Source organism: Ensifer sp. 1H6 (genome assembly GCF_001976035.1).
Lineage (GTDB): Bacteria > Pseudomonadota > Alphaproteobacteria > Rhizobiales > Rhizobiaceae > Ensifer > Ensifer canadensis.
This window is the reverse complement of the sequence record NZ_MOAI01000027.1, coordinates 1-95536: the sequence shown is the minus strand read 5'-3', so window position 1 is coordinate 95536 and position 95536 is coordinate 1. Positions and strand designations below refer to the sequence as shown.

82 protein-coding genes, 1 tRNA gene and 3 pseudogenes are annotated in these 95536 nt (G+C 62.6%); 64 read left to right on the top strand and 22 right to left on the bottom strand.

Annotated features, from left to right (window positions below; all coding sequences use genetic code 11):
• Positions 1-303 precede the first annotated feature (303 nt).
• Complete coding sequence (locus BKP54_RS26495; RefSeq protein WP_025429640.1) at positions 304-1458, bottom strand: amidohydrolase; 1155 nt, start codon at positions 1456-1458, stop codon at positions 304-306.
• 299 nt (positions 1459-1757) lie between these two features.
• On the opposite strand from BKP54_RS26495, the gene BKP54_RS26490 reads away from it, so the two are divergent.
• Positions 1758-2633, top strand: coding sequence for a LysR family transcriptional regulator (locus BKP54_RS26490; RefSeq protein WP_084815180.1), 876 nt, complete (start codon positions 1758-1760; stop codon positions 2631-2633).
• Between the two features lie 22 nt (positions 2634-2655).
• On the opposite strand, the gene BKP54_RS26485 is transcribed toward BKP54_RS26490, so the two are convergent.
• Positions 2656-3480 carry an IclR family transcriptional regulator C-terminal domain-containing protein gene (locus tag BKP54_RS26485; RefSeq protein ID WP_025429642.1) on the bottom strand — a complete coding sequence of 275 codons (825 nt, stop codon included), beginning with the start codon at positions 3478-3480 and terminating at the stop codon, positions 2656-2658.
• Between the two features lie 148 nt (positions 3481-3628).
• Between BKP54_RS26485 and BKP54_RS26480 the strand changes: the two genes are divergently transcribed.
• From BKP54_RS26480 to proC, 6 genes and pseudogenes are all read left to right on the top strand, one after another.
• Positions 3629-4399: an enoyl-CoA hydratase/isomerase family protein gene (locus BKP54_RS26480; protein ID WP_025429643.1), complete on the top strand. Its 771-nt coding sequence runs from the start codon at positions 3629-3631 to the stop codon at positions 4397-4399.
• Between the two features lie 57 nt (positions 4400-4456).
• Positions 4457-5533 (top strand): ABC transporter substrate-binding protein, encoded by a 1077-nt coding sequence (locus BKP54_RS26475; protein ID WP_084815179.1) that lies wholly within the window; start codon positions 4457-4459, stop codon positions 5531-5533.
• Positions 5534-5544: 11 nt separating this feature from the next.
• Complete coding sequence (locus BKP54_RS26470; RefSeq protein ID WP_025429645.1) at positions 5545-6624, top strand: ABC transporter ATP-binding protein; 1080 nt, start codon at positions 5545-5547, stop codon at positions 6622-6624.
• A complete protein-coding gene (locus tag BKP54_RS26465) occupies positions 6621-8387 on the top strand; it encodes an ABC transporter permease subunit (protein ID WP_057205839.1) in 1767 nt (588 codons plus the stop codon). The genes BKP54_RS26470 and BKP54_RS26465 overlap by 4 nt, the downstream gene beginning before the upstream one ends.
• 21 nt (positions 8388-8408) lie before the next feature.
• Entirely contained in the window at positions 8409-9944 is a 1536-nt protein-coding gene (locus tag BKP54_RS26460) for an AMP-binding protein (protein WP_084815178.1), read from the top strand.
• A gap of 47 nt (positions 9945-9991) precedes the next feature.
• Positions 9992-10812: pseudogene (gene proC / locus BKP54_RS26455) on the top strand (pyrroline-5-carboxylate reductase).
• A gap of 24 nt (positions 10813-10836) precedes the next feature.
• Here the strand turns inward: proC and BKP54_RS26450 are convergent.
• Positions 10837-11763: a LysR family transcriptional regulator gene (locus BKP54_RS26450; RefSeq protein ID WP_025429649.1), complete on the bottom strand. Its 927-nt coding sequence runs from the start codon at positions 11761-11763 to the stop codon at positions 10837-10839.
• A gap of 286 nt (positions 11764-12049) precedes the next feature.
• Here BKP54_RS26450 and BKP54_RS26445 point away from each other — a divergent pair, with 286 nt between their 5' ends.
• Genes BKP54_RS26445 through BKP54_RS26425 form a run of 5 tightly spaced genes read left to right on the top strand, consistent with a single transcriptional unit; the run spans position 12050 to position 16303 of the window.
• Positions 12050-12826, top strand: a complete 777-nt coding sequence (locus BKP54_RS26445; RefSeq protein ID WP_025429650.1) for a 5-oxoprolinase subunit PxpA — start codon at positions 12050-12052, stop codon at positions 12824-12826.
• Between the two features lie 16 nt (positions 12827-12842).
• The gene (locus BKP54_RS26440) at positions 12843-13085 is read left to right on the top strand and encodes an acetyl-CoA carboxylase (protein WP_057205843.1); all 243 of its coding nucleotides are present in this window, start codon (positions 12843-12845) and stop codon (positions 13083-13085) included.
• The gene (locus BKP54_RS26435) at positions 13082-14467 is read left to right on the top strand and encodes an acetyl-CoA carboxylase biotin carboxylase subunit (protein ID WP_084815177.1); all 1386 of its coding nucleotides are present in this window, start codon (positions 13082-13084) and stop codon (positions 14465-14467) included. Before BKP54_RS26440 ends, BKP54_RS26435 begins: the two co-directional genes overlap by 4 nt.
• Positions 14467-15342, top strand: a complete 876-nt coding sequence (locus BKP54_RS26430) for a carboxyltransferase domain-containing protein (protein ID WP_084815184.1) — start codon at positions 14467-14469, stop codon at positions 15340-15342. The genes BKP54_RS26435 and BKP54_RS26430 overlap by 1 nt, the downstream gene beginning before the upstream one ends.
• On the top strand, positions 15332-16303 hold the full coding sequence (locus BKP54_RS26425; protein WP_084815176.1) for a biotin-dependent carboxyltransferase family protein: 972 nt from the start codon (positions 15332-15334) through the stop codon (positions 16301-16303). Before BKP54_RS26430 ends, BKP54_RS26425 begins: the two co-directional genes overlap by 11 nt.
• A gap of 94 nt (positions 16304-16397) precedes the next feature.
• Here the strand turns inward: BKP54_RS26425 and BKP54_RS26420 are convergent, their stop codons facing one another.
• The gene (locus tag BKP54_RS26420) at positions 16398-17408 is read right to left on the bottom strand and encodes a GntR family transcriptional regulator (RefSeq protein WP_057223765.1); all 1011 of its coding nucleotides are present in this window, start codon (positions 17406-17408) and stop codon (positions 16398-16400) included.
• A gap of 563 nt (positions 17409-17971) precedes the next feature.
• On the opposite strand from BKP54_RS26420, the gene BKP54_RS26415 reads away from it, so the two are divergent.
• The 25 genes from BKP54_RS26415 to BKP54_RS26295 all read left to right on the top strand — a co-directional run bounded on the left by BKP54_RS26415 (position 17972) and on the right by BKP54_RS26295 (position 47271).
• A complete protein-coding gene (locus BKP54_RS26415) occupies positions 17972-19048 on the top strand; it encodes an ABC transporter ATP-binding protein (protein WP_025429656.1) in 1077 nt (358 codons plus the stop codon).
• Positions 19049-19108: 60 nt separating this feature from the next.
• Entirely contained in the window at positions 19109-20008 is a 900-nt protein-coding gene (locus BKP54_RS26410; RefSeq protein WP_025429657.1) for an ABC transporter permease, read from the top strand.
• 2 nt (positions 20009-20010) lie between these two features.
• Positions 20011-20856 carry an ABC transporter permease gene (locus BKP54_RS26405; protein WP_025429658.1) on the top strand — a complete coding sequence of 282 codons (846 nt, stop codon included), beginning with the start codon at positions 20011-20013 and terminating at the stop codon, positions 20854-20856.
• Positions 20856-21602 (top strand): 3-oxoacyl-ACP reductase family protein, encoded by a 747-nt coding sequence (locus tag BKP54_RS26400; RefSeq protein ID WP_057223767.1) that lies wholly within the window; start codon positions 20856-20858, stop codon positions 21600-21602. The genes BKP54_RS26405 and BKP54_RS26400 overlap by 1 nt, the downstream gene beginning before the upstream one ends.
• Positions 21603-21616: 14 nt before the next feature.
• Positions 21617-22390, top strand: a complete 774-nt coding sequence (locus tag BKP54_RS26395) for an SDR family NAD(P)-dependent oxidoreductase (RefSeq protein ID WP_025429660.1) — start codon at positions 21617-21619, stop codon at positions 22388-22390.
• Between the two features lie 80 nt (positions 22391-22470).
• On the top strand, positions 22471-23703 hold the full coding sequence (locus BKP54_RS26390) for an extracellular solute-binding protein (protein ID WP_025429661.1): 1233 nt from the start codon (positions 22471-22473) through the stop codon (positions 23701-23703).
• A 74-nt stretch (positions 23704-23777) separates the two neighbouring features.
• The gene (locus BKP54_RS26385; RefSeq protein WP_057205859.1) at positions 23778-24884 is read left to right on the top strand and encodes an ABC transporter ATP-binding protein; all 1107 of its coding nucleotides are present in this window, start codon (positions 23778-23780) and stop codon (positions 24882-24884) included.
• A 91-nt stretch (positions 24885-24975) separates the two neighbouring features.
• The gene (locus tag BKP54_RS26380; protein WP_084815175.1) at positions 24976-25857 is read left to right on the top strand and encodes a polysaccharide deacetylase; all 882 of its coding nucleotides are present in this window, start codon (positions 24976-24978) and stop codon (positions 25855-25857) included.
• Positions 25858-25918: 61 nt separating this feature from the next.
• Positions 25919-26251, top strand: a complete 333-nt coding sequence (locus BKP54_RS26375) for a hypothetical protein (protein ID WP_057223772.1) — start codon at positions 25919-25921, stop codon at positions 26249-26251.
• Positions 26244-27323 (top strand): GTP-binding protein, encoded by a 1080-nt coding sequence (locus tag BKP54_RS26370; protein WP_057205863.1) that lies wholly within the window; start codon positions 26244-26246, stop codon positions 27321-27323. Before BKP54_RS26375 ends, BKP54_RS26370 begins: the two co-directional genes overlap by 8 nt.
• Positions 27320-28540, top strand: coding sequence for an extracellular solute-binding protein (locus BKP54_RS26365; RefSeq protein WP_025429666.1), 1221 nt, complete (start codon positions 27320-27322; stop codon positions 28538-28540). The genes BKP54_RS26370 and BKP54_RS26365 overlap by 4 nt, the downstream gene beginning before the upstream one ends.
• Positions 28541-28551: 11 nt before the next feature.
• Complete coding sequence (locus BKP54_RS26360) at positions 28552-29919, top strand: amidase (protein ID WP_084815174.1); 1368 nt, start codon at positions 28552-28554, stop codon at positions 29917-29919.
• A gap of 240 nt (positions 29920-30159) precedes the next feature.
• Positions 30160-31131, top strand: a complete 972-nt coding sequence (locus BKP54_RS26355; RefSeq protein WP_025429668.1) for a helix-turn-helix domain-containing protein — start codon at positions 30160-30162, stop codon at positions 31129-31131.
• 125 nt (positions 31132-31256) lie between these two features.
• On the top strand, positions 31257-33296 hold the full coding sequence (locus tag BKP54_RS26350; RefSeq protein WP_057205871.1) for a hydantoinase/oxoprolinase family protein: 2040 nt from the start codon (positions 31257-31259) through the stop codon (positions 33294-33296).
• Complete coding sequence (locus tag BKP54_RS26345) at positions 33289-35244, top strand: hydantoinase B/oxoprolinase family protein (protein ID WP_084815173.1); 1956 nt, start codon at positions 33289-33291, stop codon at positions 35242-35244. The genes BKP54_RS26350 and BKP54_RS26345 overlap by 8 nt, the downstream gene beginning before the upstream one ends.
• A gap of 55 nt (positions 35245-35299) precedes the next feature.
• The gene (locus BKP54_RS26340; protein ID WP_057205874.1) at positions 35300-35743 is read left to right on the top strand and encodes a GNAT family N-acetyltransferase; all 444 of its coding nucleotides are present in this window, start codon (positions 35300-35302) and stop codon (positions 35741-35743) included.
• A gap of 41 nt (positions 35744-35784) precedes the next feature.
• A complete protein-coding gene (locus tag BKP54_RS26335) occupies positions 35785-37140 on the top strand; it encodes an aspartate aminotransferase family protein (protein WP_084815172.1) in 1356 nt (451 codons plus the stop codon).
• A 545-nt stretch (positions 37141-37685) separates the two neighbouring features.
• Entirely contained in the window at positions 37686-39314 is a 1629-nt protein-coding gene (locus BKP54_RS26330; protein ID WP_244494183.1) for an ABC transporter substrate-binding protein, read from the top strand.
• Between the two features lie 20 nt (positions 39315-39334).
• Positions 39335-40318, top strand: a complete 984-nt coding sequence (locus BKP54_RS26325) for an ABC transporter permease (protein WP_025429674.1) — start codon at positions 39335-39337, stop codon at positions 40316-40318.
• Positions 40315-41217: an ABC transporter permease gene (locus BKP54_RS26320; RefSeq protein ID WP_025429675.1), complete on the top strand. Its 903-nt coding sequence runs from the start codon at positions 40315-40317 to the stop codon at positions 41215-41217. Before BKP54_RS26325 ends, BKP54_RS26320 begins: the two co-directional genes overlap by 4 nt.
• Complete coding sequence (locus tag BKP54_RS26315; RefSeq protein WP_084815171.1) at positions 41214-42029, top strand: ABC transporter ATP-binding protein; 816 nt, start codon at positions 41214-41216, stop codon at positions 42027-42029. The genes BKP54_RS26320 and BKP54_RS26315 overlap by 4 nt, the downstream gene beginning before the upstream one ends.
• A gap of 5 nt (positions 42030-42034) precedes the next feature.
• Positions 42035-42964: an ABC transporter ATP-binding protein gene (locus BKP54_RS26310; protein WP_084815183.1), complete on the top strand. Its 930-nt coding sequence runs from the start codon at positions 42035-42037 to the stop codon at positions 42962-42964.
• Between the two features lie 22 nt (positions 42965-42986).
• Positions 42987-43463, top strand: a complete 477-nt coding sequence (locus BKP54_RS26305) for a GNAT family N-acetyltransferase (protein WP_084815170.1) — start codon at positions 42987-42989, stop codon at positions 43461-43463.
• A gap of 17 nt (positions 43464-43480) precedes the next feature.
• Positions 43481-45505 carry a beta-N-acetylhexosaminidase gene (locus tag BKP54_RS26300; protein ID WP_057205876.1) on the top strand — a complete coding sequence of 675 codons (2025 nt, stop codon included), beginning with the start codon at positions 43481-43483 and terminating at the stop codon, positions 45503-45505.
• A 143-nt stretch (positions 45506-45648) separates the two neighbouring features.
• On the top strand, positions 45649-47271 hold the full coding sequence (locus tag BKP54_RS26295) for an ABC-F family ATP-binding cassette domain-containing protein (protein WP_084815169.1): 1623 nt from the start codon (positions 45649-45651) through the stop codon (positions 47269-47271).
• A gap of 134 nt (positions 47272-47405) precedes the next feature.
• Here BKP54_RS26295 and pepT read toward each other — a convergent pair whose 3' ends face one another.
• Together pepT and BKP54_RS26285 are read right to left on the bottom strand one after the other, a co-directional pair.
• The gene (pepT, locus tag BKP54_RS26290) at positions 47406-48638 is read right to left on the bottom strand and encodes a peptidase T (protein ID WP_057205879.1); all 1233 of its coding nucleotides are present in this window, start codon (positions 48636-48638) and stop codon (positions 47406-47408) included.
• A gap of 208 nt (positions 48639-48846) precedes the next feature.
• Positions 48847-50382, bottom strand: a complete 1536-nt coding sequence (locus tag BKP54_RS26285; RefSeq protein ID WP_084815168.1) for an MFS transporter — start codon at positions 50380-50382, stop codon at positions 48847-48849.
• A gap of 171 nt (positions 50383-50553) precedes the next feature.
• Between BKP54_RS26285 and BKP54_RS26280 the strand changes: the two genes are divergently transcribed.
• Positions 50554-51462 (top strand): LysR family transcriptional regulator, encoded by a 909-nt coding sequence (locus BKP54_RS26280; protein WP_025429683.1) that lies wholly within the window; start codon positions 50554-50556, stop codon positions 51460-51462.
• A gap of 133 nt (positions 51463-51595) precedes the next feature.
• Here the strand turns inward: BKP54_RS26280 and BKP54_RS26275 are convergent, their stop codons facing one another.
• The 4 genes from BKP54_RS26275 to BKP54_RS26260 all read right to left on the bottom strand — a co-directional run bounded on the left by BKP54_RS26275 (position 51596) and on the right by BKP54_RS26260 (position 55568).
• On the bottom strand, positions 51596-51988 hold the full coding sequence (locus BKP54_RS26275; RefSeq protein WP_128090501.1) for a hypothetical protein: 393 nt from the start codon (positions 51986-51988) through the stop codon (positions 51596-51598).
• A 228-nt stretch (positions 51989-52216) separates the two neighbouring features.
• Complete coding sequence (locus BKP54_RS26270; protein ID WP_084815166.1) at positions 52217-53458, bottom strand: saccharopine dehydrogenase family protein; 1242 nt, start codon at positions 53456-53458, stop codon at positions 52217-52219.
• A gap of 143 nt (positions 53459-53601) precedes the next feature.
• Complete coding sequence (gene nspC / locus BKP54_RS26265) at positions 53602-54699, bottom strand: carboxynorspermidine decarboxylase (RefSeq protein ID WP_084815165.1); 1098 nt, start codon at positions 54697-54699, stop codon at positions 53602-53604.
• A 50-nt stretch (positions 54700-54749) separates the two neighbouring features.
• Positions 54750-55568: a hypothetical protein gene (locus tag BKP54_RS26260; RefSeq protein WP_084815164.1), complete on the bottom strand. Its 819-nt coding sequence runs from the start codon at positions 55566-55568 to the stop codon at positions 54750-54752.
• A gap of 761 nt (positions 55569-56329) precedes the next feature.
• On the opposite strand from BKP54_RS26260, the gene BKP54_RS26255 reads away from it, so the two are divergent.
• The 8 genes from BKP54_RS26255 (at position 56330) to BKP54_RS26220 (ending at position 66372) form a co-directional block, all read left to right on the top strand.
• Entirely contained in the window at positions 56330-57376 is a 1047-nt protein-coding gene (locus tag BKP54_RS26255) for a LacI family DNA-binding transcriptional regulator (RefSeq protein WP_025429688.1), read from the top strand.
• Positions 57377-57378: 2 nt separating this feature from the next.
• Complete coding sequence (locus BKP54_RS26250) at positions 57379-58356, top strand: ABC transporter permease subunit (protein WP_084815163.1); 978 nt, start codon at positions 57379-57381, stop codon at positions 58354-58356.
• Positions 58356-59252: a carbohydrate ABC transporter permease gene (locus BKP54_RS26245; protein ID WP_053247821.1), complete on the top strand. Its 897-nt coding sequence runs from the start codon at positions 58356-58358 to the stop codon at positions 59250-59252. Before BKP54_RS26250 ends, BKP54_RS26245 begins: the two co-directional genes overlap by 1 nt.
• Before the next feature lie 49 nt (positions 59253-59301).
• Positions 59302-60726 (top strand): extracellular solute-binding protein, encoded by a 1425-nt coding sequence (locus BKP54_RS26240; RefSeq protein ID WP_225906381.1) that lies wholly within the window; start codon positions 59302-59304, stop codon positions 60724-60726.
• Positions 60713-61897, top strand: a complete 1185-nt coding sequence (locus tag BKP54_RS26235; protein WP_057205892.1) for an ADP-ribosylglycohydrolase family protein — start codon at positions 60713-60715, stop codon at positions 61895-61897. The genes BKP54_RS26240 and BKP54_RS26235 overlap by 14 nt, the downstream gene beginning before the upstream one ends.
• A gap of 17 nt (positions 61898-61914) precedes the next feature.
• Positions 61915-64023, top strand: a complete 2109-nt coding sequence (locus BKP54_RS26230; RefSeq protein ID WP_245317908.1) for an ADP-ribosylglycohydrolase family protein — start codon at positions 61915-61917, stop codon at positions 64021-64023.
• 79 nt (positions 64024-64102) lie between these two features.
• Positions 64103-65158, top strand: a complete 1056-nt coding sequence (gene ugpC / locus BKP54_RS26225; RefSeq protein WP_084815162.1) for a sn-glycerol-3-phosphate ABC transporter ATP-binding protein UgpC — start codon at positions 64103-64105, stop codon at positions 65156-65158.
• Positions 65155-66372, top strand: coding sequence for a CoA transferase (locus tag BKP54_RS26220; protein WP_057212711.1), 1218 nt, complete (start codon positions 65155-65157; stop codon positions 66370-66372). The genes ugpC and BKP54_RS26220 overlap by 4 nt, the downstream gene beginning before the upstream one ends.
• Positions 66373-66409: 37 nt before the next feature.
• Here the strand turns inward: BKP54_RS26220 and BKP54_RS26215 are convergent, their stop codons facing one another.
• On the bottom strand, positions 66410-66823 hold the full coding sequence (locus tag BKP54_RS26215) for a VOC family protein (RefSeq protein WP_057206150.1): 414 nt from the start codon (positions 66821-66823) through the stop codon (positions 66410-66412).
• A 2-nt stretch (positions 66824-66825) separates the two neighbouring features.
• Positions 66826-67842 carry a threonine/serine dehydratase gene (locus BKP54_RS26210; protein ID WP_084815161.1) on the bottom strand — a complete coding sequence of 339 codons (1017 nt, stop codon included), beginning with the start codon at positions 67840-67842 and terminating at the stop codon, positions 66826-66828.
• 86 nt (positions 67843-67928) lie between these two features.
• Here BKP54_RS26210 and BKP54_RS26205 point away from each other — a divergent pair, with 86 nt between their 5' ends.
• Entirely contained in the window at positions 67929-69263 is a 1335-nt protein-coding gene (locus tag BKP54_RS26205; RefSeq protein ID WP_084815160.1) for a PLP-dependent aminotransferase family protein, read from the top strand.
• A 118-nt stretch (positions 69264-69381) separates the two neighbouring features.
• On the opposite strand, the gene BKP54_RS26200 is transcribed toward BKP54_RS26205, so the two are convergent.
• Complete coding sequence (locus BKP54_RS26200; RefSeq protein WP_025429699.1) at positions 69382-69819, bottom strand: hypothetical protein; 438 nt, start codon at positions 69817-69819, stop codon at positions 69382-69384.
• Positions 69820-70042: 223 nt separating this feature from the next.
• Here BKP54_RS26200 and BKP54_RS26195 point away from each other — a divergent pair, with 223 nt between their 5' ends.
• The 3 genes from BKP54_RS26195 (at position 70043) to BKP54_RS26185 (ending at position 73104) form a co-directional block, all read left to right on the top strand.
• Positions 70043-70378: a hypothetical protein gene (locus tag BKP54_RS26195; RefSeq protein WP_025429700.1), complete on the top strand. Its 336-nt coding sequence runs from the start codon at positions 70043-70045 to the stop codon at positions 70376-70378.
• 521 nt (positions 70379-70899) lie between these two features.
• Positions 70900-72852, top strand: coding sequence for a hypothetical protein (locus BKP54_RS26190; protein WP_057205902.1), 1953 nt, complete (start codon positions 70900-70902; stop codon positions 72850-72852).
• Positions 72853-72885: 33 nt separating this feature from the next.
• Complete coding sequence (locus BKP54_RS26185; protein ID WP_057205904.1) at positions 72886-73104, top strand: hypothetical protein; 219 nt, start codon at positions 72886-72888, stop codon at positions 73102-73104.
• 213 nt (positions 73105-73317) lie between these two features.
• On the opposite strand, the gene BKP54_RS26180 is transcribed toward BKP54_RS26185, so the two are convergent.
• Together BKP54_RS26180 and BKP54_RS26175 are read right to left on the bottom strand one after the other, a co-directional pair.
• A complete protein-coding gene (locus BKP54_RS26180; protein WP_025429703.1) occupies positions 73318-73785 on the bottom strand; it encodes a GNAT family N-acetyltransferase in 468 nt (155 codons plus the stop codon).
• 480 nt (positions 73786-74265) lie between these two features.
• Positions 74266-75624, bottom strand: a complete 1359-nt coding sequence (locus tag BKP54_RS26175; protein WP_025429704.1) for a dicarboxylate/amino acid:cation symporter — start codon at positions 75622-75624, stop codon at positions 74266-74268.
• Between BKP54_RS26175 and BKP54_RS35405 the strand changes: the two genes are divergently transcribed.
• On the top strand, positions 75581-75874 hold the full coding sequence (locus tag BKP54_RS35405; RefSeq protein WP_107027870.1) for a hypothetical protein: 294 nt from the start codon (positions 75581-75583) through the stop codon (positions 75872-75874). The two genes, BKP54_RS26175 and BKP54_RS35405, sit on opposite strands and share 44 nt — an antisense overlap.
• 72 nt (positions 75875-75946) lie before the next feature.
• A complete protein-coding gene (locus tag BKP54_RS26170) occupies positions 75947-76378 on the top strand; it encodes an OsmC family protein (RefSeq protein ID WP_025429705.1) in 432 nt (143 codons plus the stop codon).
• 192 nt (positions 76379-76570) lie between these two features.
• Here the strand turns inward: BKP54_RS26170 and BKP54_RS26165 are convergent, their stop codons facing one another.
• Entirely contained in the window at positions 76571-77593 is a 1023-nt protein-coding gene (locus BKP54_RS26165) for an LLM class flavin-dependent oxidoreductase (protein ID WP_025429706.1), read from the bottom strand.
• Between the two features lie 483 nt (positions 77594-78076).
• On the opposite strand from BKP54_RS26165, the gene BKP54_RS26160 reads away from it, so the two are divergent.
• On the top strand, positions 78077-79354 hold the full coding sequence (locus BKP54_RS26160) for a DUF2254 domain-containing protein (protein WP_025429707.1): 1278 nt from the start codon (positions 78077-78079) through the stop codon (positions 79352-79354).
• A gap of 78 nt (positions 79355-79432) precedes the next feature.
• On the opposite strand, the gene BKP54_RS26155 is transcribed toward BKP54_RS26160, so the two are convergent.
• Positions 79433-80461, bottom strand: coding sequence for a helix-turn-helix domain-containing protein (locus BKP54_RS26155; RefSeq protein ID WP_082571753.1), 1029 nt, complete (start codon positions 80459-80461; stop codon positions 79433-79435).
• Positions 80462-80587: 126 nt separating this feature from the next.
• Here BKP54_RS26155 and BKP54_RS26150 point away from each other — a divergent pair, with 126 nt between their 5' ends.
• Positions 80588-81208 (top strand): cysteine hydrolase, encoded by a 621-nt coding sequence (locus tag BKP54_RS26150; RefSeq protein ID WP_198956877.1) that lies wholly within the window; start codon positions 80588-80590, stop codon positions 81206-81208.
• A gap of 90 nt (positions 81209-81298) precedes the next feature.
• On the opposite strand, the gene BKP54_RS26145 is transcribed toward BKP54_RS26150, so the two are convergent.
• A complete protein-coding gene (locus BKP54_RS26145) occupies positions 81299-82498 on the bottom strand; it encodes an MFS transporter (protein ID WP_025429709.1) in 1200 nt (399 codons plus the stop codon).
• A gap of 110 nt (positions 82499-82608) precedes the next feature.
• Here BKP54_RS26145 and BKP54_RS26140 point away from each other — a divergent pair, with 110 nt between their 5' ends.
• On the top strand, positions 82609-83547 hold the full coding sequence (locus BKP54_RS26140; RefSeq protein WP_025429710.1) for an AraC family transcriptional regulator: 939 nt from the start codon (positions 82609-82611) through the stop codon (positions 83545-83547).
• 85 nt (positions 83548-83632) lie between these two features.
• Here the strand turns inward: BKP54_RS26140 and BKP54_RS26135 are convergent, their stop codons facing one another.
• Positions 83633-83929 carry a CcdB family protein gene (locus BKP54_RS26135; RefSeq protein WP_084815159.1) on the bottom strand — a complete coding sequence of 99 codons (297 nt, stop codon included), beginning with the start codon at positions 83927-83929 and terminating at the stop codon, positions 83633-83635.
• Positions 83929-84174, bottom strand: coding sequence for a type II toxin-antitoxin system CcdA family antitoxin (locus BKP54_RS26130; RefSeq protein WP_025429712.1), 246 nt, complete (start codon positions 84172-84174; stop codon positions 83929-83931). The genes BKP54_RS26135 and BKP54_RS26130 overlap by 1 nt, the downstream gene beginning before the upstream one ends.
• Before the next feature lie 186 nt (positions 84175-84360).
• On the opposite strand from BKP54_RS26130, the gene fdnG reads away from it, so the two are divergent.
• The 9 genes and pseudogenes from fdnG (at position 84361) to BKP54_RS26090 (ending at position 94674) form a co-directional block, all read left to right on the top strand.
• Positions 84361-87456: a formate dehydrogenase-N subunit alpha gene (gene fdnG / locus BKP54_RS26125; protein ID WP_084815158.1), complete on the top strand. Its 3096-nt coding sequence runs from the start codon at positions 84361-84363 to the stop codon at positions 87454-87456.
• A complete protein-coding gene (gene fdxH, locus BKP54_RS26120; RefSeq protein ID WP_025429715.1) occupies positions 87453-88424 on the top strand; it encodes a formate dehydrogenase subunit beta in 972 nt (323 codons plus the stop codon). Before fdnG ends, fdxH begins: the two co-directional genes overlap by 4 nt.
• On the top strand, positions 88424-89110 hold the full coding sequence (locus tag BKP54_RS26115) for a formate dehydrogenase subunit gamma (protein ID WP_084815157.1): 687 nt from the start codon (positions 88424-88426) through the stop codon (positions 89108-89110). Before fdxH ends, BKP54_RS26115 begins: the two co-directional genes overlap by 1 nt.
• A 38-nt stretch (positions 89111-89148) precedes the next feature.
• Complete coding sequence (gene fdhE / locus BKP54_RS26110) at positions 89149-90069, top strand: formate dehydrogenase accessory protein FdhE (protein WP_084815156.1); 921 nt, start codon at positions 89149-89151, stop codon at positions 90067-90069.
• A gap of 4 nt (positions 90070-90073) precedes the next feature.
• Positions 90074-91474 carry an L-seryl-tRNA(Sec) selenium transferase gene (selA, locus tag BKP54_RS26105; protein ID WP_025429718.1) on the top strand — a complete coding sequence of 467 codons (1401 nt, stop codon included), beginning with the start codon at positions 90074-90076 and terminating at the stop codon, positions 91472-91474.
• Positions 91461-92246: a tetratricopeptide repeat protein gene (locus BKP54_RS26100; RefSeq protein ID WP_084815155.1), complete on the top strand. Its 786-nt coding sequence runs from the start codon at positions 91461-91463 to the stop codon at positions 92244-92246. Before selA ends, BKP54_RS26100 begins: the two co-directional genes overlap by 14 nt.
• Positions 92243-94066, top strand: a pseudogene (gene selB, locus BKP54_RS26095) (selenocysteine-specific translation elongation factor); the annotation flags it as partial. The gene BKP54_RS26100 and the pseudogene selB, both read left to right, overlap by 4 nt.
• Before the next feature lie 114 nt (positions 94067-94180).
• A tRNA-Sec gene (locus BKP54_RS35925) sits at positions 94181-94276 on the top strand.
• A 14-nt stretch (positions 94277-94290) separates the two neighbouring features.
• Positions 94291-94674 carry a hypothetical protein gene (locus BKP54_RS26090; RefSeq protein WP_084815153.1) on the top strand — a complete coding sequence of 128 codons (384 nt, stop codon included), beginning with the start codon at positions 94291-94293 and terminating at the stop codon, positions 94672-94674.
• Between the two features lie 80 nt (positions 94675-94754).
• Here the strand turns inward: BKP54_RS26090 and BKP54_RS26085 are convergent, their stop codons facing one another.
• On the bottom strand, positions 94755-95087 hold the full coding sequence (locus tag BKP54_RS26085; RefSeq protein ID WP_025429722.1) for a hypothetical protein: 333 nt from the start codon (positions 95085-95087) through the stop codon (positions 94755-94757).
• Between the two features lie 261 nt (positions 95088-95348).
• Positions 95349-95536 (bottom strand): annotated as a pseudogene (locus tag BKP54_RS26080) (IS110 family transposase); the annotation flags it as partial.

Genomic DNA, 95536 nt, shown 5'->3' with positions numbered 1-95536 from the left:
GGATAGCGGTCGGCGAATGCGGTTGGGAAGTTCCAGCTTCCATGACGGCGTCTCCTATGAGGTGAGTGCGTTATTGCAGCCTCACTCTGCCAGAGCGCCGGCCGCTATTCACTCCCCATGGAATCTTTGTAGGTCAACTCAGGCGTCAGCTCTTGATCCTTGAACGACGGTGCCACGGTCGACGGCGGGCAGCAAAGATCGCAGCGCAGCCCGATTATTCGGCATAGTCCTACAGGTGATCCAGACCACAGTCTTGATCCGGGGGGCAACGAATGCCTGCCGCTCGCTGCTCCCTGTCGGCAATCAGCCTAGCAGGTTGCGGATCGTCCGCATGAAGGCGCGAGCGCCCACCTCGATCAGTGCATCGGGAAAGTCGTAGTCCGGATTGTGCAGGCGAGGGTGGTCCTCACCTGCACCGAGGAAGAACATTGCTGAGGGGGCGACGCGGCCGAAAAGGCCGAAATCTTCCGATGCCTTCATCGGCAGGGCGGTCGGGCCCGCGTCGTGGCTGATCCGCTCCTCGCCAAGAGCGCGGCGCAAATGGTCGACGGCCGCCGGCGCGTTGCTGCACTGATGGAAGATATCTTCGTAGCTGATCGACGATGTGAGCCCGCCGGCCGTCGAATGTTTATGGACGAGAGCTTCGGCACGCCTCACCAGCTCACCCATCCGCTCGTCCGTCAGCGTGCGCAATGTTGCCCAGATCTCGGCATGGCCGGGGCTGATGCCGAAGGCGGGTTCGCCGAGGCGCGCGTGGGTCACGGTTACCAGCGTGAAATCGGCATCGAGCGAACCGCCGGCGCCAAGTGCAGTCAACTCACTCAGGAGATGAGCCATGGCGGAGGTCGGGGCGACGCCATCTTCCGGGCAGGACGCGTGCGCGGTCTTGCCCGAAAGCACGAACCTCATGCCGCGCGAGGCGCAATTGACCGGCCCTTCGGCCAACGCAACGTGCCCCAGCGGCAGGCCGGGAAAGTTATGCAACGAAAACACAAAGTCCGGTTTCAGCGGCTCGAATTTAGGATCCGCCAACACGGCGGCGGCACCGGCACCATTCTCTTCGGCCGGTTGGAAAAGCAGGATCGCCCGCCCGCGTGCCGGTCTTTTCCGGGAGAGCCCTTTGGCGAGCGCCATTAGGATTGCCGTGTGGCCGTCGTGTCCGCAGAGATGCCCCTTGCCGGTGATCTCGGATCGGTGCGGCGAAGTTGAAAGTTCTTCGATCGGCAAGGCATCGAGTTCGGAGCGGATCATCACGGTCGGACCATGGGTCGCTCCGTGATAAACGGCCGCCACCCCATGCCCACCGAGGTCAGTGACGATCTCGTCCGGTTGGCTCGACCCCAGCGCCCGTGCGACCATTCTGGCCGTCTCGACCTCTTCGCCTGATAGCTCCGGCTTGCGATGGAGTTCACGCCGAAACGCGGTGATCTCGTCCAGTTCGCCACCATTCAAAAACATGCGCAATATCCCAACCAGTGTCCGCCTCGGTGGGGCGTGTCGATCGAGCCCCGGTATCGGTGGGGAATGTGAAGCGGCGCTCCAGCTCTGTCTAGTCGGGAAAGTGCAAGTCGGCGAAGTGTCTGCATCGAGACCGCGAGTGCCGGGTAGTGTTGGAAGACGATATCGGTCGGGACCGCTGTAACCCAATCGACTTTCTCCACCGCCCGGAAAGCAGGCGGTGGAGAGATCGAGGAGGGCCGCTAAGGTCCCCATTCTCCCGAGGCGGCGTCCGCCACCAGACGCACCAGCATCTTGCCGTGGTTGGCACCCCTGAAGAGGTCGATGAAGGCGGAGGGAGCATTTTCGAGACCGTCGACCACGGTTTCGCGGATTTTGACCTGCCCCGCCTTCAGCCAACCGACCATATCGAGGAGCGCCTGGGCGTCTCGGTTTTTGAGATCGAGGGCCGCAAGGCCCTGCTGACGCGCCAGGGCCATGTGCTCTATCGGCGCGGCAAATCGCTCGTCGACGAAGCCACAAGACTGGAGCGTGCGGCGAGAAACCTCGCCAAGGGCCAGGAGCAGGAACTTCGCCTTGCGGTGGAGGGGCTGTTTCCCACATGGCTCTTGCTGCGCTGTTTGGACCAGTTCGCAGCCGAATACCCGGAGACGCGGATCGAGCTTTTCGAAACCGTCATGGGCGGCACGGACGAAATGCTGCTCTCGGGCGCCGTCGATCTTGCGATCTGCGCCGATACCCTGCCGGCCGGCCACAGGGGCGAGGTGCTGATGCGCTATCGGGCGATCGCGGCTGCCGCCCCGTTCCATCCGCTGCATCAGATCGGCCGCGAACTGGCAATGGAGGATCTGAAAGGGCACCGCCACCTCGTCATCCGTGACAGCGGGCTGCAACGCGTGCGCCATAGCGTCTGGAATGTGACTGAACAGCGGCTCACAGTCAGCCACAAATCAACATCCATACGGGCGGCCTGCATTGGCATGGGTTTTGCCTGGTATCCGGAAGACTGGATCCGCGAAGAACTGGCCGCAGGCCAGCTCAAGCCCTTGCCGCTCAGGGAAGGGGCGGAGCGCTGGGGCGCGATGTATCTGGTTTATCCCGATCCTGATGGTGCCGGACCGGGCGCCCGCCGGTTGGGCGATATCATCATCCACGCGGCACAGGGCGTCGCATGAGCGATTGACCTGGGTCGAACAGCTATCTTCGGGCGCCACCAACGAGCGAGATCGAGCGCGCCGCGGCGGTCACCAGCGGAGCAAAGCGTTCTTCCGTTTCCTCCGGCGTGTAGCGGCTGCGCGATACCGCGATGTTGATCGCGCCGTAAGGCGTGCCATTGGCATCCAGCACCGGTGCGGCGATCGACAGGTCGCCGTGGAAATATTCCTCGAATGCGGTGGCATAGCCCTTGGTCGCCGATTGTTTCAGCTTTGTCTTCAGCGCATCGATGTCCCATGTCGTGTGCGGCGTAAACGGGTAGAGATCCGATTTTTCGAGGATTGCATGGGCGGTCTCCTCCGGCAGGCCCGAGAGGATGGCGATCCCCGGAGCCGTGCAATAGGCCGGCAGCCGCGTGCCAGTGATGACGTCGTTGTTCAGCACGTGACGGCTCATGAAGCGCGACACGAAAACAATGTCGGTATCGTCGAGCACGGTCAGGTTGACGGTTTCTTCGGTGGCTTTGCTCAAGTGCAGAAGATAGGGCATGCCCCTTTCGACGAAGCCGCTGGCGCGGGTGTAGTGATAGCCGAAATCAAGCGCCTTCACCGTCAGCTCAAAGCGCTTCGTATCGGCGTTTTTGCCGAGATAGCCGAGCTTGGCGAGCGTGTGCGTGAAGCGCTGGGCGGCGCTCATGTCGAGCCCGGTTTCCTCGGCGATCTGTGACAGGCTGAGGTTCGGGCGGCGACCGTCAAAGGCTCTGAGAACCCTGAAGGCTTTCTCGACCGACTGCACCAGCAAGGGATCGCGGTCTTCTCCCGGCGTTTCGTTTTCGTCTGTCGCAGCCTTGTTCGCCTTGCGCGCCATGTATCCCCGTTCCCTGCGGTTTCCCACATATCGATAACAGAATCGCCAAGCATCGGAAAAGGTGCTTGACAGCTAAAATAAACCTAATCACACTATGACATAACAATTATCGCATTGCAATAGTTGTTTAATTGCAACGGAGAAAATCATGGACCGCTTCATCCTGACAGAACGGCGTGGCGAGGTCGGCGTCATCACGCTGAACCGCCCCGAAATCCTCAATGCCTGGCACAGCCCGATGCGCCAGCAGCTGGTTGCTGCCTTCACGTCGTTCGAAGAAGACGAGACGGTCCGCGCCATTATCCTGACCGGTGCCGGTGATCGTGCGTTCAGCGCAGGCCAGGATCTGAACGAGACGCGCACATTCGACGGTGCCCGTGGCCAGGAATGGGTGGGCGAATGGGAACGGCTCTATGATGCGATGCGCTCGCTGTCGAAGCCGCTGATCGCGGCACTCAACGGCGTTGCTGCCGGTTCTGCGTTTCAGGTGGCACTTCTCTGCGACTTCCGCGTCGCTCATCCGGGCGTGCGTATGGGGCAGCCGGAAATCAATTCCGGCATCGCCAGCACCACAGGCCCGTGGATGATGCGCGAGATGATCGGTCTTTCCCGCACCATCGACCTGACGCTTAGCGGTCGCCTGATGCAGTCGGATGAATGCCAGGCCATCGGCATCATCAACCGCATCGTGCCGCAGGAACACGTCATGGATGAAGCCCTCTCGCTGGCCCGTGAACTCGCCGCCAAGCCACCGGTCGCCATGCGGCTTGACAAACAGCGCTTCAGGGAGATGACAGAGGCTGGTTTCCGCGACTGCCTCGAAGCCGGCGCTCGCATCCAGCGCGAAGCCTACGCCTCCGGCGAACCGGCGCGGATGATGGAACAGTTTCTCGCACGGCGTGCGGCAAGCAAGGCCTGACAAGGGCCAGGCCGCTTATGGGAGGCGGCGCGCAATCCAAAACAAGAGGGTAGAACAATGACCAGCAACAAACGCATACTGATTGACCGCCGCAGCCTGTTGAAAATCGGCGGAGGCCTGGGCGTCGCCCTGGCCGCGCCTGCCGTCTTCATGCGGTCCGCATTTGCCGCCGAAACCCTGACCGTCGCCGATCCCGGCGGCCCCTACAGCCCCGGTTACCGCAAGGCATTCTACGATCCCTTCGAACAGGCGACCGGTATCAAAGTTATCAATGTTGCCCGCGACGCCGAACCGACCGCCCAGTTCCGGGCGATGGTCGAGACGCAGTCCTATAGCTGGGACGTCTGCACGCTGACGCTTTCCGCCCGCGACATTCTCGAAAAGCGCGACCTGCTCGAGCCGATCAACCTGCCGGCAGCCGACGTTCCCGGGCTGATGCCCGACGCCCTGACCGAGCTATGGCTTGGCGTCGACGTCTATTCCACCATCATGGCCTATCGCACCGACCACTTCGACGCGGCCAACGGTCCGAGTTCCTGGGCCGATTTCTGGAATGTCGAGAAATTCCCGGGGCGGCGTGCCCTGCGCAAGAACCCGATCGATACGCTGGAGCAGGCGTTGCTGGCCGATGGCGTGCCGATCGCCGAACTCTACCCGCTCGACATCGAGCGCGCCTATGCCAGCCTCGAAAAGATCAAGCCGCATGTCGATGTCTGGTGGACAGGCGGCGCCCAGTCGAGCCAGTTGATCCAGAGCGGCGAAGTTGACCTGATCGCCCTGTGGAACGCCCGGGCCCAGGCGGTGATCGACGGTGGTGCGCCGGTCAAGATCGGCTGGAACCAGGGGCTCTACTCGATCGAGGGCTGGGGCATTCCGAAGGGCTCGCCGCGTGCCGATATCGCCCGGCAGTTCGTCAAGTTCTGCGCCGATCCGAAGCAGCAGGCGCTCTTTACCGAGTTCCTCGCCTACGGCCCGACGAACCTGAAGGCCTATGAGCATATTCCGGCAGAACGCGCTGCCGCCCTGCCCACCTCCGAGGCCAATCTGAAGGTCATGACCATTGCGCGGGAAGACTGGTGGAGCGCCAACCGTTCCGAAATGACCGAGCGCTTCAACGCCTGGATCCTGGGTTAAGGGGAAATCTGATGCTCGCGAAGCCCGAACAAGCCACTCGCCCAAAACTTCTCGTCGACGGATTGGCCAAGAGCTACGGCGCCACCGTTGCTCTCAAGCCCACGCACGTCGCGGTTCAGACCGGCGAGTTCCTGACGCTTCTCGGGCCTTCGGGCTCCGGCAAGACCACCTTGCTGCAGATGATCAGCGGGCTGGTCCTGCCAACGGAGGGCCGCCTGTTCATCGACGGCAGCAATGAGACGGAAACGCCGGTACACAAGCGCGACATCGGCCTCGTTTTCCAGCACTACGCCCTGTTTCCGCATCTGACGGTCGCCGAGAATATAGGCTTTCCCTTGAAGATGCGCGGCAAGAGCACTGCCGAGATCGACAGGCAGGTCAAAGGCGCACTCGACATGGTTCAGCTCGGCCATCTGGCCGGGCGGTTCCCGCGCGAACTTTCCGGCGGGCAGCAGCAGCGCGTGGCGCTTGCCCGCTGCTTCGTCTACCAGCCGTCGATCATCCTGATGGACGAGCCGCTGGGCGCGCTCGACAAGAAGCTTCGCGAGCATATGCAGTTCGAGATCAAGCGGCTGCACCGGCAGACCGGCGCCACGATCATCTATGTGACGCATGACCAGGAGGAGGCACTGGCGCTCTCCGACCGCATCTGCCTGATGAATCATGCCATGGTCGAGCAGATCGGTCCGCCGCAGGAAATCTACGCCCGGCCACGCACCGCCTTTGCCGCCGATTTCATTGGCATCTCCAACATCTTCCGCGGCCGCGTCGAGCTTGGCTCGGGCGGTGTCGCGCACCTTTCGACCCCGAGTGGACGCTTCCGGATCGATGGCACCGGCCTTTCCAACAATGCCGAGATGGCGCTGGTGGTGCGGCCGGAGCATCTCGAACTCGGCTCGACCGGCGCAAACGAGATCAGCGGTCGCGTCGCAGAGGTCGTCTATGCCGGCTCTGAAACCCGACTGCTCGTCGACATCTCTGTCGGTGAGCTGGTCACGGTTCGTGTCCTTCCCGGTAAGCCGTTGCCTGGTATAGGCGACAACATCACGCTGAACTGGGCGCCGGAAGCCGCCGTGTTGGTGACGCCATGACCGCGGCGGCTGTCTCCACTCCGCGCTCTGTGCGCTCCAACCGCTTCCGCTTTGGGCCGCTTTGGCTGGCAGCGCCCGGCCTTGCCTTCCTTCTGATTTTCTTCCTCGTTCCCGTCGCAAGGCTGATGGGCCTCAGCCTCGAGGACGCCGACACCGGCGCGATGACCGCCAGCCACTATGCGAGGATCTTCGAGACCGACGTCTATTTCCGCGTTCTGTTGATCACCTTCCGCATCGCCGGACTGACGACGCTCTTCTCTCTGCTTCTCGGCTATCCCCTGGCCTACTGGTTGTCGCGCTTGCCGGATCGGACGCGCGGCACGATGATCCTGCTCGTGATGGTGCCCTTCTGGACGAGCTACCTCGTCAAGAGCTTTGCCTGGGTCATCGTGCTGGGACGCACGGGGATCATCAACCAGATCGGCCTGGGATCAGGTGTGCTCAGCCAGCCGCTGGAGCTGTTGCACAATGAACTCGGCGTTATGATCGGCATGGTTCATGCCATGGTGCCGCTCGCCATCCTCACCATGCTGCCTGTCATGACCGGCATCGACCGCCGGCTGACGCAAGCATCGGCAACGTTGGGCGCGACGCCTGCGAAGGGCTTCTGGCTCGTCTATTTCCCGCTTTCGCTTCCGGGTGCGGCGGCTGCCGGCCTGCTGACCTTCATCTCCTCGCTCGGCTTCTTCATTGTTCCGGCCCTGCTTGGTGGGCGTCAGCAGACGATGCTCGCTCAATTGATCATCGTCCAGGTTCAGGAAATCCTGAACTGGGCCTTCGCCGGGGCTCTTGCCGCGATGATGCTGCTGGCGGCACTGGTGACGTGCTGGGTTTACGATCGGGTGTTCGGGCTCTCCAGCCTTTCGGGCGAGCCGTCCGACGGCAAGGCCGGCAAAACCGGTTTCCTGCGCGCCCTTGGCCTGGCGATCCTCGATCGGGTGGCGAGCATCAGCAGCGCCATTGCGTCCGGCAGCCACCGGCTGTTGGGAGCGGCGGTTTCAAGCCGCATGCTCGGCATCTACAGCGTCTTGCTGTTCGCCTTCCTGATGCTGCCGACGCTCGTCGTCCTGCCGATCGCCTTTACCAGTTCGCAGTTCCTCGAGTTCCCGCCGCCGGGATATGGCCTGGAATGGTTCCGGACCTATTTCACCTCCGACCTCTGGGTCGCGGCCACCATCCGCTCGTTCGGCGTCGCCTTCGCGACCGCCATCGTTGCAACGGTGATCGGTGGCTTTGCGGCGCTGGCGCTTGCCCGTTCGCGTTCGCGCTGGCGCGGCATCATCTTCGCCTTCTTCCTGGCGCCGATGATCGTGCCGCGTATCGTCATTGCCGTCGGCCTGTTCTACCTCTTTGCCCAGATGGGACTTGTTGCCACCGACCTTGGCCTGGTGATCGGTCACACGGTGCTGGCGCTGCCCTTTGCCTTCGTCGCCATTGCCGCTGTGCTGAAGAGCTACGACTGGCGGCTCGACCAGGCTGCGGCAACCCTTGGGGCAAATCGGGTTCAGGCCCTGCGGTTCGTGACCGTGCCGCTGATCAAGAGCGGCCTGACGGCAGCGTTCCTCTTTGCCTTCATCACCTCGTTCGACGAGCTGACCGTGGCGATCTTCGTCAGCGGCGGCGTCAAGACGACCCTGCCGAAGCAGATGTGGGATGACATGATCCTGCAGCTCAACCCGACGCTCGCGGCGGTTTCGGTCGTCGTCTTCATCGTCGTGACAACACTTCTCCTGGCGGCGGAAAAACTCCGCCGCTCCACCTGACACCATATCCGAGATCCTCCCATGACCGTATCTCTCGAAGGCTTCCTCGGAAGCTTCACGACCAAGGCTGCCCGCAAACCGGAACAGGTGTTCGCCCGTTTCAATGGCGAGCCGATCACCTTTGCCGCCCTCGATACGATGTCGGCAGCACTTGCCGCCGACCTCCGCCAACGCGGCCTGAAATCCGGTGACCGCGCCGCCGTGATGATGCGCAATTCGCGCCTGTCGCTGGCCGTGCTCTTCGGACTTGCCAGGGCCGGTGTCGTCTGGGTCCCGGTCAACGCCCAGCTTCGCGGCGAAGGCCTGCGCTATATCCTGGAGCATTGCGAGCCGGGCGTCGTCATCTGCGACGCTGAGCTTGCCGAAACCATCAATGAAAGCGGTGCTGCTGTGCCCGCTGCCGGGATAATCCTTGCAGGCGAACAGGCTGGCCCGGCGTCGCTGGAAGCAATTCTGTCGTCGGGTGGTGTCGCTTTCAATGAGGAGCCGCCTGCGGCCGACGATCTGTTTGCGATCATGTATACCTCCGGCACCACCGGCCGACCGAAGGGCGTGCTGGTGACCCACGGCATGATCCGGCTTGCGGGCGAGGCGGTGCGCACGCTTTCGGTGGCAGGGCCGGGCGACGTCTTCTTCGTCTGGGAGCCGCTCTATCATATCGGTGGCGCCCAATTGATCGTGCTGCCGATCATCGAGGACCTGTCGCTCGCCATGGTCGACAAGTTCAGCGCCAGCCGCTTCTGGGATCAGGTGCGCACCTATGGTGCCACCCATATCCACTATCTCGGCGGCATTCTGCAGATCCTGCTGAAGCAGCCGGAAAGCGAAGATGACCGCAAGCATCCGGTGCGCATCGCCTGGGGCGGCGGCTGCCCGAAGGAGGTCTGGCCGCAGTTCAAGGAACGCTTCGGTGTCGAAATGCGCGAATGCTACGGCATGACGGAGGCCTCCAGCATCACCACCTGCAACGCCACCGGCGTCGTCGGCGCCGTCGGGCAGCCGATGCCCTGGTTCTCGGTCGATATTCTCAACGAAAAGGGCGAGCCGGTGCCGGCAGGCGACAAGGGCGAGATCGTCGTGCGCACCTCGCTTGAGGGCGCACTGTTCAAGGGATATCTGCGCAATCCGGAAGCGACGGAAAAGACCCTTCGCAACGGTGCGCTTCATACTGGCGATTCCGGCTCCTTCGATGTCGACGGCAATCTCTGGTTCCACGGTCGGCTCACCGACAGTGTGCGATGCAAGGGCGAAAACGTCTCCGCCTGGGAGGTCGAGCATGTTGCCGCCGCCTACCCAGCGGTCGAGGATTGCGCCATGATCGGCGTTGCCGCCGATGTCGGCGAGCAGGACATCAAGCTCTTCGTCAAGCCGAAGCCCGGCAGCGCCATCGATCCGATCGATCTGTCAGGATGGCTGGCCCATCGGCTCGCGCCCTACCAGAACCCGCGCTACATTGCCGTCGTCGACGAATTCGAGCGCACGCCGAGCCAGCGCATCATGAAACACCGGCTGCCCGCCGGTCTCGACAATTGCTGGGATCGGCTGGCACGACAGTAGGACCGAGGTGTCTAGGGCGAACACGGCGAATGAAGAGAGGCGACGAGATGGAACAGTCAGAGGAAATCGTGTTGGCCGGCTGCGGCAACATGGGTTTTGCCTTGCTCGAAGGCTGGCTTGATCGGGCCGGTATTCCTGCAGCCCAAATTCATGTGGTCGAGCCTGCGGAATCTCTTCGCCACCGCGCCGCCGCGCGTGGCGCAACGGTTTATGATGATGCGGCCGCTTGCCGGCTGCCTTGCGGCCGCGCGCCGTCATAATCGCCGTCAAGCCGCAGGTCGTCGGCTCGATGCTTGGCGCCTACCGCCGGTTCAGGGACACGTCGGTGTTTGTAAGCATCGCCGCCGGCGTGCCGATCTCGACCTTCGAGAATACCCTGGGCAACGCCGCGATCGTGCGCGCCATGCCCAATATGCCGGCCTCGATCGGCATGGGGGTGATTGCAGCCTTTGGCAGCACTCACATCGACGACAATCAGACGGGTTTTGTCACCGATCTTCTGGCGGCCGTCGGCAGTGTTCACTGGCTGGCGGAGGAACGGCTTGTCGATGCGGCAACGGCGATATCCGGTTCCGGGCCGGCCTATCTCTTCCATTTCATCGAGTGTCTGACCGACGCGGGAATTGCCGTCGGCCTGCCGCCGGAAACCGCTCTTGCCTTGGCAAAGCAGACGGTCAATGGCGCCGCTGCTCTTGCCAGCACCAGCGCATTTTCGCCGGCAGAGCTGCGCCAGCAGGTGACCAGCCCGAACGGCACGACCGCCGCCGCGCTCGATGTCCTGACGTCTGAGCCAAGTCTGGCCGATCTGGTGAAGCGGGCGGCCGCGGCTGCGCATCGCCGGGCGTTGGAACTGGCCCTCGGCAACTGATCGCCAGCCGAGGATGTTTCCGCATCAGGGCGTGGTAAACGACGCGTCGCGCACGCCCGGAATGTGAAACGTCTGCTGGAAATAGGACCGCAGCGCCTGCATCGGCGGCGTGAATTCCGCTCCCCGCCGCCAGGCAAGGCCGACGTCCATGGCCGGCACAGGATCGCGCACGTTGATCGTCTCGATGCGCCGGCCCTCGAGCGACCAGGGGCGATGGACCATGTCGGAGAGTATGGCAACGCCCTGGCCATTGGCGACCAGCGAGCGCACCGCCTCCACCGACGAGGTCCTGAGGATGACGCGCGGCTGGTAGGTCGACGTGCTCCAGTATTTCAGCGACGAATGCGCGGCCTCGTCGACCGTCAGCATGATGTAGGGCTCCTCGGCGATCTCGCGAAAACCGACGCTGTCGCGTTGCAGTAGCGGATGCTGGGCCGGCACCCAGAGCCGTCGCGTCGAGCTCATCAGCTTTTCGGTCGTCAGTGCCGGGTTGAGAATGTTCGAGCTCAAAAGCACCGCCATGTCGTAGCGGTTGGTGAGCAGGCCCTCCTCGATCGATTCCCGCTTGAGTTCGAACAACTGCAGCTCGAGTTTCGGAAACAGGCGTCGCAGCCGCTCGATATGCTGCGGCAGGAAGTAGCCGATGACGGTATAGGTGGCGGCGATCGCAAGTGTACCCTCGACGGCGCTGCTGACGATGTTCAGATGGGTCGCTTCGTCCACCTTCTTCAGGATCTCGTAGGCATGGGAGAGAAACTGCCGCCCCGCCATCGTCAAGTCCATGCCGCTTGGGGTGCGCAGGAACAGGTTGGTGCCGACGATGCGCTCCAGCTCCTTGATCGCCGTGGTCACCGCGGACTGGGAGATCGAGAGATCGACCGCCGCCTGGGATATCTGACCAAGTTCTGCCGTCGCGACGAAATAGCGAAGCTGGCGAAGACTGATCGACAAAGCCCATCTCCCATCTGATTATTTTATACAGCGGCTCGGAAAATCAGAAAGTCTGCCACGTCTTTGAGCAGTCGTCTGGTCATCCCTCAGGCATTTCACCGTAAGCCGCTCTAAACACGCTAATTTTCGCAGGCGTTTTCTGCAACTGAGAATTCTGAAATTCAGATATTTGACATGTGAAAATAGAATTTTTCAAATGCTCTGTTTCACCCTAGCGTTCCCTGGAGGTCAGGGTTGCCGGGAGAGCAATCTCCAGGAGAGCGACCTGCAACAGAGGGATGAGGCATTGCTCGACGTCGTCGATATCAATTGCGACATGGGAGAAGCGTTCGGCCGCTGGCGCATCGGCGATACGGACGATGCGGCACTGATGCCGCTGATCAGCTCCGCCAATATCGCCGCCGGCTTCCATGGCGGCGATCCCAACCTGATGGATGAAACGGTTCGGCTCGCCGCCGAACATGGCGTCGGCATCGGCGCCCATCCCGGCTATCGCGACCTGCAGGGTTTCGGCCGCCGCAAGATAGCAGGCACGGCCCGCGAGCTCGTCAACGACATGGTCTACCAGGTCGGCGCGATCCGCGAATTCGCCCGCCGGCACGGTGCACCCCTGCAACATGTGAAGCCGCACGGGGCGCTTTACATGGAAATGGCCGTCAACCGCGAACTCTCCCAGATCTTCATGCAATATATGCGTACGGTCGCGCCGAACGCTTTTGTCTTCTGCATGGCCGGATCGGCGACGGAGCTTGCCGCACAGGAAATCGGCCAGCCTGTCATTCGCGAGTTCTACGCCGACCGCGACTATGACGACAGCGGCTCGATCGTCTTTACCCGGGATGCCGGCCGGCCGGATGCCGCGGCGATCGCCCGCAAGGTCGTTCGCGCCTGCCGCGATGGCCGGGTGCGCACCATCACGGGCGCCGATATCGCGGTTCCGTTCGAATCCATTTGTTTTCATTCCGATACGCTCGGCGCGCTCGATATCGTGCGCCTCATGCGGGAGGGGCTGAGTGCCGAGGGCATTCGCATCGCTCCCGTCTCTCAGGTCAAAACCAGATAACATAGCGGAGGCAACCATGAGCAAGCACGAAATCCGATCGCCCCTTCCAGGAACCTTCTATCGCTCGTCTGCTCCGGATGTCCCGCCCTTCAAATCGGATGGCGATGATGTTTCTTCCAGCGACGCCATCGGCCTGATCGAAGTCATGAAAACCTTTCAGGAGATTCAGGCCGGTGTCGCGGGCGGCAGCATCCGCTTTCTCGTCGACAACGAAGAACCTGTGATGGCCGGCCAGGTGATCGCGGAGGTCGAACAATGAAGCTCCGCTCGGTCCTCATTGCCAATCGCGGCGAAATCGCCGTCCGCATCATCCGCGCCGCCAAGGCGCTCGGTATCCGCACGGTTCAGGTTTATAGCGCCGCCGATGCCGACATGCTGGCCGTCAAGTTTGCCGACGAGGCGATCGAGATCGGACCGCCGGCGCCGAAGAAATCCTATCTCGACATCGCGGCCGTGATTGCAGCGGCCAAGCGCGCCAATGTCGATGCGGTCCATCCCGGTTATGGCTTCCTGTCGGAGAACGGCGATTTTGCCGACGCCGTGGTTGCCGCCGGCATGATCTTCATCGGACCAACAGGCGATGCGATCCGCCTTCTGGGTGACAAGGTCGCCGCCCGTGCTGTTGCCGAGAAGGCCGGCGTGCCCACCGTTCCCGGCAGCGACGGCCGTATCTCCAGCCTTGCCGATGCACATCAAGTGACCGAGCGCACCGGCTTTCCCGTGATGATCAAGGCGGCAGCCGGCGGCGGTGGCCGCGGCATCCGCATCGTCAACAATGCGGCCGAGCTGGAGACACAGTTTCCCCAGGCATCGGCCGAGGCGCTGGCCTCCTTCGGCGACGGCGGGCTCTATCTGGAAAAGGTGATCACCCGCGCCCGCCATGTCGAGGTCCAGATCCTTGGCGACGGCAACAACGTCGTGCATTGCTTCGAGCGCGAATGCTCGCTGCAGCGCCGCCGACAGAAGGTCTGGGAAGAAGCGCCGTCGTTCCTGCTTCCGCCCGAGGTGCGGCAGAAGCTCTGCGACAGCGCCGTCGCGTTGGCGCGTTCCGTCGGCTACCGCGGGGCCGGAACGGTGGAATATCTCTACGACGACGAGGCCCGCCAGTTCTATTTCATCGAAGTCAACACCCGCATCCAGGTGGAGCACCCGGTGACCGAGATGATCACCGGCATCGATCTGGTCGAGGAGATGTTCCGCATCGCCGCCGGCGCGCCGCTCTCTGTCCGCCAGGCCGACATCGCCGTCAAGGGCCATGCCATCGAGTGCCGGATCAATGCCGAGGACCCGAGGCGCGGTTTCATGCCGGCGCCAGGCAGGATCGAAAGGCTCGACGTACCCGAGGGGGAAGGCATCCGTTTCGACACTATGCTCTACGAAGGCTACGTCATCCCGCCGTTCTACGATTCATTGCTCGGCAAGCTGATAGTCTGGGGCGAGAACCGAACGGCGTGCCTCGTCCGCCTTTCGCAGGCGCTGGCGCAGCTCACGATCGAGGGCGTGCCGACCACGATCCCGTTGCATCGGGCATTGGCTGCCGACGCGCAGATCGCCAAGGGCGCCTTCCATACCCGCTTTCTCGAGACATGGCTTGAAACTGAATTTGCCGCCGATGGCGGCCGTGCCGCGGAGGTCGCATGATGCCGACACGATACACCTTCGGAGGCGACGAGCACCTGTTCGTCGAATGCAGCGACGAGATGTCGTTGGAAGCCTTCTTCAAGAGCCTCTCCATGGCCAACGGTGTCAAGGAGAGCGGCATCAAGGGGATCACCGAGATCTGCCCGGCCAATGCGTCCTTCCAGATTAAATTCGACCCGGATCAGATCAAGCCCGATGATGTGCTGAGGGAAGTGCGGGCGATCGAGGGTGCGGCCGAGCGGGCTGAGCCTGTCATCCGCACCCGCATCGTCGAAATCCCGGTCTTCTACAACGACCCCTGGACGCACGAGACACTGATGCGCTTTCGCGAGCGCCACCAGGAACCGTCAGGAACCGACCTCGACTATGCCACGCGGATCAACGGTTACGGCGACGTCGACGATTTCGTCGCCGCCCATTCCGGTTCGCCCTGGTTCGTGTCGATGGTCGGCTTCGTTGCCGGCCTGCCGTTCATGTACCAGATGGTCGAACGGCAACGGCAGATCCAGGTGCCGAAATATCTGCGCCCGCGCACCGACACGCCGCGGCTGACCGTCGGCCATGGTGGCTGCTTCGGCTGTATTTATTCGGTGCGCGGTGCGGGCGGCTACCAGATGTTCGGCATCACGCCGATGCCGATCTTCGACCCGACGCAGACAACCAGCTATCTCCGCGATTTCATGGTGTTCTTCCGTCCGGGCGACATCGTCAAGTTCAAGCCGATCGATCGGGACGCCTATGATCAGGCGGTCGAGGATGTCGACAAGGGGCGCTTCAGCCCGCCGGTCCGCGAGGTTAGCTTCGACCTGCGCGAGTTCCAGAAGGATATCACTGGCTACAACACCCGGCTGGAGGGCATGCTCAATGGCCATTAAGGTTCTGCATCACGGTCTGGCAATCACCGTCCAGGACCTTGGCCGTCCCGGTTATTTTCATCTCGGCATACCGCTCGGCGGAGCGATGGATCGCTACGCGATGCGCGCTGCCAATCTGCTGGTCGGAAACGAAGAGGGTGCTGCCGGCCTGGAGGCGGTATTCCTCGGGCCCAAGCTCGAATTTACCGAAGACACGCTGGTTGCGGTGACCGGAGCCGACATGCCGGCAAAGGTCGACGGGGTGGAGCAGCCGGGATGGACGGCTTTCCCTGTTCGCGCCGGACAGACGCTGACCTTCGATTTCCTCAAGTCCGGTGCCCGCATCTATATCGCCGTTGCCGGCGGCATCGATGTGCCGCTGGCGCTTGGCAGTCGCTCGACCTACCCGATCGGCGCGCTCGGCGGTTACAACGGCCGGCCGCTGGCACCAGGTGACGAACTGCCGGTTGGTGCCGGCAATGGCTCCGGTGAGGCTCGCTCGGTCGACCAGCAATTGCGGCGGCTGCCGGCCGCACCCGTCGCCCTGCGTGTCCTGCCCGGTCTCTACTGGGACCGGCTTTCCGACGAGGCGAAACAGAGCTTCTTTGCCGACGAATGGAAGGTGGCGCCCGAAGCCGACCGCATGGGCTACCGCTTCCGTGGCGGCCGCAAGCTCTCCTTCGTCGAGCGCGAACAGCCGTTCGGTGCCGGCTCCGACCCATCCAATATCGTCGACAGTTGTTATCCCTATGGCTCGATCCAGGTCCCCGGCGGAACCGAGCCGATCATCCTGCATCGCGATGCGGTTTCCGGCGGCGGCTATTTCATGCTCGGAACCGTGATCTCGGCCGATATGGACCTGATCGGCCAGATGCAGCCGCATACACCGACCAGGTTCGTGGAGGTGACGATGGATGAGGCATTGGCGGCTCGGGCTGAGGAAACCGCGCGGCTGGAAGCGCTGCGCGCGTCGCTGAGCTGACGGTTCAGGGGAAACGGAGGGAAAGATGGAGCGCGGGCATCGAAGCAAGAGATCGGCAGCCGCGCTCAATGCCTCGGGTCGCAATTGCGAGCGGCTATTCGACCACGCGTGTCAGATAGGCGGCGGTGACGCTCGGGCCCGGAATGATTGCGACGATCTTCATCTGCGCGATCGTGCGGTTCATCGAGGCGTCGATATGGTTTTCCAGCATCGCGGCTGCGGCCGCGGTCGCGCCGCGCGTCATCAACTCCACGATCAGCCGGATTTCGGCGATCACCGCGGGATCGCCGGGAAGGCCCAGTTGCCGCAGCAGCCGTTCGGTCGCGGTGACGGGCAGCAGGTTGTTGCGGATCAGTTCGCGCAGCCGTTCGTTCGGCATCGCGAGCACGCAGCATTCGGTAAACTGCGTGCGGATGTCCTCGAGGCTCTGCCAGGCGTCTGCCGCCTGCGCGCCGTCGAGTTCCGTCAACCGGACGAAGAGGGCTGCAAGTCGGTTGCGATCGATATGGCCGGCGCCGAGCGCAAGCGCCTGCGGTTCGAGCAGACGGCGCAGCATGAAATGGTCCTTGACGGTCTGTGCCGTCAGCGGGCCGGCAATCCAGTGCGAACTCTGGTTCTTGCGCACCAGCCCGCGCTCGCGCAGCCGCGTGAGCACATCGCGCACCACGGTACGGCTGACGCTGAAGTGGTTGGCGAGTTCGTTTTCGATGATGCGATACTGGCCGAAGATGACGCAGCCGGCGACGTCGTTCTCGATCTCGGTGTAGATGCGCTCCCAGGACGAGCGGCTTTGCAGCGCCTCGTCGGCGTGTTGCGGGATGGTGAGCCCGAGCGATTTGATGTCGGTGCGATTGGGTTCGATCGCGCGGCCGGGTGGGCCGACGAGATAGCCGCGCCCCTTGAAGCGGTGGACGAGCCCGTCGCTTTCCAGTTGCAAGAGCGCACGCTGAACCGGCGCACGCGATATCTGCAGGATCTCGGCAATCGGCCCTTCGAGAAGAACGAGGCCGGGCGGCAGGATCCCTTCGGCGATGTTGCTACGCAGAACGTCCTCGGCAATTTCGTAGCGGCGCTGGGTATTCTGGCCGAGGCGTGGCTCGCTCATGCGGTCGGGCGTCTTCCGTTTGGCTGGCAATTTCGTCCTCTTTCTTTACGCCACTTGCCGGGGAATGTGACAGCTGAAAATAAATGCATTTTGCATACACGTTGGCAAATTAAATGTGCATTTGTTTGCGGCATTTGGTGTTGATGGGGTGGATGCCGGCTGCCGGTGAATGGATTTTCGGTGAGTCAGGCGCAATCCGGTAGCGCCCACACGGAAGGGTGGAATCGTTCTTCCTTCGGGATTGCAGGGTGTTTAGGGCGGATTGAAGCGTATTCTAGCCTGGATGGCTGCCAGCGGAGCGAAGCCGTATTTCATTCCGGTCTAAATGACGAATAAAAGTCTATTGCATACAAAAATCATTCATGTCATTGTTCGTGACATGCAAGCGCTCAGAAGAAGCGTGCAGGTGGAACTTATTTTTTGAACCGCAAAGGACCTTCATCCCCGACGCGCATGTGACCATGCGCGAACGCGATCGCATGTCCGTTCGGATGCCTCGTCGGCTCCGGCGACGGCGAAGCTTTGGGTGGAGAACGTCCGGACGGCAAACTGGCAGGAAACCAATGTCGACGGTCCTTCAGCTCAAGAACATCACCAAAACCTACGGCGACATGCGCGCGCTCAACGGCATCGATCTTGCCTTGCCCGGCGACGCCTATATCTCGCTTCTGGGGCCGAGCGGCTCCGGCAAGACGACGCTCCTGAGGGTCATTGCTGGTTTTGAACATCCGGATGGCGGCGCCATCCTGTTTGACGGCAAGCGCATCGACACCGTGGCGCCGCACAAGCGCGGCATCGGCTTCGTCTTCCAGAACTTCGCGCTCTTCCCGCATCTCTCCGTCGCGCAGAACATCGCCTTCGGCCTGGAAAACAGGGAGGACGAGCCGGTCACCGACCGGCGCGTCGTCGAAGCCAGGGTGCGCGACATTATCAGCCTCGTCGGCCTTTCCGGTCTGGAAGGCAGGGCCGTCACCCAGATCTCCGGCGGCCAGCGCCAGCGCGTCGCCTTGGCGCGCACGCTGGTCACCGAGCCGCGCATGGTGCTTCTCGACGAGCCGCTCGGCGCGCTCGACGCCAATCTGCGCGCCAGGATGCGGGCGGAGTTGAGGGCTATCCGCGAGCGCTGCGGCGTCACCTTCCTGCATGTGACCGGCAGCGAGGCCGAGGCCTTGGCCATGGGCGACACGGTGCTGGTGCTGGAAAGCGGCCGCATCGCCCAGTCGGCGGATTCAGACACCGTCTACAACAGGCCCGCCTCTCCGGCGGTTGCCCGCTTTCTCAACTGCTACAATCTCTTTCCCGGGCGGATCGAAGGCGGCGCCTTCGTCGGCGGCGTCGGCCGGTTTGCGCTTGGGGCAGCGGCGCCGACGCGGGCGACGTCGCCGGCCTATGCGATCCGCTACGATCGTGTTTCGGTCCGGCCGCCCGAGGCAGCCATCACTGAGGACGAGATCCGCATTGAGGCCAATTTCGTCGCCAGCGAATATTCCGGCGCGGCGGTCAATTCCTTCTTCGCGCTCGATGACGGCCGGGTTTTCGAGGTCGAAAGCCATCTCAGCCATGCAGCGCCCGAGACCTATGCCGAAAAGGGCCGCTACGCGCTCGTGTGGAAGCGGGAGGACGCCCTTGTCTACGTCTGAAATCCTTTTGGAAAAACCCGGCGCCTGCGCGCCGCACCGTTCCTGCCCGGAGAATGAGAGATGAGCATGATGGCCGTTGCGGAGCAGACGGAAACAGAGACCGTCGCCGAGAAGAAACCACCGGGAAAAGCGCTTTGGCTGCTTGCGCCTGGTGTCATCTGGATGACCCTGTTCCTCGTCCTGCCCATGCTGATGATGGTCTACGTCTCCTTCTGGACGCAGACGACCTTCACGATCGAACCGACGCTGACGCTGAAAAGCTGGATTACCTTCTTCACCAGCGACACCTATCTTGGGGCGCTGTGGACGACGGTGCGCATCTGGCTGATCGTGCTCGTTGCCACCGTGCTGGTCGGTTATCCCGCAGCCCTTTTCGTCGGGCTGTTCGTCAAGAACAAGGCGCTGCAGACGGTGCTTCTGGTGCTGTGCGTCATCCCCTTCTGGACCTCGTTCCTGATCCGCGTTCTCGCCTGGCGGCCGATGCTCGGCAAGGAGGGCGCGATCAACATGATCCTGATGAACCTCGGCATCACCGACGCGCCGATCGAGGTGCTGCTGTTTTCCGAACTGTCGGTGATCATCGGCATGACCCAGATCTACTGCGTCTTTATGGTCGGTCCGATCGCCTTCATGCTCGGCCGTATCGACACCTCGATCATCGAGGCCGCGCAGGATCTCGGTGCCGGCTTCTGGCGGATCTTCCGCACGATCATCCTGCCGCTGTCGATGCCGGGCGTGGTCGTCGGGGCGATCTTCGTCTCCGTCATGGTTCTCGGTGAATTCGCAACCTCGGCCGCCCTCTCCGGCCGCAAGGTCAACCTGCTCGGAAACATCATCGTCACCCAGGTCGGTTCGCTGAAATGGGCCTTCGCGGCGGTCGCCGGGGTCGTGCTTACCATCCTGATGGGCGCGGTCGTGGCCGCGCTGCTCAGGGTCGTCGATCTCAGGAAGGAGCTCTGATCATGAATGCCAGCGGCATGAAACTCAGCCTTGGCGCCTACACAGCGCTCTTCCTCGTCTTCCTCTATGGCCCACTCGTCGTGCTTGCCATCCTGTCCTTCCAGACGGGGCCGGAAGGCGGGCCGCAGTTTCCGATCATCGAATGGTCGACCTATTGGTACAAGCACCTCTTCGGCCTGACGCCGCCGTCGCGCATCGCACCGTTGCCGATCGAGCAGGCGCTGGTCCGCTCGCTGGGGCTGGCGGTGATGACCATGATCGTCTCGACGGTGTTGGGGGTCTCGGCGGCCCAGGCCTTCCGCCGCAAGTTCCGCGGCTCGGGCGTGGTCTTCTACCTCATCGTTCTCGGCATGATGGTGCCCGGCGTGCTGGTCGGTCTCGGCATGGCGCTCGTCGCCAATACGCTCGGCGTCGACCGCCACTGGTGGAGCACCGCTTTCGTTCTGCACGTGGTCTACACCTTTCCCTTCGCCTTCCTGGTGATGCTGGCGATCTTCAACCGCTTCGATCCGAGCATGGAGGAGGCGTCCTGGTCGCTCGGGGTCACGCCGGCGCGCACCTTCCGCAAGGTGACGTTCCCGCTGATCTTCCCCGGTGTGCTCTCCGCCATGCTCTTTGCGTTCACGCTCTCCTATGACGAGTTCTCGCGCACGCTCTTCGCTTCCGGCCGCGACTTGACGCTGCCGCTGGCAATTTACGGCACCTTCTCCGTCGAAGTGCATCCGAACGTCTTTGCCTTCGGCGTGTTGACGACGCTGTTCTCCTTCGCGCTGCTCGGCACCTATGCGGCGCTGATGATGCTTTCGGTGCGCCGCGCCAAGCGTATGGCGATCCAGGAGGAGGCGTGATGGCCAGCTCGGCTCTTGGTTCGGCAATCGTCACGGGTGCCGGTTCCGGCATCGGTCGCGCCATCGCGCTGCGGTTGGCGGCCGACGGTTATGCCGTCGTCGTCAATGATCTGTCGCCGGAGCGCTGCGAAGCGGTTGCAGACGAGATCGCTGCTGCCGGCGGAGTGGCGCTCGCGATATCAGGCGACGTCTCAAATGAAGCCGACGTCGCCGCGACGGCCGAGAAGGCAGCGCAATTCCACGGCCCCGTGGCGCTGCTCGTCAACAATGCCGGCATCGCCCATCAGGCGCTGTTCGAGAATCTCGAGGTCGCCGATTTCGACCGGATGTTTGCGGTGCATGTGCGCGGCACCTTCCTGATGACCAAGGCGGTGCTGCCGGCCATGCTTGCCCGCGGCGAGGGCGTGATCGTCAACATGGCCTCGCAGCTCGGCCAGATCGGCGGCGTCGAGCTCGTGCATTACTCGTCGGCCAAGGCTGCGATCATCGGCATGACCAAGGCGCTCGCGCGCGAAGTTTCGAGCCGCGGCGTGCGCGTCAATGCGGTCGCGCCCGGTCCTATCAACACGCCGCTCGTCATGGGGCTGTCCGAGGATTGGCGGGCCGCCAAGAAGGCGCAGCTGCCGCTCGGGCGTTTCGGCGAGCCGGACGAAATCGCCGCGACGGTCGCGTTTCTGGCCTCGCCGTCGGCGAGCCTGTTCGTCGGCCAGACGCTCGGACCGAACTCCGGCGACGTGATGCTCTGACAGGAAAGATGAAAATGCCAAATCCTCCCAAGACGTCCCGCATTGTCATCGTCACCGGTGCCGGCATCGGCATTGGCCAGGCGACCGCCAGAGCTTTTGCCGCCAACGGCGACCATGTCGTCGTGACCGATATTCTCGAGCCTGAGGCATCGGCCACGGTCGACGCCATCCGGCATGCCGGCGGCTCCGCCGAGTTCGCCTACTACGACGTCCGCTCGACGTCAGCGACCGACGCGCTGGTCGCTGATCTGGAAAAACGCCACGGTCGCATCGATGTCGTCGTCGCCAATGCCGGCATTGCCCATCGCACCCCGCTTGCCAGGCTGACCGACGACAAGTGGGATCTGACCTTCGACATCGACCTCAAGGGCATCTTCCGACTGGCGCGTGCCGTCGCACCCGGCATGCGCCAGCGCGGCGAGGGCAGCATCGTCGCGCTCTCCTCGATCATGGGCGTTGCCTATGGCTGGGACGAGCACGTGCATTACTCCGCCGCCAAGTCCGGCGTCGTCGGCCTGGTGCGGGGGCTTGCCGTCGAGCTTGCCGGCGACGGTGTTCGCGTCAACGGCGTTGCGCCCGGCTACATCCGCACAGCCCAGCTGCTTTCGGAGGAAAACTCGCTCGGGCCTGACGGCGCGGAAGCCGCTGCCGCCTTCATCCCGATGAAAAGGCTCGGAACGCCTGGCGATATCGCCGACGTCATCGCGTTCCTGGCATCCGACGGCGCGAGATACATGACCGGCCAGGTGCTGGTCGTGGATGGGGGCCTCCTGGTGGGGCGTTACTGAAACGCCGCGCACCGCGGCGAATGAACAAGGGGCGCGTGGCAAACGGGCTCCGGGGAACAACAACAACTGGAGAAGAGACAATGCCAAATATGGAACTCAATCGCCGCTCCCTCCTCAAACGGTCCGCCGGGATGATGGCGCTGGCGATGGGCGGCGGCACGCCGTTCCTGTCGTCGCGCGCCGCCTTCGCGCAGGCCGCCGATCTGGCGGGCCAGCAGCTGCGCACCATCGGTCTTTCGGTCACCGTTCAGGAGCGCATCCTCGAGCAGTTCAAGGCTGCTGCCGGCGTCGGCGGCACCTCCGGTACGGCGGCGACCTTTCCGGACGCCCAGACGAAGATCCTCTCCGGCTCCAAGGACTATGATTGCTGGGAGATCATCGCCGAGCGTCTGCCGTCGATCGTCATGACCAACAATGTCGAGCCCATCCCGGCCTCGGCGCTGAAGAACTGGGCCAACATCCGCGATACGTTCACGACGGCCAGCGACAAGTGGGATCGCTCCGCCCAGATCATCGGCCAGATCTGGACCGATGAAAGCCAGACGGCGCTGAACATGGTGCCCGCCGTCTATAATTACGATTCGATCGGCTACAATCCCGATGTGCTGTCGGCCGAGGAGGCCAACAGCTGGACTGCGATCTTCGATCCGAAGTGGAAGGGTAAGTCCGGCATCAACACCGACCCGCTGATCGCGATCGGCCAGGCGATGATGGCGATGAACTCGCTCGGTCTTTCCGACGTCAAGAACCCGGGCAATGCGACCGCAGCCGAAATCGACGAAGCTGCCGCCTTCCTGATTTCCAAGAAGAAGGAAGGCCAGTTCCGCGCGCTCTGGGGCGATTTCGGTGAACTCGTCAACCTCATGGCGTCGGGCGAGATGGTGGTCTGCGACGCCTGGCAGCCGGCGGTCATGGCGGTCAAGGCGCAGGGCAAGCCCTGCCGCTACGCCGTGCCGAAAGAAGGCTATCGCGGCTGGGCGATTGGCCCGGCGATGATTGCCGGCACGGCCAACAAGGAGGCTGTCATTGCCTATGCCGACTATTGGCTTTCGGGCGAGCCGGGCATCACCGTCTCCGAGCAGGGTTACTATTCGCCATCGACCAACATCAAGAACGTCATGGCGCCGGAGAAATATGCCTTCTGGTACGAGGGCAAGCCCTGGGTCGGCGCCGAGGAGCGCGGCATCAAGGAAGGCGACCTGCGCGACGGCGGCTCGCTCGAAGAACGCGCCAAGAACGTCGCCTACTGGCACCAGTGGCCGGACGAATACGACCACCTGATCCAGAAGTGGGACGAATTCCTCAACGCCTGATGAAGGACGCCCGGGGCGCAAGCCCGCCCCGGCCCTTCCCCCAACGCATCCGCTATTAGAACCGGAGAACGACTGTGATCTTCGACCTCGAACTCAACAATGTCGGCAAGGTCTACGACAACGGCACCCCCGCCGTGATCGATTTCAACCTGTCGGTTTCCAAGGGCGAGTTCATCGCGTTCCTCGGCCCGTCCGGCTGCGGCAAGACGACGACGCTGCGCATGATCGCCGGCTTCGAGCAGATCTCTTCCGGCGAGATGCTGATCAAGGGCAAGCGTATGAACGACATCCGGCCGGAACACCGGCCGACGTCGATGATCTTTCAGAGCTACGCGCTCTTTCCGCACATGACCGTGCGCCGCAATGTCGGCTACGGGCTCGACGTCAAGGGCATGGCCAAAGCCGAACGCGACGCCAAGGTCGATCGTATCCTGGCAACGCTTGGGCTCGAGGACATCGCCGAGAAGAAGCCGGACCGGCTCTCCGGCGGCCAGCGCCAGCGCATCGCGCTTGCCCGCGGTCTTGTCGTTGAACCGGATATTCTGCTTCTCGACGAGCCGCTGGGCGCGCTCGACGCCAATCTGCGCAAGGCGATCCAGAACGAACTGAAGCTGCTGCAGAAAACGCTCGGCGTCACCTTCGTCTTCGTCACCCATGCGCAGTCCGAGGCGCTCGCGCTTTCCGACCGTATCGTGGTGATGAACCAGGGCAGGGTCGAGCAGATCAGCCCGCCACACCAGCTCTACACCCGGCCAAACACCGCCTTCGTTGCCCAGTTCATCGGCAATAACACGATCTTCCAGGGCGAAGTCGAAGGCGCATCGGACGACCGGACGCTGGTTTCGACGCCGCTCGGGCAGCTTTCCGGCCGGCCGAACGGGGCCCTTTCCAAGCGGTCACGGGTCAATGTCGTCATCCCGGCCGAAGCGATCGAGGTGCATCCGGCGGCCCTGGTTTCGCGTGACCAGATTGCCCATGCGGTCGGCGGCAACGTCGTCAGCGCCAGTGTGCGCCGCTTCGACGTGGTCGGCCATGTATCCCACCTGACGGCGGGACTTGCGGACGGACGCACCGTTTCGCTCGAAGCCCATGTCGACAAGTACCAGCCCGATGCCTTTCCCGTCGGTGCGGACATTCTTTTGAGCTGGCAGCCGGGCGAAGCCACCGTCATCCCAGCCTGATCACGCGAGCGGGATGAGGAAAAGTGTGTGCGGTTTTCCGCCCGCATCCCGCTCTGACTTATGAGAAGAGAAAACACGAAGGAGACATACCATGGCCAAGGAAATCCTCTGCAGCTTCGGCATCGACGTTGACGCGGTCGCCGGCTGGCTCGGATCCTACGGGGGCGAGGATTCGCCCGACGATATCTCGCGCGGCCTTTTTGCCGGCGAGGTCGGCAGCCCGCGACTGTTGAAACTGTTCGAACGCTTCGGCATCAAGACCACCTGGTTCATTCCCGGCCACTCGATCGAGACGTTCCCGGAACAGATGCAGGCTGTGGCGGACGCCGGCCACGAAATCGGCATTCACGGCTACACCCATGAAAACCCGATCGCCATGACGCGCGAGCAGGAGACCGAAGTCCTCGACAAGAGCATCGATCTCGTCACCAAGCTCTCGGGCAAGCGCCCGACCGGCTATGTTGCGCCATGGTGGGAGTTCTCCAACGTCACCAACGAGCTGCTGCTGGAACGCGGGATCAAGTACGATCACTCGCTGATGCATGACGACTTCACGCCCTATTATGTCCGCGTCGGCGACAAGTGGACGAAGATCGACTACTCCAAGAAGCCGTCCGAATGGATGGTGCCGCTGCAGCGCGGCAAGGAGACCGACCTCATCGAGATCCCGGCGTCCTGGTATCTCGATGACCTGCCGCCGATGATGTTCATGAAGAAGGCCCCGAACAGCCACGGCTTCGTCAATCCGCGCGATATCGAGCAGATGTGGCGTGATCAGTTCGACTGGGTCTATCGCGAGATGGACTATGCGGTGTTTCCGATTACCATCCATCCTGACGTTGCCGGGCGGCCGCAGGTGCTGATGATGCTGGAGCGGCTCTATGCCCACATGGTCAAGCATCCGGGCGTGAAGTTCGTGACGATGAACGAGATCGCCGACGATTTCGCCAAGCGTTTCCCGCGCAAGAAGTGAGCGACTGACGGGGGGCGGTCAAAGTGCCGTCTCCGCCCTTTATTACCGATTGGATCAAACGATGTGCTCTCTCTGCGGCGTCCTTGGAGGCAACGAACACTGGGCCGATGCCGTGGCCCGGCCGGGTGTCTATACCCGCAATGTCGAGCGCATCGACCGCCGGCGCGAGCGCGCCAACCGCGTGCGCATCGCCAATACCATGCTCGCGCGTTTCGGTCTGACCATCTCCGATTGGCAGGGCGCTTCCTTCGTGTTGTCCACACGGACGGGCAAGACTGAGATCATCGAGGATCTCGGTCATCTCTGGCCGGCCGCCGAACGGCTTTGCGGCCGTCCCTGCGATCCGCTCGATGTGGCCCTGGTTACTGCTGCTGAGGCCGCGATCGATGACTGAGCCGCAGATCCCGCTGCTGACCCCGATCAACCTGCTCACGGGCTTCCTCGGCTCCGGCAAGACGACTCTGCTTGCGCGGCTGCTCGCCGATCCGGCTCTTTCGGATGCAGCGGTCCTCATCAACGAATTCGGAGAGGTCGGGCTCGACCATCATCTTGTCGAGCGCATCGACGATACCATGGTGCTCTTACAATCGGGCTGTCTCTGCTGCACGGTGCGCGGCGAGCTTGCCGATGCCATCAAGGATCTGCATTCGAAGCGGGAGCGCGGGCTGGTTCCGCCTTTCCGCCGCATCGTCGTCGAAAGCACCGGGCTTGCCGATCCGTTCCCGGTCTTGTCGACGATCAAATCCGACCCGGTGCTGCGCCACCATTTCCGCCCGGGCAACGTCATCACCACCGTCGATGCCGTCAACGGGCTCGGCCAACTCGGCACCTATGTCGAATCCAACCGGCAGGCTGCTGTTGCAGACCGGCTGGTCGTCACCAAGGCCGACCTGGCGCTGCCGGCCGATGTCGCCCGTCTTGTCGAGAAATTGCGCAACATCAATCCGGACGCGCCGCTGCTGATGGCGACCGATCTGTCCTTCGCCGTTGCCGAGCTTGTCGACGAGAACCTCGGCCTGCGCGCCGCCGCGCTGCAATCGACTAGCGGTTTCTATTGCGAGGCGCCGGTTCAATTGGCAACTGCGGAAGGCTCCGTGCACCAGTCCGCGGTGACCTCCTTCGTCATGACCGTGGAGCGCGCCATCGACTGGACGGCTTTCGGCCTCTGGCTGACAATGCTGCTCAACCGTCACGGCGAGAAGGTGCTGCGGGTGAAGGGCATTCTCAACATCGCAGGCGAGGAGCGCCCTGTCGCCATTCATGGCGTTCAGCATTTGGTCCACACGCCTGTTCATATGGAGCGCTGGCCGGACGAAGATCGCCGCTCGCGCATCGTGTTTATTGTTGACGGTCTGGATGTCGAACTGCTGAAACGGTCGTTCGAGGCTTTTGCCCTCGACCGGTCCTCCGTCGAGGATGCGGCCGTCCCGAAACGCAGTCTTCAGGAACGTCAGTCGTCTTCATGAACAAGCACCTGCCTGACCAAGCGACGATGGCGACGCCATCCCTCCATCTCTCCGGTCGCCCACGCCTGCGCGTGCTTGGCACGGCGATTTCTCTGCTCGAGGAGTTGCGGGTTCGCGCCGAGGCCGATCTCGGCATCGAGGTCGTGTTCGACAACAACGACTTCCTGACCACTCAGCACAAGGCGGCGCAGGAGCCTGATAGTTACGACATCTACGACCAGTGTTTCCATAATCTGGATATCGTCTGGTACTGGCGGGCGATCCAGCCGATCGAGATTGGCCGCATCGCGCTCTGGGATGAGATCAATGATCTAACGAAGACCGGCCATATCGGCCCGAATGCCAGGCTGGGGCAGGGGGATGCGCCGGTCAAGAAGCTGTTCGTGCAGCCCAATCTCGAGCTTGGCGACACGCCGTCGAGCACGATCTCGATGCTGCCGACGACGCACAATTTCGACAGCTTCGCCTACAGGACCGACGTTGCCCCCAATACGGTTTCGATGAACAGCTGGGCGGCGCTGCTCGACGAGCGCTGGGCCGGACGCGCGGCGCTTGTCGACGAGCCGGCGATCGGTATCTTCGATGCAGCCCTTGCCGCGCAGGCATCCGGCCTGATGTCGTTCGACAATATCGGCGCCATGACTGTTGACGAGATCGACCGGCTGATCGGTCTGCTTGAGGAGCGCAAGAAGAACGGCTATTTCCGCGCCTTCTGGCGGACGGCCGAGGATGCAGCGCGGCTGATGGTGCGCGGCGAGACCGATATCCAGAGCATGTGGTCGACGGGCATCAGCATCCTCAACGGCCAGGGCGTTCCGGTGGAACAGGCGGTGCCGGCTGAGGGATATCGTGCCTGGCATGGCGGCCTGTGTCTCGCACGCCATCTGTCGGGCCGCATGCGCGACGTCGCCTATGAGTATCTCAACTGGTGGATATCCGGCTGGCCGGGCTCGGTCGTGGCGCGGCAAGGCTACTACATCTCGACGCCGGAGCGTTCGCGGCAATTCATGTCGGTGGCCGAATGGGACTACTGGTACGGCGGCCTGCCGGCGGCATGCGACCTGCCGGGCCCGGACGGCACCATACGCATTCGGGCAGGATCGGTCAGGAGCGGCGGCTCCTACTGGCAGCGCGCCAACTGCATCGCGGTCTGGAATACCACCATGGACGAGCACAATTATCTGGTTCGCCGCTGGATGCAGCTGGTCGAACGATAGAGGGAAACGGGATGACGCAGGACTTCAGTGGACGGTCGATCGCGCAGCTGTCAGTGCTGCTGCAGTCCGGTGCGCTCGATCCGCGTGAGCTGACACGCTGGACGCTTGAGCGGATCCGCAGTCACGACGACCAAGCGATCTTCACCACGATCCTGCCGGAGCGGGCGATGCGGGAGGCGGAGGCCTCCGCCCGGCGAATCGCCGCCGGCCGTTCATTTGGGTTGCTCGACGGAATTCCCGTTGCGTGGAAAGACCTGTTTGCCATCAAAGGCGTGGCGACGACGGCGGGATCGGTGGTGCTGAAGGACGCGCCGGCGGCACAAGAGGACGCGGCGACGGTGACCGCGCTCGGCCATGCCGGCATGGTCAGCGTTGGTCGCGTCAACATGAGCGAATTTGCCTTCTCCGGGCTCGGCATCAACCCGCATTACGGCACGCCGCGCAATCCGCGGGCGCGCGATGTCGACCGCCTGCCGGGCGGTTCGTCCTCCGGCTCCGGTGCCGCCGTAGCCGCCGACCTCGTGCCGGTGTCGATCGGCACGGATACGGGCGGGTCCATCCGCATTCCGGCCGCCTTCAACGGTATCGTCGGCTACAAGGCGACGCGCGGCCGCTATTCCATGCGTGGCGTCTTTCCGCTCGCCAAGAGCCTCGATTCGCTCGGTCCCCTCTGCCGGACGGTGCAGGACGCCGTCTGGGTCGATGCGGCGATGCGAGGTCTGCCCGCGCCGGAAATCCGGCGGGGCAGTCTCGATGGCCTGTCGCTCGTGGTGCCGACAACGGTGGTTTTCGACGGTGCCGAAGACGGTGTCGTTTCCGCTTTCGAAGCCGGACTCGGGCGGCTGGAGCGCGCCGGCGCCCGTGTGCGCCGCCAGCCGTTTCCGGCATTCGAGCGCATTTTCGAGACCATGGCGCGGCACGGACCGCTGGTCACGGCCGAGGCCTTCGCGCTCCATCGCGACCGGCTCGAAGGGTCGCAGGCGGCATCGATGGACCAGCGCGTCGTGGCACGGGCCCGGCTCGGGCAAAACATAAGCCTCTCCGATTATGTCGAGACGCTAAACACGCGGGAGGCGCTGATCGCCGAGATCGCCGCCGATATTGGGTCGAACGAGCTTGTCGCCTATCCCACCGTCGCCCATGTGGCGCCACCCACGGCGCCGCTCCTCGATGACGACGCCCTGTTTGTCGAAACCAACGCCCGGACCCTGCGCAACACGTCGATCGGCAATTTCCTCGACTGGTGCGGCGTCTCTCTACCGTGCGGCATTGGCGCCGCCGGCATGCCGGTCGGCCTGCTGCTTTCCGCCCAGCCGCATCACGATGCGCATCTGTTGTCGATGGCGCTTGCGGCCGAGGCAATCGTTCGTGCCGATTGAGGGACAGGTCGCTCGGAAACTACGCCCACCGACAAGAGCGAGCGCACTTTGCGACTAGCCGGGGCGGGAAAGAGATAGTCTACTGCTTGACGACCTTCCGGAAACGCCGGTCGCAAAGGCCCTGAAGAGGCCGCGACATTCAAGGCAGCCGGTCAGGAAGAATAGGCCGCGATCGGCCGTCGCCTTGGCAACACGGGAACAGCTGAAGCAGACGGACGGCGGACTGGATGGGAGCTTCGCATGGACGTGAGTTATTCCACGGCAGGCACGGTTGCGTTCGAGCGCAAGCGCTATTGGGACGAGGCGGTATCGAGCACCTACTTCCCGCTCGATCTGCGCTTCCAGAACTCGGCGGAGTTTTCCGGCGAGTTGAACGTCTGGGATCTCGGCGCGGTATCGCTGTCGCGGCTTGAATCCGACGGGCTGCTCTATCGCCGGCAGAAACGGCACCTGCTGCATGAGCGCGAAGAAAGCTATCTGATCACCGTGCCGGAGACGGCGGAGATCAGCTTCGAGCAGGCCGGTAAGGCAGTGCGCTGCAAGCCGGGGGCCTTCCTCGTCGAGCGCAGCCATCTGCCGTACGAATTCAGCTATACGGCCAAGAACACGCTCTGGGTGCTGAAGGTGCCGATTGCCACGCTGCGTCCGCGTGTCGGCCTTCCTGAACGTATCGCGTCGCTCAGCTTCGATTCCACCCGTGGCACCGGCGCATTGTTCGTCGACATGATCCGGCTTGTTGCGCCGCGGCTTGTCGAGATGGATGCGCCCGCCCGCGACATGACCGGCAAGCACCTGGTCGATATCCTCGCGATGTCGCTGATCTCCGACGAACGCATGCTGACGTCGGACGCAGGCTCGGTTCAGGTCGGCCACCTGCATCGCGTCGAGAGCTACATTCGCGCCAATCTCGCCCGGGCCGATCTCGGTCCGCAGGTGATCGCCGATGCCTGCGGCATCTCGGTGCGCTACCTGCACCAGCTGATGAAGAGGCAGGGCACGTCCGTGTGCCATTGGATCCGGGTCCAGCGGCTTCTGCGCTGCGACGAGATGCTGCGCGATCCCACCTGCCGCAAGCTGGTTTCGGAAATCGCCTATGCACTCGGCTTCAGCGACCACGCGCAGCTGAGCCGCCACTACAAGGCGCATTTCGGCTACAGCCCGAGTGAAGCGCGCGAGCGCTCTCATCTGACGAGCCCGAGCGGTCCCGGCTGAGCCGGACGGCGACAAACCCCAGACAGACGTGAGGCGATCGCACGCCCGACCGGGCGAAGGGCGCAGCCTTGCCCGATTTTCAACGGATGCCCGCTTTTAAACGGATGAAAGACAGGAGACGGATTTTGCAGAACCTTCGCGTTGCGGTCGATGTCGGTGGCACCTTTACCGACATCTGCATCATGGACGAGACCACGGGCCGGATCCGGGTCGAAAAGACGTCGTCCTCCGCCGATCCGATCGACGGGATCATGTCCGGTGTCGAAAAAGCCGGCATTGACCTGTCGAAGGTGGCGCTGTTTTCGCATGGCACCACCGTTGCCACCAACGCCCTGATCACGCGGCGCCTGCCGCGCACGGCGATGGTGTGTACCCGCGGCTTCCGCGATGTGATCGAGATCCGCCGCGCCAACAAGGAAGACCTCTGGGATACCTATAAAGACGTGGTGCCGCCCTATGTGCCGCGGCGCGACCGGTTGGTGGTGACAGAGCGTGTCGACGCGCAGGGCGGGATCGTCGCCACGCTCGACGAAGACGAGGCCCGCGAGGTCGCACGCATTCTCAAGCGCCGCAATGTCGCGGCTGTCGCCGTCTGCTTCATGAACGCCTTCATGAACGGCGCCAACGAGCGCCGCATGAAGGAGATCCTGATGGAGGTGATGCCCGGCGTGCCGGTGTCGACCTCGTCGGAAGTCCTGCCCGAGATCTTCGAGCATGAGCGGTTCTCCACGACCGTCGCCAATGCGGCCTTAAGCCCCGTTGTCGTCGACTATACATCGCGGCTCGGTAAGCGGCTGCAGCAGGAAGGCTATGAGCGCGATCTTCTGCTTTTGCACACAGGCGGTGGGGTGATGACCCCGAAGAGCGTCGAGGACTTTGCGGCACGGCTTGCCGGCTCCGGCATTGCTGCCGGTGCTATCGCCAGCAAATACATCGCCGAGCTCTGCGGCTTCCGCAATTCGATCGGGCTCGACATGGGCGGCACCTCGACCGACGTGTCGCTCGCCTATGACGGCCAGTCCCGCATCACCAAGGACTGGTTCATCGAGTTCGGCTATCCGATCCGCTTCTCCTCGATCGAGGTTCTGACGATCGGTGCCGGCGGCGGGTCGCTCGCCTGGACCGACGAGGCGGGATCGCTGCGCAACGGTCCGCAATCGGCCGGCGCCAGTCCGGGCCCTGCCTGCTACGCCAAGGGCAACCGCCAGCCGACCAACACCGACGCCAATGTCGTGCTCGGTCGCCTCGGTACCAGCCTTGCCGGCGGCAAGATCACGCTTGACGCGAACCTTGCCCTCGAGGCCGTCCGCGAAGGGGTCGCCGAGCCGTTCGGGCTAGAGCCGCATGCGGCCGCCGATGCGATCATCCGTGTTGCCAATGCCAATATGTCGGACGCGGTGCGGCTGATCTCGATCAGCCGTGGGTACGATCCACGCGATTTTGCGCTCGTCGCCTTCGGCGGTGCCGGAGCCCTGCATGGCGCGGCGATCGCTCGCGAACTGTCGATCCCCGCGGTCATCGTTCCGCCGAACCCCGGCGTCACTTCGGCGCTCGGCTGCCTGCTCGTCGACATGCAGCACGATTTTTCCGAAAGCTACCTGAAGGCGGCCGCCGACGCCGACGCAACGGCGATCGAAGAGGCCTTCCTCCGCCTCGAACAGGAAGCATCGGAGCGGCTTGCCCATGAAGGTGTCGCGGCTAAGGACGTGGTGCTCCAGCGCAGCATCGACATGATGTATCTCGGGCAGTGGCGTTCGCTCTCCGTCACCGCACCAGCGCCGGTCACCGACATCGCGCCGCTGGTCGAAGCCTTCCACCGTGAGCATCAGCGCGAATACAATTTCCGTCGCGACGAAACGCCGGTCAGCCTGTTCCGCATCAACTTGAAGGCCGTCGGCATGGTGCCGAAGGCGTCGCTGGCACGCCACGAGCCGACGGGAGTGATCCCCGAGCCGAAGACGCGGCGGAGCGTATGGTTTGAAGCCGAGGCCGCGCTCAATACGCCCGTCTACGATCGCGAAACCTTGCCCGCAGGGTTCGTCTTCAAGGGCCCTGCCATCGTCGAGCAACTCGATTCGACCGTCGTCGTCCCGCCGGGAACGACCGCGGAAGTGGACACCTATCTCAACATCATCATCCGCATCGAAGGTGAAGCGAATGTCTGAACAGCAAAACCTTGACCCGGTGACCTTCGAGGTCCTGAAGAACTCCTTCATCACCAGCGTCGATCAGATGGCCGAGCAGATCCTGAGAACCTGCTATTCCTTTGTCATCTACAACCGCGACTTCTCCAGTGCCCTTCACGATGCCGAAGGCAATTCGGCCGCTCAGGGCAACCAAGACATCGCGGTGCATGTCGGCACCCTGCATTTCACCTGCAAGGACGTCATCCGCGCCTTCGATGGCGACATGCATCCTGGCGACGTCTACGCCATCAACGATCCCTATGCCGGCGGCACGCATTTCAACGACGTCCGGCTGATCCGGCCGATCTTCGTCGACGGCAGGATCATCGCCTTCAGCCAGTCGAACGGACACTGGTCGGATCTCGGCGGCAGCGTCCCAGGCTCCTTTGATGTCGCCGCCAAGGAGATGTTCAGGGAGGGGATGCGCATCACCCCGATCCGCCTGTTCGACAAGGGGCGGTTCTGCAAGGATGTCGCCCACCTCATCGCTTCCAACACCCGCGATCCCGCCTCGATCATCGGCGACATCCATGCCCAGGCGCAGGCGACCCAGGTCTGCGAGCGCGAGATCCTGCGGCTGGTCGGCAAATACGGCGAGGGCACGGTGAAACAGGGGCTCGGCGCTGTGCAGGACTATGTCGAGCGCGCCATGCGCCAGCGGATCGCCGCACTGCCGGACGGCGAATGGGAAACGCAGGACTTCATCGACCGTGATCCGGCGGGCAACGAGGGCATGATCCCGATCAAGGTCAAGCTGACGATTAGGGGTGACCGGGCGATCTACGACTTCACCGGCAGCCACCCGACCATCGGCTCGATCTACAATTCCGCCTTCGGCGCGACCTTCTCGGCGGTCGCCGCGGGGATGAAGACCTTCTTCCCCGACCTGCCGCTCAACAGCGGCTTCTACCGGGTGTTCGAAATCATCGCGCCCGAAGGCTCGATCGTCGATGCGAAGTGGCCGGTGGCCGTCACCGGCTTCCTCATGCCCTTCGAGAAGATCATGAACGCGATCTACGAGATCTGGTCGAAGATCATCCCGGCGCGCGCCATCGCCTGTGCCTTCAACCTCGAATACCTGCTGACCGGCGGGCGTGATGCACGCGCCGCGGAAAAGCCGATCTTCATGTTCTACGACTGGCTTCCCGGCGGTTGGGGCGGGCGCAACGGCATGGACGGCTGCAATGTGACGACGGCCTGCTTCGGAACCGGCCTGATGGCCCAGCCGGTCGAGGGACAGGAACGGGCAAATCCGATCCTGACCACCGAGTTCGAGGTGCTGACGGATTCTGCCGGCCCCGGAAAGTGGCGCGGCGGTGCCGGTGTGCTCAAGACTTCCCGCATGCTCGAAGCCGAAAATACCGTCATTTCCTATATCTGCGACCGCGAGCGCGCCATCGTTTGGGGCATCGAGGGCGGGCTGCCGTCGATGCCGCACGGGCTAACGCTGACCCGTGAAAAGACCGGCAAGACGGAATGGCTCGGCGCTACTTTCTCCGATGTGGCAATCGAGGCGGGGGACGTCTTCTCGCGCCCGACCGCGGGCGGCGGCGGCTTCGGCGATCCGCTCGAGCGCGATCCGCAACGGGTGCTGGCCGATGTCATCGACGACTACGTCTCGGTCGAGCGGGCGGCGAAGGATTATGGCGTCGTCATCGATCCCGTCGATCCGGAAATTTGCGCCTACGAGATCGATGCCACCGCGACGGCCGAACTGCGGCGACAGATCCGGGCAGACCGGTTGGGTTGGCTGGGCGCAGATCCGGCCGAGGTCTCGGCAAAGTTCAAGGCGGGGGAAATCAATGCGCTCGACGCGGTGCGCCGCTATGCCGTGATCCTCGACTGGGATACGGGCGATCTGCTACCCGTCTCCACCGAACAGTTTCGCGACATGTATCGCAAACGCTCAGTGGCTGCCTGGCAGTAGCAACGCAAATGCTTGGTGGGTGGGCGGTTCGCCTACCCGAATACGGGGGGATGTCATGGCGGGTGTTACGATCGTTGCGGCCGCTGAGGCCGATAGGTCCGCATGGAACGAGCTTCATGCGGGATTTGCCGCCTTCTACGGGGTTGATCAGACCGACGAGATGCGGGATCGGGTGTGGGGCTGGATCCGCGACGGCCAGCTCGAATGCCGGCTGGCGCTCGATGGCTCGGGTCGCCCGATCGGGTTGACCCATTTTCGCGAATATATCCGGCCGCTGATGGCGGCGCGCGGGGGTTTTCTCGACGATCTCTTCGTTGCGCCCGAGGCGCGCGGCAGCGGCGCAGCACCGGCGCTGATCCGCGCCGTTGCCGATATCGGGCGAGAGCGCGGCTGGTCCGTCATCCGCTGGATCACGCGCGACAACAACTACCGGGCTCGCGGCCTTTATGATCAGCTGGCCACCAGAACGGATTGGCTGACCTATGATATCGCCTTGTAACCACGCACCAGAGTGATTATGCATCAAAACGGGAGACGCCGATGACCGCACAGCCTAATTCCACCGAAGCGCGGGACATGGCCTACCATCTCCATTCCTATACCAATCCGCGCAAGCTGGAGCGGGAAGGGCCGCTGATCATCGACCGCGGCGAGGGCATCCACGTCTTCGACAACAGCGGCAAGCGCTATATCGAGGGCATGGCCGGGCTTTGGAGCGTGGCCGTCGGCTTCGGCGAGAGACGGCTGGTCGAAGCCGCGCGCAGCCAGATGGCGAGGCTACCCTACTATCATACCTTCTCGCAGAAATCGCACGGGCCGGTGGCGGATCTGGCGGAGAAGCTGGTCGGCATGGCGCCGGTGCCGATGTCCAAGGTTTACTTCGCCAACTCCGGATCCGAGGCGAACGATACAGCGATCAAGCTGGTCTGGTATCGCTCCAACGCGCTAGGCAAACCGGAAAAGAAAAAGATCATCTCGCGCATCAAGGGTTACCACGGCGTGACGGCGCTGAGCGCCAGCCTGACGGGCCTCCCCAACAACCATCGATCGTTCGATCTGCCGTTTCCCAACATCCTGCACACGACCTGCCCGCATTATCGCACCGGTGCGGAGCCGGGGCAGGATGAGCTTGCCTTTTCGCGCTGCTGTGCAGAAGAGCTGGAGGCGCTCATCCTCGAGGAGGGGCCGGAGACGATCGCCGCCTTCATCGGCGAGCCGGTTATGGGGGCCGGCGGCGTCATCGTTCCGCCGGAGGGCTATTGGGCGGCCATCCAGGACGTGCTGCGGAAATACGATATCCTGCTGATTGCCGACGAGGTGATCTGCGGTTTCGGGCGCACCGGCAACATGTTCGGATCCGAGACCTTCGGCATGCGGCCGGATATCATGACGCTCTCCAAGCAGCTGTCATCGTCCTATCAGCCGATCGCGGCTCTCATGATCAACGACAACGTCTACGAGCCGATCGCCAATGAGGCAGATCGGATCGGTGCGCTCGGGCATGGATTTACCGCCAGCGGCCATCCGGTCGCCGCTGCAGTCTCGCTCGAAAACCTGGCGATCATCGAGGAGAAGGACCTGGTCGGCAATGTCCGCCGTCTTGCGCCGCATTTCCTCGGTCGGCTCAATGCGCTCGAACGGCATCCGCTGGCTGTCGAAGCGCGCGGCGTCGGCCTCATCGGTGCGCTCGAACTCGAGGCGGCGGATGGGGCGGCCGCAGGCGCAACGGGCGCGCGGGTTGGTGCGATCCTGCTGAGGAACGGCCTGATCTGCCGCAACATCGGCGATTCCATCGCCTTCTGCCCGCCGATGATCATCACCGCCGCCGAGATCGACGAGATGTTCGATATCGTCGAGGCGAGCCTTGAGCAACTCGGTAGGCAGGCGGCGGCATAAGCATCCCGGCATCGGGCCCGCATCATAGTGCGGGCTCACGGTACGCCGGGCTGCGGGCGCCTTCACGACGACGAAATCAGGAACGCCAGAGGCCGCCATGACGTGGCGACCATACCTGTGAGCCATCGCCCTTCGATCAGAACCGATATCCGACGAACAGCGACCCGGTCGGCTGCAGCTCGCGCTCGACAGTCCCGTTTGCCGTACCCCCAAGTCGCTGCAATCGCAGAGATCTTGATGGCTGCGATGCCTTCATTGAGCCGGCTTCCAGCCATTGGCATCCGCGCCGCCGGCGATCGAAGCCTCAGCAATGATGCCTGTCCTCGACCGCTTCTTCATCCTTAGTCGTAGCGAAAAGACGCAGATTGACACGCGTTCAATCCTGGACATATCATTAAGTCAAATTACTTGACTTATTAAATGCGTCATCGAAACCTGGAGGGGAGTTCGTCATGCCGGCAGTCGAGGAAATGCGGTCCAGACCAATTGTAACGGGGACCGGAAACATCATCAGCAGAGTTTCGGCAAGGGTGTTCGGCGGGGTCATGGCCGCGTCATTCGCCATGCTTGCAGCGGGCCAGGCGCAGGCCGAGTCCGTTCTGACCATGCATATCGAAGAGCAGACGAGCTGGGTGCAGAACTTCAATCCGTTCGACCTGGGCGGGCGGCGCCAAAGCACCATGGACTTCGTCTATGAGCCGCTCGTGATCTTCAACGACTATGACAGCGGCAAGCCGGTCTGGCGGCTGGCAACCGGCTACAAGTTTGCCGACGATCTGAAGTCGATCACCTATACGCTGCGCGATGGCGTCAAGTGGTCGGATGGCAAGCCGCTGACATCGGCCGACATGAAATTCACCCTCGAACTGATGCTCAAGAACCCGGCGGTCGACATCGTCGGCGTCGGCGAGAGTGTCGCTTCGGTCGAGGCGGTGTCGCCCACGGAGGTCAAGATCAACCTCAAGGGCGTCGATACACATTTCCCGGAATCGCTCGCCGACTTTCCTGTCGTGCCCGAGCATATCTGGAAGGATGTTGCCGATCCGCTCGCCTTCAAGAACGAGAAGCCTGTTGGTTCCGGCCCGATGACCGAGATCCGCCGCTTCACGCCGCAGGTCTACGAGCAATGCCGCAATCCCAACTACTGGGACGCAGCGACCCTGAAGGTCGATTGCCTGAAACTGCCGCAGATTGCCGGCAATGACCAGATGCTGGCGCTTCTGCCCGAGGGGGGCCTTGACTGGTTCGGCTCGTTCCTGCCGCAGATCGACAAGACCTATGTCGGCCTCGACCCGGAGCACAATGCCTATTGGCAGCCACCGGCCGAAACGGTTTCCTTCCAGATGAACCTCAAGTCGGCCAATGCCGGCAACGCCGAAGCCTTCAACGACATGACCTTCCGCCGCGCCTTCAGCCTGGCGATGGATCGCGTTTCCATGGTCGATATTGCTGGCTTTGGTTATCCCGTCGTCAATGCGCATGCGAGCGGCCTGCCGCCTCGCTTTGATAGCTGGCGCAACAAGGCGGCCGAGGGCGCCCAGGACGAATGGCTCGCCTACGACATCGACAGGGCCAACAAGCTGCTCGACGATGCCGGCTACAAGAAGGACGGCGAAGGGTTCCGCACGACGCCGAGCGGCAAACCCATCACCTTCCCGATCATCGTCCCCAACGGCTGGACCGACTGGATCGATGCGGTCCAGATCGCCACCGAAGGCCTGCGCAAGATCGGGATCAATGCTTCGGTGGCCACGCCCGAATACGAGCAATGGCAGAAGCAGATCCTCGACGGCTCATTCGAGGCCGTGATGAATTCGCGCGCCGACGGGCCGACCCCCTTCCGCGGCTATTTCCAATCGCTGTCGACCGCCTTCGGCGGACGGATCACCAGCGCGCCTTCGCGCTACTCCAATCCGGAACTCGACAAGGTGTTTGACGCATATCGCCGGGCGACGACGGACGAGGACCGCAAGAAGCTGTTCGACCAGGTGCAGCTGATCGTTGCCGACAATCTGCCCGTCGTTCCCGTCTTCAACGGTCCGACCTGGTACCAGTTCTCGACCAAGCGCTTCACCGGATGGGTCTCGAAGGAAGAGCCCGCGATGAACCCCGAGGATCACGACAACAACCGCATGCGGTTGATGCACCTGTTGCGGCTGAAGCCGGCCGAATAGGCTCAGGGAAGGGCTGACTGATGCGACTTCCTCGCCGACGGCTTGCCGTCTACTGCGTCGCGTTCCTGTTTGCGATCGTGATGAACTTTGCGGTTCCCCGGTTGATGCCGGGTAGCCCCGTCGACAGCATGATCGCCCAGCTCGGACCGCGGGCAACGCCCGCGGCGATCGAGGCGATCAAGGCGCGGTTCGGCGCCATCGAACAGCCGATGTGGCAACAGTTCGTCGACTACATAGTCGGGCTGGCGCATTTCGATCTCGGCGTATCGGTGAAGTACTACCCGCAAACGGTGCTCGAGGTTCTCGGGCGGTCGGCCGGCTGGACGGCGTTCCTGGTGGTAACCGCAATCGTCTTTTCGCTGTCGATCGGGGTCTCGCTTGGAGCCTTGGCAGCCTGGCGTCGCGGCGGCCGGTTCGACAGCTTCGTCTCGCCGTTCTCGGTGGTGATGATCGCTGTGCCGCCCGTGATCATCGCGCTGGCGACGCTGTTCATCTTCGGCGTCACCCTTCGCCTGCTGCCGGTCGGCTATGCCTACGATCCGAGCCTCGATCCGGGGTTCAATTTCACTTACTTCGGCAGTGTCTTTCTGCATGCGATCATGCCGGTGCTGACGCTCTCTCCCTACCTGATCGGCGAGTTCCAGACGACCATGCGCTCCAGCATGATCTCCGTGCTCGGCGAGGATTATGTCACCATGGGTCGCGCCAAGGGGCTGTCCGAATCCGCTGTCATGTTCGGCTATGCCGCCCGCAATGCCATGCTGCCGGTGCTGACCAACCTCGCGCTGATGCTCGGCGCCGTGTTCGGCGGATCGATCGTGACCGAAATCGTCTTCAATTATCCCGGCCTCGGCCTCACGCTCTATACCGCCAGCGTCGCGCGCGACTATCCCGTCATCCAGGGGCAGCTGCTGTTGATGACGATGGCCACGCTCGGGGCAAACCTGCTTGTCGACATTCTCTACGGCGTCGTCGACCCGCGTATCCGGGAGGGGCGCGCATGACCTCGGGTCTTACATTGTTATGGCGGCAGAAGAAGGCCGTTGCCGGTCTCGCCATCATCGTCGCGCTTTGCCTGATGGCGCTTCTGGCGCCGCTGATCGCCCCCGGCGATCCCGGCGAACGGGTCGGGCGCTCGCATCAGCCGCCAACGGTCGAGCATGTCTTCGGCACCACCAAGATGGGGCGCGACGTCTATTCCCAATTCGTCTGGGGTGCACGTCCGTCGCTCGCCGTCGGTTTTGCGACCGGCCTTGCGATCACAGCACTCGGCACGATCGTCGGGCTGGTGGCCGGCTATTTCGGCGGGCGCACCGATGCCACGCTCGATCTCGCGACCAACGCCGTGCTGGTCATTCCCAACATACCGCTGCTGATCCTGCTCGCGTCCTTCGCCGGCACGGTCGGGCCGCTGGCGATCATGGCGATCATCGCGCTCACCTCCTGGCCTTGGGGCGCACGCATGACCCGCTCGCAGACTTTGGCGCTGCGCAACCGCGAATTCGTCGTTGCCGCCCGCATGGTCGGCGAACCGCACTGGCGGGTGATCTTTGTCGAGATCCTGCCCAACCTCGTGCCGTTGATCGGCATCAACGTCGTCGGCAGCATCATCTACGCCATCGTCGCCCAGACGACGCTCGAATATCTCGGCTTCGGCGATCCGCTGCGCGTCACCTGGGGCACGATGCTCTACAACGCCCAGAACTCGTCGGCGATCATCATCGGCGCCTGGTGGGATATCGGTGCGCCGGCGGCCGGCATCGCGCTGGTCGGGCTCGGCCTCGCGCTTCTCAATTTCACTTTCGACGAGATTGCCAATCCGCAGCTTCGTTCCGGCCCTGCGCTCAGCCGTTGGCTGCGGCTCAACAGGCGGCGTAACCGCGCGCTGGAGGTGGGACGATGAGCGAGCCGCTGCTGCAGGTCCGCAATCTCGATGTCGATTACCTGCTCGACGACGGCGCCTTTCGTGCGGTCAGGAACGTTTCCTTCGACATCAACCGCGGTGAGCTGTTCGGACTTGCCGGCGAGTCCGGTTGCGGCAAGAGCACGATTGCCTACGCGATCACCCGCCTGTCGAAACCGCCGGCCTGGGTGGCCGGCGGCGAAATCCTGCTCGAGGGCCGCAACCTGCTGCAGATGCCGGAGACGGCCTTGCAGGACGTACGCTGGCGGCGCATCGGCATGGTGTTCCAAAGCGCGATGAACTCGCTCAACCCGCTGATGCGGGTCGAGGCGCAGTTCCATGACGTGCTGCACCGGCACACCGGCGCGACCCGGGCACAATCACGGGCGCGGGCCGAGGAGATGTTTCGCCTGGTCGGCATCCCGGCCAGCCGGCTCGATGACTATCCGCACCAGTTCAGCGGCGGCATGCGACAGCGCATCGTCATTGCCATCTGCCTTGCGCTCCGGCCCCAGTTGATCATCATGGACGAGCCGACGACGGCGCTCGATGTGGTGGTGCAGCGCGAAATCCTGGAGCAGGTCGTTGATCTTCAGAGCACCCATGGCTTCTCTGTCCTGTTCATCACCCACGACCTGCATCTGATGGCGCAGCTCTGCCATCGCATCGGTGTGATGCTGAAAGGCGAACTGGTCGAGGTCGGCGACGTCCGTCAGATCAGCCGTGCGCCGGCTCACGACTATACCCGCAAGCTCTGGGGCGCCATTCCGCAGCTGCCTGCTTCCGTCAAGAGAGTGGGGGTCGTAGAATGAACGTCATGCCCGTTGCTTCCCCTCTTGCGCCCGTACCGACGGACGCCATCGTCCAGCTCGATGCGATCACGCGCAGCTTTGGTCACGTCGAGGCGCTGCGCGGTGTTTCGCTGGCGTTGAGACCGGGGCGGGCACTGGCGCTGGTTGGCGAATCCGGCTGCGGCAAGACGACATGCGCCCGCATCATTGCGCGCATGGACGCCCCGACGGCGGGGTCGATGCAATTTCGTGGCCGCGATATCACCGCCACCGGTAGTGCGGCTGCAGAGAAGGCCTATCGCCGCGCGGTGCAGATGGTGTTTCAGGACCCATTCGCCTCACTCAACCCGGTATTCACGGTCTATCATCATCTGGCAAGACCGCTCGCCCTTCACGGGCATGCCAGGGGCAGGGCGCAATTGCGCGAAGCGGTCGACACGCTCTTGAGCGATGTCGGCCTCGATCCCGGCTTGACCGCACACAAGTTTCCGCACGCGCTTTCCGGCGGACAGCGCCAGCGCGTCAACATCGCCCGGGCGCTTGCGGTTCGGCCCGACGTTCTGGTTGCCGACGAGCCGACATCGATGCTCGACGTCTCGATCCGCCTCGACATCCTCGAGCTCTTGGCCGGCATCAAGCGCGATCGCGATCTCGCCATGCTCTACATCACCCACGATATCGCCACCGCCGCGCATATTGCCGAAGACGTCGTCGTCATGTTTGCGGGCCAGATGGTCGAGTGGGGCGCGACGGAAGCCGTGATCGGCGATGCGCGCCACCCCTATACGCAGCTGCTGCTCTCCGCCGTGCCCGACCCGGATCGCCCGTTCGTGCCCGGCGCCAGCGCCCGCTTTCTCGGTCACGCCGAAGAGGTTCGCCGCATCAGCCGGCCGGTCTCGAGCGTGGTCGAACAGGTCGGTCCCAACCACTTCGTGCGCGCACTCGGCGTCGCCTAATTCCAACATCACAGGTTTGCTCATGGATTATCTCGTCAATCTGTCTCTGCTTCGCCCAAAGCCCGACCTCGACCAGCGGATGGATGCGGCAGGGGTGACGATCAGGCGTGCCCTGGCACCCGAGTTCGAGCTGGTGATCGCGTGGGTCCGGGAAAAATTCGGATCGGGCTGGGCCGGCGAGACCGCCGTCGCGCTCACCCGCCAGCCGCCAACCTGCCTTCTCGCCACGCGTGATGGAAAGCTCATCGGCTTTGCCTGTCACGAGGCGATCGCGCGCGGGTTCTTCGGCCCGACCGGCGTCGATGAAGCAGCACGCGGCGAAGGAATAGGCCACGCGTTGCTGCTTGCTTCTTTGCTCGATTTGAAGACGATGGGCTACGCCTATGCCATCATCGGCGATGTTGGTCCGTCGGCGTTTTACGAGCGGACCGTCGGCGCCATGCCAATCTCGAATTCCGCGCCCGGCATTTATGCCGGCATGCTCAAGATCGACGACTAACCCTTCTGGAGATGATGATGACGATCGCTACGAAACCGGTATTCCGTCTGGAAACGCTCTGGACGCCGGCAAAGACGGACACCCCAGCGGTTTATTCGCTGACACTGACGAACGCCTCCGATCGCCCGCTTCGGGATTTTCGACTTTGCGTTTCGGGACCTGCACGCATCGACCCTGCCGCCGCCGTCGAAGGCGGAGAGTTGTTGAGCCGGCTTTCCAACTATTCCGAGTTCGCGCCGCCGGCTGACCTGGTGCTTCAGCCGGGAAGCGTGTGGATCGTGAAGGCGCACGGTATGAGCTTCGAGCCGCAGCACTGGACCGACGGAGCCAACTCCGCCTATCTCGTCCTTGCCGACGGCAGCACCGCGCCGATCTCGGTCGTGCCGTCGCGCGCCCACGGCGACAACGCCGAGCTGAAACGTGGCGCGGTCATCTATCCCGTGCCAAAGGTAGCACCGGTTGCCGTTTCGGTCGTGCCCTGGCCGCAGGACGTATCCGTCTCCGGCCGCCTGACGCCGCCATCAGGGCTCGACCTTGCGCCGGAAGGGGCAGAAGCCGAAGCCGCAGCACGCGCATTTGCCGAGCTGACGGGGAGCCTGTTTCCGGTCGAAGGACTTGTTCGGCCGGTAGCGGAAGGCGGCCTTCCGGCCGCGCTATCGCTTTCGGGCGACCTTGCGGAGGAAGCCTATGTCATCCGCTTCTCGCTAGCTGGCGTCGCTGTGACCGGCGGCACGCGCACCGGTCTCCTCTATGGCCTGATCACGCTCGGGCAGATCCTGCGGGGTGCTAAGCTTCATCCCGGCACATTCCTGTTTCCGGCAGGCGGCGAGATTCGGGACGAGCCGGCGCTCGGCTGGCGCGGCACGCATCTCGACGTTGCCCGCCAGTTCTACAGCACCGCCGAGGTCTCGCGGTTCCTGCGGCTGATGGCCTGGAACAAGCTCAACCGCTTCCACTGGCACCTCTCGGACGACGAGGCCTGGCGGATCGAGATCGACGCCTATCCGGCGCTGACCGAGGTCGGTGCCTGGCGCGGCCATGGCCGCAAGATCCCGCCGTTGCTCGGCTCCGGCCCGCAGGTGACGGGCGGTTACTACACCAAGGCAGCCATTCGCGAGATCGTTGCATTGGCGGAAACCTTGGGGATCGAGGTGATGCCGGAGATCGACGTGCCCGGACACTCCTTCGCGATGCTGCAGGCCATTCCGGAGCTGCGCGATCCCAACGAAGCCGGCAGCTATTATTCCGTGCAGGGCTTCCCGGACAATTGCCTCAACCCGGCGCGCGAAGAAACCTATCGTGTGCTCGAAGTCGTCTTCGACGAACTGATCGAACTCTTCCCGTCGAAGATCATCCATGTCGGTGCCGATGAGGTGCCGCTCGGCGCCTGGTCGGGCTCGCCAGAGGCACTTGAGCGGTTGCGGGCGGTGGCTGGCGAAGAGGTGGCGACGACCCACGCCAAGCGGCTCAATGTCGTCACCAACACCCACGGGGCCGACGAGATCGACGGATCGGGTGCCGCCGTGCTGCAGGCGGAGTTCCTGGCGCGCGTCCAGGGGTTCCTCGCAAGCCGTGGCTGCGTTACCGGCGGCTGGCAGGAGGCGGCCCATGGCAACGTCATCGACAAGCAGAAGTCGCTGCTCTTCGGCTGGCGAACGGTCGAAGCCAATGCCGAGCTTGCCGGCGAAGGCTACGACATCGTCGTTTGCCCGGGACAGGTCTACTATCTCGACATGGCCAACAGCCCGGCCTGGTCAGAGCCCGGCGGCAGCTGGGCCGGCTGGTCGGACCCGGAAAAACTCTACCTGTTCGACCCGATCGAAGGCTGGACCGATAGCCAGAAAAAGCATCTGCGCGGACTGCAGTGCTGCATCTGGTCGGAGCCGATGACCGATCGCGGTGTGTTCGATCGCCTGGTGTTCCCGCGGCTGTCGGCGCTGGCCGAAACCGGCTGGACCCGTCCGGAGCGCAAGAATTTCAAACGCTTCGAGGCGCTGGTCGGGCTGATGCCGGTTCTCTACGGCTTTTACTCTGACCAGTAATCCTGTGGCTGAACGGGGTGTCAAAGCCGTTTGATGCCCCGTTTCCCGTGCGTTTTTGGGTGGGCAGACGTCGCGAATCAACGTTTGCGGCGCGACTGCCACCCGTGACATAAGGGCGCCGCAACGTTTCGGGCCCCTAAAATATGATTCGTATCGAGAATATCAGCAAGCAGCTCAGCCACCGGATCCTCTTCATCGAGGCATCCGCGGCGCTCAACAAGGGCGAGAAGGTCGGCCTCGTCGGCCCCAACGGCGCGGGCAAGACGTCGCTCTTCCGAATGATCACCGGAGAAGAGATGCCGGACGAAGGCCAGGTCGCCGTCGATAAGGGCGTGACGATCGGCTATTTCAACCAGGATGTCGGCGAGATGTCGGGGGGCAGCGCCGTTGCCGAGGTGATGAACGGTGCCGGGCCGGTGAGCACGGTTGCCGCCGAGCTGCACGCGCTTGAAGCCGCCATGGTCGACCCCGACCGTCTCGACGAGATGGATGCGATCATCGAGCGCTACGGTGAGGTGCAGGCACGCTACGAAGAACTCGACGGCTACGCGCTGGAAGGCCGTGCACGGGAAGTGCTGGCGGGCCTCAGCTTCTCCCAGGAGATGATGGACGGCGACGTCGGCGCGCTTTCTGGCGGTTGGAAGATGCGCGTCGCGCTCGCCCGCATTCTGCTCATGCGCCCTGACGTGATGCTGCTCGACGAACCGAGCAACCACCTGGATCTGGAAAGCCTGATCTGGCTTGAGGCCTTCCTCAAGGGCTACGAAGGCGCGCTGCTGATGACCTCGCACGATCGCGAGTTCATGAACCGGATCATCACCAAGGTGATCGAGATCGATGGCGGCTCGCTCAACAGCTATTCCGGCGACTATGCCTTCTACGAGCAGCAGCGGGCGCAGAACGAAAAGCACCAGCTGGCGCAGTTCGAGCGCCAACAGGCGATGCTCGCCAAGGAGATCAAGTTTATCGAGCGCTTCAAGGCGCGCGCCTCGCATGCAGCCCAGGTGCAGAGCCGGGTCAAGAAGCTCGAAAAGATCGACCGGGTCGAACCGCCCAAGCGCCGTCAGACCGTGACGTTCGAGTTCCGGCCGGCGCCGCGCTCAGGCGAAGACGTGGTCAACCTCAAGAACGTGCACAAGAAATATGGCGAGCGCAGCATCTATGAGGGCCTTGATTTCATGGTGCGCCGTCGTGAGCGCTGGTGCATCATGGGCATCAACGGCGCCGGCAAGTCCACGCTTCTGAAGCTGGTGACCGGCTCGACCGATCCGGATGAGGGCAGTGTGGCGCTCGGCGCCAGTGTCAAGATCGGCTATTTCGCCCAGCACGCCATGGATCTGCTCGATGGCGAGCGCACGGTCTTCCAGTCGCTGGAAGATGCATTCCCGCAGGCAGGGCAAGGTCCGCTCAGGGCGCTGGCCGGTTGCTTCGGCTTTTCAGGCGACGACGTCGAGAAGAGATGCCGGGTGCTTTCTGGCGGCGAGAAGGCACGATTGGTGATGGCGATGATGCTGTTCGATCCGCCGAACCTGCTGGTGCTCGACGAGCCCACCAACCACCTCGATCTCGACACCAAGGAAATGCTGATCAAGGCGTTGGCGCAGTACGAGGGTACGATGCTGTTCGTCTCGCACGACCGCCATTTCCTGGCGGCGCTGTCGAACCGCGTGCTGGAGCTGACGCCGGACGGCGTGCATCAATATGGCGGCGGTTACACCGAATATGTCGCCCGCACCGGCCAGGAAGCGCCGGGTCTGCGCAGCTAAAATCAATCGGTCGCGGCGTCGCCGTGACGACTCTCCGAAACGACAAGAGCCGAAGCACGTTGCGCGTGCTTCGGCTCTTTTTGCTTCCGACGATCCTATCTCGAAAAAAGCTGCGCTCGTTCGGATGACAAGCGTCAGGCGCGTTCTTCCCAGACCTTTGCCAGCTCGACCAAGGTCTTGACGGCCCGTTCCATATCCTGGCGGCTCACCCATTCCAGCGGCGAGTGGAAGGCATGGCCGCCGGCGAAGATGTTGGGGCAGGGCAGGCCCATGAACGACAGGCGCGAACCGTCGGTGCCGCCGCGGATGCTGCCGCGCACCGGCGTCATGCCCGCACGCCGCACCGCCTCGAGCGCATTGTCGGCGATCTCGGGATTGCGGGCGAGGATCGCCTTCATGTTGCGGTACTGCTGCTTGACCTCGAAGGTGTAGGATGACCCCGGATAGGCGGCGATCACGTCCTTGACGATGCCTTCGAGCATGGCTTCCTTGGTCGCCAGGCCCTCGTCCTCGAAATCGCGGACGATCAGGCTGAGGCTGGCCTTTTCCATCGTGCCGGTGACGCCGGTCGGGTGAATGAAGCCTTCGCGGCCTTCCGTGCTTTCAGGGGCGATGTCCTTCGGCAGGCGATCGATGATGGCGCCGGCGATCTTGATGGCGTTCTCCATCTTGCCCTTGGCAAAGCCCGGATGGATGGCAACGCCTGAAATGGCGATCTCGACACCGTCGGCGGAGAAGGTCTCGTCTTCGATATGGCCGGCGGTTTCGCCGTCGATGGTATAGCCGAACTGGGCGCCGAGCTTCTTCAGGTCGACCTTGTCGGCGCCGCGGCCGACTTCTTCGTCGGGGGTGAACAGGATGCGGATGGTGCCGTGCCTGACGTCGGGATTGTCCATCAGGAATTGTGCTGCCGACATGATTTCGGCAACGCCGGCCTTGTCGTCGGCACCCAGGAGCGTCGTGCCATCGGTGGTGATGATGTCATTGCCGATCTGGTCGAGCAGCACAGGATGCTCGCTGACGCGAATGACCTGCTGCGGGTCGCCCGTTAGCCGGATGTCGCCGCCCTGGTAATTCCTAACGATCTGCGGCTTGACGTTGGTACCGGTGAAATCCGGTGCCGTGTCCATATGAGAACAGTAGCAGATGACCGGAACCGGCTTGTCGACGTTTGAGGGAATTGTTGCGTAGACATAGCCGTGTTCGTCGAGATGCGCGTCCGATACGCCCATTGCCAGCAGCTCTTCGACCAGCAGTCGGCCGAGCGTCTTCTGTTTCTCGGTGGTGGGCGTGGTCTTCGACTTGGCATCCGATTGAGTGTCGATAACGACGTAACGGAGGAAGCGATCGATAACAGTGTCGGTCATGAGCAACGTGTCCAATATATATGCGTCAACGATGGCCCCGATATAGCCTTCGCCGGCGTGCCCGTGAATGGACTTTTCGCCGCGCCGACGCGTTTTGTCGGCGAGGCAGAGGTCGGGTTACGGCGCGGACCGCCATCCATGGTCCATCAGACCAGTCTATCTGGCCCGATGCGCTGCCTTGCCCTTGGTGACTAGTCGGCTACGTGTGTTACGACGATTTCGCCGTCGAACACGCAAGCACCGCTTCCGTCTTGGCGCGGAGACCGAAGACGAGCAGGCTTGCGGCGGCCGACAGCCAGACACCGATGGCGCCATAGAGCATGACCCAGCCGAAACCCTCGCCGAGCGCCGTATGGATGACCGTCTCCGACAGGCCATAGTCCGAAGTCAGCATGCCGCCGGCCGAGATCTTCTCGGCGAGCGTACGCAGCTCGGTGTCGGTCACTCGCCCGAAAAGCGAGCTGTGCAGCGAAGACAGCACGCCTTCGACCAGGATCAGCCCCATCAGCGCGATGTTGATCGCCAGCGAGATCATCCGCGCGCTGGTGTCGATGCCCGAGGCCATGCCGGCGCGCTCCGCGGCGACAGCGCCGGTCGCGGCGTTGGTCACCGTGGTATTGGTGAAGCCGAGGCCGATGCCGGCCAGCACGCACCCCGGCAGCATCGTTAGCCAGCTGGCATTCTCAACGCTGCTGCCGATCTTCATCATGAGGAAGCCGAGACCGATCGTGAACAGGCCGGCCGGGATGACGATCCCTGGACGAAAGCGAAGCATCAGCCGTTCGGCAAAAGGCGGGACGATAAGCGGGGGCAGCGTGTAGGCGAGCAGGGCGATGCTGGCGGTGACGCCGTCATAGCCGAGGCCCGCCTGGAACCAGATCGGCAGATAGATCATGAACGGCCAGAAGCTGATGTTCATGCCCACCGAACCGAACAGCGCACCTGAGAAGCTGCGGATGCGGAACACCGAAAAGTCGAACATCGGCCGGGCGCTGACTTTCTCGGCAATCACGAAGCCGATCAGGCTGACGATGGCAATGCCGAGGATTGACAGTGCGGTCGGGCTGGCAAAGCCGAGTTCGGGGCCTTGGGTAATGAAATAGGCGATGCAGAAGACCGCGGCCGACAACGTCACGATGCCGGCGACGTCGAGGCTCTCGGCGCCAGGATCGCGCGATTCCTTGACGCCTGCGAGCGCAAGCGCCACCGTCACGCCTGAAAGCAGGACGTGGACAAGAAACACCCATTCCCAGCTCAAGAGCGCGACCGTCGCGCCGCCGACGATCGGACCAAAACCGAGGCCGATCCCGAAGATGATGCCCCACCAGCTAAACGCGATCCCGCGCTGGCGGCCGGACTGGAACTGCTGCGACAGGACGGCGATCTGGCAGATGAGCATCACGCCGCCGGCCATGCCCTGGAGGAAGCGGGCGACGATCAATACTGATATGTTGTCGGTCAGCCCGCAGATCAGCGAGGCGATGCCGAAGGCGATGATGCCGGCGACGAAGATGCGCTTGCGGCCGTAGCGATCGGCCAATGTGCCTGCTCCCATCAGAACCGCCGTGACGGCGATGGTGTAGGCGTTCATGATCCATTGCAGCTGCTTGAAATCTGCGCCGAGCACCTGCTCCAGCGTCGGCAAGATTGCCGGAATGCTCGAAATCTCCAGGCCGAACATCAGCGAGGAGAGGCAGACGGCTGCCAGTGCCAGCGCACTGCGGCGGGTTATGGGTTCGTTCATGCTCACGGTCTTTCGATGCTTTGGCGGGCATCGCGGAAAACCGGTTCCGGCTTTTCCACACGCTCCGCCCGAATTGAAATCGCTTGGGGACCGGGGCACCATAGTCTGGCCTTGATCACAACTGAATTGGATGGTTAGGTATTTCAGAGATAACAAAATCGGATGGTTGCGATGACGACTCTGGATGTGGACGCGGTTCAAGCCTTTGTCGCGATTGCCGATTTTCAAAGCTTTACCCGCGCTGCGGAGTTCCTCGGCAGCACGCAAGGGGCGATCAGCGTCAAGCTGAAACGGCTCGAAGATCGGCTCGGCGTCAGGCTGCTCGAGCGCACGCCGAGGCAGGTTCGCCTTTCGGCGCAGGGCGCTGTCTTCATCGAGGGCGCGCGCGAATTCCTCGCCGCCCATGAGCGCGCGCTGGCAGGGCTGTCGTCGACACGTCGCCGCTTCGGCCTCGGCATTGCTGCCCACGTCGCCGGCCCGGAAGTGCCGACATTGCTGGCGCGGCTCTATGCCCATGACCCCGGCCTGTGCATCGAGGTCAGGCTCGAGACATCGCGAAACCTGCTTGGCGCGTTCGACCGCGGAGAGCTCGATGCCGTCATCATCCGGCGCGACGAAGACCGGCGCGATGGCGAGACGCTTGGGCCGGAACATTTCGGCTGGTTCGCCTCACCCGGCTTCAAGCGCGGGCCGGGTGAGCCGCTGCGACTGGCAGCGCTGGCGCCGCTCTGCGGCGTGCGCGACATCGCCACGCGCGCGCTCGACGCGGCCGGCGTTCCCTGGGTGGAGGTGTTCGTCGGCGTGTCGACCGCTGTCAACGCTGCAGTCTCGGCGGGGCTCGCCGTCGGCCCATTCTCCTGTCGCCTTGCGCCCTCCGACACGATCGAAGTCAGCAAACAGTTTGGCCTGCCGCCGCTTCCGTCCTCGGAGATCGTTCTGCATTCGACCCTGACCGACGCGCGATCCCGCAAGGCCCTGCAAACCCTTGCTGCCGCCTTCCGCGAGCGGCATTCGGTAGCGATCGAGACCGACCCATCGGTCCAAAAGACCTGGCCGAAGATCGAGCTGTCGGCATCCTGAGTGCTGCGGGCGAGACTGATCGTGGAGGCCCTGCCCGCTGCTGTTATGTAATGATTCTAAAAGCTACAGCGCTGAAGTCTGCAGCGTCCCGGCCTGAATCAAAAGCGATTTCGGGGACGCCATGGGCGGAAAATTACCGCGTGGTGGCGAAACGCCGTTGCTCCAAGCCGATCCTGCGCGCCGGTGCCGCAGGCGCCTTGACCCAGCCCTGGGCGGCCGGCGCCTTTCTGTCGGGCTTGCTGGCGCTCGGCCCCTTCAGCCAGCGAATGATGGCCTCGAAGCCGTGCTTGGCCAGGCGCTTGGTGATCCGCAGGCTGTCGTCGTCGAGATCGCAGGCAAGGCCGATTTCCTTCCAGTCGAGCTTGTTGCCGCTCTGCGGCGGCATTGCCCGCCGGGTGACGAAATCAAGCATGTAGTGACGGAGGTTGTCGTAGTCGTGCTTGGGAAGGGCGCGGGCAAGCCGGAGCTCGCAAAACGATGCAATCTTTTGATGAAAACTGTGAACCGGGGCAGTCAATGGGGGCATGTCAGTTGGAACTCATACGTGGTTGGCCGGCGAGACGCCGGGGTACGGGCAGCTAAGTGAATCGCGTTAACGAAGCGTTTCGCTAGCCGGGTCGATTCATCGACGTGCCGCGCCGAGAAATCGTTAGAAACGTTGGAAGCCCAATCACCTGGCGATGACTGGGCTTCGTCCATGTACCAGCCAGCCGCCCTAAATGACGACCGACCGGAGATGGTTCGGCTTATTGTTTCAGGAGAACGTCAATGCGCGGTCGCCGTCCGCATCCTTGATGCGGGTGGGAAGTCCGATCCGGTTGAGGATGTCGAGGAACGGGCGCGGCGGCAGTTCTTCGACGTTGACCATCTGCTTCACGTCCCACTCGCCCGAGGCGATCAGCATGGCGGCGGCGACCGGCGGTACGCCGGCGGTGTAGGAGATGCCCTGCGATCCGACTTCTTCGAAAGCGTCCTTGTGGTCGGCGACGTTGTAGATGAAGACTTCGCGTTCCTGCCCGTCCTTGAGGCCCTTGACGAAATCGCCAATGCAGGTCTTGCCCTGATAGTTCGGAGCCAGCGACGACGGATCCGGCAGCACCGCCTTGACCACCTTCAACGGCACGACCTCGAGGCCTTCGGCCGTCTTTACCGGCTGTTCCGACAGGAGGCCGAGGTTCTTCAGGACGGTAAAGACGTTGATGTAGTGATCGCCAAAGCCCATCCAGAAGCGGACGTCGGCGCCGTCCATATGCTTTGCCAGCGAATGAACCTCGTCATGGCCGGTCATGTAGGCCTTGCATTTGCCGACCACCGGCAGGTCGTATTCCTTGCCGACCTCGAACATCGAATTGGTCTGCCACTGGCCGTTCTGCCAGGAATAGACGACGCCGGTGAATTCGCGGAAGTTGATCTCCGGATCGAAGTTGGTGGCGAAATATTTGCCGTGGCTGCCGGCATTGATGTCGACGATATCGACGGCGGTGACCTTGTCGAAATACTCATCCTTGGCGAGGCGCGCATAGGCGTTGACCACGCCCGGGTCGAAGCCGACGCCGAGGATGGCGGTGACGCCCCTTTCCTTGCATTCCTGCGCGCGCTTCCATTCGTAGTTTCCGTACCACGGCGGCGTCTCGCAGATCTTCTTTGGATCTTCGTGGATCGCGGTGTCCATGTAGGCAGCACCCGTATCCATGCAGGCACGCAGCACCGACATGTTGACGAAGGCGGAGCCGACATTGATGACGATGTCGGCCCTGGTCTTTTCGATCAGCGCCTTTGTCGCCTCGACATCCATGGCGTCGAGCGCATGCGCCTCGAGCGTCACTTCGGTTTTCAGGCTCTTTTTCTCGCGGACCGAGTCGACGATCGCGCGGCACTTTTCGACCGTCCTGGATGCGATATGGATGTCTCCCAGTACATCGCAGTTCTGTGCGCATTTGTGCGCCACGACCTGAGCCACGCCACCGGCGCCGATGATGAGAACGTTCTTTTTCATTTCGGGGGATGTCTCCTTTTCCTTTGGGGATATGACGAGCCTAGAGCGCCGTGCGTTCGGACGAACGCATCCTGGACGCTCTAGGTGTTTGATTCCAAAGCATCATGTCCGCCTTAAGTGATGCCACTTGCAGGCGGGATGCTTTAGGAGAGGCTTTGTTCGTAGTCGGCGAAGGTGAATTCGCGGACGAGCCTGACGCTGCCGTCAAGGTCTCGGATGGCGATCGATGGCATGCCGACGCCGTTGAACCAGTTCTTCTTGACCATGGTGTAGCCGGCCGCATCCTGGAACGAGACGCGGTCGCCGACCTTCAATGGCTCGGGAAAGCGGAACTCGCCGAAGATATCGCCGGCAAGGCAGGATTTGCCGCAGATCATGACGCTGTGTGGGCCAGCATTGGGCTCGACCTTTGCGCTTTCGCGGTAGATCAAGAGGTCCAGCATATGCGCCTCGATCGAGCTGTCGACGACGGCGAGATCCTTGCCGTTGTTGAGTGTGTCGAGAACGGTGGTCTCGAGCGTCGTGCTCCGGGTGATCGACGCTTCTCCGGGCTCGAGATAGATCTGGACGCCATGGCGGCCGGAAAAGGCCTTCAGGCGCTCGCAGAAGGCATCGACCGGATAGTCGTCGCCGGTGAAGTGAATACCGCCGCCTAGGCTGATCCACTCGGCGCGGGAAAGTAGCGCGCCGAACTTTTCCTCGATCTCCGACAGCATCCGGTCGAACAGGCCGAAGTCCTTGTTCTCGCAGTTGTTGTGGATCATGAAGCCGCTGATGCGGTCCATGACGGCCTCGACCTTGGCCGCATCCCATTCGCCGAGCCGGCTGAAGGGGCGGGCGGGATCGGCAAGGTCGAAACTGGATGAGCTCATTCCCGGATTGAGGCGCAGGCCGCGGGCGATGCCGGATGCCTTGTCCGCGAAACGGTCCAGCTGGCCGATCGAGTTGAAGATGATCTTGTCGGCATGGCCGATCACCTCTTCGATTTCGTTGTCGCCATAGGCGACGCTGTAGGCATGGGTTTCGCCGCCGAATTTCTCGCGCCCGAGCCGCACCTCATAGAGCGACGAAGAGGTCGTGCCATCCATGTATTCGCGCATCAGATCGAAGACCGACCAGGTGGCGAAACACTTGAGCGCGAGGAGCGCCTTGGCCCCCGATTTGTCGCGCACGTAAGCGATCTTCTCCATGTTTCGAAGCAGCTTCGCCTTGTCGATCAAGTAATAGGGGGTCTGGATCATGATGTGCCTTGTGTCTTCAAAAGCTCGCGGTGTCGGTGAAAGGAGTAGGGCTATCTGATGTGCAGCCCGAGTGCCCGTCGTTTCATGGCGCGGGCGGCAAGCGAGATATTGACCGAGCGCTTCGAGCGATAATTCGTGGCCAATGTCGCCGCCCTGCCTGCGTCGCCCAACAGGATGGAGGTGGGCAAGCGCTCGGGAGCGTGAGAACCGCTTGCCGCCGACGTCGGTTGGAACACTTCGTCTCCCGTCGAGCCCAACCAGATCAGCTCTTGCTCGGCGGGTCGCCGGAGAAAGGCCGCGGCCTCAAGAAAGTCGGCTTGAGCGGCCGCATCCTGCGGGTCGAGAAGAAGGCGTTCCTGGCTGGCGTGGATCGCCGTCCCGATCCTGTGCGGATCGTCCTTCGGTTTGCGCCACAGCAGATATCGTCCGTCGATCACGTCGATATATTCGTCGATCCTGCCGACGGGCAGAGGCTCTTCGGCAAACGGCCCGAAGAACTGGAAGGGATCTGCGGCGGATGCCGGTTCGCGGCTTGCGCATCTGTCCTCCCAAGCTTCGCGCTCGAAGTCGACAATACGTGCGACCGAGACCGCGATTTGCGGCCAGTTCGAAAGCGCTTGCTCGGCTACGCAAAGCGGCAGACCAGCGGCGCGCCAGAGGGCGTGGAGGATGGCAAGGCTGACACGCGCCGTTGCCGACAGGTCGAAGCACTCCGGATCGCCTGCGTCGGCCGGGCGTCGCGCGCCCCTCAGCATGTCGCAATCGAAAAGTTCGCCGAGCGCTGCCCGACTTTCGCCGAATGCGGTGACGATTTCGAGCTCGGTGAACAGGCCCGAGTGCCAGCTGTCAATTTGCGGGATGTTTTTCATATACGCTGTCGAGAACTAAGGGCCTGCTCGCTATCAGGAAGTCCGCTCAAGGCGGCACGAGCCGGCGATCGATTTCATCGTCTCAGCCAAAAGAGAGATAGCTGGGATGGAGTGACATACCCCGGTCGCGTACGACAAAAGCCGCGGCCGGGTTACGATCCCGTTTTCAGGCGAGCGGGTTCTCGAAGGGCATATGAAGTCACGATCAGCATGCCACTATCGTAATTGCGACGGCGCGTATGTCAAGGCGATGCGCCGGATGTGCGGAACCGCCGCACTTTCCCCATGCCCTTCCGCCCAATGGTGCCAGCCGCCCCCGTCCGGTCTCAGCCCAGCAAGGTTGCTGACTGCGGCGCAGCGGCCGAATTGAACGGAAATACGGTGGACGCTGGTTTGGCCGTGCTCGGATCTGAAGGTGAGACGGGAGCCTCACGAGATGGAACAAAATCGCGGCCGCCGTGCGAATATTGGAAGAGCGATCCCGCTCTGGCTTCCGTTCTGGTTTTGCATTGATTGAGAACCGGCGCCCGAGCTGTCACATTATCAGGGTCGCTTGACGTGCAGCCATCCTCCCGGCTGCGATAGCGATGTTCCCTCTGGAGGTTATACACCTCTCAATTTGAGGCCGCCGTCTGAACGGTGGCCTTTTTCTTTTTCTGTGTTCGACCGCTGGCAAAGCCGCATCCGAAGGGGTGGACTTGCGGACTCGAAATCTCCGTGGTAACGTTCCCATGAGTTCATGCCATGGGAGGGCGTGTTTGATGCAGCGGAGGCGGCCGACGATCATTGACGTCGCGCGCAAGGCGGGGGTGTCCAAGAGCACCGCCGGCCGGGCACTCTCCGGCGCGTCCAATGTCACGGACGAGGCGCGCGAGCGGGTTCTCGATGCGGCCCGTGCCGTCGGCTATGAGCGCAACGATCTCGCCGTCGGCATGCGGTCCGGCCGCACCGGTTTGCTTGGTCTCGTCATCCCTGACATTACCAACCCGTTCTGGGCCGAGGTGGCGCGCGGTGCGCAGGATCGCGCGGTCGAAAACGGGGCCTCGCTGCTGGTGTTTTCTTCCGATTGGGATCACAGCCGCGAAGCCAGCCACCTCCGGGCCCTGCGGCAGGCACGGGTCGATGGCGCGATTATCAATCCGGTCGCCGACAATTTCGACGATCTCGACAGGTTCGGACTGCCCTTCGTGCTGATCGGCTCGAGTGCCGAGCGTTTTCCGGCGACCTCCAGTGTCGGTTCCGATATCGCCCAGGCGGTACGGCTCGGCATGGACCATCTGGTTTCCAAGGGGCATCATGCGCCGGCGCTGATCCTGGGGCCGAAGTCGCGTATCGCGCGGGCCCGGTTTCTGCGGACTTTCCACGAGCATTGCGTCGACCGCGACATCGACCCGACAGCACTTCCAATGGAAGACGGTGAATATACCGTCGAAGGCGGGCGCACGGCGATGATGCGGTTGCTGCAACGCGACCGGGTCGGCCATCTCGCGGTCTTCGCCGCCAACGATCTGATGGCGCTTGGCGCCATGGTCGCAGTCCGCGAAGCCGGGCTTCGCTGCCCGGAGGATGTCTCGATCCTCGGTTTCGACGGCATTCCCGCAGGCGCATTTTCCTGGCCGGGACTGACGACGGTTGCCAAGCCCGGGCGTGAGATCGGCGTGCGCGCCGTCGACTGCCTGTTCGATGAAATCGCCGGCCGTCCCGAGCATGGCCGGGTGTTCATGCCATGCCGGCTGATCGAGCGCGGCTCGTTGGCCGATCTGTCGCTTGACCAGCCCAGACGCGCAGCAAGCTCCGGGAGGGGGTAGGAATGACCAATCGTGACGAGGTGGTGATCTCGCCTAAGTTTGGGAACGTTCCCAAATCAAGCGCACGCCGCAAGACGGGACGCGTTGCGCTCGCCGCCGACGGCTGGCGGCGCTGGTGGCCCTATTACGTCATGATGGCGCCGGGCATCCTGTTCTTCCTCGTCTTCCATTACCTGCCCATCTGGGAGGCGCGCATCGCCTTCGAACAGGTCCGGATCGTGCCGCCCAACATCTGGGTGGGCATCAAGCATTTCCAGGTGCTGTTCTCCTCACCGGTGTTCTGGCAGGTGCTCGCCAACACGCTGATCATCTCCGCGATGAAGATGGTATTCTTCCTGCCGGTGCCGATCATCGTCGCGCTGCTCCTGAACGAGGTTCGCGGCGGGTCGCTGCGCAAGTTCATCCAGTCGGCGATCTACCTGCCGCATTTCCTGTCCTGGGTGGTGATCGCCGGCATCTTCATCGCGGCGCTGTCGCCGACCGACGGTGCCGTCAACAATCTCATGGGCATGGCCGGCATGGCGCCCCGCTCGTTCATGACCGATACCGGCGCTATCCGCTGGGTACTCGTCTTCACGGAAATCTGGCGTTCGGCCGGTTGGGACAGCCTGCTCTATCTCGCCGCCATTATCGCTATCGACCAGCAGCTCTATGACGCAGCCGAGATCGACGGCGCCAACCGCTGGCAGAAGATCAGGCATGTCACCCTGCCGGGCATCGTGCCGACGATCGCGACGCTGTTCATCCTCAACGCCGGCATGTTCCTCAACGCCGACCTCAACCAGGTGATCAACCTCTCCAACGACGTAGTGCGCAGCAAGATCGATATCGTCGACACCTATGTCTACCGCATCGGTTTGCAGACCGGCGAATACTCTTTGGCAACGGCCGCCGGCCTGTTCAAGGCCGTGCTCGGCACGATGATGATCGTGATTGCCCACTTCGTTTCCAAACGCCTGACCGGGAAGGGAGTCTGGTAATGGCCCTGTCACGCAAGACCCCGATCGAACGCATCGAATATGCGATCATCGTTTCGACGCTGCTGTTGCTCGTCGTCGTCACGGTCCAGCCGATCCTCAACCTGCTCGCCGTCTCGCTGTCGGAGCCGGCAAAGGTGCCGGGCATGAGCGGGCTGACCATCATACCCAGGGGCTTCTCCTTCGAGGTCTGGAGCGTTCTCCTGCAGCACCCCAATGTGCAACGCGGCATCTTCAACTCGATCTTCATTACCGCCGTCAGCACCGTGATCGGCGTCGTCGGCACCGCACTGATGGCCTGGGGCCTTTCGCGGCCCGGCCTGCCTGGCCGCAAGGCGCTGTTCATCCTCGTTCTCGTCACCATCGTGTTCGAGCCCGGCATCATTCCGGACTACTTCGTCAACAAGCGCCTCGGCCTTCTCGACAGCTACTGGTCGGTGATCCTCTTCAAGGCGGTCAACGCCTGGTACCTGATCATCCTCATCCGCTTCTTCGAGGAAATCCCAAAGGAGCTGCTGGAAGCCGCCGAACTCGATGGCGCCAACCCTTTCCAGGTGTTCTGGCATCTGGTCCTTCCGCTCGCCAAGCCGGCGCTCGCGACCATCTCGCTGTTTTATCTCGTCTTTCACTGGAACGAGTTCTTCCGCGCGATGATCTATCTGAACGATCAGGGCAAGTGGCCGTTGCAGGTGGTGCTGCGCCAGTTTGTCATCGACGGTGACAAGGTCGCGATCGTCGGCGCCAACAACGCCAGCAACAATACCGGCGCGAGCCAGATCGATCTGAGGTCGCTCAAGGCCGGCATGATCCTTCTGACCATCGTGCCGATCCTGGCGATCTACCCGCTGATCCTGAAATTCTTCACCAAGGGAACCATGAGCGGCGCGCTCAAGGGGTGACGACGACACGAGACACGACAAAGAAGCCTATCTAAACGGAGGAGACGAAATGCTTAGAAAAATGGTCCTGCTGGCATCGACAGCCCTGGCGCTCAGCCTTGGTGCTGCCGCCCCGACAATGGCCGAACCGGTCAAGATCCGGGTTGTGTCCAAGGACTTCACCCCATCCAACCCAGACGACGTCAAGCACCTGCAGCGTATTGAGGAAGCGCTCCGGGCGCAGGGCACCGATCTCGACATCGAACTCGTCGACCTGCCGTCTTCCGGCTATGCCGACAAGCTGTCGGTCATGCTGCTTTCGGGCGATATCCCCGACCTGATCTATTTTCAGGGTGGCGACGCCAAGATGGTCGAGCAGGGCGTGCTTGAAGACCTCGGCCCGATGTTGGCCGACACCAAGTACCTGAAGGACGCGCTGTGGCCGCACAATGTCGAGCGCCTCAAGAACTATCCCTACCTGCTCTACGTCTATCCGGTACGCGGACCCCAGCCGGTGATCCGCAAGGACTGGCTGGAAAAGACCGGCCTCAAGGCGCCCGAAACCGTCGAAGACTATGTGACTTTGTTCAAGGCCATCAAGGACGGTGATCTCGACGGCAATGGCGTCGCCGACAGCTACGGCGTGACCACGGCCGACAACACCAACGAGCTCGATTCGATCTTCAACCAGGCCTTCGGCATCACCGGAACCTGGATGAAGAACGCAGGCGGTGAGTGGGTGCAGTCGCGCATCACCTCCCAAGAGAAGGATAAGATCGCCTTCTACGCCTCGCTGCGCGAGCAGGGCCTCTACGATCCCGAATACATCACCACCAAGTTCGACGTGAAGGAAGACAAGTTCTACACCGGCCGGGCGGGCGTGATCTTCGGCTCCTCCGGCGAAGTCATCGACATCTATGGCGGCAAGATGCGCCAGGTCCATCCGGGTACCGAACTGGTGCTTCTGGCGCCACCGAAGGGACCGGGCGGGCAGGGCCTTGCAGCGGTCGACGTCTCCAAGGAATCGCGCGGGCTGGCGATTTCCGCCATCTCCGAGCACAAGGCCGAAGTGATGAAGCTGCTCGACTTCATGGCGAGCCCCGAAGGCCAGATGTTCGATCGCCTCGGCTTCGAGGGTCAGGAATACACCAAGGACGGCGACAGCTACAAAGTCACCGACAAGATCGCGACATGGTACGCCCGTTTCATGGTTGCGGCCAACTGGACCCCACCCGTCGTTTGGCAGTCCGAAGCGGCGCAGCAGTCGCTGGCGACGATCCAGAAGGACTTCAAGCCGGACAACACCTTCGTGTGGCCGGCGGACTACGCGGCCGATCTCGACGCGACCGAAAACGTCTATCGGTCCTGGGTCTACAAGTTCATCTCCGGCGCCGCCAAGATGGATCAGTGGGACCAGTATGTCGCGGAGTGGGAAGCGGCAGGGGGAAAACGTCTCAACGAGTATGCAAGGACAGTTCTAGATGCAGAAAAGTAGCGTTCAAGGGCTCTCCCTGAAGGGGAGGGTCCGCGCGCTCATCCATGGCGTCGCGCTCGGCGACGCCATGGGGGCGCCGGTTGAAAAGCTGCCGGCCGCGGAGATCGCGGCCAGGTATGGGCGGGTGACGTCGCTTAACACCGAGTGGCACAAGATGTCGCTGGATGCCACGGCCCGCAACGGCCGGGTGCGCGGCAACGGCATCGTCACCGACGACACGCTGATGACGCTCTGCCTGATGGATATCTATGGCGAGGTCCGCAGGCATCTCGATGCCTGGGACATGGCCGACGGCATGGTCAAGCAGATCGCCTGGGTGCCGCGCTACGTGCCGGAACTGCAGCGCGAAGCGATGCTGATCGAGCGGCTGTTCTATCCCGAGAAGTGGATATTCCAGCGCCACCAGCTTACCTCGTGCGATCCGCGCCAAGGTGGCATCGGCAACATGGTCAATTGCGGCGCGGCGATGTATGTGGCGCCGATCGGCGTCGTCAATGCCTGCGATCCGAAGGCCGCCTATGACGAGGCGATCGCATTCGCCTCCGGCCACCAGGAAAGCTTCGGGCTTGAAGCTGCCGGCGCGTTTGCCGCCGCAGTCGCCGCGGCCTTCATCCCGGGAACGGATATCGAAGGCGTGATCGAAGCGGTTCTGGCACTGGCCAAGGACGGCACGCGCAACGCCATTGCTGACATCGCCGAAGTTGCCCGCAAGCTCAAGGCGCAGGGTGCGGACTATCAGACCGTCGTTGCCGCGTTTCATGCGGCCATCGCGCCCTATTCTCCCATGGGCGACGACGTCAACCACACGCCCGCCAAGGCAGGGCGGCTGACTGCCGCCTATCAGCCAAGCCGCCTCGGCTCGATCGAGGAACTGCCTTTGGCACTTGGATTCTGCCTGTTCAACGACGGCGATTTCCGCCGGTCGATCGAGGATGGCATCAATTCCGGCCGCGATACCGACTCGATCGGCGTCATGGCCGGCGCGATTCTTGGCGCGATGCATGGCGAAGGCGTCATCGATGCCGCCGACCACGCCCTGCTCGACGATGTCAACAAGCTGGACCTCACCGCCTCCGCCGATCGGTTCTCCGAAACGGCGACCATCATCCAGGCCGCCGACCAGGCGGTAGCCGACCGGCGGACCAGCTTCCGCGCTGCCCTCACATTCTGATTGATAACGAAAGACGCATGATGCCCAAGCTCAGCAAAGAGACGATTTACGAGAAGATCTATGCCGGTTTCATCGGCAAGGCCATTGGCGTTCGCCTTGGTGCGCCGGTCGAACCGACGATCTGGAGCTATGAGCGCGTCCAGAAGACCTATGGCGAAGTTACCCAGTACCTGCGCGATTTCAAGAATTTTGCCGCCGATGACGACACCAACGGCCCGGTCTACTTCATCCGTGCTCTGCGCGACTATGGCCTCAAGGCCAGTGCGGCCGATGTCGGCAAGACCTGGGTGAACTATGCCGCCGAAGAGCATGGCATGTACTGGTGGGGCGGTTTCGGCGTCTCGACCGAACACACCGCCTACCGCAACCTGCGCGCCGGCATCCCCGCGCCGCAGTCCGGATCGATCGCCCAGAACGGCGCAACCGTTGCCGAACAGATCGGCGGCCAGATCTTCATCGACAGCTGGGGCTGGGTGCATCCGGGCGAGCCGCAGAAGGCGGCTGACGCTTCGGCCCGTGCGGCAAGCGTCGCCCATGACGGCGACGGCCTGAATGGCGCCCGCTTCTGCGCTGCCGCAATCGCCAAGGCATTCGAGGCGACGTCGATCGCCGAGGTGATCGACGCTGCCATGGCGACCATTGACGCAAAATCGACCTATGCCCGCGTTGCGCAGGCCGTGATCGACTTCCACAAGGCCAGCCCCGGCAACTGGCGCGCCTGCCGTGACATGCTGACGGCCGAATGGGGCTATGACCGCTATCCCGGCGTCTGCCACATCATCCCGAACGCCGGTGTCACTGTCATGGCGATCCTTTATGGCGAAGGCGATCTGCCGCGCACCGCCGAGATCGCGACCATGGCCGGCTGGGATACCGACTGCAACGCCGGCAATGCCGGTGCCATCGTAGGCACGTTCCAGGGGCTTCAGCCGAACTGGCACAAGTACCGCAAGCCAATCAACGACTTCATCGTCGCCTCGGGCGTCGTCGGCTCGATCAACATCGTCGATATTCCGTCTTTTGCCCGGGAACTGACCGTGCTGGCGCTGCAACTGCGCGAAGACGATGTGCCGGCCCTTTGGTTCGAGGACTTTACCCGCCGTGGCGTCCGCTTCGACTTCGATCTGCCGGGCTCGACCCATGGTTTCCGCACCGAGGGCTTCAACCAGATCAGCCTCAAGGGCTCGGCCGAAAGGCAGGCCGAAGGCTCGCGCGGCTCGCTCGAGATCCAGCTTGACCGGCTCGAGCGCGGCCAGGGTGGACGTATCTTCTGGAAGCCGTTCTATCGCCGGTCCGATTTCGACGACGAGCGCTATCGTCCGATGTTCTCGCCGCTGGTCGATGCCGGCCAGAAAGTGTCGTTCAAGCTATGGCTCGATCCGTGGAACGGTGACGGCAACCTGCGCGTCGCGCCCTATATCCGCCGCGCGATGTCAGGCGCGATCGAAGAGACCGGTGCGTGGCACGTTCCCAACCACGAAGGCTGGCAGGACTACGCATTCACCGTGCCGGAAGGCGCCGAAGCGATCGACGAGATCGGCATTCAGGTCGAGTACTTCGGTCGTCTGAAATTCCTCGGCCGCCTGTTCCTCGCCGATTTCAAGATCGAGGGTGCTGGCAAGACTGTCATCGACCCCAAGACCGAAGTGCAGGAGTGGGGTGCGATCTCGCGCTTTACCTGGAACCGTGGTCACTGGACGCTGCAGGACGGCCGCATTCACGCCCATACGGCCAGCGATGCCGATATGTGGACGGGCCATTACTACGCCCGCGACGTCGAGGTCCTGGCGGATATCAAGCCGCTTACCGGGCCGTCGCAACTGGTGACGGCCCGCGTGCAGGGCACCAGCCGGTTCTATGCCGCAGGCTTCGACGGCGACGACGTCGTCATCCTCAAGGAGGATTTCGGCACCACCGTTCTCGCGCGCGCCCCGTTCAAGCGTGAGCTCGGCAAGAGCTACGGTTTCGCGTTTTCGGTAAAGGGCGATGCGCTGTCCTTTGCCATCGACGGCAAGCCGTTGATCGAGGCGAGCGATGACCAGTTTGCCTATGGCATGGCCGGCCTTCGCCTCGGCGCGCTCGGTCGCATGAGCGTCGGAACGTTCGAGATTATCGAGTCCGCCTGAGCGGGTTTGATCCTGCCTGCCGGTCCAACGGGCCGGCGGGCCAAGAACCGCGTCGGCGTATCAAGTGGGAGGAGAGACCATGTCCGAGATCGAACTGCGGAATGTGGGCAAGAGTTACGGCAGCCTGTCGGTGCTCGATAATATTTCGCTGGACATGGGCAGCGGCGAATTCGTGGTCCTAGTCGGCCCGTCCGGTTGCGGAAAGTCGACGCTGCTGCGGATGATCGCCGGGCTGGAAGACATCAGCGCCGGCGAAATCACCATCGGCGGACGCATCGTCAACGACATGCCGGCCAAGGAGCGCGACCTTGCCATGGTGTTCCAGAGCTATGCGCTCTATCCGCACATGAAGGTAGCAGACAACATGAGCTTCGCGCTGAAGCTTGCCGGTGTTTCGAAGAGCGAGATCAGTCGCCGCGTCAACGAAGCCGCCGACATCCTCGGGCTCGAACACCTGCTCGAACGGCTTCCGCGCGAACTGTCGGGCGGTCAGCGTCAGCGTGTGGCCATGGGGCGCGCCATCGTGCGCGATCCGCGTGCATTTCTCTTCGACGAGCCGCTTTCCAACCTCGACGCCAAGCTCCGGGTTAAGATGCGCGGCGAGATCAAGAAGCTGCATCAGCGCCTGGGCAAGACCACGATCTACGTCACCCACGACCAGACGGAAGCCATGACCATGGCCGACAAGATCGTCGTTCTGAACGGCGGCAAGATCGAGCAGATGGGGCCGCCGCTGGAGCTTTACAAAAACCCGCAGAACCTGTTCGTTGCCAGCTTCATCGGCTCGCCTGAGATCAACCTCTTGCGTGGCGAGGTCGACGGCCAGATGCTACGGCTTGCCGACGACGCCCGCCTGCCGCTGCCTTCGGGCCATGGGCTCGCACAGGGGCGCAAGGTCGTCTACGGCATCCGCCCGCAACACATCCAGCTTGCCGACAACGGCATCGCCGCCGAGGTTGTGCTGGTCGAGCCGACCGGGGAGGCACAGGAGGTCATGCTGCGACTCGAGACCACGGATATCACCGTGGTTCTCGGCGAAAGCGCATTACTGCAATCGGGCGCGAACGTGACGATCGGTTTCGACACCGCCAATATCCTATTGTTCGACGACAAGACCGGCGGGCGCATCCAATGAGCGAATTTGCCAGGAAACACTGGGATCCGAACGCCGAGGGGCCTCTCGAAGGGGTCAAGGTTCTCGACCTTTCGCGTCTCGTCGCCGGCAACATGTTGTCGCTGCAGCTTGCCGATTTCGGCGCCGACGTGATCAAGATCGAACCGCCGGCCGGTGATCCGCTGCGCGAATGGAAAGACGAAGGCCTGTCGCTGTTCTGGAAGACCTATGGGCGCAACAAGCGCTCTGTCGTCCTGAATTTGCGCGAAACGGCCGACCGCGAGGCACTCTGGGCGCTGGTTGCGAGCGCCGACGTCTTCATCGAGAATTTTCGCCCGGGAACGCTCGAACAGATGGGCTTTGGCCCGGAGGCGCTGCTCGCGCGCAATCCCGATCTCGTCGTCGTGCGCATATCCGGTTTCGGGCAGACAGGCCCCTATGCGGAATTTCCCGGCTTCGGCACCATCGTCGAAGGCATGAGCGGCTATGCCTACCGCACCGGTTTTCCCGACCGCGAACCTGTGCTGCCGCCGCTCGCGCTCGCCGACATGATCGCCGGTGTCTACGGCATGTCGGCGACGATGACGGCGCTCTTTGCGCGCGAAAAGGGCAGAGCGCGCGGGCAGGTCATCGACCTGTCGCTGCTGGAGCCGATCTTTTCCGTGCTTGGCCCCGAGGCCGGCATCTACGCGCTCAACGGCACGGTCAAGGAACGCATCGGCAGCGCCTCGAACACCGCATGCCCGCGCAACGTCTACCGCTGCGCCGATGGCAAATACGTCGCGCTCTCCGGTTCGACGCCGGCGGTCGCCCGGCGGATATTCGAGATCATCGGCCGGGCCGACATGAACGATGATCCGCGCTTCCGCTCCAACAGCGAACGCCTCAAGCATCGCGATCTGGTCGATGACGCCATCGGAGCCTGGTTTGCCGTGCGCTCGCATGACGAAGCCCTTGCCACCATGCGCGACAGTGGCGCAACGGTCGGGCCGATCTACAACATTGCCGACGCCACCGAGGACGCACATTTTGCCGAGCGCGAGGTGATCGTATCGCTGGATGATGCGGAGCACGGTGCGCTGCCCATGCACAACATCGTGCCGCGCATGTCCGAAACACCGGGACGCTTCCGGCGTCCGGCACCGGCGCTTGGTGAACATACGGCCGAGGTGCTGGCAGAAGTGGGGTTTAATGCCACGATAGCGGCGGCGATCGTTGCCGGAGCAGGCCGATAAGGCTGCGTCCCGCTTTACGCGCCGGCCATTCGGACCGTTACGGTAAAAGGGGCAGAAGGTCATCTCTACAGACGACATGCACCTTGTTGCCGTCGGGGTCGCGCAGATATGCACCGTAGTAGCCATCTCCATAGTGCGGCCTCGGACCGGGAACGCCCTCGTCCGTACCGCCGGCCGCAAGGCCGGCAGCATGGGCCTGGTCGACCGCCGCAGGTGTCGGCGCGAGAAATGCGACCATGCTACCGTTTCCCACACTGGCAGGCTTCCTGTCGAACGGCTCATAGACGTAGAAGCGCGGCAATGCCTGACCTGATGCGATCCAGCACGCTGCAGCCGGTCCGCCATCCGGAGCAACTGTTCGCCTGACAAGACCAAGAGGCGCGAGAACGGCGTCGTAGAAGACGGAGGCACGATCAAGGTCGCTGCAACCAACCGTGACGTGGCTGAACATGTTCATGCCCTGCCGACCGTTGGCTCTCCACTCGCCAGGATGGCGCCGGCAAGATCCAAATCGACGTTCCGGCCGGATAGCGTGACGGCAAACGTACGTCCCTCGAGCGGTATCTTGCGGGCGAGCACAGCCGCCAACGCGACAGCGCTTCCAGGCTCGAGAGCCAAGCCGAATTCGCTGAAGGCCACGCGCATGGCCTCCTTTGCTTCGTCATCCGTGACAGCAAGCGTACCGGCCAGATCAGGTCTGATGATCTCGAAGGGAATCTCTGCCATGTAGAGCCCGCTGATGGCGTCGCAGATCGAATGGCCGCCTGGTGCCAGGTTGATGCGTTTGCCGGCTGCGAGCGATTTCGCCATCTTCTCGAACCCAACGGCCTCGACGCCATAAACCTTGGTGGACGGAGACGCCTTGCTCAACCCCAGCAGGCAACCGGCGGTCAGTCCGCCGCCGGAGCAGCAGGTCAGCAATACATCGATCTGGGCATTCAGCCTCGCGGCCTGTTCCGCCATTTCAAGCGCGACGGTGCCGGCACCGGCAACCACCCAGAAATCGTCGGCCGGCGGTATAAGCACCCGATCCTCGCGACGCGTGATTTCAGCTGCCACGTCGGCGAGGTCTTTCATCGGAACCTTCACGACGCGTGCTCCATAGGCCGCGATCCGTTCGGCCTTTGCCGCCGGTGCGGTCTCCGGCACGACGACCACGGCTGATGTGCCCATCAGGCCGGCGCAATAGGCAATCGCAAGGCCGTGATTGCCGGAAGACCGGGCGACGACGCCACGCCGCCGTTCGTCGTCGGTCAGCGACCCCACCCTGTTGACCGCGCCACGCAGCTTGAACGAACCCGTGACCTGCAGGCTTTCAGCCTTGAGCAGCAACCGGCCACCATGTTTCTGGTTGAGATATTGCGATTCCAGCAGGGGCGTCTCGATGCAGTATTTGCCGATACGGCGGGCGGCCGCTTCGACATCGTGTAGAGTTGGCAGGGAAGTTGTCGGGACGGTGGAGAATGGCATGACGTTGATCCGGCGCTGCAATTTGTTTTACAAATGCACCGATGTCATAAGAGTTCAATTGGTTTATTGCCCTCGGAGCATTTGAGATGCTGGATTACCGCGCCGTCGCCGACGTTGTCGCCAGCGAGATCGCCTCTGGAAAGCTGCCGCCCGGTTCGCGGCTGCAGCCGCAAAGAACCTTTGCCTATGAGAGAGGAATAGCGGTCTCGACCGCCAGCCGTGTTTATGCCGAACTCGTTCGCCGCGGTCTGGTTATCGGCGAAGTCGGGCGTGGGACCTTCGTCAGGACGCCGGACCGGCTGCAATCTGCGCGGATTAGTGAGATCGCCGACGCGCCGATCGATTTGCAACTGGCGACATCGGGTTCCCTGCAGCAGGCGGCCCTGATGGCGCCGGCGTTCAAGAACATGGCCAACCCGGCAACACTCTTTGACGCCATGGACGCTCTCGGTCCCTTCGGGCCAAAGGGCGCCGGCGAGATCGTCACGCGCCATCTCGTGCACGATCATTGGTCCCCGAGGCCTGACGGCATCCTTCTTGCCGGTGGAGGACGCCAAGCGATTGCATGCGCCATGGCAGCTGTCTGCAAGCCTGGCGATCGCATCGGCGTCGAGCCGTTGACCTATCCCTCGGTCATCCGCATGGCGGCTCGGCTCGGCTTGCAGCTCGTGCCGCTTGAGATCGACGGTGACGGCGTCGACGTTGCGGCGCTTATCAGGGTGCATCGTGCGAAGCCGCTCGATGCGATCTACATCCAGCCGACTATCCATAACCCGCTCGGTTTTTCGATGTCGCACGCACGACGAACTGCCCTCGCCGAGGCGCTCGAGGAGACCGGGCTGCTCTGCATCGAGGACGCTGCCTTTGCATTCCTTTCCGACGCGGCACCGCTTGCGGCCTATGCGCCGGAGCGTGTCGTCTACGTCAACAGCATGCAGAAGCGGCTTGGTCCGGGCGTTGGCGTTGGCATTGTCGTCGCGCCGCCGCAGGTCAAGGATCGCATTGCCGCGGTGATGCGTGCCGGGGGCTGGATGGCGTCGTCTCTATCAATGCACCTGGTGCTATCCTGGATCTCTGACGGCACAGCCGCCCATGTTTCGGAGCTGAAGCGGAAGGATGGGCGCGATCGGCAGTTGCTGACGGCGCGCATTCTCGGCCACGTGTCGCCGTCGGCGGAAAGCAACGCCTTTCATATCTGGCTCGAACTGCCGGAGATCTGGAGTGCCGGGGCGTTCGTTTCGGCGGCAGCTGTACAAGGCGTCGCCATCACGCCTGCGGGCGTGTTTAGTGCCATCCCAGGGCGTGCACCAAACGCGGTGCGCGTCGCGATCTCCGCTCCGCCGCTCAAGGACCTGGAGCGCGGGCTTCACGTGATCCGATCCCTGCTGGCCTCGGTGCCTGGCGACGCCGAGATCGAGTGACGAAGACTTGAAGCAAGCGGGGGCATGGCCCGGCGCTTTTAATCTCGCCAACATCTCTACATCGGCGAACTACCATCTGCCGCGCAGCATCTCACAACATGGTGAAATGCGGCTCGCGTCAGCCGACGAACAGCGCGCGCAGCCGGGCGAATAGGCCGCTGCGTTCGCCAGTCGAGATCGACCTGACGAGTTCTGCGGCCGTCTGCGCGTTCACCGTTGCACCGAAATGGCAGTAGCAGATCACGCCGTGCAGCTGCCAGTCGCGCAACTCGAAGAACCTGAGGGCTTCGCCATAGGTGTCGTTTTCCATGCCTGCGGCACGCAGCATGGTATCTTCGAACGCGACGGAGATCGGCGAGCCGTCGCTGCGCAATGTATCGCGCACGGCAGCGGACTGGTGTTCGGTTTCATACAATGTCGCCAAGTGTCGGGACGGGCTCTGCTCGAGAACCTCCGCCCAACGTTCGAGGCGTTCCCTGCGAGACATGCTCAGCGGCCGGCATTCCGGTTCGATTTGTGCAAAGACCTGCAATTGCTCGCGTGTATGGTGCTTCATTGTTGCCTCCATTTAGACGATAGATGCTCTGCGCCAGCCCATTTCACCCTACCGAAAGCGTGACTCTTGTTGGGCGCGAAGTCCAATCACGATGATGCTTCGTGACCCGCTGCCAATCCGGCGCCGCGACAATCCGTCCACAGGCAACACGCCCGCATGGGCGAAGTACCCAGATTTTGACATCTTGTGGGATCACTCAGGCTGCGTATTGAGGGAGGCTTCCATGAAGACAAAGGCACGCGACCGCGAACTCATCGACGTGATGAGACGATATTTCGCGGCAAAAGCTGAGCTATCCGAGCTACGAGCGCAGCTGGAGCAGGCCAGACGCGCCGCCGGTGCGGACATCGGTAGCTTTTACGATCCGCGCACCAATACCAGCCATGCAGACGACGTCATGCGTTCGCATGCTCTCAACAGCGAGATGCGCTCGCTGATGGATCGAGCCGAAGCCTGGGGCAGACAAGAGATTGCGACATTGAGACGAGATTTGCCGGCGGAGGAGTTGCAATCCGAACCGGATCCAACGGATGAGCCGGCTGCATCCGGTATCGAATAAGCGCCGTCCAACCCTGAGGTCGTGCCGAGAGCCTTGACGCGTGCCCGGATACAGGGACATGCCGCCGGCATGACAACCGTAACTGCGCAAGCGCGATAGGCTCGGAGCGCCAAGTCACCCTGAGCGTGCATTGGCGGTCTTCGGTCAAGCCGTGGCGCCAAGCAGCCAAGCCCCGCTGCAGCATTGGTGCTTTCGATGAACGCAGAGAGCGATCAGGGCCTTCGCCGCGGGACATCGGCCGCGATTCCCTGTCGTTGCGTCAAAAATTGGAATAAAACCTGGAGTGGAACGTAGAATAGACCGCCTGTCGATTACCCATTGGTGCTGGTAAGCTATGGAAACTCCCTTCTCCCACAGTAAATTCCCGGTTGAATTGCGTGAGGTATTAAGACAAACTCTGTCGCGCAATCGTTTGTCCAATCGCTTCCTAGATTAGTGGCCGAAGGGCTTAGATACTGCTGTTGAATTTTTTTCGGCACGCGGATGCCAATCAATATTGGCGGAACGGCTTAAAGGTACAAATGGCTTTCTTGCTGCAAACCTTTGGGGGCTTGAGGCTCGTCGATTCAGAGGGAAGGCAAATTGCCTATCCCGAGAAAGGTTTGTTACTTCTCGCTTATTTGCTCACGACCAAAGATGGAGCCGAACACCGAACGGTGATGGCCGCATTCTTGTGGGGCAACGAAGACAGTGCCGTTCCGCTCGTGAACATGCGCAAGTTGATTTCCAGGATAAAGGTCCGCCAGGACGAAATTGGAGCGCAATTCCTCTCCTTTACCAGTAGCATGATCCATATGGATCGCGCGTCGTTGTCATCGGACATGGATCCGGCGACCGATAGCGAAATAGCCGATCCCTTGCCCCAGCTCCGCAGCCTTGCAACGCTGATGCACAGGTCATTCCTGGGGGCGGTCGGCTGTCAGAGCCGCGCTTTTTATGGCTGGCTCGCGGAACAGAAAGACCGCCAAAATACCCTTCTCAAAGCTTTGTTGCGAAAAGCGGCGCGCGCGCCGCGTTCGGAGGAAGAGGCTGACGTTCTCAAGGATGCGGGGATATTGCTCATCGAGGCGGAATACGCGGATCCGAATCCCGATACGTTGCAGTTGCTTGTCGAAATCTTTCAAGCCGAAGAGCAAGTCGACCACCTCAGGAAAATTCTCGAGAGGCGACGCGATGCGCTTGCACGAGGTGCCGATCTCGTGAACACCTTGGCGAGCCGGGATGCCGGACCTGGACCGGTCGCACGGCCGTACGCTCGTGCCGCCAGCATGTCCGAACCTGATTTTCAGACTGGATCTGGACAAACGCACCGTCATGCAATCCCTCGTCTGGTGCTGTTGCCTCCAAGCGACTATGTCGGGCGCCCGGACTTTGGCTTCATCGCGAGCGCCCTGATCGAGGACATCACCATCGGGTTTTGCGCCTTCAACAGCCTTCAGGTGATCGCCCACCATTCTGCCGTCCGGATCGGGCGCCAGCTTGAGGACCAGGCTGATTTCTTTGAGCGATTTTCTCTGAACTACATCCTCGACAGCCGGATCAGCAGTCAGACAAGCGAAGGGACGTTGTTCGTCCAGCTCATCTTCTTTCCCGATAATGAAGTCGTGTGGGCGGAAAGGTTCAGCCTGAGCCATCCGGAACTCGTCGCCACCCGGCGTGTGATCGCACGAAACATCGCGCTTTCGGTTTCAAGCGAGATCGAGCGGCATGAGGCGGCGCGTCTTTATCGCGAGCTGAATCCGGCAGCGTACCACAGCTATCTCGTGGGACGACGGCACCTGAACCGGCTGACGCTGCCGGACCTGCGGCGCGCCCGCAAGGAGATGAAGACCGCACTCCATGCGAGCGCCGATTTTGCGCCGGCGCTGAGTTCGATCGCCAGGACCTACTCAAAGGAATGGCTGCTGACGGCACGTGGCGACCTCGAACTGCTGAAGGCGGCCGAGGTGTTTGCTACGCGTGCCATCGGGGCCCGCCGGAATCTGGCAGACGGCTATCGCGAGTTCGGCGTGGCCAAGCTGTTGCAGGGGGCTTTCGATGAAAGCGCGGAAGCAATGGAACTCGCGGAGACGCTTGGTCCCCATTATGCCGATATCATTGCCGACCATGCCGATACACTCGTCCATTGCTCGCTTCCCGGCAAGGCGTTGGAAAAGATCGAACATGCGATTGAGCTCAATCCGTTGAGCCCGGACTCCTATCTCTGGACCGCCGCAGGTGCGAACTACGCGTTGAGTGAATTCGAGACATCGCTGGATTACATCGGACGTATGGCCGATCCGAGCCTGGCCGACAGGCTCTCGGCCGCGAACTGGGCGATGTTGGGCCATAGGGACAGAGCGCGTGTCTTTGTTCGCCGGGTGCGCGAAGCCAACCCCAATTTCGACCTGGACACGTGGCTTGCCGCCGTTCCCAGCAAGGAACAATGGCACAAGGACCTCTACAGAGAAGGCTTGAAGAGGGCAGGATTTTAGACCGAGCAGATCCATAGTGAGAGGGGAATACGGATGGCCAAAGTTGTTGTGATAGGTATCGAAGGTGAGGACGGCCTTTGGATTGTCGATCTGAAGGCTCGCAGCGTCGAGCCGCTGGATTCACCGAAGGCCGGGGGACTGAAGACGGTTGCCGATCTACGTGCCGCCGGGGTGAGCGTGATCAAGGGGGCCGACGTGGCGTTGGTCGTCAAGTCGGCTGCCGCCGCGTCGTCGGGGCACTACGAAGGGTAGGGCGCCGGCTTAAAAAACGGCAGCACAAGCCTGGCTGAAGGCGTGGATTGTCTCGGCCATGGGGTCAAGGTGCAGCGCAATGCTGGTGTGAAGCCTCGGCGTGACTTGGTACGCCCCGAGTTTGGACTGCTGGCGCCAGAGCGTATGCAGCGCGGGGGATGCCTAGCAATCATCCAAGCGAACTCAGGCACGGGCCGGTTACATCACAAATCATCAGCGCGCTGACTCAGGACTCCACTTTAGCGGCTTTGAATAAATCCTGAGCTTCGTAGCCTGATTGTAGCCGCTCGCCTTATAGTATTCGGCAGTGGCGCCCTCACTTTGCGACAAAAGCCACGCGCTCGAAAAGCCGGAACTCAAGGCTTCAGCCTCAAGAAATCTTAGCAGTTGCTTGCCGATGCCACGTCCCTGGTGAGAAGGCAGAACCGCGATTTCAGGAATGTACAGGCCCCTGCCGGCCGCCGACGTATGGGGGAGGCCGATCGCAAAGCCAAGCAACGCGCCATTTTCCAATGCCCCGACGCCGAGCCAACCGGGAGTGGTCGACAACTCGCCCATCCGTGCCGTCGCTCTCTCCAAGGTCCACGCCTCGTTCCAAGGCGGCCCGATATATGCCTTCACGATGATGGCCGCCGCCCGCAACGCGTGGTCTTCATTTATCCGTTGGAAGATGACCGGCATTCAAGCTCCGCTTGTCACGTGCTGTTAAGGCAGAAATCACGGCCATTCAGTATTCCAATCGCTGGCAGATAACAACTCTACGGTATTGCTGATAGTAATTCAAACGCGCTGATTGAAGCGCGAGTATTACCGGCAATCCGCCAGTCTTGAGTTCGGAATGATCTGCCACGATTTGGGGTAGCCGACCTTCGGTCCTGCTTCACTGACGCTATCGATGCGAGGCGTTGCAGCCATCTTAGAAGCCGGTGCGTGCGCAGGTTCCTCGAACTGCAACATCGCGGTCGTGCGACAAGCGCTGCTCAACCTCAGGATAATGCAGGCGGTTTGGCTGGCGCGCGCCAAACCGTGCCGGTGGAAGCTTGAACCAGCACTCATGTGAGAACGAGACTGCCGCAAATGATCCGAGGCACCGAGCGGTTTAGCCAGGCAATAGAATCAAGAAGCCGGCGAGATGCCGGCTTCCTCTGGGTGTGAATCCAATCAGGCCGTCTGGAGGCCTACAGCCGGTTCCGGATCCTCTATGGACTTGCCGGCATTGTAGACGGTCTCGTCGAGAATGCCTTCGCGCTTGGAGACGATCGTTGGCACCAACGCCTGTCCGGCGACGTTGACGGCAGTGCGGCCCATGTCGAGGATCGGGTCGATGGCAAGCAACAGGCCGACACCTTCGAGCGGAAGGCCAAGCGTCGACAGGGTGAGCGTCAGCATGACGGTCGCCCCCGTCAGGCCGGCAGTCGCGGCCGAGCCGAGCACGGAAACGAAGATGATCAGCACATATTCCTGCAGCCCGAGCGGTACGCCAAAGAATTGCGCGATGAAAATCGCCGAGATTGCCGGGTAGATCGCCGCGCAACCATCCATCTTGGTCGTAGCGCCAAGCGGGACGGCAAAGGCGGCAAACTCGCGCGGCACGCCGAGGCTCTTCTCCGTCACGGTTTCGGTGACAGGCAGGGTGCCGACAGAGGAGCGCGAGACGAACGCGAGCTGGATTGCCGGCCATGCACCGGCAAAGAAGCGCGATGGCTTCAGGCCATGCGCGATCAGCAGCGCGGGATAGACGACGAAGAGCACGATGGCGAGGCCGATATAGACAGCAGCTGCATACCAGCCGAGTTGCGCCAGCGTTCCCCAGCCATATTGCGCCACGGCGCGGCCGAGCAGGCCGATGGTGCCGATCGGCGTCAGGCGAATGACCCACCAGAGGATCTTGCGGACGATCGCGAGAAGCGACTGGTTGAAGGCAAGGAAGGGCTTGGCCGCTTCGCCTGCTTTCAGCGCGGCGGCACCAAAGGCGATGGAAACAACGAGGATCTGCAGCACGTTGAAATTCAACGACGTACTGGCACTTCCTTCCGTCAGCTTGGTGCTTGCCTCCAGGCCCAGCATGTTGCCGGGAACCAGGCCCTTGAGGAAATCAAGCCATGAGCCGGCATAGGACGGCGCCTTGGCAGCCTCCTGCGACACCGCCGAGCCGACGCCTGGCTGGATGATGAGGCCGAGCGCGATGCCGATGATGACAGCGATGAACGAGGTGATCGCGAACCAGAGGAGGGTTTGCCAGACGAGCTTCGCTGCATTCTGAAGCGTCGCCAGATTGGCAATGGAGGCAACGATCGCCGTGAACACGAGCGGCGGGACCAACGCGCGCAGAAGCTGCACGAAGATGGAGCCGATCGTCTGGAGCGTCACGGTCAACCAGTTGGGGTTGCCGGCCGCATCGACGCCCATGTTTCGGGCGATGAGGCCGAGCAGCAGTCCAATGACCATGGCTGCCAGAACTTGGAAACCGAAGGACATGAAAAACGGCTTCGGCGGGGATTTGATAGTGGCTTGGGACACGATTCACACTCGATTGATTGATGGAGCAGAGCGTTCGGGAGGAAACTTCCGCAACGGCGACAAATTAGTCAAGGTTGTGACAGAGGATAAGCAACCGTTTGGCTCGGGACCAATCATAGGTGGAATAATTTTCCCGGTTGAACGCTTGGCCACGGTGCATGGCGGAGGGGCGAAACCGGCAATCCGTTACGTTGCGCCCGTTTGCTGGGCCGCAAGCCGTGTATTCGGGCGCTGGCGGGTAGCAGCGTAAGCTATCCACACATACCAATCCGACGCCACTGCTCTATCTGGTGCCTGTGGATTTCACCTCGAGGAGAAGAGCATGCAGATCAATCGCACAGGATCGGCGAAATGGGCCGGCGGTCTCAAGGACGGTAAGGGTCAGATTTCGACGCAGAGCGGCGCGCTCAAGGAGTATCCGTATGGTTTTGCAGCGCGCTTCGAAGGCGTCGCGGGTACCAACCCGGAGGAACTCATCGGTGCGGCTCACGCCGGTTGCTTTACCATGGCGTTGTCACTGATCCTTGGGGAGGCTGGCCTGACGGCCGACAGCATGGAGACGACCGCCAAGGTCACGCTTGAGTCCGTCGCCGATGGCTTTGCCATCACGGCTATCCACCTGGCGTTGAAGGGCCGTGTGCCGGGCGCGGATCTGGCAAAATTCACTGAGCTGGCAAACAAGGCGAAAGCGGGATGCCCGGTGTCAAAGGCACTTGGTGCGGTTCCGATAACACTCGACGTCAGTTTGGCATGAGAAGCCCGTGTGCGCCGACGACAGCGCCGCGCGTCTTATTGGACGCGCAAAGGTCACTGCAGCACTTTGAATGGCCGCAACTTTATCCTGAAATCGAATTGGATTTAAGGAAACATGCGGTAGGTCGGCGCACGCGGATATCTTCATGCCAGTCGAATTCGATCGCCGGTGCGAACGAACGCGTCTTGTCGCTCAACGCCAACTGAGCGCGGGCGCCACGTGCTTCAGGATCGCCTCGATGACGTGCGCATTGTAGTCGACGCCGAGCTGGTTCGGCACCGTCAGCAGCAGCGTATCGGCTTCGGCGACGGCTTCATCCCCGGCGAGCTGCTTGATGAGCACGTTAGGCTCGGCCGCATAAGACCGGCCGAAGATCGCCCGAGTGTTCTCATCGATGAAGCCGATCGTATCCTGCTCCTTGCCGCTTCGGCCGAAATAGGCACGGTCGCGATCATCGACGATGGCGAAGATGCTGCGGCTGACGGAAACCCTCGGCGTGCGGGTGTGGCCCGCTTCCTTCCACGCCTCCCGGTAGGCGCGGATCTGTGCTGCCTGCTGGACGTGGAACGGCTCGCCGGTCTCGTCGTCCTTCAGGGTCGAACTCTGCAGGTTCATGCCGAGCTTTGCCGCCCAGACGGCCGTGGCGTTCGAACTGGAACCCCACCAGATGCGGTCGCGCAACCCTTCGGAATGGGGCTCGAGGCGCAAAAGTCCTGGCGGGTTCGGGAACATCGGCCGTGGGTTGGGTTGGGCGAAACCGTTGCCTTTCAGTGCTTCGAGAAACACTTCGGCGTGGCTGCGGCCCATATCCGCATCCGACGCGCCGTCCTGCGGCTGGTAACCGAAATATCGCCAGCCATCGATCACCTGTTCCGGCGATCCTCGGCTGAGACCGAGCTGCAGGCGTGAGCCGGAGATCAGGTCGGCGGCACCGGCGTCTTCGGCCATGTAAAGCGGGTTCTCGTAGCGCATATCGATGACGGCCGTGCCGATCTCGATGCGCTTCGTCCTTGCGCCGACGGCAGCCAGAAGCGGGAAGGGGGAGGCAAGCTGCCGGGCAAAGTGATGAACACGGAAATAGGCGCCGTCAGCGCCGAGCTCCTCGGCGGCAACTGCAAGGTCGATGGACTGCAGAAGCGCATCGCCTGCCGAGCGGGTTTGCGACTGGGAGGAGGGGGTCCAATGGCCGAAGGAAAGGAATCCGATTTTCTTCACGATAGTGCCGCCTGCGAATATGTCGTTGATACTCTTCTAGATGGCATAGGACAGGCTCGAGGGACAGCAGTGGAGGGTCGAACGCTGTGTTTCCGATCTGCTCATGAACCACCATGTTGCACCAAGCTCCAAACACTCAACGCTCGTCATCCATATCCAACGCCGCAAGGCCATGGCAGAGTGGAAAGCCGTGACCGTAATGCCCACCTAAATCACGACCCGATGCTCCATTCCGTCCCTTTTCGAACAACGTGACAGAACCTCGGCAGGCTATGAAAAAGGCTCAAGCTGCGGAGGCGGCTCGGGGGAGAAGCCGTGACCTGAAGTTGTGATTTTCGCGGCCCGACGAGACAGCATAGTATATATTAGGCCCCAGGTCGCTTGCGCCGATCGTCTCGTATCGGGAGTTGGTCGCGTACGGTGCCCTTGTGGCAGATTTGACCGTTTCCGGCTCGAAGGGCCACACGAGAGGGATGGGGCTAAATGCGCTGGAACAAGTTGTATGCGCTCAAGAGCTACATGCGGTCCTCGCTGTGGGTCGTGCCTTTCTTCGCGCTCGTTCTGCAGCAAGCCTTCTTCCGCGCAGTGCTTGTATTCGAACTGTGGACAGAATGGGTGCCGATATGGCCCTTGGAGACAGAGGGTACGATTGCAGCGATGCAGGCGATCATCAGCCTGGCGCTTTCGTTCATCGTCTTCACGTTCGGCTCCCTGCTCGTCGCCATTCAGATTGCGAGCGGGCAGCTGACGCCCCGGATTATCGCGACCACGCTGCTGCGCGATAACGTGATCCGTTTCACCGTGGGCTTGTTCATCTTTACTCTTCTCTTTGCCATCGGGGCGATCAGTCGCGTCAGTACGCAGGCCCTGTCTCCCATCATGTGGATCTCGGGGATTCTTGGCGTTCTGTCGCTGGCCGCCTTCCTCTATTTCATCGATTATTCCGCCCGGCTATTACGTCCCGTCAGCATCATTCATCGCGTCGCCGAGCAGGGCTTTGCCGTTATCGAGGCGGTATATCCTGGCCCGCTGTCGGATGCCGACGAGCGACCACAACCGGACGAGCCGTGCGAGAAGCCGGGAAACATCGTTTTGCATGTCGGGTCGTCGGACATCATTCTTGCAGTCGACGTGAAGGCCTTGACCATTCAAGCACATCGAGCGGACGGCGTGATTGAACTTGCTGCGCGCGTCGGCGATTTTGTCTCATCCGGGCAGCCACTGTTCCGCCTCTATGGCGGCGCCAAGGCAATACCAGCCAAAGACCTTCGCAACAGTGTCGTCTTCGGGCGTGAGCGGACCATCGAGCAGGATCCGACCTTCGCCTTCAGGGTTATTGTCGACATCGCCAGCAAGGCGCTTTCGAAGGCTATAAACGACCCGACGACAGCGGTGCTTGCCATTGATCAGTTGCAGCGACTGCTACGCAGCGTTGGTGGGCGCGAACTGAGCAACGAGTACGTCCGCGATGCCCAGGGACGCCTTCGTGTGGTGTTCCCGACGCCGAACTGGGAAGATTTCGTGCAACTTACGTTTCGAGAGATCCGGATCTATGGAGCGGAAAATCTGCAGATCGCAAGGCGGCTGCACGCGATGATCGACGATCTCGAAGCGGTGCTGCCGGAAAGCCGGAAGGATGCGTTGGCCATTGAGCGCAACCTGCTCGACCAGACGATCGACAAGGTCTACCTGCTCCCCGAAGACGCAGCACTCGCGCATATTGCCGATACGCAAGGGCTGGGCGGCTCTCCTAAAGCATGACTGAAATTCGCGCATCCGCATAGCCAGTGTCCGAGACGTCCTGATGGCAGGCGCACGGATCCACCACGCTCCAATCACTCAGCGCTGGTCATCCATATTCACCGCCTCAAGGCCATGGCGGAGTGGAAAGCCGTGACCGTAATGCTTCCCTAAATCCGGTCTCTTCCTGAACTGCCGGCGGTAGCTTGCCGGCGAGATCGAGAAGGCGCGGGTAAAGTGCTGGCGCAGCGATACCGTTGAGCCGAAGCCGGCCATCTCTGCGACCCGGTCGATCGAGCAGGATCCGGTTTCGAGCAACCGTTGCGCGGTCGCCAGCCGCTGGTTCAAGAGCCATTGCGTAAAGGTGGTTCCGGTCGTCTTTCTGAAATGCCGGGTAAAACTGCGCAGGCTCATCCCGGCCCGTGCCGCCAGCTTTTCGAGCGACAATGGCTCGTCCAGATGCTCGATTGCCCAATTGATCGTCGCGCCGAGCTGCGCCTCGCCGGCGGCGGCAGGCATTGGCTTCTCGATATATTGGGTCTGGCCGCCATGCCGGTGCGGCGCCACCACCAGCCGCCGGGCGACGCGGTTGGCGATATCTGCCCCATGATCGCGACGTACGATATGCAGACAGCAGTCGATGGCCGCGGCCGTGCCGGCCGATGTCAGGATGTCACCATCATCGATATAGAGCGCATCCTGATCCAGGGCGACCCGCGGATAGCTTCGTTGGAACTCCTCCGCCCAGGCCCAATGGGTGGATGCCGGTCGCCCGTCCAGCACGCCCGCTTCCGCCAGTACGAATGTACCAAGGCAAAGCCCGACCAGCCGCGCGCCGCGTGCATGGGCGGCCCTGACGCTCCGCAGCAAGGCTTCGGGAGGACGCTCGTCCGGATCCCGCCAGGCCGGCACGATGACGGTGTCGGCCTCCCCCAGGTGGCTCAGATCATGCGTCACTTCAATGCGAAAGCCGGAGCCAGTGGCAACCGACCCGGTATTCTCGCCGCAGATCAACAGGCGATAGCGGGGCGCTCCGAGTTTCAAAAGCTCATCGCCGAACACGATGCAGGGCACCGACAGGTGGAAGGCGCTGATGCGTTCGAAGGCGATGACGGCAACGGTGTGCATCGGCGTGGCGATCCCAATCTAATGAATTGGCCAGAACCTAGCACATATTGTCATTCTGGCCACTTTCGCGAAGCCGCCGCATGCAGGATTTTTCCGCCATCAACAACGATGCGAAAGGACGCTTTCATGATGCAGCACCCCACCATCCGGACCATGGCTGGAGCCACAGCGCCGCAAAGTCTCGATCCTGCCAAGACCGCCCTGCTGGTGATCGACTTTCAGAACGAATATTTCAGCGGCAGGATGCCGATCCCGGATGGCGCAAAGGCGCTCTCCAACGCCAAGCGCCTCATCGAGCGTGCTGATCAGGACGGCATGAAAGTCTATCATGTCCAGCACGTGACACCGGCGGGAAGCCCGGTCTTTGCCGAGGACAGTGCGACCTCCCGGTTCCACGACCAGATCCAGCCATCAGCCAACCATTCGGTGGTGCGCAAATCGTCGGTGAGCGTGTTTCCAACCACCGACATCGACCAGAGGCTGAAACAGGCTGGCGTCGATACGCTCATCATTGCCGGCCTGATGACCCATGCCTGCGTGGCCGGCGCTGCCCGCGATGCCGTCCCCCTCGGCTACAATGTGATCGTGGCCGAAGACGCCTGCGCCACGCGGGACGTCGATACGGCAGATGGGGAGACCGTGTCGCATATTGCGCTGCACCGCGCAGCTCTGGCTTCGATCGACGACACCTTCGGCGACATCGTCACGACCGATCAGCTCCTGGCCCTGCCGCTGACGCGCAAGTGAGACTTGAGCGCGGCTGAGTACGGGGCCTAATGATGGCTCTCCCGATCCCGCAGGAATCCAGGATCGGGAGGGCCATGAGTCCTTCATCTCTCAGCCCGGCTGGAGCGCCACCTTGCGGGAGACGGCGACGAGCGAGGCGCCCAGCAGTGCGGCCAATGCCGCAAACATGAAGACGCCGGCAGGCCCCTGGAGTTCGACGATCAGGCCGCCGAGGATTGCTCCGGTGGAGATGGCGATCTGGAATGTCGTCAGCGTCGCCGCACCAGCGCCTTCCGCCTCGTCGCCGGCGGCCCGACTGATGAAGGACTGGACGCTGACAGGGAGCGCACCGAAGGCGAAGCCCCAGGCGGCCGTCGCTGCGGCTGCAATGCCCGGCAGCACGCCGGCGACCGCAAGCAGGAGCGCGGTGGCAGCGATGCCCGCGGCAGCCAGCGTCATCGACAGGCGCGTGTTGCGCTCCGCCAGGAAGCCGCCGGCGATATTGCCGAAGAAACCGCCGATACCGAATGCGAGCAGGATCGCGGTGATCATTTCGACGTCGAAACGCGGCACCTGCTCAAGATAGGGGCGAATATAGGTGAAGCCGGCAAAATGGCCGGTGACGACCAGCAGGATCGTGGCAAGACCCAGCCGGATCGCCGGGCGCCTGAGAACCCTCACGATCGTGCCAAGGCCGGTGGTTCCGATCGGCGGCAGCGACGGGACGGTCAGTGCCTGGACGATAAAGGTAACCACCCCGACTACGGCTGCCAGCAGGAAAGCATAGCGCCATCCGAGCGTGGCGCCGATCCAGGCGCCGACGGGGGCGGCGCAGACAGTCGCGATCGAGACGCCTGACATCACGATCGCCATGGCGCGGGGCATCAGCCTGGCGGGCACGAGCCGCATGGCGAGCGCCAGCGACATCGCCCAGAAGCCGCCGAGCGCGATACCAAGCAACACGCGGGCCGCAAGCAGGAACGGAAGGTTCGGCGCAAAGCCCGCCATAAGGCTCGAGACGACCAGCAGGCCCGTCAAAGCCAGAAGCACCGTGCGCCGGTCGAACCGGCCTGTGTAGACGACGATCGCCGGGCCGGCGACCGCCGCAACGACAGCAGTGGTGGTCACCGACTGCCCGGCAGCTCCAACGCTGACCCCGAGATCCGCCGACATCGGCGTCAGCAGGCTTGCCGGTAGAAACTCTGCCGTTACCAGGCCGAAGACCCCAAGCGAAAGGGAAACGACAGCGCCCCATCGGGCTTTGTTCCGCTCGTCCGTCGGGGCACCTGATTTCGTCACGACGCCATCCATGATTTTCATCTCCGCGATTGTTAGTGGCGAAAGTAGGCATGACCGTCAGGAGTTTCTATGCTAGAAAATCCAAAAGACTATGCCGTTTGTCCAAACTTGCGGAGCGCCTTATGAGCGATGCATTGACCGAGATTTTGCGCGGGCTGAGGCTCGACGGCGTCGAATACGGGCGTTGCCAACCCTGTGCGCCCTGGGCGACGGCCTATCCGGCACAGGAGCCCGCGCGATTCCATTTTCTGGCTGCGGGCTCGGCCCATCTTCAGACACCGGATGGTGAATGGATGGATCTTGCCCAGGGCGACGCGGTGCTGTTGCCGAGGGGTGACGCGCATGTGCTTGCCAGCAAGCCGGGCATTCCTGCCGTTTCGATAGCCGACCTGCCGAGGCGACAGCTTTGTGACGGCATCATCGATGTGCAATGCCCGTCGACGGACAGCAAGAACCTCATCTTCTTTGCGGTGATGCAGTTCAATGTCGATCGTCTGCATCCTCTCCTGCAGTTGATGCCCGCCGTCATGCGCACGAGCGACCTTGCTGCGAGCGAACCTTCGATACCGGCACTCCTTGAGGCCATGATGCGCGAAGCAGAAATGCAGCGCGTCGGCTCGGGCGGCATTCTCTCGCGGCTTGCCGATGTGCTGACTGCAACGCTCATTCGAACCTGGGTGGAGCATGGCTGCGGCACGGCGACCGGCTGGCTGGCGGCCGTCCGCAATCCGGAGCTCGGGCGCGTCCTTGCCGCGATCCACCTTGAACCTGCGCGGGATTGGAGCGTGCCCGAACTGGCAAAGCTCATGGGTGCGTCACGGTCGGGCTTTGCCCAGCGGTTTGTCGACACCATGGGCGAGACGCCGGCCCGTTATGTTGCGCGCATGCGGATGCACCAGGCGCATCAATGGCTACAGGAAGGACAGCGGGTGGCCCTTGTCGCAGGCCGTCTCGGCTACGATTCGGAGGCCTCGTTCAGCCGCGCCTTCCGCAAGATCATCGGGGCACCACCGAGCCATTACCGAAACAAGAGCGTGGCCAGGGGACAACTGGTTTCCTGAGCCGGCTGCGGTTCAGATCGCGATCGCGCAGGGAGGCTGGTTGAGAGCGGCTTGGAGCGTGACGACGCTTGCTGTCACCCGTTCGCTAAAAGCCGTGAAAAACCATATCGAGAGCGGCGACGATCTCGTCGTGCCGCTCCGATAGATTGGAAACAGGTTCTGCAAGTGCCGATACGGGTATTGCGGCCAGGAACTGAGTGACCAAGGTGTAGCGAACGCCGGATATTTCAAACACGGGATTGAGGCGCTTGGCCGGTTTAGGAGCCGCTTGCATTGGCAATAGCGGGACGACGACACGGGTCTTCAACTCGTCCAGCACATCGGCCTGCACATCAAGCACCAGACCGCCGCCCGGATTGGCATAGACGTCATAACGCGCCATTAGAATTGACGGAACTGCGCCAGCGGCAGGCCATTTGCATCGACGAAGGCGTTCGAGCTCTGCAAAGCCTCGCTATTTTCTTTCTTCCAACGGGCAGCCTTGGCATCGGACACCGCCCTGGCGATCCCTGCCTCGGCAGCGCGAGAAATATTGATGTCGAAATGCCGTGCTTCTGCAAGAAGATCGGCGTCAATCGTCAAATTGGCTGCGCGCTTTGCAGAGGCAGATCGAGCATGCTCGGCCATGATTGTTCTCCTTTTGAGCGATCAATATATGCGCATCTTTCTGCGCATGCAAATACCCGGCCAGACAAGAGGCGATGGCATTGCCGATCGTCAGGAGAGTGGGTGGCGGGCAACCAACGCACCTTGACTTGCAAGCACTTAGCAATAGACTTCAAGGTACGAAGTATCGGGAAAGGGAGGCCATCTATGAACATAGACCTCTCGCGGCGCAGCTTCCTGAAGCTGGCCGGAGCGGGTGTCGTGGCAACTTCCGTCGGAGCACTTGGCTTCGGCGAATCCGAGGCGGCGGAAATCGCGCATGTGCGTGCTTTCAAGCTGAAGACCACGACCGAAACCCGCAACACCTGTCCGTATTGTTCCGTTGCCTGCGGCGTCATCATCTATTCGAAGGGTGACCCTCGAAAAGGCGAGACGGCGGACATTGTGCATATCGAGGGCGATGCCGATCACCCCACCAACCGCGGGACGCTCTGTCCCAAGGGGGCGGCACTCAAGGACTTCGTCAAGTCGCCGACCCGCCTTCAATATCCGATGCTGCGCAAGCCCAGTTCCGATACTTTCGAACGGATCTCCTGGGACGATGCTCTCGATCGCATTGCCCGCCTGATGAAGGACGATCGCGATGCGAACCTGATTGCGGCCAACGCCAAGGGCCTTCCGGTCAATCGCTGGACGACCGTCGGCATGCTGGCGGCGTCTGCAACAACCAATGAAACGGCCTGGGCGACCTTCAAATTCGCCAAGAGCCTGGGAATAGTCGGTTTCGATAATCAGGCACGCGTCTGACACGGCCCTACGGTGGCGAGTCTCGCCCCAACATTTGGCCGTGGAGCAATGACCAACTCCTGGACCGACATCAAGAACACCGACCTCGTCGTCGTCATGGGCGGCAATGCGGCGGAAGCCCACCCCTGCGGCTTCAAATGGGTGACGGAAGCCAAGGCCCATCGCGGTGCAAAGCTGATCGTCGTCGATCCGCGCTATACCCGCACCGCCTCGGTCTCGGACTATTACGCGCCGATCCGCCAGGGAACCGACATCGCGTTCCTAAACGGCGTCATGAAGTATTGCATCGACAACGACAAGGTGCAGTGGGAATACACCAAGGCCTTCACCAACGCAGCCTATCTGGTCAAGGACGGCTTCGCCTATAAGGACGGTCTCTTCACCGGCTATGATGCCGAGAAGCGCGACTACGACCGTTCGACCTGGGACTATGTGCTCGGCGACGATGGCTTCGTCGTCACCGATCCGACGCTGCAGAACCCCCGCTGTGTCTGGAACCTGCTTAAGGAGCATCTGGCGCCCTATACGCCCGAAATGGTCGAGCGCATCTGCGGAACGCCGAAGGAGAAATTCCTCAAGGTCGCCGAGATGATCTCGGAATGTTCGACGCCGACAAAGACGATGACGTCAATGTATGCCCTGGGCTGGACCCAGCATTCGCACGGCTCGCAGAACATCCGCGCCATGGCAATGCTGCAGCTGATCCTCGGCAATATCGGCGTACGCGGCGGTGGCATGAACGCCCTTCGCGGCCACTCCAACATCCAGGGCCTGACCGATCTCGGCCTGATGTCGCACCTGCTCACCGGCTACCTGACGGCGCCGACCGAGAAGGACGAGGATTTCGAGACCTACATGTCGACCCGGCAGTTCAAGCCACTTCGGCCGGGGCAGACAAGCTACTGGCAGAACTACCGCAAGTTCATGGTCTCGTTCCAGAAAGCCATGTGGGGCGATGCCGCGCGGGCCGACAACGACTGGGCCTTCAACTACCTCGCCAAGCTCGACGTGCCATCCTACGATGTGCTGCGCGTGTTCGAGCTGATGCATGCCGGCAAGGTCAACGGCTATCTCTGTCAGGGCTTCAACCCGCTGCTGGCCTTCCCCAATCGTGCCAAGAACACCAAGGCTCTTTCGAACCTGAAGTGGCTTGTCACCATGGATCCGCTGGAAACCGAGACGGCGCGGTTCTGGGAAAACCACGGCGATTTCAATCCGGTCGACACCGCCTCCATCCAGACCGAAGTCATCCAGCTGCCGACAACCTGCTTTGCGGAGGAGGAGGGTTCGCTGACGAACTCCGGCCGCTGGCTGCAGTGGCACTGGGCCGGCGGTACGCCGCCGGGCGAAGCCAAGCACGATACCTACATCATCGCCCAGATCTTCCTCAGAATGCGCGAACTCTACCGGGCGGAAGGTGGCGCCTTCCCCGACCCGATCCTCAACCTATCGTGGGAGTATGCCGACGAGAACGAACCGACGGCAGAAGAACTCGCCCGGGAAATCAACGGTCGAGCATTGAGCGATGTCATGGACACTTCCGACCCGACCAAGGTTCTCGTGCCGGCCGGAAAGCAGGTGGTGAACTTCTCGCAGTTGCGCGACGACGGCTCGACCATGTCCGGCTGCTGGATCTATTCCGGCTGCTTCAACGAGCAGGGCAACAACATGGCTCGGCGGGACAATCAGGATCCCGACGACACCGGCACCTATCTCGGCTGGACCTTCGCCTGGCCGCTCAACCGCCGCACCCTCTACAACCGCGCCTCGGCGGACCTAGAGGGCAAGCCCTGGGATCCGAGCCGCAAGCTGTTGGAATGGGACGGCGCCAAGTGGACCGGCTATGACATTCCCGACATTGCGCCCACGGCCAAGCCTGGAGATGTCGGTCCCTTCATCATGAACCAGGAAGGCACCGCGCGTCTGTTCACCCGCGGACTGATGCGCGACGGCCCGTTCCCCGCGCATATGGAGCCGTTCGAATCGCCCGTTGCCAACGTCTTCAATCCGAAGATGCGCGGCAATCCGGTCAGCCGCATCTTCAAGGACGATGCCGAGCAGCTGGGGCTTTCAGACGAGTTCCCCTACGCCGCCACCTCCTACCGGCTCACCGAGCATTTCCACTTCTGGACCAAGCACAACCGCGTCAACTCGGCGCTGCAGCCGGAGTTCTTCGTGGAAATTTCCGAGGAGCTGGCGCAGGAAAAGGGCATAACCAATGGTGGCTGGGTCAGGGTCTGGTCGAAGCGCGGCGAGATCAAGGCCAAGGCGGTGGTGACCAAGCGCATCCGGCCGCTCATCTGCGACGGCAAGCCGGTCCATGTGGTCGGCATCCCCTTGCATTGGGGCTTCACCGGCTCTGCGAAAAAGGGTTTCGGCCCCAATTCTCTGGTTCCCTTCGTCGGCGACGCCAACATCGAGACGCCTGAGTCCAAGGCTTTCCTCGTCAATATCGAGCCTTCGACGCCGCCAAAGGACAAGGAGGCCACAGTGTGATGGATAGCCCGCGCACAGCCGTCAGCAATCCGCCGGTCCAGCCGATGGAGAGCAACCTCACGCAGCGCGATCTCGTTCGCCGCTCCGCCACGAGCGAGCTGCCGCCGCCGGAGCGGCAGCTAACACCGGTCGCCAAGCTGATCGACGTTTCCAAATGCATCGGCTGCAAGGCCTGCCAATCGGCCTGCATCGAGTGGAACGACACGTATCCGGATATCGAGGAGAATGTCGGGGTCTATACGAACCCGCACGATCTCACCGAGAACATGTTCACGCTGATGCGGTTTACCGAATGGGTGAACCCCGAAACGGACAATCTGGAGTGGCTGATCCGCAAGGACGGCTGCATGCATTGCGCCGATCCGGGCTGTCTCAAGGCATGTCCTTCACCCGGCGCGATCGTGCAATATTCCAACGGCATCGTCGACTTCATCCATGAAAACTGCATCGGCTGCGGCTACTGCGTGAAGGGCTGCCCGTTCAACATTCCGCGCATTTCGAAGGCCGATCATCGCGCCTACAAATGCACGCTCTGTTCCGATCGCGTCGCAATGGGGCAGGGCCCCGCCTGCGCCAAGGCTTGCCCGACACAGGCGATCGTGTTCGGTACCAAGGACGACATGATGAAGCATGCCGACGAACGTATCGCCGATCTCAAATCGCGCGGATACGCCAATGCCGGCCTCTACGATCCTCCCGGCGTCGGTGGGACCCATGTCATGTATGTCCTGCATCACAACGACAAGCCGCATATTTACGCCGACCTGCCTGATGACCCGAAGATTTCCGCCGTCATCGAGGCCTGGAAGGGCGTGACCAAATATACCGGCCTTGCGGCGATGGGGCTGGCGGCTGCGGGCGCGATCCTGCACGGCCTTTTCGGCAAGGCGAACCGGGTCGCACCTGAAGACGAGGTCAGTGCCGAAAAGCTCGTCGAGGAAGCCGAGGATCTCAGGGAGGGTGCCTGATGGCCAGGCCGAACGACATCCAGTCCGAAGACGCGATCCATCGCGGCCCGCCGGTGACTGTCGGTCGTTATGGACCCGGCAAGCGCCTCAACCATTGGATCACCGCTTCCTGCCTGATCCTGCTTCTGCTGTCCGGCCTCTCGATGTTCCATCCGTCGCTGTTCTTCCTGACGGATCTGTTCGGTGGCGGTCAGAACACGCGCATGCTGCATCCCTGGATCGGGGTCGTTCTGTTCCTGAGCTTCTTCATTTTCTTCGCCCAACTCTGGCGGGCCAACCTGCCGAACCGCACCGACGCGCAGTGGGTGTCGCAGATCGGCGACGTGGTCAAAGGCCATGAGGAGCGGCTGCCCGAGATCGGCAAGTACAATGCCGGACAGAAGTTCATCTTCTGGGGCATGGCGTTCTTCATCATCGTGCTGATCGTCAGCGGTATCATCATCTGGGACCAGTATTTTGGCGAGGCCACACCCATCGACGTGAGGCGCATTGCCATGCTGACCCATTCCGTTTCCGCGGTGCTGATCATTCTCATCTTCATCCTGCATGTCTATGCCGCGATCTGGACCCGCGGTACGCTGCGGGCGATGACGCGGGGTTCGGTCACCGGCGGCTGGGCCTGGCGGCACCATCGCAAATGGCTGAAGGAACTTGCTGGACGGGGCCGGATTGATCCTGCAGAATAACGACATAACAGCGGTGGCCGGTCGGCCCGCGAGGTGCAATGTCGATATCGTCCGTGCAGCCCGATCCCGGGATGATCGGTGGAATTCCCAAGGCTCCCTTCGTCTTGATGTCCAATCTGACGCGCCTTTTCGGGGATCGCGCCCAGCGTTTCCAAGTGCTGTCGGAAAGCAGCCGGCTTGCTCCCTACTTACGCTTCCTTGCAGGCATCGCAGCGATCCAGGACGACCTCCTGTCCAGTCTACCGCCGTTGCAGGCGATTTCCGCAGAACAGCGCGAGCGGGCGCGCGACAATGCGATGCCGCCGATCGATCGCTCGGCCATGGGCGCTTCTGCCGAGTGCCGGGACACGGTCCGACAGTTCCTTGCGCGGGTGGAGCAACTGGAAATGCCAAAGGCCGCGGCCGAAGCGCTTGCCCAGATCATTGCCGCTGACGACGAGGCGCTGGCGTGGATGATCGACAATATCGCCGCCGACAATCTGCCGCTCGATAGCCTTGCGCACCATCTTTTCGTTGCCGCGGCCGTGCAGGTCCATGCGACACGCCTGGCCGCGGGGCTCGATCCTGGTCGCCTCGTGCCGGTCAGCATCGGCGTCTGTCCCGCCTGCGGCGGCAGGCCCGTCGCTTCGCTCGTCGTCGGTTTCCACGGCGCGGAAGGAACCCGCTACGCGGTATGCGCCTGCTGCTCGACCAAATGGAACGAGGTCCGGGTAAAATGCCTCTCCTGCGGCTCGACCAAGGGCATAGGATACCGCGCGGTCGAAACCGGTGATGAAGAGGCCACGGTTAAGGCAGAGGTTTGCGACAGCTGCCATAGCTGGACGAAGATCATGTATCAGAACAGGAACCCGGCACTCGATGCCGTGGCCGACGATATCGGCAGTCTCGGCCTCGACGCGCTGATGAAGGATACCGGATACAAACGCGCGGGCTTCAATCCATTCCTGGTGGGGTATTGACGGGATGGCCGGGCTTGCCGAACTCCGCACCCTGCCGTCCGTCGACCAGATGTTGAAGGCGCCGGCCGTCGCGCCGCTTGTCGAGCGGCATGGTCGTGTCGTCGTGACCGAAGAGCTGCGCCTCGTGCTCGGCGAAATCCGCGAGATGGTTCGCAGTGGCGGCTTGCCCCCCGATGCGGACGGCGTCATGGCCTCACTTATGAGCCGGCTCGACTATCGGGATCGCTCCAATCTGCGCCCGCTCTTCAATCTCACCGGCACCGTGCTGCACACCAATCTTGGCCGTGCCCTCCTGGCCGAGGAGGCGATTGCCGCTGCCGTCGATGCGATGCGAGAGGCGGCGGCACTGGAGTTCGATCTCGACACCGGCCGGCGCGGCGAGCGCGACTGCCACCTGCGTGACCTGCTTTGCGAGCTGACGGGCGCCGAGGATGCGACGATCGTCAACAACAATGCTGCCGCCGTGCTGATTGCGCTGGGTACCGTTGGCGGCGGACGGCAGGCGATCGTCTCACGCGGCGAACTGATCGAGATCGGCGGCGCGTTCCGCATGCCCGATATCATGGAGCGCGCAGGTGTGGCGCTCGTCGAGGTCGGCACCACGAACCGCACCCATGCCAGGGATTATCGTCGGGCGATCGGCCCCGAAACCGCGCTCATCCTCAAGGTGCACACGTCGAATTACCGGATCGAAGGGTTCACGGCCGAAGTCTCCGGTGCCGACCTTGCAGAGATCGCGCACGAAGCCGGGCTGGTTCTCCTCAACGATCTCGGCTCCGGGACGCTTGTCGACCTCCGGCGCTACAGCCTTGGCAAGGAGCCGACCGTTCGCGAAGCCGTGGCCGAAGGTGCAGATCTCGTTACATTTTCGGGCGACAAACTGCTGGGTGGCCCGCAGGCCGGCTTTATCGTCGGTCGCCGCGATCTGATCGCCGCGATCAACCGCAATCCGTTGAAGCGGGCCTTGCGGGTCGACAAGATCCGCATCGCGGCGACGGCCGCGACGTTGAAGCTATACCGCGACCCGGATCGGCTCGCAGCGCGGCTGCCCACCCTTCGCATGCTGGCGCGTCCGCAACACGAGATCCGCGCGCAGGCGGAACGGCTCGCGCCCGAGGTGGCGAGACTTCTTGCCTCGAGCGGACATCGGGTGGAAATCTGCCACTGTTCGAGCCAGATCGGTTCGGGCGCGCTGCCGGTCGACACGATCCAAAGCGCCGGCCTCCGGATCGAGGCTGCAAGCGGCAGCGCGCTCGAAGCGCTCGCGGCGCTTTTCCGTTCGCTTTCGCGCCCGATATTGGGGCGTCTGCAGGACGGGGCGCTCATCCTCGATCTTCGCTGTCTTTCCGACGAGAGCGAGTTCCTGAAAAGCCTCTCCGAGGGCGTCGGACATGCACTGGCTTGACCGTTTGACAGGGCGTATGCCCGAGGCGGCGTCGGACGCCGATGAGATGACACAAGCCCTGACTGCCGCCCGGAACGGCGACTATGAGACCGCCCTGCGCCTATGGGAGCCCCTGGCGCAATCCGGCGTCGCGCGGGCACAGAACAATATCGGCGCCTGTTTTGCCGAGGGGCTCGGCGTGCCGCAGGATCGGGCCCTGGCGGGCAAATGGCTGCGGCTGGCGGCCGAAGCGGGCGATCCCGTCGGCGAGCGCAACTATGCAGCCTTCCACATGCAGGACGCGGATGGCGATTATAGTATTGCCGCCGACTACTATCACCGCGCCGCCGAGAAGGGCGACGCGCCGGCACAGGACATGCTGAGCTGGATGCTGCTCGAAGGCGAAATCATGCCGTCCGATCCGGTCGAGGCGCGCCACTGGGCGGAACGTGCCGCTGAAGCGGGCATTGCTTCGTCGATGACCCGGCTCGGCATGCTCTATCACAACGCTTCGGGTGTCGATCGCGATCCGAAGAGGGCCGTCGATTGGTGGCGCCGCGGCGCCATGGCGGGCGATGCCGACGCGCAGGCGATGCTTGGCGCCGCCTGTCACATGGGCGCCGGCACGGCCCGCGACGGCGTCGCGGCATTCGTCTGGCTGATCCGCGCGACCAATGGGGGCAGTGCCCTGGCGCAACCCTTCATCGGGCCGGTGCGCCAGAGCTTGTCGCCCGGCGAGATCGGCATCGCCGAGAGGCGCGCGCTTGAGCCCCCGGCGGAGGCGCGACCATGATCGTCGGAACCGCCGGTCATATCGACCACGGCAAGACCAGTCTGGTGAAAGCCTTGACCGGCGTCGATACCGATCGCCTCAAGGAGGAGAAGGCACGCGGCATCACCATCGATCTCGGCTTTGCCTATGCGAAATTTGCCGAAGCGGTCACCGGCTTTGTCGATGTGCCGGGCCATGAGCGTTTCATCCATACGATGCTCGCCGGTGCCGGTGGCATCGACTTCGCCCTCCTCGTCGTTGCGGCGGATGACGGCATCAAGCCGCAGACGCTCGAACACCTGGCCATTCTCGATCTGCTCGGCATCGAAAGGGGATTGGTCGCGATCACCAAGGCCGATCTTGCCGATGCGGAGCGATTGCTGGGGCTCAGTGTCGAGATCGGCAATATGCTTTCGGCAACGGGCCTTCGCACCGCCGAAATCCTTCCCGTGTCCACCGCCACGGGCCTCGGTATCGCCGATCTCAGAGACCGCCTGGCCGAGGCCGAAAGGGCAACCGTGAAAGCAAATGCGGCGGGCCGGTTTCGGTTTTCGGTCGATCGCAGCTTCATTCTCTCGGGCGCCGGAACGGTGGTGACGGGAACGGTCCTTTCCGGTTCGGTTGCGGTCGGCGACAACGTAATGATTTCGCCATCCGGACAAGGGGCGCGCGTGCGCTCGATCCATGCCCAGGACCAGCGGTCGGAACGCGGGGTCGCGGGTCAACGCTGCGCGCTCAATCTGGTGGGAGACGGCATCTCCAAGGACAAGGTCGGCCGCGGCGACATGGTGCTCGATCCCTATCTGCATGCGCCGACCACACGCATCGATGCGGGCCTGTTTGTGCTCAAGGGTGAGCCGAAGCCGATCAGCGAGTGGTTTTCCGCGCGCCTGCATCATGGCAGTGCTGAAGTCGGGGTCCGTATTGTGCCGCTTGAAAACCCTGTAGGTCCCGGCGAGCGGGCGAAGGTCCAGCTTGTTCTCGATCGGCCGATCGCCGCCGCGGTCGGTGATCGCTACATCCTGCGCGACGTTTCCGCCCGGCGCACCATCGGAGGCGGGCGGCTTCTCGATCTGCGTGCGCCATTGCGCAAGCGCCGGACACCCGAGCGGATAGCCTATCTCGATGCGGCAGGCGTTGCGGAAACGGGCCCGGCCCTTGCCGCGCATCTGGAAGCGCCGCCCTATATCGTCGATCTCGATGCCTTCGCGCGCAATAGGGCCGTATCGGAGGAGGAGCTACGCGAGGCCGTCGAGTTATCCCACGCCATCGTGATCGAGGCCGGGCATGTGCGCCATGCCTTGTCTGTGTCGCTGTTGGACGACCTGTCGAAGGACGTCGGACGAATTCTCGCCGATTTCCATGTCGAAAATCCGGATCTGCAAGGCATCGGCCGAGAGCGCCTGCGCCTGCAGGTGACGCCGCGATTGCCGATGCCTGCCTTTCTCTTCCTGCTCAGGCAGGAACAGGCCGCCGGACGCCTCGTACTCGAGGGCGCCTTCGTTCGCCTGCCGGGCCATGAGGTTCGTTTAAGCGAGAGCGAGGAGGCGTTACTTGGCAAAATCTTGCCGCATCTCGAAGGAGAGGAGCGCTTTCGCCCGCCGCGCGTGCGCGACCTTGCAGACGTGCTCGGCGTCGACGAGCGGGAGATCCGGCGCGTGCTCAAACTATGGGCGAGGCTCGGACGTGTCGATGAGATCCGGCACGATCATTTCTTCATCCGTTCCACCACCGCAGAAATGGTTGAAATCATAAGGGATATCGCGGGCAAGGCCGAACGGGGCGAATTTGCCGCCGGTCTCTTTCGGGATCGCGTGAACAGCGGTAGAAAGGTGGCGATCGAGATCCTGGAGTTCTTCGATCGCCAGGGAGTGACGCTTCGGCGCGGCGACATCCGGCGCGCCAATCCCCACAGGCTCGACCTTTATGACGGAGCCACGCCCGAGGCGAAGCAAGGAAGAGATTCGTCCCCGGTGGGGCGTCCGGACTTCAAATCCGGGTGGGGCAGCGAGGCTGTCTTGGGTGGGTTCGACTCCCATTCTCTTCCGCCATCGGGAGATCGCTGATGGCTCATGCGCCCTGCAGCACCGACTTCGATGACTGGATCGTTTCCACCTATGGCGAGGCTGGCGCTTTCACCATGCTCTTCGTCCTGCTGGCGATCGGCGAGACCCGTTTAGACCTCCTGCGCTCGGCCTATCTTCACGTCGTCGGCGACGACACCCGATGGCAGGATATGGCCGCTCTTTTCGCCGGCGCCGGCGTCAAGTGGTCCGGCGTCGTGTTTTACCGCGCCGGCCCGGAGGGTCTTGTCGAAGACCATGTCGCCAGGGGACGGCTTGCCTCTCTGGTTCGCAATCTCAACGAGGACCGCTCACTGATCCGCGAGGGCGAGTTCTTCAATGTCGACGGATTGCGGCTGTCGATTGAGGAGATCAAGCCCCATTGATCTCCAGTCTCGGTCTTGTCCCGTTCGGCAATAGCGGTTCACGGCCTTTGTGCTGAAGGCTGAGTGCAATCATGCGCAGGCTAGCAACCGTTTTTCTTGATATCCTCGGGCGTCATTGCGAGATCGAGGCCACGCGCGGTCGGTGGTTGCCATGTCGGGGAGTCCTCGGACGCGCCTTGCGGATTTGTACCGATAAGGGCGCCGCCTGTTCCGCCGGTCCAGCCGGTCGAGCCGGCGTTGCCGGGTGCTGTACCATCCGCGCTCAAACGGTCGGGCTCCGTCGCCGGGTCCGCCTTCCCGGCGGTCGCATCGCATCCGGTGTTGGCATCGTTCTCCTGCGAATGTGCAGGGACAGTCATGCCCAGACAGGCGAGGAAGAGAGCGGTGGCAAGGGCAAATCGGGGATCGCGCATGGCATTCTCCAATGAAAGAACACAAGGGGCAAAACGCCTTGAACTGGCGGCTTTTCCTTGGGTTCGGTTTCGTTCTGACCGGCTTTTTGCCGATCGGCTCAATGTTCTTCCTTCCGCTGGACAGGGCCGTCCTTCGGTTCTGAACCAGTCTCCAATGCGTGACCCTGATGCCTTGGCTTCGGTCACAGAGTGGCGTTCGGCTCCCGGTTTCCCATTCTCCTTAAGGAGCGCAGCCCGGACCTGCCGGGCTCGCTAAAGCCATCAGGACAACCGGGATATCGTCGACGCGCCTCCCATCGTGCTTTCGCCGCGCGGCTCATAGGCGCGCTGGTCACGCAGGATCTGGAAGGCGATCGTCAAAAGCTTGCGCGCGATCGCTACACGCGCCTTGTTGGTTCCTCTGATCTTCAGATGCTCGTACTGGTCATGAAGTTGCGCATCGCTGGCGA

Coding starts and splice junctions, on each gene's coding strand:
- BKP54_RS26495 (WP_025429640.1), bottom strand. CDS start 1,458: ATGTTTTTGAATGGTGGCGAACTGGACGAGATCACCGCGTTTCGGCGT.
- BKP54_RS26485 (WP_025429642.1), bottom strand. CDS start 3,480: ATGGCGCGCAAGGCGAACAAGGCTGCGACAGACGAAAACGAAACGCCG.
- BKP54_RS26480 (WP_025429643.1), top strand. CDS start 3,629: ATGGACCGCTTCATCCTGACAGAACGGCGTGGCGAGGTCGGCGTCATC.
- BKP54_RS26475 (WP_084815179.1), top strand. CDS start 4,457: ATGACCAGCAACAAACGCATACTGATTGACCGCCGCAGCCTGTTGAAA.
- BKP54_RS26470 (WP_025429645.1), top strand. CDS start 5,545: ATGCTCGCGAAGCCCGAACAAGCCACTCGCCCAAAACTTCTCGTCGAC.
- BKP54_RS26465 (WP_057205839.1), top strand. CDS start 6,621: ATGACCGCGGCGGCTGTCTCCACTCCGCGCTCTGTGCGCTCCAACCGC.
- BKP54_RS26460 (WP_084815178.1), top strand. CDS start 8,409: ATGACCGTATCTCTCGAAGGCTTCCTCGGAAGCTTCACGACCAAGGCT.
- BKP54_RS26440 (WP_057205843.1), top strand. CDS start 12,843: ATGAGCAAGCACGAAATCCGATCGCCCCTTCCAGGAACCTTCTATCGC.
- BKP54_RS26435 (WP_084815177.1), top strand. CDS start 13,082: ATGAAGCTCCGCTCGGTCCTCATTGCCAATCGCGGCGAAATCGCCGTC.
- BKP54_RS26430 (WP_084815184.1), top strand. CDS start 14,467: ATGCCGACACGATACACCTTCGGAGGCGACGAGCACCTGTTCGTCGAA.
- BKP54_RS26425 (WP_084815176.1), top strand. CDS start 15,332: ATGGCCATTAAGGTTCTGCATCACGGTCTGGCAATCACCGTCCAGGAC.
- BKP54_RS26420 (WP_057223765.1), bottom strand. CDS start 17,408: ATGAGCGAGCCACGCCTCGGCCAGAATACCCAGCGCCGCTACGAAATT.
- BKP54_RS26415 (WP_025429656.1), top strand. CDS start 17,972: ATGTCGACGGTCCTTCAGCTCAAGAACATCACCAAAACCTACGGCGAC.
- BKP54_RS26410 (WP_025429657.1), top strand. CDS start 19,109: ATGAGCATGATGGCCGTTGCGGAGCAGACGGAAACAGAGACCGTCGCC.
- BKP54_RS26405 (WP_025429658.1), top strand. CDS start 20,011: ATGAATGCCAGCGGCATGAAACTCAGCCTTGGCGCCTACACAGCGCTC.
- BKP54_RS26400 (WP_057223767.1), top strand. CDS start 20,856: ATGGCCAGCTCGGCTCTTGGTTCGGCAATCGTCACGGGTGCCGGTTCC.
- BKP54_RS26395 (WP_025429660.1), top strand. CDS start 21,617: ATGCCAAATCCTCCCAAGACGTCCCGCATTGTCATCGTCACCGGTGCC.
- BKP54_RS26390 (WP_025429661.1), top strand. CDS start 22,471: ATGCCAAATATGGAACTCAATCGCCGCTCCCTCCTCAAACGGTCCGCC.
- BKP54_RS26380 (WP_084815175.1), top strand. CDS start 24,976: ATGGCCAAGGAAATCCTCTGCAGCTTCGGCATCGACGTTGACGCGGTC.
- BKP54_RS26375 (WP_057223772.1), top strand. CDS start 25,919: ATGTGCTCTCTCTGCGGCGTCCTTGGAGGCAACGAACACTGGGCCGAT.
- BKP54_RS26370 (WP_057205863.1), top strand. CDS start 26,244: ATGACTGAGCCGCAGATCCCGCTGCTGACCCCGATCAACCTGCTCACG.
- BKP54_RS26365 (WP_025429666.1), top strand. CDS start 27,320: ATGAACAAGCACCTGCCTGACCAAGCGACGATGGCGACGCCATCCCTC.
- BKP54_RS26360 (WP_084815174.1), top strand. CDS start 28,552: ATGACGCAGGACTTCAGTGGACGGTCGATCGCGCAGCTGTCAGTGCTG.
- BKP54_RS26355 (WP_025429668.1), top strand. CDS start 30,160: ATGGACGTGAGTTATTCCACGGCAGGCACGGTTGCGTTCGAGCGCAAG.
- BKP54_RS26345 (WP_084815173.1), top strand. CDS start 33,289: ATGTCTGAACAGCAAAACCTTGACCCGGTGACCTTCGAGGTCCTGAAG.
- BKP54_RS26340 (WP_057205874.1), top strand. CDS start 35,300: ATGGCGGGTGTTACGATCGTTGCGGCCGCTGAGGCCGATAGGTCCGCA.
- BKP54_RS26335 (WP_084815172.1), top strand. CDS start 35,785: ATGACCGCACAGCCTAATTCCACCGAAGCGCGGGACATGGCCTACCAT.
- BKP54_RS26330 (WP_244494183.1), top strand. CDS start 37,686: ATGGCCGCGTCATTCGCCATGCTTGCAGCGGGCCAGGCGCAGGCCGAG.
- BKP54_RS26325 (WP_025429674.1), top strand. CDS start 39,335: ATGCGACTTCCTCGCCGACGGCTTGCCGTCTACTGCGTCGCGTTCCTG.
- BKP54_RS26320 (WP_025429675.1), top strand. CDS start 40,315: ATGACCTCGGGTCTTACATTGTTATGGCGGCAGAAGAAGGCCGTTGCC.
- BKP54_RS26315 (WP_084815171.1), top strand. CDS start 41,214: ATGAGCGAGCCGCTGCTGCAGGTCCGCAATCTCGATGTCGATTACCTG.
- BKP54_RS26310 (WP_084815183.1), top strand. CDS start 42,035: ATGCCCGTTGCTTCCCCTCTTGCGCCCGTACCGACGGACGCCATCGTC.
- BKP54_RS26305 (WP_084815170.1), top strand. CDS start 42,987: ATGGATTATCTCGTCAATCTGTCTCTGCTTCGCCCAAAGCCCGACCTC.
- BKP54_RS26300 (WP_057205876.1), top strand. CDS start 43,481: ATGACGATCGCTACGAAACCGGTATTCCGTCTGGAAACGCTCTGGACG.
- BKP54_RS26295 (WP_084815169.1), top strand. CDS start 45,649: ATGATTCGTATCGAGAATATCAGCAAGCAGCTCAGCCACCGGATCCTC.
- pepT (WP_057205879.1), bottom strand. CDS start 48,638: ATGACCGACACTGTTATCGATCGCTTCCTCCGTTACGTCGTTATCGAC.
- BKP54_RS26285 (WP_084815168.1), bottom strand. CDS start 50,382: ATGAACGAACCCATAACCCGCCGCAGTGCGCTGGCACTGGCAGCCGTC.
- BKP54_RS26280 (WP_025429683.1), top strand. CDS start 50,554: ATGACGACTCTGGATGTGGACGCGGTTCAAGCCTTTGTCGCGATTGCC.
- BKP54_RS26275 (WP_128090501.1), bottom strand. CDS start 51,988: ATGCCCCCATTGACTGCCCCGGTTCACAGTTTTCATCAAAAGATTGCA.
- BKP54_RS26270 (WP_084815166.1), bottom strand. CDS start 53,458: ATGAAAAAGAACGTTCTCATCATCGGCGCCGGTGGCGTGGCTCAGGTC.
- nspC (WP_084815165.1), bottom strand. CDS start 54,699: ATGATCCAGACCCCCTATTACTTGATCGACAAGGCGAAGCTGCTTCGA.
- BKP54_RS26260 (WP_084815164.1), bottom strand. CDS start 55,568: ATGAAAAACATCCCGCAAATTGACAGCTGGCACTCGGGCCTGTTCACC.
- BKP54_RS26255 (WP_025429688.1), top strand. CDS start 56,330: ATGCAGCGGAGGCGGCCGACGATCATTGACGTCGCGCGCAAGGCGGGG.
- BKP54_RS26250 (WP_084815163.1), top strand. CDS start 57,379: ATGACCAATCGTGACGAGGTGGTGATCTCGCCTAAGTTTGGGAACGTT.
- BKP54_RS26245 (WP_053247821.1), top strand. CDS start 58,356: ATGGCCCTGTCACGCAAGACCCCGATCGAACGCATCGAATATGCGATC.
- BKP54_RS26240 (WP_225906381.1), top strand. CDS start 59,302: ATGCTTAGAAAAATGGTCCTGCTGGCATCGACAGCCCTGGCGCTCAGC.
- BKP54_RS26235 (WP_057205892.1), top strand. CDS start 60,713: ATGCAGAAAAGTAGCGTTCAAGGGCTCTCCCTGAAGGGGAGGGTCCGC.
- BKP54_RS26230 (WP_245317908.1), top strand. CDS start 61,915: ATGATGCCCAAGCTCAGCAAAGAGACGATTTACGAGAAGATCTATGCC.
- ugpC (WP_084815162.1), top strand. CDS start 64,103: ATGTCCGAGATCGAACTGCGGAATGTGGGCAAGAGTTACGGCAGCCTG.
- BKP54_RS26220 (WP_057212711.1), top strand. CDS start 65,155: ATGAGCGAATTTGCCAGGAAACACTGGGATCCGAACGCCGAGGGGCCT.
- BKP54_RS26215 (WP_057206150.1), bottom strand. CDS start 66,823: ATGTTCAGCCACGTCACGGTTGGTTGCAGCGACCTTGATCGTGCCTCC.
- BKP54_RS26210 (WP_084815161.1), bottom strand. CDS start 67,842: ATGCCATTCTCCACCGTCCCGACAACTTCCCTGCCAACTCTACACGAT.
- BKP54_RS26205 (WP_084815160.1), top strand. CDS start 67,929: ATGCTGGATTACCGCGCCGTCGCCGACGTTGTCGCCAGCGAGATCGCC.
- BKP54_RS26200 (WP_025429699.1), bottom strand. CDS start 69,819: ATGAAGCACCATACACGCGAGCAATTGCAGGTCTTTGCACAAATCGAA.
- BKP54_RS26195 (WP_025429700.1), top strand. CDS start 70,043: ATGAAGACAAAGGCACGCGACCGCGAACTCATCGACGTGATGAGACGA.
- BKP54_RS26190 (WP_057205902.1), top strand. CDS start 70,900: ATGGCTTTCTTGCTGCAAACCTTTGGGGGCTTGAGGCTCGTCGATTCA.
- BKP54_RS26185 (WP_057205904.1), top strand. CDS start 72,886: ATGGCCAAAGTTGTTGTGATAGGTATCGAAGGTGAGGACGGCCTTTGG.
- BKP54_RS26180 (WP_025429703.1), bottom strand. CDS start 73,785: ATGCCGGTCATCTTCCAACGGATAAATGAAGACCACGCGTTGCGGGCG.
- BKP54_RS35405 (WP_107027870.1), top strand. CDS start 75,581: ATGAAAAACGGCTTCGGCGGGGATTTGATAGTGGCTTGGGACACGATT.
- BKP54_RS26170 (WP_025429705.1), top strand. CDS start 75,947: ATGCAGATCAATCGCACAGGATCGGCGAAATGGGCCGGCGGTCTCAAG.
- BKP54_RS26160 (WP_025429707.1), top strand. CDS start 78,077: ATGCGCTGGAACAAGTTGTATGCGCTCAAGAGCTACATGCGGTCCTCG.
- BKP54_RS26155 (WP_082571753.1), bottom strand. CDS start 80,461: ATGCACACCGTTGCCGTCATCGCCTTCGAACGCATCAGCGCCTTCCAC.
- BKP54_RS26150 (WP_198956877.1), top strand. CDS start 80,588: ATGATGCAGCACCCCACCATCCGGACCATGGCTGGAGCCACAGCGCCG.
- BKP54_RS26145 (WP_025429709.1), bottom strand. CDS start 82,498: ATGGATGGCGTCGTGACGAAATCAGGTGCCCCGACGGACGAGCGGAAC.
- BKP54_RS26140 (WP_025429710.1), top strand. CDS start 82,609: ATGAGCGATGCATTGACCGAGATTTTGCGCGGGCTGAGGCTCGACGGC.
- BKP54_RS26135 (WP_084815159.1), bottom strand. CDS start 83,929: ATGGCGCGTTATGACGTCTATGCCAATCCGGGCGGCGGTCTGGTGCTT.
- BKP54_RS26130 (WP_025429712.1), bottom strand. CDS start 84,174: ATGGCCGAGCATGCTCGATCTGCCTCTGCAAAGCGCGCAGCCAATTTG.
- BKP54_RS26115 (WP_084815157.1), top strand. CDS start 88,424: ATGGCCAGGCCGAACGACATCCAGTCCGAAGACGCGATCCATCGCGGC.
- fdhE (WP_084815156.1), top strand. CDS start 89,149: ATGTCGATATCGTCCGTGCAGCCCGATCCCGGGATGATCGGTGGAATT.
- selA (WP_025429718.1), top strand. CDS start 90,074: ATGGCCGGGCTTGCCGAACTCCGCACCCTGCCGTCCGTCGACCAGATG.
- BKP54_RS26100 (WP_084815155.1), top strand. CDS start 91,461: ATGCACTGGCTTGACCGTTTGACAGGGCGTATGCCCGAGGCGGCGTCG.
- BKP54_RS26090 (WP_084815153.1), top strand. CDS start 94,291: ATGGCTCATGCGCCCTGCAGCACCGACTTCGATGACTGGATCGTTTCC.
- BKP54_RS26085 (WP_025429722.1), bottom strand. CDS start 95,087: ATGCGCGATCCCCGATTTGCCCTTGCCACCGCTCTCTTCCTCGCCTGT.